Source organism: Desulfovibrio sp. 7SRBS1, assembly GCF_049723905.1.
Lineage (GTDB): Bacteria > Desulfobacterota > Desulfovibrionia > Desulfovibrionales > Desulfovibrionaceae.
Map to the genome: position 1 here is coordinate 1,372,136 of NZ_JBJKFD010000001.1, position 115,343 is coordinate 1,487,478.

Genomic DNA, 115,343 nt, shown 5'->3' on the forward strand with positions numbered 1-115,343 from the left:
GCATCGGCCTTTTCCTGCCGTACCACCAATTGCCAACGCCCACTGGTTGCGCCCTTGCCTATCCAGGTTGTGGCATAAAGGCTTTCGTCACCGCTGGCATCGTCACGAACAAACAGGCGAATGCCTTCATGCGCATCGGGAATATCCGGCCCGGCCTTGTCCAGAACTTTGCCGCCCGAACGCCTGTCCGTTTGCAGCACGCCATCGCGATTCAACAGATATGCCTCTCCTGTCTCGCCAATACGGACCGCCTCCACAAGATGGGAAAAGACCTTCGTATCTATGGCTGCACGCAGCACCCACCAGTCACCGTTGACCCGCCGGGAAACCGCCACCACAAAATGAGGGACGTTGCGGAACCCCAGATACACGTCGCTGATGTAAACGCCGTTCTTGCGAACCTGTTGAAACCAATCTGAAGCGCTGTAGTCTCGCGACTTCAGGCTGTATGGCCCCACATAGGCCAGATGGTGCCCTTTTGCGTCGATAATGCCCAAATCCACAAATGCCGGAGACTTTGTCTGCAAGTGCTGGAAAACCGTATCCAGCAGCGTGGGATCATCCAGGGATTCGATGGGATAGGTATTGATGACGAATTGCAGGTCGGAAAGCCTTTCGGCCATAAAGGACGATATCAGTTGGGCATGGTCTGCCACCACGCGCCGCATGCTTTCGTTGGTATTGGTTTCGATAGCCCGGATGAAAAACGTATAGCCAACAACCAAAGACAACAGGAAAGGTACAAAAGGCACAATGATCATGCTGCACAGAATCTTCCGGCGTACCCGGCCGTATCCCCTGGCCCGCATGGCTTACCTCCGTTTCGTAGTTCCAACGACCTTCCCTAAGCGGTGGTGCGCCTTCCAAGCTGCAAACCACGAGGAGACACCCGGCGCACCACCGGAGGGAGGGCAGATACAACACATAAAAATTATATAATGGGCCGCTATGTAAAACGGACCTACTTCTCACCATTGTCCGCAGGAATGTCGGGAAGGCTCATTATCTTCAAAGCCTTTATCCTTGTCCCATCTATTTCATAAGCCACTCGCACCAGGCTGCCTGCGCGCACGGCAGAATCCATGCTCGCACCTTTTATGGACATCTCCAAAATGCGTCCCGTGGGCACCCCGTAAGGATGTTGGCGGGTAAAACGCGTATCGTAAATTTCCACAGTCATCTTATACGCGTCATTTTCCATGGAAATGCAGCGGCCCTGAATGATGTCGGCGGCAGCAACATACCCAGCAAGCAAGCAAAAGACGAACACGGCACAAATAAAGGTACGCATTCAAACCTCCTCGTCAGTTGCTTTTGGTTGCCCCTGCGCATCGGGCCCACCGGCAGGGAAACCTTCCTGCACATATGCTTCCTTCCGCGCACCGCGTACGAGGGCGCAGACGATATATACGGCGAGTCCGCCCGTGGAAAGGAAAACCAGGCTGACGGCTGTAAGGGACATGCCAAAATGGGCCAGCAGCACCGAACACAGCAGGCTCAGCACGCTCAGGCCGAAAACCCTGCGAATGCCGTAGCCACGTACATATTTGGTCGCCACGGCACCTATCTGTGCACCCACGGCCGCACCGGAAAGCAGAAAGAAGACTCCGGCAAGTTCGATGCGCCCTTTGGCCGTATAGCTGAAGGTTGCGTACAGACTGGTAACCAGCACGCAAAAAAGATCCGTTCCCACCGCCACATGTGTGGCGCACCCGAAAAGATACAGCAGCACGGGAAGCCTGAGGATACCGCCGCCGATGCCGAGCAGTCCGGAAAGATACCCTGTGGCCAGCCCTGCACAAACAGGCACCCATACGCTGCAGAACATTTCCGCACGATGAAAGCGGGCCATTGGCACCAGATGCACCTTGTAGACAAGGCCTCTTAAAGAAATTCCATTGCGCAGGGAAAAAAACCGTTGCCGGTCCCAGAAAACAACCAGGGTGATCAAAGCAAGAATACCGATATACAAGGCATGCAGAACACTTTCCACGATCCCGGCGCGTTCCAGCGTCATTACGGTCTGGGCCCCAAGCTCTATGCCGGGCAGGGAACCGATCAGCAAAAACGTGGCCAGCTTGGCGTCCACATTGCCGAAACGGGCATGGCGAACCGAAGAGATGATGGACTTGCCCGCAATATGGGCCATATCCGTGCCAATGGCAAAAGGCATGGGGAACCCGAGAATATTCAGACCGGGGGTAATCATCCACGCCCCCCCTATTCCGAGAAACCCACCGATGATACCTACGGCAAACCCCAGTACCACCAGTCCGGGCCAAAAGACCTCGACACCGGTTATGGGCATGTACCACAGGAGCCAGTCACCGCTGAAAAGAGTTTGCATGGGACAGGCCCCGTTACTCCACGGTCACACTGTTTTGCAGGTCCAGTCCCATCCACTGCAGCAGCCGGTCCGACAAGCATCCCAGCACACTTCCCCAAACCGAGGCCAGGACAATTACCCACAAGCCGAAAAGATGGATGTTCGTATTGTACAGATGGGCCAGATACCGAAGCAATGCCCACTCTATTCTCCGTGTGTCGGCAACGAATACCAACGTTGAACCGTCCACTGGAGCCGCATGAAGACAGGCAGGAACACAGATCCATACAAAAGCTGTTAAAACGGATAAGAATATATAGTTCCTCACGGTCTCCTCCGACTTTTTTGCGCACCTCACCTGTCTCGCAAAACTTGCGAGAAAAAATTGCACAAAAGAAGAAAAGCAAGCCGTGTGCCACTTCTCACCGATTGACTCAATGCCCCGTAAATGCTTAATAAGGATCCAGGCAATTCATACACAGACATCACCTGGTAACGCGCAATATCTAGCAACATTCGCTAGTTGTGCTTCTTTGCTGGAGGGTTGTTCATGGTTTCTGCACCTAAGACCCGTGCTGCACGCTTCCCGTTCGGTCCGCTTACAACGTTCCGAAATTACAGCATGACAACCAAGCTGATGATCACTCTCATTCCTTGTGTCGTGGTCATCCTCATGACCACCGGAATCATAAACTACAAGCTCTCACACAACTTCATCGATATCGCTTTGGAGCGCACGGTCATTTTGCGCAACCTGGCCCTGACGAACGAGGTGGAAAACTACCTTGAACGCTGCAAACAGGACCTCCTGTTCATGGCCGCGCTCTCTCCCGGGGAACCGCTGACGGCGGAAGACATGCGCGCCTTTCTGCTGCGCACACGGCAGAGCGGGGGCAACGAATATTGCGAATTCGCCTATATTTCGCCCGACAGCGGGAACCATATTTTTTTGGTGGCCAAAGACGGCATTATACAACAGGTGGGCCCGAAAGACATGGGAGCAATCCACCCCAACCCCCTGCTGTTCATCCAGGGGCTGCCCGCCATGAAGCCCGGCGAAGTGCTGCCCTCTTCCATTTTGCAGGTGGAGTACCCCTTCCCGACAGAAAACAATATCAACAACCGCATTTCTTCACAGGTAATCCGCTTCATAACCCCGTACACCATGCCCGGCTCCAAACATCCGGGGTACCTCATTCTTGCCATAAGCGTGGTCCATATCCGCGACCTGCTCTCGTTGCACAATTCACCCCAGTCGCCGGTTTGGGCCCATCCCCGCAGCAATGAAGTCCGGTACTATTATATGGTGGACACGGAAGGGTGGATTCTCTTTCAAAGCGAAGAAGTAAACCAAAAGGGCAAGGAACTGACCACCTATCAGGCACGTTCCGGGTATGACGGCACATTGGGCAAGCCGGGGTTGCCGAGCGCGTTTCGGCCCAACAGCATCTACAAGCCGTTCTGGAACATGATTGATGAAATCAAGTCCCGCCAGAGCGGTCTGGAAAAAGTGAGAGACGAGCCGCAGGTGTCTCGCAAAGCCAAGGATTACTATTTTGCCTATGCTCCGGTCACCTTCACACCGGGTAAGAACGACAAGCCCATTGTACTGGGCGGCCTCTGCTTTGTGGACCGAAGCCAGCTCAACGTTTCGGCCGGGTATCGCTTTCTGGACGTCATGTTCATCATCACCCTGGTAGCCACCATTTTGTTGTCCCTGCTGATCTTCGGCGTAAGCCGCGTCATCACGGGACCGCTGCTCAAATTATCCAAAGCCGTAACGACCATCCGTTCCACAGGCCGGCTTGAACCCATTGACCAGCCAGACCGGGGCTTTGAGATGAGCCTGCTGAAAAACGCCATCAATGCCATGATTACCACGGTCAAAAAGCAGCTGGAGGAAATCCGCCTGAAGGACGAAACCATCCTCAATGTGAACCTTCAGGAAAAAGCACCGCTGGAAGAGGAAATGCTGGCCCTGGCCGACGACCTTTCCATGAGTCTGATCCCGGAAATCATGGGGGTGGGTCCGAAAATCAGCAGCCTCAAATCCGATATTCTCAAGGCCGCGCAGGTGGATGTGGACGTGCTCGTCATGGGCGAAACCGGCACGGGCAAGCAGCTCACCGCCGATGCCATCCACAACCATTCCAAGCGCGCCAGCAGGCCGTTCATTTCCATAAATTGCGGCGCACTGGACGAAAATCTGCTGCTGGACGCCTTGTTCGGCCACATCAAGGGAGCCTTTACCGAAGCCCGCACAGACCGCAAGGGCGCTTTTGCCGAAGCCCACGGCGGCACGCTCTTTCTGGACGAGATTCAATCCGCCTCGCCCAAGGTCCAGCAGGCCTTGCTGCGGGCCATATCCATCCGTAAAATCAAGCCCTTGGGCAGCGACAAGGAAGTCGACGTCAACGTGCGGCTCATTGCCGCCACAAACGCCGACCTCAAGGAACTGATAGACCAGGGCGAGTTCCGGGAAGACCTGTATTTCCGGCTCAAGGTCGTTACGATACAGACACCGCCCCTGCGAGAACACAAGGAGAGCATACCCATCCTGAGCATGCACTTTCTGCGGCAGGCCGAACCGCTGGTAAACAAAAAAGACCTCGGATTGAGCAAGGGCGCTCTGGAAAAGCTCAAGCTCTATGCTTGGCCGGGAAATATTCGGGAATTGCTCAATACCATAACACGTGCCGTGGTTATGACAGAAAACGATATCATCCAGGCCAGTGAAATCCGTCTGGAAGGCGAAGGAACGTCATCCTCCCCACTGGAAATGACGCCCACCTTTCGTCCGGTTTCCTCTGAGAGCACGAAAACCCCAGATGAAATAGATTCTGCTTCGCTTGAGGACGAGCCTCCCTTTGTGCAGAAATCCAGTGAAGCTGAAGAGATGTCCCAGGAAATGGAATCTGCTTCCGGAGCAGTGCGCAGAGCGCGCGACCCTCAGCGGGTCGACTTCCCTGCAGCATCCGATCACGCAACGGAAAGGGGCAGGCACGGCAGGGAAAATACCTCTCCGCCGGTACATGACGCGGCATCCTCGGAGAAAAACGTCTCTTCCCCAAGGAGCGGTCCGGTAAAGCTGAGCCCGAGACAGCAAAAAGCCTATGCGGAAATCTTGCGCCGGGGCGAAGTAACCCGGGGACAATACCAAAAAGCCGTGGGCGGCAACATATCGTCCCGCACTGCAATCTATGATTTGCAGGATATGGTCCAAAAGGGACTTCTGGAAAAAACCGGGCAGGGTCCGGCAACTAAATACATTTTAATCAAACGCCTATAGCAGAAGAAACAAAATGCTTCCCAAAGAGCACCTCTTTTTTACGAGGTGCTCTTTTTTTGCGCATTCACTATCGCGCAAATCGCGCAATAAAAACCAATATCCTTTTGCACTCGTTGAATAAACCGCCCCCCTCTTTTCCTCCCTTTGCTTGGCATGCCGATTGCTTTGTTTTTCGATATTCACCGTACAATAGATAGTCCTTTTTCCGGTTTAGACCGGGCGGACACAAGGCATACCCACTAACCAAAGTAGAGGTATTTCATGGAAGGATACCGGGCTGTTTTCGAGCATCTTCCCCAGCCCGCTTTTCTGATGGATGCCGGTTACAATGTCTTGGAAGCCAACTATCTTGCCGAGGAATTGTTTCCCGCAGAAAACGGGGAGAAGTGTATCTCGCGCGGACAGCTGATGTACTGGCTTGCCGATGAAATCGAAGATTTTTTCGAATCCGGAAACGCCACCCGCATGATCGAAAAGTCCTTGGACAATACATTTTGCGAAATACGCCACTACCGTATCCGTTTTTCACGCTTTGAGCTGTACGGAAAGAGTGTAGTGGCGGTCCTGCTTTCCGACACAACGGAAAGAGTAAAGGCCTTGAGCGAGGTTCAGCGCCTTGCCGCCATAGTGGAGTCCTGTGAAGACGCCATCATCAGCTTTTCCCCACGAAGACACATACTCACCGCCAACAAGGGCGCGGAGCAGATCTACGGCTACGGCCGCAACAGCCTCCTCGGCACGCATGTGGATATCCTGATTCCGGAAGCGCTGAAGGCGGAGCACGACAGAATTGTTCAAAATATTTTCAGGGGACAGTCACTCCATAGACATGAAACCCTGCGTCGCCATCGCGATGGCAGGCTCTTTCCTGTCTCGATTACATACTCGCCTCTTATCACCGAGCAGGAGATTACCGGTATCTCCGCTATTTCCCGGGACATATCCCAACGCAAAGATGCGGAAAACGCCCTCAAAGACAGTTTTCTGCGACTCAACGAGCTGCTTGACGAGACAGTCCGCGCACTTTCGCTGACACTGGAATTTCGCGATGTGTATACGGCGGGACACCAACACAATGTTGCGCGTCTGGCATCGCTCATAGCGGAAAACATGGGCATGGACCCGGAACGGATGAAGGGATTGCGTATTGCCGCCATGCTGCACGATATCGGCAAGATATGCATTCCCATGGCCATTCTTGCCAAGCCATCCCAACTTTCCACGGCGGAAATGGACATCATACGCGCCCATCCCACGTCAGGCAGGGATATTTTGCAGCACATCCCCTTTCCCTGGCCTGTCGGGCAAATCATTCATCAGCATCACGAACGGCTCGACGGAAGCGGCTACCCGAATGGACACGCGGGCAGCGAGATATTGGACGAAGCGCGAATCCTGGCAGTGGCCGATGTGGTCGATGCCATGGTTTCGCACCGGCCTTACAGGCCGGCCCTGGGCCTTGGTCCGGCACTTGAGGAGGTGTCTGGGCGCAAGGGTGTATTGTACGATGCGGACATCATCGACTGCCTCACGGAGTTGATCCGGAATGAACGCATAGTACCTCAACGCGACGGGGGAGGTATACAATGTCGGTAAGGAACAAGTTGCTATTGCTCCTAGTGGTTGCAGTTCTTGGTTTTGGACTGGTTTTTACTATTACAAAGATCGGCAAGGTCACATCACAACGCATGCTCACACTGCAGACGCTGGCAGTGGACGGGTATCTGGAGGCACTGCAAAGCCGCCGCCATGAAAAAAACTTTATTCTTCGGCACGACACCAGCTATGTGGACCGCGTAAAGAAGCTGGATGGCACCATCCGGGCCAAGCTGGAAGAAATCATCAGGCTGGACCCGGCCATGGAAAAGGAGTGTCGCAAGGCCATCAAGCTCTTGGAGGTGTATCAGACAAACTTTGCCAAGGCCGTGGACGCCCGTGTGCTCATCGGCCTTACGGAAAAGGACGGACTGCGCTGGCAGTTCATTCAGGCGGCCCGCGCCATGGAAAAGACCTTTACGGTTCTTTCCGACGACAAGGCCGTTGTCGCCCTGCTTCAACTTCGCCGCCAGGAAAAGAACTACCAGCTGCGAGGCACCGAGACCTATCTGAACCGCATGAGGAATAATCTGCAAGCGGTCCGGGACCTTGTGGACACCCGCGCTGAACTGGGCCAGCAGGAACGCGAGGCTCTGCAAAAGGCGCTGGACGAATATGCAAAGGCATTTTTCGCCTATGTGGACAATGAAATTCTGGCACAGAAGGCGGAAAGCGAACTCGTCATGTCCGCCCGCGCGCTGGAACCTGTCCTGACCCACCTGCGTAACTACTACCTGCAGGAACGGGAGCGGGTTTCCGACATGGTCGACCTGACTGTCATTGGAATCGAAGGTATTGCCGGTCTTACCATCGGCCTGCTCATCATCTGGATATTCATGTCCGTAACCAAGCCACTGAAGGCTCTGCAACAGTATTCCAGCAAGATCGCCCAGGGCGAACTGGAAGCCAAGCCTCCTGTAGGAATCAAGGCAGAATTCGGCCAGCTGGAACAGGCCATGGTCCATATGGTCCAACAGATAAAGGCCATGCTGGATGAAGTCCGCGACAAGGAAGCCGAGGCAAAGGAACAGGCCCACCGCGCCGAAGAAGCCATGCTTCAGGCGCAGGAGCAGGAATCCGAAGTAAAGAAGCTGTGGGAACGCATGGTCGATTCCGGAAAGCAGGTCGAGAACTTTTCCGACCGAGTTGCCGTGGCGGCCGAACAGCTTGCCGCCATGATATCCCAGGTAAAGGAAGGTTCCATGGTGCAGCACACCCGTATGGGCGAAACCGCCACCGCCATGGAACAGATGAACGAAGCCGTGATGGAAGTTGCCCGGAACGCCGGACAGGCCTCGGAAAATGCACAGCAGGCCAAGGAAAAGGCGCTGCATGGTGCCGCGCTCGTCAACAAGGCCATCTCCTCCATCTCCACGGTAAACGAACATACTACCAGCATGCGCCAAGGTATGGAGGCTCTGGATACCCAGGTCAATTCCATCGGGCAGGTTATGGACGTCATCAGTGAAATCGCCGACCAGACCAACCTGCTGGCACTTAACGCGGCCATTGAAGCCGCACGCGCAGGCGATGCAGGCCGGGGATTTGCAGTGGTTGCCGACGAAGTGCGCAAGCTGGCGGAAAAGACCATGACTGCGACCAAGCAGGTGGAGCAGAACATCAATGCCATTCAGGACGCGGCCAAGCAAAACATACGCAACATGCAGTTTGCTTACGAAGCCGTAGAGGAAAGCACCGCACTGGCACAGGAATCCGGCAACGCGCAGGACGAAATCGTATCGCTGGTGGAACAAAACACTATGCAGGTGGAAGGCATTGCTTCGGCCTCGGAACAGCAATCCGCATCCAGCGAACAGATAAACCGCGCTGTGGACGAGGTAAGCAACATTGCCGAACAGGCAGCACAGGGCATGATGACATCGCACCAGGCGGTTTCCGCCTTGGTGAACCTGGCAGGCGAGCTACGCTCCATGGTTCACGGCATGCTGCGCAACGATGCCGAGACAACAAACAAGCATGACGAAGCCACGCAGAAGGAGCCCCAGGAAAAGATCAGGCGCGCTGCTGCTTAATTCTGGTAGATAAAAAAGCACGATCGCCCGGCTTCAGAAATGAGGTCGGGCGTTTTTTGTGATGAAAGAAATGTGAAGACTGAAGCTAAATACAAAAGAAAAAGGGTTGGAAAGTTTTACAACTTTCCAACCCTTGCTTTCTTGTGGTGGGCCACCAGGGACTCGAACCCCGAACCAACTGATTAAGAGTCAGCTGCTCTACCAATTGAGCCAGTGGCCCGCTGCGCCTTTCGTCAGGCGCGGAAGAGTGTTTATGGGGATCGGGTTCATTTGTCAAGCAACAAAATTATTTTCTTCAATTTTTTTTTAATTTTCTTTTCACTGGCCCATGCTACTATTGCACCACGGGGGACGAACAAGGCCCTAAAACTTAACATATACCTAACAAATACAAATGATTGAAAGAAAAAACAACCAAACAACACCCTCCAAAATCCATACACAGTTCCTGATTCTTCTTTTTATCCTCCCGCTGGCCCTGTGCCTTTTCATGGTGCAGGCCCATGCCCAGGGGGAACAGGACATCCGTATGGATTGCCAGGTTATGGTTCCGCACGGCACCTCAACACCCAACGCGCTGCTCCGTGTCCGGGTAACACCACCCGCCGGATATTATCTGTATGCCAACGATGCCGGAGCCATGGGACTGCCCACCGTACTCACGGCCACACTGCGCAACAACTCACCAGAGAACTCACCCGATGACGACCCAACCGGGGCTCCAACCGGCCCCGCCTTTCCCGTGCGTTACCCAAAGGGCAAAAAGAAGTCGCTCGACGGAACCTCGGGCACAACCTATCGGACCTACCCAGGCCCGACCGACCTGTACGCGGACCTGCCCGCAAACAGTGCAGGCAAAACAGTGCGCCTTTCCCTGAGCGGCCTGCTTTGCTCCGATACCACCTGCCTTCCCGTGTCGACCACGACACATGTGGACCTGCCTGATTCCTTTTCCGGCCTGCCCACAGCAGGGCTGACGGAGCTCGCCAAGCTGTCGCCACCGCATGCTCCAGCCTCTCCTGAACCGCCTCAAGATACGAAGCTGACGACGCAAGGGCCGGAAAGTACCCCAGAGTTGAACTCTGACCAATCCGCTGCTTCCCAAGCATCACAAGCATCACAAGACAGCCAGGACCAATCCATTCAGGAAGGTCTCCCGGCCTTTACTCCGCGCTCCTTTGCGCCAGGTCTGGAGGTCGGCAGTCTGGGCAAGGCCGCCCTTCTCGCATTTCTGGCAGGGCTTATCCTCAACTTCATGCCCTGCGTACTGCCTGTGGCAAGCCTCAAGCTCAAAGGCATTCTTACGTGTTGCGACGACCTTTCGCCCAGGCTCGCAAAACTCCACTTCCGTTCCTATAATATATGGTTTGCAGCCGGAATTCTTTCCTACTTTCTGCTGCTCAGCATCGTCTTCAGCAGCCTCGGCCTGGCCTGGGGAGAGATCTTTCAAACTCCGTCCATTGTTCTGGGGCTGTGCGTGGTCGTCTTTGCCATGTCCCTGAGCCTGTTCGGCGTTTTCAGCCTGCCGATAATAGACCTCAAGTCCGGCCCGCAATCCGGCTCTCAAACGCCTGCCAAAGCCTTTTTTACCGGCGTCATGGCCACACTGCTGGCAACGCCGTGCAGCGGGCCGTTCCTGGGGGGCGTACTGGCCTGGGTGCTGCTGCAGCCGCCGCTTATCATTGCTGTCGTCTTTTTATGTATAGGCTTCGGCATGGCATCACCCTATTTGTTCATGGCTGCCCGCCCCCATCTGCTTTTGCCGTTCCAGCGTCCCGGAGCCTGGACCGGCACAGTGGAAAAACTGGCCGCCTTTTTGTTGGCGGGAACATGCCTGTACCTGCTGACCATCCTGCCAAGCGAGCTGCTCCTACCGACACTGTCCGTGCTTCTGGTCACCGCGTTTGCCGCCTGGATGTGGGGCGGCTGGACAGGACCGGAAAAATCCAACCGCCACAGGATGCTGGTGCGCAGCGCCGCGGTTATTCTGTTGGGTGTGTCCATCATCTGGGCACTTGCCCCGCCCCAGCCTGCCCCCACCTGGAAAGAGTTCGACGAAACAACCTTTCTGAACACACTGGGCGACAAACCCATTTTGGCCGAGTTTACTGCCGACTGGTGCCCCAACTGCATTTTCAATGAAAAAACGGTCCTCACCGCGGACAACCTGAATCGTTGGAAAAAAGCATACGGTCTGGAGCTCATCAAAGTGGACCTTACGGAAAATGATCCGCAGACCGAGGCCTTGCTGCACAGCATGAACAGCCGCAGTATCCCACTGCTGGCAATTTTCCCCACGGGCAAAGCTTCCCAGGCCCCCCTCATCCTGCGCGACCTGTACACCGCATCCGATGTGGACAAGGCCCTCGACAACGCCCTCACATCCTCAAAAACGCCCTGATATCTCCGCGAACAAGGAAATCCCCGTTACCTGATTTTTTTCTCACGCAACACACCAGGAGTACGAAACATGAAGTGCGCGTTCTGTGACGAAAAGAAGTGCTATGGAGGCAAGGACTGCAGCGGACAAAAGGAAGAAGCGGTCGAATTGCTCCAAAATGAAGAAACCAATCGCCTTATGAAGGTCGCCGCCGCCATTGAGGCCGATCATTACATGCAGATGACGCGGGTGGAGGAAACCCTGGAGTTTGCGCGCAACCTGGGTGTAACGCGCATAGGCGTGGCCTTCTGCCTCGGCCTTCCCAACGAGGCCCGCCGGTTCTGTGAACTGGCCGAAGAAGCCGGGTTCAAAACGTCTTCGGTTTGTTGCAAGATATGCGGCATCGATAAAAATGAGCTTGGCCTGAAAAAATTGTGGGGCCGCGAGGTGGAAGCCACGTGTAACCCCGTAGGACAGGCGCTGGCTCTGAATCGTGACAAGACCGGGCTTAATGTGGCCATAGGCCTGTGTGTGGGCCACGACTCGGTGTTCTTCATGCACAGCGCAGCCCCCACCACCGTGCTGGTAGCCAAGGACAGGGTTCTGGCGCATAATCCGGTCGGTGCCCTTTATTCCAATTATTATCGCAGGAAATTCGACCACGAAATGGACTCTTTAAAAAACAGGAAAGACAAATAATGTTGGGAACAGTTCTCGTACCGCTGGCGGACGGATTCGAAGAAATGGAAGCCGTCGCTATTATCGATATTTTGCGCAGGGCCGGAACGGAAGTGACCACTGCATCGGTCAAGGACATCATGGTAACGGGTGCGCACGGCATGGCTGTTCGAGCCGATACCACCATCGATACCTGCAGGGAGGCCACCTTCGATTTGATCGCCCTGCCCGGAGGCATGCCCGGTGCATCCAACCTTGCCCTAAGCAGCGACCTGACGACTCTGCTCAATGACCAGAACGACCGGGGCGGCTGGATTGGCGCCATCTGCGCGGCACCTGCCGTTGTACTGAAAGGGCACGGCATTCTTCCGCAAGGGAAAATGGCCTGCTACCCATCTTTCCGCGACCAACTCCCCGAACAGCACAGAACGGACGACATGGTGGCCGTATCCGGCAACATCATTACGGGAGCCGGCCCCGGAGCTGCACCGGAGTTCGCGCTGGAGCTGGTACGGCGTTTGGCCGGGGATGATATCAATAAATCGAATATCGTGTCACAGCTCATCAAGGGCATGCTTATTCCCCAATAAACAGCCCACTCGGGAACCAACAGCCACAAAAAAAGTACGAAAAAGCATTTTTACACCGCTTTTTTGATTTTTTTTAGGTTTTTCTGGAAAATAATGCTTGACGAGACTGGAACAAAATGCAAAGCGTAGTGACTCTTGATGGTGGAGACTTTTTGGGGTGCAGATTCTACACACGATAAGAACTACCAGCAAGATTATCATAACTGAGAAGACTGTCTTATGTGGAGCGCCTTCTTGGTTATAGGCGCAGTGTGCGTCTTTTCAAACGCTTTACTTTTTTTGGAGATTTTTTTCATGTCGAAGAATCTGTATGTCGGCAACCTGCCCTGGTCTGCCACCGAACAAGAAGTCCGCGACACATTCGCCGCTCATGGCGAAGTCATTTCCGTCAAGCTGATCGAAGACCGTGAAACCGGTCGCCCCCGTGGTTTCGGTTTCGTGGAAATGGACGATCAGGGCGCTCTCGACGCCATCGAGAACCTGGACGGTACCGACTTCGGTGGCCGTAACATCAAGGTCAACGAAGCACGTCCTCGCGAAAGCCGTCCCCGCTGGTAGGCTTTCCCCACTTACGCCGCATTGATTCAATATGGCGATCCAGCCCACTCCCGCACGGGGGTGGGCTTTTTTATGGTCCCTCTCCCCACCAACTCCGCATAAAAGACAAGAACGTCCGTCCGAACGGCGGGCACACAGAGGCAAAAACAGGACAAGATACACTCCGTGCGCGGCGTTGGGCCTGTCTGCTTTCTTCCAAATGCCGCTCCCGTCGTTAACGCCGCTCCCGTCTTTGTCAGCAACTGCCACCCCACCTTTCTATGCTTGGAAAAAGACGAAAGCATGACGATAAAAAAATAAACCCTCGCATATGCAACACTACGCGAGGGTTTTATTTTGTCGTGGCAACAAGGCTCTCGTTGCCTTCGGCAGCCTGGTCCCCCGCACCGACAGTGCAGGGGCCAGGGATTGTCTTTATTTATAGTACAGCTTGATGGCGTTGGTGGGAGTCTGCCCGTCGGGCTGTCCGGGAGTGGGCTGCCCGGAAGTAAGCACCACATCCTCGCCATGGGCGAAGTCGCCGCATTTATCAACGAAATCCTGCACACGCAGGGTGTGGTTTTCTATGCTCTCGTCCGCCAGCACAGGCCGAACGCCCCAGAAAAAGCTCAAATAATGCAACACGCTATTGTCCGGGGTAAGACCGTAAATGGGCATATAGGGCCTGCGGCTGGAAAGAATCCGCACGGTGCCGCCGGTTTGCGAATGGCTTACCAAAGCCTTGCTTTCGGAGTTCTGGGCAAGAAGACATGCCGAGTAGGCAAGATACTTGGGGATATCCTTGCCGTCCCGGGGCTTGTACGGCGCGGGAATGCGTTCCAGATAATATTCCTCGGCCTCGGCCGCAATCTGGCTCATGTATTTGACCGTATCCACGGGATAGGTACCCACGGCAGTTTCTTCGGAAAGCATCACGCAATCCGCGCCGTCCATGATGGCGTTGGCCACGTCCGTGGTTTCCGCGCGCGTGGGGATGGGATTCTTGACCATGGACAGAAGCATCTGGGTAGCCACAATGCAGGCCTTCTGATGGTGACGGCAGGCCCGGATGATCTTTTTCTGAATAACCGGAAGTTCGGCCAGGGAACATTCCAGCCCCAGGTCGCCACGGGCAACCATTGCACCGTCTGTCAGGGACAGGATGGAGTCCAGATTGTCAAAGGCGTTGCGGCGTTCAATCTTGGCAATAACGGGAATCCAGCGATCGTGCTTGGCAATCTCCGCCTTGATGTCCTCGATATCCTTGCGGGTCTGGACAAACGACAGCGCCACGGCGTCCATGCCCATTTCCATGCCCTCGTGCAGGTCCTTGCGGTCCTTGTCGGTCATGGCAGGCAGGGCGTGGGACTTTCCAGGGAAAGCAATGCCCTTGTTGGAGGTAAGAAGGCCCTGGTTATGAGCGCGCATAACGAACAAACGGTCCTTTTCCACCACTTCGGTCACTTCAAACTGCAGCATGCCGTCGGAGAGGGAGACGGCCATGCCCTTATCCAGCCCTTCCAGCAAGGCGGGCATATCCAGCGGGATAAACAGCTTTTTGTCGCCCTTGTCTGCAAGGTCCGGCAGGCCCAGATTGACTTCTTCGCCCAATTCCACCTGCACCGGCGAATTGGGAATCTCCCCGATGCGGATTTTGGGACCGCACAGGTCGCCCATGGCGGTAAGAGGAAAACCGAGTTCGCTCTCCAATTCTCGAATAATCTTCACAATGGGAGCAAAATGCTTGGCATCGGAATGGGAGAAGTTGAGACGGAAAATTCGTACGCCATTTTCCGCCATGGCTTTCATGGTTTCCTTGGTAGAAGACGATGGGCCAAGAGTAGCTACGATTTTAGTACGCATAATTCACCAACCTATCTATTGGTTTAACTATTTCACCAAACGCGAAATATTGTATGTAATGATTCTAGCCGTAGGTGCCGACGAACCACGGAACTTGCGGAAGGGCCATTCGAATGAGAGAGAACTCGCGTGTATGTTATAAGCTTATGCCGCCGCTGGCAATGACAGATATTTTTCTTTATCGTGTCGATTGGTAGCAACAGCACAACACGCCCCCAGAGCCATCCATACGAGGCCTGCTTTTCTATGAAAAAATAAAGCGCTGGCAGCCATTCCGTCTTTTCCATGGCGATACTTCCAACGGAAAAGTCTTTTGAGAAACGGACAGACCTGCTACTTTTACCTCCAACAAAGCCGCATTCCCCCGTCGACTCCAAATGAAACTCAGGTGTGACAAACAGCCTGTGGGTCGTCGGCTTCCCCACTGCAACACCGTGGACCACGTCAGAAAAAGGCAGCCCCCATGCAATACAAAATTCCCGATCCAATCGAATTGGCCAAGGCGCTCATCCGACACGATACCTGCAATCCTCCCGGCAATGAAGAACCCGTGGTCCGTTTGCTGGAAAGTATGCTTGCCGAAGCCGGATTCGCCACGAAGCGACACAATCTAAAGGAAGGCCGCCCCAGCCTCGTTGCCCAACTGCCCGGGCCCACGGATTCTGCCCCGTTCGTTCTTTGCGGCCACTTGGATACAGTGCCCGCCGGTGGTCTGGAATGGACCGACTCCCCTTTTTCCGCCTCTGTGAAAAACGGAAGGCTGTATGGCAGAGGCGCCTCGGACATGAAAAGCGGTGTGGCCGCCCTGACTGCTGCCGCCATGGAACACGCCCGCCAAAGGGATGCAGGCATCATTTCTCCCCAGCGCGGGCTCACGCTGGTCTTCACCGCCGGAGAGGAAACCGGCTGCGAAGGAGCCTTGCAAATGGCTGCCGATGGCGTTCTGGGGCAGGCCCATGCCGTGATTGTGGCGGAACCGACCTGCAACGTCCCGTGCCTGGGGCACAAGGGCGTCCTCTGGGTTCGCATGCAATTTCACGGCACGGCTTCCCATGGTTCCATGCCGGAGCTTGGGGACAACGCCATCACCAAGGCCGCCCGTGCCGTACTCGCACTTGAAGATTTTTTCAAGGAGGTCCCCAGCCACCCGCAGTTGGGCAAACCCACGATTACAGTGAATACTGTGGGAGGACACCACAAGGTCAACATCGTACCGGACAACGCTTTTCTGGAGATCGACATGCGCCCCCTGCCCGGGATGGAACAGGAGGACATCATCAAGGCGTTGTACCAGGCGGTTCCCGATCCGTGCGAGATCAGCGTGCTGAATGGACAGCAAGGCATCTGGACCGAAGAGAAGTCTTTATTCGTCCAATCCGCCCTTGCCATAGTGGGAGAGGTAACCGGTACAAATCCCGAGGCCGGAAGCGTCAGCTATTTTACGGACACCTCCGCCCTTCTGTCCGCCTACGGTTCTGTTCCGGCCATAATCTGCGGCCCTGGCGATCCCGTCGTTATCCACAAGCCCAACGAATGGTGCGCGTTGCAGGAGATCGTTCAGGCCATGGACATCTACGTCCGCCTCTGCGCCCAATGGACGCGGTAACAGCCCCACTCCGGCGATGTTCAACCGTCTGAACGCACTAAAAGTGCCGATTTATCAGTTGACCTGACACGAAAAAAAGGTAGGAAGATATGAGGTCTCATATTTTGATATCCGCAGTGTTGCGGAGAGAAACTGAGAGTGCAGGAGGTGCATATGGCTATTGTTATTGATGAAGAAGCATGTGTTGGCTGCGAAGCCTGTTGCGAAATCTGTCCGGACGTTTTCGGTTTCAACGAAGAGACCGAAAAAGCAACCGTACTTGCCCCGGACTCTTCGGCAGATTGTGTCGATGAGGCCATCGACAACTGTCCGGAGGAAGCCATCAGCCGCAGTTAAAAACGCCCCGAGAGGTGGCCGTAGAATGTTCATGTTCTGCGGCTACCTTCTTATGTCGGTTTCCCGCCAAGCAATCCCTTTATGTACACGCCGGGAGTCATGCCCATGAGCTTCCGGAACACCTTGCAAAAGTGGCTTTGGTCGGCAAAGCCCGCATCGTATGCGGCCTGCACCAAGCTCCCCCCCTCGGCCAATACAATACGCGCGGCGTTAACCCGTACCTGATTGAGATACGCATGGGGCGGCATACCCACATGGCGCACAAAGGCCCGGCACAAAGCCTGCGGCGTACAGCCAGCTTCTTCGGCCAAATCGTCAAGCCGTATGGGAACCGCATAGTCCGTTTCTATACGTCCCCGTACCAGACGCACCGCGTCCGAAGCTTTTGCGTGTTCGTACTCGTCCGGTGGGCCGGCAATGTCACGGAAAAGAACCTCACCAAGATCGAGCAGGCATTCCTGAGCCGACATATCAGCGGCGTTTTCAAGCAGACAATCCTTGAGGCGCATGGCCTCGGCAAACCCGACGCTTCCCAGTGGACCGGAAAGAACCGGCAAATCCTCCAGCCTGCGTCCGAGTCCGCAGGCCAGCCCATGCAGCACATCCTCTCCCAGACAGAACATGAGATAGGAACAGGGCTCTCCACCGGAACTTTCACAGGCATGGACGTCCTGCGCGCCGACCAATACCCCCAGCCCGGAACAGATTTCATGGTCCTGCCCCGCCAGATGCATACAGCGACGCCCCTGCTCCACAAAAACCACACAGGTACGCGAATGCACATGTCTGGAAACAGGCTGCCGCACATGGCGCGCAAACACTGCTTCCAGACCATACAATCCGGCATATCTACGAAATTCCAGCTTTTCGCGGTTCATTGCACAACTCCGCGACAGGCTCCGGCTTTCCGTGTGCCGCATCCCGTCCCCAACTGGACGAGATGTGGTACACGGACAAATTTGCAGACGGATTAGATCAGGGCAGGGACGAACTTGGCAAGAATCATCAGGCCGTCTTCCCCTGCCTGAACCTTGTGCGAAACCCCTTTGGGGATAACCGCGCAAGAACCCACCGAGTATTTCAGTTCCTTGGTGCCCACCTGGGCCACGGCTGTCCCTTGCATTATCTCGTGCAGTTCCCACTGCCCTTCATGTACATGGGAATCCAGGCAGCAACCCGGCTCCACCCGAACCACATGGGAGCTGAACGTCCCGTCCGTCTCCTTGCCTGTAATCAGATGCCGCAAGGCAACACCCTTGAATCCGGGGTGGGCATTCCACGGCTTTTCCTCGGCACGTTCCTCACAACCGGGACAGACCACAATATCCGGAACAAACCCCATAGTATCGTGCGACATGATCGAAACCTCCGTTGTATTGATGTTTCAATCCTGTCTACACAAGCAGACCGGCAAGGTATTGTACGTTTTTAACCCTGGGGAAATGTAACGGGCACGACACTCAAACAGAGCTGCCATACGATGGTCTTTTGATGGTGGCGGAACGAACGCCCGCCACCAGAACTAATCTTCTTCCCAGGAAATGCAGGAGACCGGACAGATATCCATGGCTTCGAGGATTTCCTCTTCCGTTCCGCCGTCCGGGTTTATCACCAGGGCCTTTCCCTCCCCTTCGATAAAGCCGAACACGCCCGGACAGATGTCTACACAAGCCTGGCAGCCAATACAGTCATCCTCGTTGAGGGTCACGGTCTTGGACATAAAATACTCCTCTGCTCTTACGACGCGCCATGGCGTTCTCTACGACTTGAAAGTGGATAGTCTTTTCAGGAACAACGGCGCATGACCTCGGCGGCAATGGCCTGCAAGGGAAGGCTCTTGTCCACCCCGCCCAGCTTAACCGCCTCGCCCGGCATGCCGTACACCACGCTTGTGGCCTCATCCTGCGCCACGGTTATGGCCCCGGCATCGTGCATTTCCTTCATCCCCTGGGCACCGTCGTCGCCCATTCCCGTCATAATGATGGCCATGCCGTTCTTCCCCGCGTAACGGGCGGCAGAACGGAAAAGCACATCCACGGAAGGACGATGACGGCGGACAAGAGGCCCGTCTCGCACTTCCACAAAATAGCGAGCCCCACTGCGTTTGAGCAACATGTGCTTGTTGCCGGGAGCTATAAGCGCCTGGCCGCGCAGCATGGTATCATTGTCCACGGCTTCTTTGACTGTGATTCTGCAAATCGAGTTCAAACGTTGGGCAAAGGCAGCGGTAAACATTTCCGGCATATGCTGTACAATGGCAATGGCCGGACAGTCGCGGGGGAAGGCCTCCAGAAAAATACGTAACGCCTCGGTTCCGCCCGTGCTGGCCCCCACCAAAACCACACGCTCCGTTGTCTCCAGCGTGGTTGGGCGCGACGCCTTGTCGATAACCGCATCGGCGGTAAGGCTGGGCTGCACGTTTATGGTCTGCAAAGGCTTCTCGCGCAGTTTGCTGCGGGCAGCGGCCTTTACTGCGTCGCAGACCCGAATACGAGACTCCTCGAAAAATGTCTTTGTCCCGATCTTGGGTTTGAGGATGACATCCACGGCTCCGTATTCCATGGCCTTTATCCAGTTGTCCGTTCCCTTGCCCGCAAGCGTGGAACAAATGACAACGGGAATTGGATGTTGCGACATGATCTTGCGCAGAAAAGTCAGTCCGTCCATGCGTGGCATTTCGATATCAAGTGTGATTACGTCTGGAATGACGCTTTCCATACGTTTGGCGGCCACAAAAGGATCAGGAGCCGATCCCACAACCTCGATCTGGGGATCGCTCTCCAAAATAGAGACCATGACCTGACGCACAAGAGCCGAGTCGTCCACCACAAGTACTTTCAACTTATCCACACCGGTCATCGAATTTCCTCCATAGTATCAAGCCTACCACAACATGTGCTTCAACTGTTTCCCCCCCGTTTATCCCAACACAACGTCATATACGGGTATACACTGTGGGCGCGATCTGCTGGAGCGGGAGCTTCATCCCGGTAATGCTCTCCGAATGGCCTATGAACAACACGCCTCCCTTCTTCAGATTTTCGCTCAGCTTGTAGAGTATGGATTCCTGCACCGGTCGCTCAAAATAAATAAGCACGTTACGACAAAAAATAACGTCCTGCTTTTCGTCAAGAGTGAAAGGCTCCATGAAGTTGAGCCGTCCGAAATCAATAAGCTGACGAAGTTCGGGTGCAACGCGCACCAACTGCTTTTTACGGTCCTTGCTGCGCAAAAAATATTTGCGAACAATATTGCGCGAAACGCTCTGCAGCTTTTCTTCCGGATACACCGCCCGCATGGAATGCTGGAGCACACGCGTGGAAATGTCGGTGGCGGAAATACGGAATTTCAGCCTGCTGTCCTGCTCCCGGTACTCCGAGAGCACAATGGCCAGCGTGTAGGGTTCCTCGCCAGTGGAACACCCGGCGCTCCAGATTCGAAATACACCGTTAGGATTCTTACTGCGCCATTCGGGCAGAATTTCTTCCGTCAGAAACTCGAAGTGGCGCGGTTCCCGAAAAAAATGCGTGGTGTTCGTAGTCACCACGTTCAACAGGTGGGGGACCTCGTCGGAACTGTCCTTCCCGGAAAAAAGAAATTCCGTATACTGGTTGTAACTGGAAAAACCAAGGCTGCGCAGCCGCTTTTGCAGCCGTGCCTCAAGCATGGTTTTCTTGGAGTCCGGCATGCGGATGCCGTAGTATTCCTGAATAAAAGACCCCAGCCGCTTGAAGTCGCGGTCGGTCATAGGGTCTGGACGGTAGAGTCCATTCTTGTCGGTGTTTGCTTTCATAACGCACCCCGAACGTATGCGGGCTGATCAGGCAAGTGTTGTTTCCACATCCCGGATCAAACGGGGAACGTCCAAAATCAGAGCCATGCTGCCATCGCCCTTGATAGTGGCACCGGAGATCCCTTCCACATCACGGTAAACACGTCCCAAAGATTTGATCACGGTCTGGTGTTCACCTATGACATTGTCCACCACAATACCGGTTCGCTGTCCGGCAACAGAGGTCACAACGATCTGTTCGATGGCAGGCGCCTTCCCGTCCACCCGAAACCAATCCCGGACCTTGATGTAGGGGACGAACTCCTCACGCAGTCTGACAATCTTGCGCCCCTTTGCGCCATCGCGCTCGGATTCGTTGAGTTCCACGCATTCTTCCACCAGAGAGAGGGGAATGACGTAATACTCCGGCCCCACCTTGACCTGCAGCCCATCGATAATCGCCAGGGTCAACGGCAGTTTGATGGTGATGGTGGTTCCCACTCCCATCCGGCTGTCGATGTCTATGCTGCCGCGCAGGCTGTCAATGGCCCGCTTGACAACATCCATGCCCACACCGCGCCCGGAAACGCTGGTGACAGCCTTGGCGGTGGAAAAACCCGCTTCAAAAATAAGCTTGAAGCATTCCTTGTCCGTCAGTTCCACATCAGGGCCTATAATGCCTTTTTCCACGGCCTTGGCCCTGAGGACCTCGGGATTCATCCCCTTTCCGTCATCAATGATGCTGATAATGACATCACCGCCCGAGTGTTCGGCAATAAGGGTGATGCGCCCGCTTTCCGGCTTGCCCAGGGAAGCACGCTTCTCGGGCGATTCAATGCCGTGGTCGATGCTGTTGCGCAAAAGATGGACAAGAGGATCGCCCAAACGCTCTATGACGGTCTTGTCCAGCTCGGTTTCCGCACCTTCGGTGCGCAAGTCGATCTTTTTGCCGAGTTCGCCGGAAAGGTCGCGCACCAACCGGCTAAACCGGCTGAACGTGGTGCCTATGGGAAGCATGCGGATGCCGAGGGTAGAGTCCCGCAGCTCGTCGCTCAGACGCTCCAATTCCTCGGCCAGGGATTGCAGTACCTGGTCGTTGCGCTCGCCCACAACCTGGCTGATCTGCGCCTGGACTATGACCAGTTCGCCGACCAGGTCCACCAGTTTGTCGAGTTTGCCCGCCGCGACCCGGATGCTGGAAGCTTCGGGAGGCTTGCGCGCACTTTTCAGTTCCTTGACGACCTTCTGTTCCTTGAGCGCCGCGCTCACCTGCTCTCTGGAAACAACGCCCGCGTCGGAAAGGATGGTTCCAAGAGGCTTTTGCGCCTGCAGGGCACGGTCCAGAATTTCCGGCTTCAGGTCGCCTCGCTCTATAAGAATTTCTCCCAGCCGCTTGTACTCTTCCTCTTCAAAACCGGTCTCGGTATCGATGGTCTGGATGTCGATTACGCTGTCGTCCTCCACAAAGATGAAGACGTCCTTCAAGGCGTCACGACCAGCTGAAGAAATCAGAACAATGTCCCACCAGGCATAACAGGCTTCGTCCTCGTACTCGGACAGGCGGGGAACGTCATTAAGGTTGCAGGTCACAGCCCCCCGGCCCAGTTCCAGCAGTTCGGAGACCAGGTCCACAGGGTTGGAGCCGGAAAGAAAGATATCGTGACTGGGGCGAAAGCGTACGCGATAAACCTCTTCCCGGGCATTGCCCGCTTCTTTTTGAGGTCGGGCGGGTGCTGCCTCCGGTTCTGCCTCTGCACTGCCGGACTCGGGGTGGAGGTTGCGAAAGCCCTGCACTATCTGCCTGGAAAGCTCCACGTTGTTGTCGGCACCGTCTTCAGAGCTATCGAGCATGTCCTGGATACGGTCCCCGGCTGCCAAGGTCAGGTCCAGCAATTCCTTGCAAACCTTCACCTCACCGTTGCGCACGCAGTCGAGCACAGTCTCGACTTCATGGGTAAAGGACGCAATATCATCAAACCCGAACATCGCACCGGAGCCTTTGATCGTATGCATGGCCCTGAATACGCGGTCCAGAAGCGCCCGGTCATCGGGGCTTTCCTCCAGTTCAAGCAGTGCGCTTTCCAGCTCGGCCAAAAGATCCAAGGCCTCTTCGCGAAACGCCTGTTTGTTTATATCTTCGTGGGGCATGCAACCTCCCTGAAAAACCCTTTCAGGACGCATGTGAATTCGGCGCGCTCCGGACAGTCCGCCTTTTACATACGGTGCCTGAAAACACAGGCGAAATGCCTAACGCAGAACCTTTTTGACCACTCCGAGAAGCTGTTCCGGTTTGAAAGGTTTTACAATCCATCCTGTAGCTCCGGCAGCCTTGCCTTCCTGCTTTTTCCCAACCTGCGATTCCGTGGTGAGCATGATGATGGGGATGAATTTATACGCAGCTTGCTGACGAATGGACTTGATCAACTCTATGCCGTCCATATTAGGCATGTTCAGGTCGGTAATAACCATATCTACAGGCCCGGACAGCTTGCCGAGGGCGTCCTTTCCGTCTTTGGCTTCGATCACCGAATAGCCCGCATTCTTGAGGCTCATGCAGACCATCTGACGCACACTGGCCGAGTCATCTACAGTCATTATCGTCTTACCCATCGCCTAACCCTCCATCTGCTTTTAGGCGGAAACGTCGAACGGCAGCTCTACGCCCGCTTCGTCCATTATCTGGACGACGCCCGGTGGAAGAGATCCTGCAATTTTCAACGTTCTCCCCAGAGACGCAGCTGTCTTGTGGGCCGAAACAAGAAGCTGCAGAAAAGTGATATCAACCGGCCCCACATTCGCCATATCAAGTTCCACTACCTGAGCCTTGGTAAGGGACTCATGCAGAATTCCGCGCAGGGTTCCCGCGTGCTCTATGGTGTGGTTTCCTTCAAGGGTTAGGGTTGCGTTGCCATTACCCGTATCCTTAAAAATTTGTTCCCCCATGCCCAAATCTCCTTTTGAGTAGCACGCCAGAGAGCATCAGCTCTCAAAAAAGTTCGATATTATCGTCCGGGTCATCAGAAAAAAGTTCAATGTCGTTGCCGCCATCAGCCTTTTCTCCCCCGTCATGGCCGAAGACACTGCGGTGGACGTCGCGTTCCGTTTCCATTGTATAGCGGTCCAGCTTGCCCTTGAGATGGTCGGGGATGGCGGCATGAGCGCTCTCGGGAACAGCTCTGCCTATTGCTTCGGCAAGCTCTTCGGCCTGCCGGGAAAAAGCCGTCAGCTTTGCCCGAATTCCTTCGTGAAAAGAAACCCTTTCGGTCGTCGACTGTATATTCTTGATCAAGTGGCGGCTTTCCGAGATCAAAGCCAAAGACTCCTGAGATGCCATGTCATTGGCCTCGGCCAATCCTTCAATCGTCTTGCCCAAGTCGGCAATTGCCGTGACCATGTCCTGCTCGCGCCTGCCGGATTGATCCAACTCGACAAGGGTGTCCGAAACGCTGGAAACCTTGTTCAGCACGTCGGCCACGCCAACGGTATGCTCGCGCGCCCGTGCGGAAAGACTTTGGATTTCAATGGCCAATACACCAAGGGCAGCCCCGAGTTCCCCTGTATGAGCAGCCCGCACACTGGCATTGATCGCAATAAGTTCGATCTCCGATCCCACTTCTTCGATATCGTCGACAAAAATGGCCATATCTTTAACGATATCCACAACAGAGGCCATGAGCGTATGGATTTCCGTTTCCAATTCGGCATATGCCTGGACACCGCTCATGGCATTTTTGATGCCGGACTCGATGACTTGCAGAGGGCTCTTGTGGCACTCGTCTGCAGAAAGATCGACAGGCTCATCCAGAGCGCGCGACGAAGAATCCTGTGCCATGCTGGAGCACATGGATTCCACCGAGGCTCCAATACCCAGAAGATTGTCTTTAAGGCCTTCGATTGCGGAATAAAAACTTTCGCCCGACTCCTGAAGCTGGCGGGACTGCATCTCGCAGACGTGTACCATCCAGGCAGCCAGAGGCTCTGGTGCAATATCTGCAGAGGCTTTCAGGGAGGTGTCCAGCTCCTGTCCCATTTCCGTAAACGCTTCTTCCACATGTTCGACGCGCTGCCGGACAATGTCGTGAAACTGCATGCTGGAGACAGCCTCGCCCACCTGGGAGGAAATTTCCGAGCTTGTGCCGGCAAAATCCGAAGCCCGGTCGGAAACGCCTTCCAGAAAAGCTTCAAGAGCCGACAGATTGGAGCGTATGTTTTCCCGTACCTCGATGGAATAACTTTCCTGCAGGCTGGTAATTTCCCTGGTCTTGGCGCTTGCCTGGCTGACAACGTTCTCCAGAGCGGCGTATTTTTCCCTGATCTGGGAAGAATGGGCCACAATATTGGATGCGAGCTTTTCAACATCGTCGGCCAACGTGCTGAAACCTCGCCCTTCGCTCCCCAGACGGGCGCTTTCAATGCGCGTGGTCATGCCGAGAATGAGCAGGGTGCGAACTATTTTTTTGAACTCGTTGAGATAATTGTCCAGTGAAGACGCCATGGTCAAGATGTCGTCCAAATACCCAAGGCTTTCGCCTCCGCCTCCATCTTCACTGATACTGTTCAACTGATTAAGCGTATCGACCAGATTCTGCACACCGTCGGCCACGGACTCGCCCGAGAGCTTATCCACCAGCTGCCCGGCCCGCCCAGAAAGTTCGGACGCTTCCGACCAGATCCGATGCAGTCCTTCCCCCAAACGTAAGACCATGGGTTCCTGCTCGGCCACGATGCCTCGTGTCCCGTTGACCAAACGCCCAAGCCTCTCGTGCACCAACTTTTTGAGGTGCTTATTTCCCGCCCTGTCGGAGTCGTCAACCACTACTACTCTCCATCGACGTCCTCTAGTTTGAACAGTCATTCAGAATTATGATATTTATCACATCTCTCTTTGCTGTCAACACGCCCCGCCTAATTTAGTCGGCTATATATAGATCATATATAAGAACAGACTCTATGCCTAACACGTTGCAAGTCCTCCAAGAAAATACAGGAGACTTAACTTTATCATTCTGACCGTAATTTCAAAAAAGATAAGTTATTTTTTTACCAGAACTCCTCGAATCCCTGTAGACATTTCCCCCAAAACACCATCAGCCTGTTGCTGAGAAACGGTTACAGAGGGATTCACGTCGCTTTAGTAATGTGAAAACATTAGAGAAAGCGGATCTGTGCACGAATGGTATTGTTATCCAGTTTTTTGATGACCACTTCTACCGGTTCCTTAAAAAAATCGGCAGCACTATGCACTATGCCTTCAAAATAGTCACCCATCCCGCGTGAGGAGCGGTAGTTCATAAACAGAACATCGCCCTTGTCCTCGTAGGTGAACTTGGGCGGGGTAAGAGTGGGATCGTCCTTTGTCAGCTGTATGTGTATCCGGCCGATATCCAAAAAGAAGGTCTTGAGCGTGTAATCGCGTTTAAAATAACGGGGATACATCTTTTTAAACTGGGGAATTGTGTACCGCCCCAGATTAAAAAGCAATTTTTCAGGACGCACTCCGCCAGCCTTGCCGGCCAGTTCGGCCATCTGGTTGATAACGCCGTCGGGGTAGCTGCCCGTAGGCAGAAAAATTGGATCGCCCATTTCCTTCTGCATCTTCTCGTACACTTTACTGCCCATTTCCTTTTTCACGTATTCCTGCATGAGCTTGGGCAGTATTCCCTTCATCATACCGTCGGACTTGCGCAACTTCTCGTTGCCGTTGGAATGGCCGGAAAACAGCAGGGATACGTTGAGCAGCTCGTGCGACAGCTCTGCAAGATCGCGTGTTGCGCTGGCAGCCTGCCCCGCACCCTCATCCGCTTCCCGGGCGATAATTGCGATCTCCTCGATGTTGTTGTTGATCTCTTCGGCCGCGGCAGACTGTTCTTCTGCGGCCGTGGCGATCTGCGAAACACGCCCGACCATATCCTGAATTCGACTCATGATCTGTTCCAGCGACTGCCCCGCCTGGTTGGACATCTCCGTGCTTTCCTCCACCTGCTTTTCAGTCAGGTTCATGGAGGAAACAGCCTGCTGTGACTGTTCCTGGATGGTATGGATGGAGTCCTCGACTTCCTTGGTCGCGGTCATGGTCTTTTCCGCAAGCTTGCGCACTTCGTCCGCAACAACGGCAAATCCGCGTCCGGCATCGCCTGCGCGGGCCGCTTCGATTGCCGCGTTGAGAGCCAGCAGGTTGGTCTGGTCGGCGATGTCGTTGATCACCCCGATGATACGCCCGATCTCTCCAGCCTGTGAATCGAGCTGGGTGAGCACGCCGGACAACTGCTGCGCGGAGTCAGCAACATTGTTGATGCCCTTCACGGCCTCTCGGACCATATCCACACCGTCGGTTGCCGCCTGCCGTGCTTCTTCCGCGGCCCTGGAGGTTGCCGTCGCGTTTTCCGCAACATCAAGAACCGTTGCCGTCATCTGTTCCATGGCGGTAGCCACGGTGTCCGTCTGCACCTTCTGCTGCTGTGCCCCCTTGGCCTGTTCGTCGGCCGAGGCGGAAAGTTCTTCAGTGGCCGAGGCCATACGCTGGGCCAGTTCGCTTATTTCACTGCCCACGGCGCTGCTCTTGTCCCTTTGCTCGGTCAGCTTGGCGCGCTCGTCGTGCAGCTCGGTCATGTCCACATAGGAACATACCGCTCCAACAACCTTGCCAGCCACGCGGACACAATTGATGTACATCTGCAGCTGCAACTTGCGCCCGTCCCACAGGGTTATGTCGACCAGTTCTTCATAGGGCTGCCCGTCAGCCATGACCCGCTCCGTAGTCTGGGATGCCCCCTGCCTGTCGGAAAAAGCCTGACGGATGGTTCTGCCGACAATCTGGTCCTCTTTTCGCTTCAACAAACGCATCAGAGCCCCGCTGGCATGGGTCACAAGGCCCTGGCGGTTCACTATCAACGTGGGAGTTGCAACGGCGCCAAGTGCTCCGGAGTTAAAATCCAGGCTTTCCTGCTGTCCCATAAGCAAATTGGCCAAGTCTTGGCTTCCCAGATTCCGGTAGTCCTCCGCCGTGGCCTTTCCCTTGTTTTTCAGGATGGCAACAACAGCCTGGTCTTTGGCCTTGAGAAAATTGAGGGTAAACTGCTGCATGCCCCAGGCCAGCACGAGACACAAAAAAGCGGCCACGCCCAAAGCGACGTACCCGCCGCCGAGAAACCAGGCCACTCCGAAAAAAACCACCGGTAATACGCCCAATCCGGCCAATTTGGCTGCGTATGTGGAATCGGCTGACTTCATGTGTATATGCACTCCTTAATTTAGATCGATAACTCATGCCTGCTCTTTGGCAGAAAGGTTGTCGTTTCTACGCCAACCCGATGAAGAAAAGATGTTTTTAAAATAAGCACAAGTACTAAAAGAACGTTGTATTACCAGCTTCAAGGCAATCATACTAAAATATTCAAAAAACCAGCCTACACCAGAATATCATTCTGGAGGCATACTACACGATTCATCTCACAGCTGTCATCCAGAGAAGCCCCCCGGATCAGCTTTTCAACATGGCCGACATGCTGTAATATGGAAAGTTGAATCAACATATTCCTTACTTGTTGTATCTGCGCTCCTGTAAGAAAGATCTTGGGGAGGACGTATGAACAGGCAACTCATTGCCGCTTTGAAAAAACTCGGATCGGATCGCATATGGAGGCCGGTGGTCTCCTCCGACGGCACACTCCTGAACAACGGCCGGGGCGAACTGAACGACGGGCTTCCAGAGAATTCTCCCGTCAACTTCGCAGGAAAGACCGTCATCGACCTGGGTTGCAATGTCGGCGCATACACTTTTATGGCCGCAAAGCACGGTGCGGCCAAGGCAACGGGAACGGATATTGTCCCCGAGGCCATCGAAGTCTGTAATATCCTGCGTCATCAGAACAAACTGAAAAATACCGACTTTTTCATCTCAGACATCATGTGCCATGCATCCCCCGGAAAATTCGACATGGCCCTTGTTATCGACATTATCGGCAAAAATTTTATCCTCCTGCAAAAAATAGCACCGCTGCTGCATACAGCTGCATGCTACGCACGGCGGGAAATTGTTATGACCTTTCGGCCCATCTACTTTTTGGAAGAAACGTTTCGGGAAAAAGCCGGGGATGTGTGCAGAGCGTACCCGCAGGACTTCATCCGCGATGACAAGTTTTATCTGTACGAATATATTTCCCACCTTCTTGGTCCGCGCTGGCACATGCAGGCGGTTACCCAAGCCGCGCACATGGAAAAAAAATTCAAATACCTTTTCCATGCCCGTCGAACAGCCTGACCTCCTGCGACAAAACCACAAAAAAAACTCCCCGAAACAGCGAACCGCTTCGGGGAGTTTGCATGTGCAAATCCGAATCCTGCGCAAAACTTTGCGCTAGGACTGGTGCAGGTGGACGTCGGTCTGCGGGTAAGGAATGTTGACGCCTTCCTCGTCCAGAGCCAGCTTGATCTTTTCAATCAGATCACGCCGAACATCCCAGTATTCAGAGGTCTTGACCCAGGGCCGCACCACAAAGTTCACGCTGCTGTCGGCCAGTTCATCCACGGCAATCAGAGGCTTTGGCTCTTTCAGCACCTTGGACGCCTCCACCACCCGGGTGATGGCCTTACGCGCCTTTTCGATATCATCGTCATATCCGATGCCGATAACAAGATCGATGCGCCGGGTCTCGTTGGCAGTGGTGTTGACGATGACGTCGCCCATGATCTTGGAGTTGGGAACAATCACGGTCTGGTTGTCCGCCGTATCCAGACGCGTGTAAAAAATACTTACCTGCCGGACTGTGCCCGATACCCCGCCTGCGGTAATCCAATCGCCCACATGGAAAAGACGCAGCATGATGATCATAACGCCGGAGGCAAAGTTGGACAGCGAATCCTTGAGCGCCAGGCCGATAGCCAAACCGGCGGCACCCAACACGGCAAGGAAGGAAGCAACGTTCACGCCCACTTGGGAAACCGCTGCGACAACCACCGCCATAAGTATGGCGTAATAGAGGATATCCTCCATAAAGCGGATGAGGGCTTCGTCCATGGCTCGACGACGCATGGCCGTCGACACGACCCAAACAATTTTTTTAGCCATCCAGCGGCCAAAATAAAAAATAAGAAGGGCAAAAGGAAGACGTAACCCGTTGGTCGTCAGCCACGAAATGGCTTTCGTGGCCAGCATAGAGACTTCCTGGGTGTTCAACAGTTGGTTGTAGTCAATCTGCATGCGTATATACTCCGTTTGTCCGCGATGCGTTAAAAAAATGGTTCAGGGCCGTGTTTGTCAAACATAGCCTCAAATAGCAAAAGGAAACAACCGCCTTTTACGCCCTATTCCAAAGAAAATCCGGTGACAAATTCCCCGCCGCTCATATCCGGCAAAGTATCCGCTCGTATTGCCATGCACCTTCCGCTGCGCTAGCATTACAAAATGACAAAGAATATACACGTTTTACATATTTTAATTCTGAGTGCTTGCCTTCTCCTGCCCTGGGCGTCTCCGGCGGCCTGCGCCGTGCCCCAGGCCGAAGGATACCGTCTGGAACTCACGTACGAACTTCCCAAAGCAGAGGCTCTGAAGATGCGCGATGTATTCCGGCAGGAAGGATTCCGAGCATACATCGGCGAAATAATGGGACAAAAAGGGATGTACCGTGTGAGCCTGGGAACATTCAGCAAAAATGCGGTTGCCAAAACCCTGGCCAAAGGTATCGGCAAACGGCTGACGCTCAGCACGTCTGTTGCCTCGCTGGACTCCAAAGCTGCCGCGTACCCCCCACCGGACATCAGGACCAGTTATTGGACGCTCCAAATCGAGATGTGCTCCAAGAAGGAACACGCCACAACGTACCGTGACCACTGGTACGCCCGTGGCTATCCCTATTACGTCGTTCGCTTGAAGGACGATGACGGTAAAAACTGGTGGGGCACTCGCCTGGGACTTTTCCCGGACAAGGAAAGCGCCCAACGGACAGCCGACTTGTTTTCCCAGGAGATAGGCAAGCCCCTCATCCCCAAAAAAATCAGCCATACGTTGTTGGTGGAACGTGTTGTGGGGGATCTGCCCGAATTGCTCCCCACTCTCCCTTCTGAAGACGACAAGGCAGGCCCGTCCCCGAGACCGAAAAAGATTCAGACGGAAAAAAAGGCCGACAAGCCCGCCCTCCAGAAAGCTCCCAGGGTGGACCAACAATCAAAGCCAGAAGCCGCTGCCAAGCCAGCCCCCAAACCGAAAGCAAAGCCAACCGCAACACCCAAAACCAAGACTGCGGATACAGGCAAGTCCGCCGTAAAGACGTCGCCTGCTGCGGAAAAAAAGGCCATTCCCACCGCCTTCTGGACCCTGCACAGCGACTCATTTACCTATAAGAAAAATGCCCTCAACGAGCGCGACCATTGGAAAAGCAAGGGATATCCCTTTTACGTGCTCAAAGTGCTCGATGACAATGGCAGAACATGGTGGGTAACGCGCATGGGACAGTACGCTTCCAAGGAAAAAGCCCGCCGGGCAGGTAAAGAATTCACACAACACGAAGGCAAAAAAACCTTTCTGCGCCACATGAAACGCGCTCTGTACGAAAGAAGGCTGGTGCAGTGACAGCATTGCTGCAGGCTATAACAGCACAAGGCCCAAAGAAGCTCCTCGTGGCGGCTTTGGGCCTTCCCGCCCCTGAGGTTTATCCAGCCCTCTCTACAAAAAATCCACTCCGCCTTCTCCCTGTTGAATTTTATAAACAGGTGAGTATATAGATATGCAAACAACACCAAGGAAGTACTTCAATGAACAACGAGGCGTATTCTGTTCGTGGAACCTCATTACAGGATGTACGCAACAAAAATGAGCTGCGGGTTATCTCCCTGCTCTCCGACATTCTGGATGAATACCCGGACTACAGCCCCACCCCGCTTGAAATACAGGATATTTACGCTCTAGCCTTAAACCTGACTCCAGCACGCTACGTGCAAAGCTATTCCTTTGTTATCCGTGAACCCGTAACAGACGAACAATTGCAACAAGTTATCAGGCGCGCCGTGGACCGCGTGCGCAGCCACCCAAAGTCCGACGAGTATTAAAGAGGCGTTTTTTGCTTCCTTTAAAAAGCAGGGGGAAGGTTTTGTACGACAGCAGTCCATATAATCTGTGGAACGCCAACAAGAAGGCCGGCATTATCCTGCTGTTGCTCCTCCTCTCCCTTTTGCCCTCCTCTTTTGCCGGCGCGGCCGAACATCCCAAATCCCGCCTGCTTCTTGTCACCGGACGCGTCGAGTGGAAGCCATATCTTGAATACAACTACGAGAAGCGTGAAGCCTCCGGGATTCTCTACGACATCCTTGAATATGCCGTGCAGGAGCACGGATACGAAATTTCCTTCAATCCCTTTCCCTGGAAAAGGGCCGTTCTTTTATTTGAAGAAAACCAGCTGGACATCATCTGTGGGGTGATCTGGAACAGAAGACGCTCTGTGGAATACAATCTTTCTTCTCCTATTCTCACGAACGAACTCAGAATATTCGTAACCAAGCCCTTTCCCATGAAATCGCTTGATGACCTCTCCGGCAAGAACGGGGACGGTGTTCGCGGCGCCAGCTACGGCGACAGGTTCGATGCCTTCCTTGTCTCGGGTAAAACGAATTTTACCCGCTTGGCCACCGATGCAAACATTCTGGACAGACTTCGCAAAGGATATTCGGATTATTTCATTGCCTCCAAAATGGACGCCTTGAACAGAATCAGAGAACGCGGGCTGGAGGGGGAGATTGTTCCTCTTCCGTATGTTGTGGATGATGTAAAAATACATATCGCGTTTTCCCATGCGCCCGAAAAACAACAGCTGTTTGAAAAGATCAAAAATACTTTGGACCAGATGAAGGCCAACGGCACTGTGCAGCACATTTGCGATACCCATCTGCAGTCCAACTGAAATCTCCCTTCCTTCTTGACCACCACCCGACTTTGCGGCAACGTGCCTGCGCCGGACGATACGGGCTGCCCGTCTTTCTCCGACCTGCTCATTGTCATTTTGTCGGCCTGTCGGCCCCGACCGGCTGGGTCTGTTTTGCCCTGCCCCGGTTGTTCACAATCCTTCATACGCACACGGAGTGCCCCATGAACGAAGTCCTTTGGGTCTGTTTCGCCCTTCTGGATCTGATCATGGTCCTGGCGGTTTTCCGCTATTTCGGACGTATCGGCCTGTACGGCCTCATCGTCTTCAACCTCATCGTCTGCAACATCCAGGTCCTCAAGACCATAGAGTTGTTCGGTGTCACCACCACGCTCGGCAACATCATGTACGCCAGCGTGTTTCTTTCCACCGACCTGCTCAGCGAACACTATGGACGCGAGCACGCCAAAAAAGGCGTCTGGCTCGGGTTCTTCATGCTGGTACTGACGATCATCTACATGCAGCTGGCCATCCACTTTGTTCCGGCCCCCAGCGACTGGGTACAGCCGCACATAGAAGCCATCTACGGCTTCATGCCCCGCATCGCCCTGGCAAGCCTTGCCGCGTACTTTCTTTCGCAAATGCACGACGTCTGGGCCTTTCACTTCTGGAAAGACAAAACACAGGGCAGGCACCTCTGGCTGCGCAACAACGCCAGCACCCTGGTCAGCCAACTGCTGGATTCGTCAATCTTCTGTTTTATCGCCTTTGTGGGCGTGTACCCCTGGCCCGTGTTCTGGGAAATTCTCTGGACCACATATGTCATCAAAATGATAATGGGGCTGGCGGACACACCGTTCATTTATCTGGCGGGGCGCCTCAAACCGAAAGAGGAACTTGCCTGACACGCAGGATGGCTCGATTCCTGAGAACAATTCCTGGGACCCCTTGACGCTGTGGCGCATCGAACCTAGTTATAATTCTTAGTTTCATGCCTCTTACGCATGGCGGGGGAGAAAGGCGGACACCTTATACGGCTCCCCCGAACCTCAAAGGAGTCCTCTCATGGAATCGACCCAATTGCTCATACTGGGAACCGGCCCTGCCGGAACATCGGCCGCCATCTACGCTGGCCGTGCTGGAATGAAAACCGTCATGCTCGGGTGCGCTCCGAAGTTCGCCGGCGACTATGAAATAGACAACTATTACGGTTTTCCCGAGACCATTTCCGGACGCGAACTTCAGGAGCGCGGTCTGGAGCAGGCCCAGCGGTTCGGCGTGGAAGCCGTCTGCGACCGTGTGCTCGGCGTTCACTTTGGGGAAAAAGGCGGCTTTGTTGCCAAGACGGAGAGCGGACGTGAATTTTCCGCCTGCGGTCTGGTTCTGGCTACCGGCGTTTCGCGCGTACGCCCAGGCGTGTCCAACCTGGAAGAGTACGAAGGAAAAGGCGTATCCTATTGCGTAAGCTGCGACGGCTTTTTCTTCCGCAACCGCCCTGTGCTGGTTGCCGGTGAAGGACTATTTGCAGCCAACCAGGCAATTGAACTGACGCAGTTCACCAAAGACGTGACTATCGTTCTGCAAGGGAAAAAATCGACCATCACCCCCGAATTCATGGAACGCCTCAGCGCAATGAATATCGAGGTGATCGACGCAAAGATAGAAACTCTGGAAGGCGAGGATGGGCTGGAACGTGCCCTTCTGAGCAACGGGAAAACGCTGAACGCCCACGGGTTGTTCATTGCCATGGGGCAGGCAAGCGGCAACGACTTTGCCTACACCCTGGGGCTGGAACGCAGCGGCGTGTTCATCAAGGTGGACAACGAGCAGCGCACGAACATGCCCGGCATTTTCGCAGCCGGAGACTGCACGGGCGGCTTTCTCCAGATTGCCGTTGCCGTGGGCGAAGGAGCAAAGGCGGCAAAATCCGCCATCTCCTGGCTCAAGAACGAGTGCCCCAAAAACAAAGAATAAAAGGCATTACGTGAAAGCAGCTGAGGAGATATAAAAGAAGGTGGCCCAATTGTGCGACCACCTCTTGACATTATAACCAAAAGCGGGCTATGTAGCTCAGCTCGACGGCGTATATGGGCCAATAGCTCAGTTGGCAGAGCTTCCGGCTCATAACCGGATGGTCCCTGGTTCGAACCCAGGTTGGCCCACCATCAACGAGGATAATGCATTGACTCCCTCGAAAAAGGTCCACTCCACACAACCCGATATACGCAGCAAGCGACAGAATAGGTGCTTGTGCGGGCATTCCCCGGCAAGCACTTTCTTTTTTTTGCGGCAATGAAAATAAGCCAGACGCTCGACCTCATAGAAAAGATCGCTCCGCCGAACTTGCAGGCGGAATGGGACAACAGCGGCGTCCAGATAGCTGGCCGCAAAGAAGAAGTGCATCGTCTGGCCGTCATGCTCGATCCGCTTCCGGAAACAGTTGACCCGGCCCTCGATTGGAACGCCGATCTCATTTTCTCCCATCACCCGTTGGCCCTCACTCCCAAGCTGCCCTCCAGGCTGGACGGCTTTCACCACATTCTACGCCGTGTGCTCGGCGCCGACGCCTGGCTCTATTCGGCCCACACGTCCCTGGATACAAATCCCGACGGCCCGGTCAACTGGCTGGCAAACGATTTGCTCCTGGAACAACGCGGCGTGATTGAACCGGTGGGTTCTGCGCAGGATAACGCAGGCTACGGCATTGTCGGCACCCTGCCCTCGGCGCAACCCCTGGAAGTTTTTCTCGATTCACTGGGCCGCCACATCAACCGCCCGTTCTGGACGGTGTGCGGCCCAAGGCCGGATAACATCCGCCGGGTAGGAATATGCCCCGGTTCCGGTTCCTCCATGGCGGAAGACGCCTTTGCCATGGGTGCGGATGTGTTCATTACCGGCGACATGAAATACCACCAGGCGCAGGAGACCACCGGCTGTATCGTCGATGTGGGACACTTCTGCCTGGAAGAGGAAATGATGCGGCGGCTCGCTGCATCCCTGGCACACAAGCTGGAGACAAGCCAAGTGGACGTCCGGTTCTTTGCCGGAAAAGATCCCTTCGAAATCCGGCTTGCGCATAAGTCCTGATGCGGTTTTGCCGCTCAGGTATTGAATATACTGGACGCCCGTCCGGAAAGGAGAGAGGGAAATGTATCAAAAGCAGATAGAACAGCTCGTAGTCCTGCAAAAGCTCGACGGCGAAATTCTCGTCCTCGAACAGGAAATCGACAACGCCCCCAAAGAACTCAAAGAACTTGAGGAACGTTACGGCGCGGCCCAGACACAACAAGAACAGATCGTTGAAAAGATAGGCATCCTCAAAGAGCAGCAGAAAAGGCTCGGCACAGAAATCGAAGATGATGCCGTCAAAATCAAAAAGTCCAAAAGCAAGCTCATGATGGCTTCCAACACCCGCGAATATCATGCCATGATGCGGGAAATGGACAATATGGAGAAACTCAACCGGCTGCGCGAAGAGGAAAACGTAACCCTCACCGAAGAAATCGCCCGCCAGGAAGACATGCTTACCCAGATGGACAGCAATGGTTCTTCCCTGGAAGATGAACTCAAGGAACACCGCGCATCGCTGGACGTTCGCATCGGCAAGGCCCAGAAAGCTCTGAACGAACTGATGAAAAATCGCGCCGTGTCCTGCGAAATCATCCCCAAGCCTATTCTCTCCCGCTACGAATTCATTCGCTCCCGCTTGGCGAATCCGGTCATCGTCCCTGTAGAGTCCGGCATCTGCACCGGCTGTCACATTGCCATCCCGCCGCAGACGTACAACGAGCTGCAGCGCGGAAAGCAGATACACAGCTGCCCAAACTGCCAGCGCCTGATCTACTGGGATCAGCATCTTCCCTCTGCCGAGGAAAAAAGCGCCGAATAAGCGCAGTTTTCCGGGAATTCCACGTCCCTCAGAAACGACTTTGCCGAAAAGCCCGGTGGTGTTGAACCGCCGGGCTTTTCTTTTGCCCATGGCTCCCCCATCCCCTACCTTACCGCCACCCATGGTCCCTGGAATTGCACACGCAGTACAATACTGCACGTTCACTTCCCACCATTGGATGGCCCCGACGCCTCCACAATCCGCACGGCCCGATCGTCTTTGAAGGCCGCTATTGTTCGATTCTGAACATAAAATGAGCGTTTTTGCTTTTATTTTGACATCAAATTTTCATTTTTTATTGACTCGCCCTTCAAATACAGGCTAATATGCAACAAATATTTTCCTATTTTAACACACCCTCAAATATAGATTTTACAAACAGAAACCGAACAGTAGAAATACTGTTTGAGATTTATACCGACTAATCATCGACACGGAGGGGAGTTGTGAGAATAAAATACGTATTAAGAATCGGCATACTTGTGTCCGCAATTGTCGGAGGCCTGGCTTTTTACGCTGCATTCAAGTTGCTTTCAGGTTCGATTCCGAACACACCCGACACTCCCACAGCTCCCACCGCTCTCGCCCTTTCCGCATGGACGGATCGACAAATTCTCTACTCGGTCTGCCTTGGCTGTGCAGCGTTTCTGGTCTCCGGGCTTGCATACGTTCAATGGGCCTCCCGCAAAATCACCACAGGCTGCCAAACAATTGCAACCTCCCTGCACAATCTGGGCAATGGCGATTTCAGTGCCTCGGATACAACGTCCGGTTTGGCCGAATTCCGGAAGCTCGAAGAACCCCTGGGCACCACCGTGCAAACCCTCAAACACCGCATCGGCTTTGCCGAAGGCGTACTAAACGCCATTGCCGATGCCTATCCCTTCATGACCTGCGACCAGGACGCAAAAATCGATTTCATAGGCAAACAGCTCCTCAAGGTTTCCGGCAAAACAGGGGATCCTTCCGAATACATCGGCATGACCATCGGCGGCTACATATACGGTGAGCCGGACCGGAAGACCCGCACGGACAAGGTCGTCCATGACGGCATCCGGGTAGAGGGAGAAACCCGCATAGAGGGCAACGGCAAGACAAATATTCTGCAGTTCTCCGCCGACCCCATCTACGGGCTCGATAATGAACAGATAGGCGCGCTGACCATCTACTTCGACCTTACCGAGGTGAAGGAGCAGCAAAAAGAAATAGAAGAAAACGCCAGCCGGGTGGCCCAGATTGCCGCGGAACTGGTGGACATAACCGAGCAGGTCAACGCTTCGGCCGGGATAATCGCCTCGCAAATAAAAGAAGCTGCCCAAGGAGCCCTGCACCAGTCCGAACGGACCACCGAAACAGCCACAGCCATGGAGCAGATGAACAGCACCACCCTGGAAGTGGCGCGCAACGCCATCAGCGCGGCGGACAACGCCGTCAATGCCAAGGAAGTGGCAAGCGCGGGGCAAAGCGAAGGGCAAAGCCTGATACGTTCCATCGAAGCCATGCGCAGCCAGACCGAGACTCTGGGAGGTTTCATGGAGGAGTTGGGAAAGCAGACGGATTCGGTCGGCAGCGTCATCAATGTTATTCAGGATATCGCCGACCAGACCAACCTGCTGGCCCTCAATGCCGCCATAGAAGCGGCCAGGGCCGGGGATGCAGGACGGGGATTCGCCGTGGTTGCGGATGAAGTGCGCAAACTTGCGGAAAAAACCATGAACGCCACGGACGAGGTCAGCACCGCCATAGAATCCATTCAGCACGGAGCATCCCGCTCCATAGAAGCCATGAAGCAAGCCAACAAGGCCGTGGAGACATCCACGGGGCTGGCCATGAATTCCGGGAAGACACTGGAAAAGATCGTAGATATAGTCAACAGCACATCCGATCAGGTCCAGTCCATTGCCACGGCAGCCGAGGAACAGTCCGCTTCCAGCGATGAGATAAACAGTGCCGTGGAGGATATCACCACCATAGCATCCCAAACAGCCGAAGGCATGCAGCAGGCAAATGAAGCAAGCACCGATCTCGTGAAAATGTGCGGAGAGCTCAACACCCTGATCCGCAGGTTGTCCGCCTAGGCCTGGAGAAAATATCAAATGAATCGCAGACTTTATTTTTTAGACAATCTTCGTGGGGTTACCATCTTTCTTGTCGTGTGCCTGCACGTCTTTCTTTGCTATATGGAATTTTCGCCGAGTTGGTGGTTCGTCATCGACCCCAAACCGTCCCTTTTCTTCACCTATTGCGTCATTCTCATCGACGTCCCCATCATGCCCACTATGTTTTTCATTGCCGGGTACTTTGCCCTCTCCTCGCTGCAAAAATACGGAATCGGCAAATTCTGGTCGCAGAAAATGAAGCGGATCGTCATCCCCTGGATCATAGGGGTGCTGCTTTTGTCACCGCCTGCCATGTACATGATTCTGCTGTCCCGAGGAGTAGCGCCTGGCTACATGGAATTTTGGGAAAAACAGTTCTGGACGAAGACCTTTTTCAACCAGTCTGTTTTCTGGTTCCTCAGCATGTTGCTGATATTTTTCATGGTTCTTACCGTGGCTTTCCGGTTATCCAAAACCCTGCAAAGCCCCCAGCGCGTATTGAAGAAGCCGGGTATCGCCCTGTTCGGCCTTTTCCTGGCTGCAACATCTGGCTGGTTCCTCACCATGAACCAGTTCTTTCCCGTAGATACCTGGCGTAACGATTTTTATTTCCTCCAGTTCCAGCCGTTGCGGCTGATGGTTTACGTGCTCTATTTCAGCCTCGGCATACTGGCCTGGAAACAACGGTGGTTTGAAGAAGACGGTTTTATGCCCAAACTCGCCCCCTGGCTAGCGCTTTGCCTGTTCTCCGCTTTTGCCTACACGCACTTCAAATTCCTCATGGCAGTGCGCAGCAACGAGCTTGTGGTACAAGCGGCCAACGCTATTTTCTTCAACCTTTTCGCTCTTTCAACACTGATGTCCGGGCTGGCCTTGTTTCGTCTGTTGTTCAATAACGACGGCCGCTACTGGAAGTCGTTTTCAAGAAGCTCCTACGGCATCTATCTTCTGCACTCCATACCGGTCTATTATGGAGCCTACTTTCTGCTCAGCCTGCGTACGTCCACCTATGGCAAGGCATCGCTGCTGCTGGCAGCATCGATATTCGTCTGCTGGGGGACCACAGCAGTTCTGAAAAGAAATCCCGTGTTCGCCAAGTTTCTCTGATCCGCAACACAACGGACAAATGTTCAGAGCCCCGCTCTCCTCCATATCCTTCCATCCCTCCATCCCAATCCGCGTCTCCACGACCCCATCCGGGATCGTGGAGACTACGGGATGCAACAAAAAACAACAAAGCCGGAGCGGCTTGTCTTTCGCTCCGGCTTTGTTGCAATCCAATATCTTATTCGTCTGTTTAAAGGCTCACAGCCTCCCCCTGCCCCACATTTCCTTCATCGTTTCCATTCCCCTGGTTCAGGACGTCACGCCATTTTCTTCTCCGGGTAGGAACCTGAATGGCTTCGCGCAACATGTCCTGAAAGGTCTCGCGGGGCACTTCCGTGGCACCCATGGCAACAATATGCGGTGTGGTCTGCTGGCAGTCGATGAAATGGAAATTCCATTGAGTCAGCAGGCGGCACAGAGTCACAAGCGCCACCTTGGACGCACAGGGTGCATGATGAAACATGGATTCACCGAAAAAGGCACCACCAAGGCTTACGCCGTACAGCCCGCCCACAAGCTTCCCATCCTGCCACGCCTCCACGCTATGGGCGAACCCTTCATCGTGAAGATTTTCATAGGCTTCTATCATTTCCGGCAGCAGCCAAGTGCCCTCTCCCTGGGGCCGGGTCGTTTTCGCGCAATGACGGATGACTCTGGAAAAAGCGGTATCCATGGTGACGGTAAAAGGAGACTTGCGCATCAGGCGGCGCAGACTGCGGGAAACGTGCACCTTGGAGGGAATGATGATGGGCCGGGGATCGGTGGACCACCAGAGAATGGGAGTGTTGTCGCTATACCAGGGGAAAATGCCGTGTGCGTAGGCCGTGAGGATTCGCTCGTAGGAAAGATCCCCGCCCACTGCCAGCAGGCCGTCCGGCTCGGCGTGACGAGGATCGGGAAAAACGCAGTCGTCGCTTAATAGAAAAACGGACATCGCACCCTCTTTGCCGTGTCCCGACGAAGACCGGCGCAAAAGAAACGGCGTGCCGGAATACGTTCAACGCACCGGCACGCCGTAACAATTACTAATTTTTGTCTTTTTTCTTGTCCTTGATACGAAACCGGAATTCCTTGGTCTTGTCTTTTCCGGTCTTGCACTGCACTTCCACTTCGCCGCCCTTGACCAGTCTGCCGAAGAGAATTTCATCGGCCAGCAGGTCTTTGACCTCGCTTTGGATCACACGTCCCAAAGGTCTGGCTCCAAAAGCCGGATCGTACCCCTTGAGGGCAAGCTGCTTTCTCGCCTCGGCGGAAAGGCTGACGTGAACCCTCTTGGATTTGAGCTGCTCGTTCAGTTCGCTGACAAACTTGTCCACGATGCGTTCCACAATGGCCTGGTCCAAATGACCGAACGGTACAATACCGTCCAGGCGGTTGCGGAATTCCGGGCTGAACAGGCGTTCCACTTCCTTGAGGGCCTTGCTCGTGTCGGCTTCCTTGCCCTGTCCGAAACCAATGTTGGACTTGGTCATCTCCCGTGCCCCGGCATTGGAGGTCATAAGGATGATGATGTGGCGGAAGTCGGCCTTGCGTCCGTTGTTGTCCGTCAGGGTGGCGTAGTCCATGACCTGGAGCAGAATATTGAAGATATCGCCGTGTGCCTTTTCGATTTCGTCGAAGAGCAGCACACAATAGGGATGCTTGCGCACATCGTCCACCAGCAGCCCACCCTGGTCAAACCCCACGTAGCCCGGAGGCGATCCGATGAGGCGCGAAACCGCGTGCTTCTCCATGTATTCGCTCATGTCGTAGCGCAGAAAGGACACGCCCAGCACGTTGGCCAGCTGGCGGGCAAGTTCGGTTTTACCCACGCCCGTGGGGCCGATGAGCAGGAAGTTGCCCAAGGGACGTGTCTCGTTGCCCAGTCCGGCCCGCTGCCTTTTGATGGAGCGCGCCAGGGCATCGATGGCGCTGTCCTGGCCGAAGACCACATTCTTGAGGTCGTCATCCAGGTGCATGAGCCGGGTCTTGTCCGACGAACTGACACGCTGGGCAGGTATGCGGGCCATGCGGGCGATAACGCGTTCCACATCACGCACGGTGATGGTGCCACATTTTCCTGGCCTGTCCAGCTTGCAGGCCGCGCCGGTTTCATCCAGCACGTCGATGGCCTTGTCGGGCAGGAACCGGTCGTTGATGTAGCGCGCCGAAAGCGTGGCTGCGCTGCGTATGGCCGTGTCTGTGTAACGCACGTTGTGGTGCTCCTCGTAGTAGGACTTGAGCCCCTTGAGGATGGACACGGTTTCATCAACGGTCGGTTCGGTTATTTCTATCTTCTGAAAACGCCGGGAAAGGGCCCGGTCCTTTTCGAAGATATTCTTGTATTCTTCAAAGGTCGTGGAACCGATGCAGCGGATCTGCCCGGAGGCAAGCAACGGTTTGAGGATATTGGAGGCATCCAGGGAGCCGCCGCTGGTCGCTCCCGCCCCTATGATGGTGTGGATTTCGTCCACAAACAGGATGGCCTCGTCATTATCCTTGATGGCATTGACCACGCCCTTGAGTCGCGCTTCGAAATCGCCGCGATATTTGGTTCCAGCCAGAAGTGCGCCCATATCCAGGGCGTAAATCTCCGTATTCTGAAACAAGTCGGGCACTTCCCCTTTCACGATGCGCAATGCCAGGCCTTCGGCCATGGCGGTCTTGCCCACTCCCGCGTCCCCCACGAAAATGGGGTTGTTCTTGCGGCGGCGGGCCAGCACCTGGATGGTGCGGCGCATTTCCGCATCACGTCCGATAAGCGGATCAATTTCTCCTGCCTCAGCCTTGGCGATGAGGTCCACGGTGTATTGAGCCAGCACCTTGGCTTCCTTCGAGGCGTCCTTTTTCGGTTCCACCGGAAGTTCGTCTTCCTCGTCCGGAGTTTCCGCCGCGGGCAGGCCGTGCGAAATAAGCTCCAAGACATTCAAACGGGTAACCCCGTGGGTTTTTAGAAAATAAACGGCATAGGAGTCTTCCTCGTCGAAAAACGCGGCCAGAACGTCGCCGACTTCGACCTTGCTCTTCCCAGCGGACTGCATGTGCAGAATGGCACGCTGCAACACACGCTGTACGCCCAAGGTCTGGATGACTTCGGTCTGGTCCACCTCGGGAAGAACTTCCATGTGCTCGTTGAAGAAACCTTCCAACTGAGTCACCAGGCGCGATGCATCCGCGCCGCAGGTCTCAAGCAGGCTCCGCCCGTTCTCATCCTTGGCCATGGCGTAAAGCAGGTGCTCAAGGGTAAGATACTCGTGGTTGCGCCGTTTAACTTCACGGACAGCGTCCGTCAGCACGGTTTCTAATTGTTTGCTTAGCATCGGTCAGACCTCTTCCATGCTGCACTTCAGCGGATACCCGGCCTCCCGGGCCAGCTTGTGCACCATGTTCACTTTGGTTTCCGCCACCTCAAAGGTATACACCCCGCATACTGCCTTGCCCTGTTTGTGCACGGTCAGCATGAGGTCCGTTGCCTGGGCATGCGTCTTGTTGAAAACATCACACAAAACCCGAACCACGAATTCCATGGTGGTATAATCATCATTGTGCAGGAGGACCTGGAACCTTCTAGGTTCCTGGACCTTATCCTCCACAAACACTTCGTTATCAAAACGTTCGTCAGGAAATTTGTCAGCCATTTTTTCGTTCCTGTGTTGCCCCTAGGATACGAGGTAAGTATGATTACGCATTTGTGAAGAGCAAGAGAATGAAAGTGCCAGCCTTAGTAGGGATTACATCAGAAACACCAACGGGCGTAAAGCAGCTGGTTATTATTTTTTTATTCCCAATTCATGCCGGATGGCTTCGCCGCGTGCAGGAGGAAACGTAAAACTGTCCTGCGGTGGAAGATTGCCCGCACGCCGGAATTCCCTGTTCAGTTCATGGTAGTTCCTGTCGGATGCGCTGGCAAGGTCCAACCCAAGAAGTTCCGCGGCGCGCATTATGGAAGGTTCGTCGCCCTCTATCTCCACAAACAGGCCGAAACAGACCTCGTCCAGACAGATATGGCAGCCCTCCAGTTCCCATGTTTCGCGAATTTTCTCGTAGCTGAACGCCTGTATGAATCCCAGCACTCCAAGTATTTGTGAAATGGCGTCAAAATCCGCCACTCCGGTTTCGAGTTCGCGGCAGACCTTGGCGAACCCGGAGGTTGCTTCGGGCGGGAGTTTTACGGTCAGCAGGGTTTCGACAGCCCCTTCACGAACTTTGCCGCCAGCCTTGTCCCCAGCCTTGTTCATAGACACATTCCTGCGCAACCGAAGCAACACCTTTTGTTCGCGCAGAGTTGCACGGTCCTTGTCCTTTACATCCAGAACAATATTTTCCTCAAACATCCTGGTGCAATACAAGGCACCGACAGCAGCGAGGCGCATGCGAACCGGTTCAAAATCGTGGACCGGAAATTTGGCCTCTATTTCCATGGACATACACGCCTCGGCAGGGTTGATGAACAGCCGTCTCAACCCCACGGTTGAAACTTCGTTGCACGCACTGAGCTTTTCCGATCATTCCTTTTCAAACAGGGTTCGTCAACTTTCGCTCCAACCGTAGCGGATGGCAACCGTAGAGTGACTTCTCTTCCCTGTCTGCGCAGGAGCAGGCGGGAGGTTTCATAAAGGATCATCTCAGAATAATCATAAAAAAAATACGGTTACAGAAAACTCATCCAACCTGTCTCTCCTGCTCTCCTCATCCGGCATGTCTGCCAACGGATAAAAAATGTCAACAACCTATTTTTTTCTACGAATATATTCAGTGGAACAGGATAATAGACAAGCAAAGCGATCCACCCCCTGAAATAGGTTCTAAATGGAAAACAAGATCAACATTTTTTCCTGATTTGTTACAATTTAGTGACGTTTGTGTTACAAACTTGTTGCATTACGAACTTCATGAGTGTACGCCCCCACCTATAAATTTCGATAAGGAAAATTTTATCGCATTACTTCATTTATGAGAACATAAATGAACATCTATGGTACTTTTTAAAACATATTGATCATTTCTATAATAGCAATACTGACTACATCACGACATCCATACAGCATCGCAAGATATAAATTACGTTATTTTTGCCTGGCAAATTCATTTTGTGTTTTTGATATAGAAAGGAGATTGGGATGATCGGATTTTTACGTCCTGCTGCCCATATATCCAGATTGGATGATGGGAAAATCGACCCAGTGTACAAGCGTCTTCGTATCCAGGTCTTTCTGGGTATATTCTTCGGATACGCGGCGTATTATTTTGTACGGAAAAACTTTGCTCTGGCAATTCCTTATCTTGTTCAGGAAGGCTTTAGTAAAGGCGAACTTGGATTCGCTCTCTCGGCAATTTCCATTGCCTATGGACTTTCCAAGTTTCTTATGGCTTCCATCTCGGACCGCTCCAACTCCCGGTTCTTTCTTCCACTGGGACTTACCGCGTCCGCTGTTGTTATGATGACCATGGGTTTCTTCCCCTGGGCCACTTCCAGCGTAACCATCATGTTTGTGCTGCTGTTCATCAACGGATGGTTCCAAGGCATGGGCTGGCCTCCCTGCGGACGCCTTATGGTCCACTGGTGGTCCAAAAGCGAACGCGGCGGACTCGTTGCCGTATGGAACTGCGCACATAACGTGGGCGGCGGCATTCCGGCTCTGCTTTTCCTGCTCGGTATGACCATTTTCGGCGACTGGCACACCGCTTTCTGGATTCCCGGCCTCGCCGCATTGGTGATGGCTGTTATCTGCCTCGTGGTGCTGCGCGACACCCCGCAGTCTTGTGGTCTTCCTTCCATTGAGGAATACAAAAACGACTACCCCGAAGACTACGACAAAGAAAAAGACGAACAGGAATTCACAGCCAAGGAAATTTTCGTCGAGTACGTCTTCAAAAACAAAATGCTGTGGATCATCGCTTTCGCCAACGTGTTCGTTTATCTGATCCGCTACGGCATCCTGGACTGGTCCCCCACGTACCTCAGCGAAGTAAAGCATTTTACCCTGGACAAATCCTCCTGGGCTTACGCCCTGTATGAATACGCAGGCATTCCCGGCACCCTGCTGTGCGGCTGGATGTCCGACCGCGTATTCAAGGGCAACCGCGGCGCTACCGGTTTCTTCTTCATGTTGCTGGTCACCATCGCCACTGTTGTCTATTGGCTGAACCCTGCGGGCAACCCGGGTGTCGACATGGCTTGCATGATCATCATCGGCTTTCTCATCTACGGTCCGGTCATGCTCATCGGCCTGCACGCTCTGGAACTGGCTCCCAAAAAGGCTGCCGGAACAGCTGCCGGTTTCACCGGACTTTTCGGCTACATCGGCGGGTCCGTGGCAGCCAGCGCCATCATCGGATACACAGTGGACTCCTTTGGCTGGGACGGCGGCTTCTACGTGATGATCACAGGTTCGGTCATTGCCTGCCTGCTCATGCTGCTCACTGTTGCAGGAGAAAAGCGTCACCGCCGGAAAATGGAAGCAATGGGCGAAACAGCCTACTCTTCCCGTTAAACGCTCATCCCATCACTCCTCTTCCTACAAAAGGCATCCTTCGGGGTGCCTTTTGTTTGCCCTTCTGAAATTGCCCGGAAAAATCTCTCTTTCCCCAAAACACGCACAATAATTTTATCACTCGCCCGCAACATATCTACCAGCTCGCGCCATCACTGCCTTTTCTCCAACCTGTGGCATCCAGGCTCCGGCCTTCCGTTTCCGTAAACATTGGAGTACCCTACGCGGCGGTTGAAACGTCAACGATAAGACAACGAGAGACTGAAAAGTGCAAAAAATTCTCATTATCGCGCTGGGAGGCGCACTCGGTACCGTATCCCGCTATGGCCTGGGCGGACTCGTCCAACGTATGGCCGGCGGGTCGTTCCCCCTGGGCACCATGGTCGTCAACATGCTGGGGTCGTTTCTCTTCGGCCTTGTTTTCGGCTTTCTGGAAACACGTTTGCCGCTCAATGCCGAAGCACGCATGATACTGCTGACCGGCTTCATGGGGGCTTTCACTACATATTCGACCTTCATGTTCGAATCCCACTCCATGCTGCGGTACGGCCAGTGGGCCTCATTTATGATCTACCTCGTGGGCCAGATTGTACTCGGCCTCGCTCTCGTACATACCGGCCTGTACCTGGCCCGCAAAGTCTGAACACCAAGGAGCGCACTATGCCTATGCACACCAACGGCGCCATGCGCCTGCGCATCTACACAAGCGAAATGAAAAAATACGACGGCAAGCCCCTTTTTGAGGAAATCATCCGCACGGCAAGAAAGCAGGGGCTGGAAGGCGGTACGGTCTTTCGCGGCGTGGCAGGCTACAGCCCCGGCAACGCGCTGCGGACCTCGCGCATTCTCATGCTTGCCGAAGACCTACCCCTGATTATCGAAATAGTGGACAACCCGGAAAAAATAGAAGCTTTTCTCCCTTGGTTGGATTCAGCCATGGACCAGGGATTGGTGACCACTGAGCCGGTGCATGTGGCAATGCACAAATATAAAGGCAAAGAATAAGAAGATGCCTCCGGCGGCCGGGGGAGGTAACCTCCCCCGGACCCCCATATTACGATCAGGCCGTGTATCCGGAAAGCGTTGCTTTCCGGATACACGGCCTGATCGTATTTCGGGGAACGAGAATTGTGGCTCGCACCAAAATACTCCCCAAACACGAGGCGGCTCAAAGGGGAGTGAGAACAAGGCGTAAGAAGAACGCAAGGCTGACGCGTATTTCCCGATACGCGAAGATTTGAGTTCTTTGAAACAACGCAGTTATTGCCTTCAGTCACCTAGGGCACATCGTGGTACTCGTAAATATATTGATACCCAGCAACCGTCCCGTTTTGCAGATCAAAACGCACTAACGTGTATTGAAGGTCGCCCTGCGACACCCTCCATCTCCAGCCGCACACGATGTGTTCGTTTTCTTCCCCTTTGCAGTCCCATACATAGAAAGGAAGAACGGAATACAAATTCTGGAGCCCTAAAAATGGAGGGAGAAAGTAATAAATGGCACCCTTGTCTTTTCCCACGACTTCCGCGTCGAGCCTGGCAGACAGATCCGCCTGCTTGTCTGCACAGCCAAGCAAAGTGCACATCAACAAGAGGAGTAAAAACAGAACCAGCCTTTGCACACGCACAACCCGACATTGTATTGTGGTAGACAAGTATGCTTCCCCCAAAACTCTAGGCGGATCAAAATGGGGTGAGACAAGGCGTGAGAAGAACTCAGTTATCACCCCATTTTCAGCGACTAAAAAGATTAGGTGGCTCAAAATGGTGGGAGGGCAAGGCACGAAAAAGATTTAAGACTGACGCGTATTTCTTTTATACGCGAAGGTTTAAATCTTTTGAAGTAACGCAGCCATCGTGCCATTTTCAGCCGCCTAGACCGCCTTACCCCAACACCAGACACTTAACCTGACTCGGCACAGCACTGATACCCGGATCGTTCATGCTCGCACCGTTGTGCTTGGTCATGCTGGTAAGCCGCTGCGCAGGCGGACCTCCCATGAACACGGTCAGGCTGCCGAGGGTAAAACCCTGCGGCCCCATAACCATGCCCGAAGCCACACCAAGCATGACGCCCGCGTTGTCGCCGTTGCTGATGGTGCCCATGGTCAGCTGATTCTGGGCAGGTGCGCAGGATACCAGCACGTTCATGGCATTGGTGGGAGGTATGGTTGTGGCCCCCACTCCGATGTTGGGATACGGCACAGGTGCGGGCGCTCCGGCCGCCACACCGGGAGTGGTGCAGGTATCGGGAAAGCCCATCTGGACCCCGCCCATCATTGTATTTGCAAACATTGCCTTCTCCTAGTTCAATTGCACGGTTTCCGCGTCTATCTTCACATGGCCCTGCGAGGTATGCATGGTCTGCTTGGTGTGCACAGTCCAGGTGCCGTCCACCAAGTAGCGGGCCTGCCCCACCTGCACGTCCTCGGCCTCTTCCACCTTGCGGTGGTTGGTCTTCATGCGTTCGACCACACGTCCGAAAAAACTATCCACGGCCTGCGCCACCTGCCGAATGCGCTCAAAACGCCCGTCAAAAAAACGCGACGTCAGGGTGGTTTTCTCAAACGAACCTTCAGCTTCCACGGCATTCATGGAAATTCTGGATGCGGCCACCCCCACCTCCTGGCCCGAAGTCAACCGGATATCCTGCGGCGAGGTCAGGCTCACCTGTCCGGCGGCTTCCAGATTCAGGTCGCCATGTACCAGGAGCGTGGTGGGCTGGTCGGCGTCGGGACGCTCCAGAACAGACAGCACATAAACCTGCCCCGTCATGTCGCGGGAAAGGAGCACTGTATCCCCCGGCAGAGGACGAACCAGACACGACACCGCCTGCCGAGCGGAAAATCTGGCCGTAGGCGTGCTCACCACAATGCCGTCGGCTTCCAACAATTCCACCTGGGCGTACTCAAGCTCGGGCTGGGGCTGGTCCATTTTTTGGGCAAGATTGTTGCTCATTACTTGTCTCCTTTCACGTCCCCTGCGTCTTTGGCGCTTTGGGACTGGTCCGGCTGAAAATCCACGGCATTGGACCGCCGCGCCGGATCGTTGATGTCACGCACGATATCCATGTGATCGCGCAGATAGGTTTTCTTGAGGTTGGCACCTTCCAGCCGGGTCTGACCGATCTTGGTCTTGAAGAACTCCGCGCCGTAAAGGTTGGCATGGCGCATGTCGGCATTGGTTACCCAGGCCTTGCGCAACGAGCCTTCATACAGGTTCATGCCCTGCATGTCCGCGTTGGTCATGTCCGTATGGTTGAAGCGGGTCTGCCGGGCTTGTACGCGCTGCAGATTCGCACCCGGTATTTCACATTGTTCCAGCATGGAGCGGTAAAAATGCGCGCCCCGGAAGTCGGCCCCGGGAAGCTTGGACCGGAACCAGGCGCCGCTCTCACATGCAATGTCCGTAAAATCCGCATCCACCAGGTTGGTGTCATTGATGATGCGGCTGTTGTGCATGTCAGCCCCGGCAAAGACAGGCTTCTGCCCCTGCGACTCCAAAATATAGAGCTGTCGGGCCTTGGCCTCCACAAAGCGGGTATTGTCCAGCGTGGCCTTCATAAAGACGCAGCGTTCCATATCCGCCTGTCCAAAGTCGGCACGGCTGACGTCGGCTTCAATGAAATAACTCGAAACCGCCGTTGCCTGCGTAAAATTGGCATCATGGCAGATGGCCTTTTCAAACAGGCTTTCGGAGATGTCCGCCCCCACGCAACGGGCCTTGGTAAGGTCGGCCCCCACCAGCATGGCCTGGGTTACAATGGCCCCGGACAGGTCGGCCTGCACAAACTTGGCTTTTTTACAGATGCTGCGCCGCAACCGGACGTTTTGCAGATTGGCCTTGGTAAAGTCGGCCTTTTCCGCCACGCATTGTTCCATGTCCGCGCCCGACAGATTGGAACCGCTGAAGTTCGTGCCCACCAGAATGGCATTTTTCAAATTCGCGCCGGACAGGTCCAGCCCGGACAGATCAAGCCCCTGCAAATTCTTCTGGGCAAGGGTACGCCCGGCTGCATACCTGTCGATAACGTCCTGTCTGGTGAACTGCATGGGGTCGTCCGGCTCCCATCCCGCCTTTTTAAGCTGCTCCTGCGCCCAGGCAGGCAGTTTGCCCTTACCACCCAGTTCGGCCATTTGGGCTTCGGCGTCCTTTTGCAGAGCTCCGGCATCGGCAAAAAGTTTGGAAAATTTCCCCTCGAACCCACCGAGTTTTTTTTCCAGTTCGGGCGTCATCTGCCCGGCATCCACAATACGCTTGCGGTTCTCGGCCATGGCCTCGGCAAACTCTTTGGCCATGTCCTTTACAGGCACCCCTTTTTCATTGGCAAAAGACATTTTGAGCGGGTCTTTCGCCAACAGGTCGAGCACGGGCTGCGGGTCCTTGTTGTACTTTTTCAGGGTCTCCGCCGCCTCGGTCAGAACGGCCTTGCGCTCCTGTTGGGCCTTGTCCACCATGGGCTGCACATGGTCCTGAATCTTCTTCTGAAGCCGTTCCACAAGCCCCTTGATGTCGTGCTTGGGCGGCACGGGCGGCTTGGGTACCAAATCGCTGAACCCGTCGTCGTCCAGCTCCTCGTCTTCCGGGATGTCGGCCACCAGTTCCGCAGGCAACAGCCCCCGCACCCACTTGCGGATGTCCAAGCCCTGCTTGCGGGCCGTAAAAAGGTCGAGGCCGTACGGAAACGGCGCCGGTTCCGGCGTTTCGTGCAGTGAGGTCCAGGGATCGAGGTCCAAAGGCTTGTCCTCGGGATGGGCCACGTAGACATGGCTGGCTTCGGGCACCATGGCCGCGGTGTCGTCATCCAAGGTATCGCCGGGAGTTTTCATGGCCAGCACGCCGACCATGTCGTCGGCCTCCTGCTCAACCAGCCGTGCCTGCAAAGCATCGGGCAGGATGAGCACGGGCTTGAGCGGCTGTACGGCACGGGCCAAGGCTCCCTCTTCCGAACCATCCACCCTGTGCCACGGCTCGGCGCTCCCGATTTTTTCCGGCCACTCGCCGGGCAACAGGCAAATGTCCACCAGATCGGCCTGCTGAAAACGGGGAATGACCAACCCCGCAGGAATAATCAGTTCGTCCGGGTCGCGGCCCTCGGCCTCGGCCTTTTCATCCGGTTCCAGCCCCCATTGGGCGCGGCTGTGCACGGCCTCCACCGGGTTTATGCCTACAAAGGACCGTTTGAGCGTATATGGCCGAAATCCCAAACGCCGCATGGTCTTGAAGGCGTCCGGGTCTTCATCGATAAGGCGTTGGCGGCAACGGACCACAAAGTCGAATCCTCGGGTCTTCCAGGGATCGCCGGGCACTCGGTCCTGTGCCATGTCCATAGCTGCGTCGAAATCGGCCAGGATATCGGCGGCGAATTTAACGGCCTCCCCCCCATTGGGCACGCCTTTGGCCGCGGCCTTGGTATATTCCAGCTCCGCCTCCATTTTTTTGCGCATGTCCGCGGCCTTGGCGGCGGTGTCGGACTTCATTTTCTCCACACGTGCAACGGCTGCGGAAATATCTTCCTTGGCCTTGGCCATCTTTTCCCGGCCCTTGGCCACGGCTTTGAGGTCCACCTTGGCCATATGGCCGAACTTGGCCTTGACCTCGGTGAGCTGTTTTTCTGCCATGTCCATATTGGACATGCCCATATCAAGAACGGCGTGGGCCTCCTTGGCCACCTGGGCCGGAGACTTCTTGACCATGGGAGCCTTGCCCAACCCCTCGTCCACCTTATCTTCGATGATCTTGGGAAGGTCCTTGAGCTGATCCACCGCGTCCTTGATTTTTTCCTGCGCCTCCTCAAGCGGAGCAAGGTCGATTTTTATGGAACGGTCGAGTTTGCGTTCCAGTTCTTCCTTATAGTGCTGCAAAGATTTAGGGGCTTCGTCCATGGGCTCGGTGACCAGAAAAAGATATTTCACGTCCAGCGGTTCGTCGTCGTGAATCTCGAAAACAGTCCGCGAAAAGGTCACACCCCGCTCCCTGTGGGGGAAGAGCCAGACCGTATCCACGCGGGTTTCCTGCTCCACAAAGTCGTATTCGCCGTCGCGGTCCCGCCAATCCTTGAGCCGATGGATGAAAATACGCTGGCGCAGACGGGGCAGGCGCGAGAGCAGACGAGGATGGCGGGGATGCATGTTGGTCAGTTCAATGTCTTCTTCCCCGCTGAAAAATTCCTTGGCCCACTGGTCCTCGGGCGTGACGTTGAAAAACGTCCAGTCCATGTCTTCCGGGTAATAGGGCCAGCGTTCCCTGAACCATTTGTCATCATAAGTGCCGGTTTTGGAATGGCGCTGGGGCCACATGAGGTCGATGGGCATAAACCCGGCAGGTGTGGGCCTGTCCGAAGGCGAGGTTACCGGATGGTCAGGATATTCCACATTGGGCAGCGGAATCACCTTTCCGCCGGAATCCGTAACAATGGGGTCGTGCCCCTTGCCCAGCGGATTTTTGGGAAAACCAGGGCCGCCAAAAGCCTTTTCCCAGGTAAGGTCCAGCATGGTGAACGGCGTGGGGCTGGTGGGGACCGGACCAGCTGGGGTTTTATCCCAAAACCTGGGGCCAAACACATGCAGTTCCTTGGCAACGTTGCCCACGCGCACGCCCACGGGGCAGGCAGGCGCGGGTTTGCCGCCAGGGGTGTAGCATTTGCCACATACCACCACCTCGCCACGTTGCTTGGGCAGCCCCATGTCGAAGACGGTCTCCTTGCCTATCTCCTCCTGAACCATGGGCCACATTTCGCTTTCCTTGAGCGGCTCGTCAGGGTTGTCCAGGCTGAAATACGTCATCACGGCCACGGAAAAATAATATTTATCCTTCACCCCAAAGGTATTGAGCATAACGCCCTGTTCCAGCTCCCTGACGCATTTCATACATTCAGCCCCTTTATGATTAGCCTAGGAACGTGGTCGCCGCCGTGGACAAGTGGTCTGCGGCGTTTCTGATGGCAGCCCCGACGTTCCGCACCTGCGTGCCGGATGCACCCGTATCCTGTGCGGCCTGTTCCAGTTTGGTGGCTGCGTTGTTCATCTTGGTGGCTGCCACCTTGACCTTGGACAAAGACGACTTGATCTGGGAAGCGTCGCTCTTGATTTTTGTGATGTCGCTCTTGACATTGCTGGCGGCTGCTTCCGTGCGCTGCATGGTTGCGTTCACGTCATCAAGCAGGGCATTGACCCTGTCCGCCGCCGCTTTGGTGGCTTGGCCCCGCACCTTGGATTTGTTGACCGCAACCTTGGTATTGCTACCGTCCAGGGTTATTTCCTCGGGCGCCGCCTTGTCCTTGAATCCCCAAATGAACGTCCGGCCCAGGCTGGCGAAAAAATTTTCGCCATTGTAGCTGCTGGACTTCAGAATGTTCACACCCAGAGACCCAAAGGTAATTGATGCGCTTCTCCCAAGAGAAATACTGTAATCCAAGCCTGTTACCCATTTAACGCTGGCACCGCCCAGGATGGAGACGCTGATCGCTCCCAACACTATGCTGTTGGAAATACCGCCAACCTTGATATCATAGTTGCCTTTCACGGCTCCTTTGTAGTCACCTTTGGTATGAATCAGATATCCGTCTTTGCCCATGTGCTTCCTCCATTATGCCTGCCGCTCAAGGACGATTGTGGGAATGAATTCTGCGAATGCCATGTCAGTCATCGATATTCCCGAGCTTGATGTAGGTGTCGGATTTTGGGGAATGGAACAAAATCTGCTCACTGCCTTTTTTGTCCTGCATGGACAGCTTGTTGTTTCCGCCCGTGGTAATGGCGTTCTGCGTCTGATTGGAGGCATTCACCGGGCTGGGGCATTCCGGGTTGGCTGCCGCGCCAAGGATCATGGGCCGGTCCGGATCCCCCCCGGTAAACACCAGCATAACCTCCGCCCCCTTGTGCAGCGGGAAGTGCATACCATAGCCGCCTCCGGCATAGGGCTCGGCCTTGCGCACCCAGTGCGATGCCTTGCCGCCGCCACGTCCGGCAGTATCGAACGGCAGCCGGATCTTGTAGCGCCCCCACTCGTCCAGCTGCGCATACTGCCCCGTGCCCGAGGCATCCACATGGGCAGGCAACACGCCTTTGAAGAGCGGCTTTTCACTGCTGAGTTGGGGCCTGTACTGCACATCAAACGGCATGGCCTCGAAACTGTTGCGGTACCCGGACCAACGTTCGGATGCAGGAAACAAAGAGGCCAGCCCGGAGCCCAGATGCGAAATCTGCGCCCCCTGATGATGCACACTCAGGGCAAGATAGTTGCCGTCCAGGTCGGGCTGAAAATGTTCCTTCAGGGAAAAGCCCTGCCCAACCATAATGCCGGAACAGGTGCTTTTTCCCGGAAACACCACTTTGCGGCAGGCGTATTCTTCCGCGCGCAATGTTGCCAACCGGTCGCTCTCGGACTGATTTCTGGCCCGTTGGTTGAAAAGAAAAACCTCTCCCATGCCGAATTCGTCCACATCGGCCTTGCCGCTCAGTTCAAGCGAGGGAGTACGGTAGTTGTAGTCTTTAACCCGCAGGGACTTGGGCAGCTGGCTCAAGCGTTCGGAAAATTCGTACACCACTTCTTCGCCTTCGGGCGCACGCTGTCCTTTGGGCTTGCGGTAGCGCAATTTTGGCCCCATGGAGAGGAAATTCTTGTCATCCGTCACAACCAGACGTTCCCGCTCCTGGTCCTGCTCGAAGAAATAAAACAGCCCCCACTGTTCCATCCAGCGGGAGAAAAAATTCATATGGCTTTCGTCATACTGGCAGACAAACTCGTATGGCTCGTACTGCGCGGAAAGAGACAGGCGATAGTCGTCAGCGGAAAAATTGCCGTCGGCAAGAATCTGCTCGGCCAGCTGGGGCAGGCTTTTATCCAGAAAAACCTGATTGCGCCGAATGAAATGCAGCCCCCACAGGCGCGGCATAAGCTTGGCCCGGTACAGGGCAAATTCCTTGAATTCCCTATCCTGCTCAAACTCCGTGACCATGCCGTGAAAAACACGTTTTTCGCTGTTTTCACCGTCCGGCAAGAGCTCCAGGCGAGCCGGAGAAGATACTATGGAGGGCAGGTCGGGATTCTTGTTCGTGGACACCAGGACGATGTCAAACTCATAACAGCGGGAGATCTGCTCGGTCCCAGTAAAGGCGACCACACCGAAAGTGTCATCAGCAAGGGAATCCGATACAAACGCAAACATGGGCTCGTTGGTAAGGTATTGCATGCTCTCTCCAGCCTCAGTTTATCATGATAATGCCGCCGCTCTTCATCCTGGACCCGGCCACAACCATGTAAGATCCGGTATTCGTCACGCCAGTGCCGCCGTTCTCCATGCTGCTCCCGGCTGTTTTCAAAGCGTTACCGGCCGATTTAACGGAGTTGGCGGCACTCTTCACCTTGGTAAGGGACGTTTTGATATCATCGGTGTGCACCAATGTTTCCTGGGTACTGGCAGAAACCCTGGCCAGCCGCTGTTCCAGGTCGTTCGCCTTGGCCGAAAGTTCGTCCGCAATGGACTGCATTTTGTTTCCGGCTATTTCCGTGGCCTGGGCCTGTACTTGCTGCAAGGCAAGGCCAACGTCCTGGCTGGTTGTGGACACGTCCGTCTGTGCGGCTGCAACCTTGTTTCCCCAGCCCTGTAGAAATGTTTTCTTGAGGCCGCCCTTAAAGTCGTCCCCCTTGTACGCCTGGTTGAATATCGTCATGGACATCTTGCTCAAAATAATGCTCGAACTCACCCCCAAGGTGGTGGAATGATCCCAGCTTAAAGAAAGCGAATTGACCATGCCACCGTAGGCCTTGTTGGTCATGCCCATTGTAAGGCTGAAGCTCAGCCCGCCGACCTTGACGCTGTAATCCCCGAGGGCGGTTTCCCCTGAATTTCCGGCAGTCCCCCAGAAATACCCGTCCGGTTTGTTGCCTTTAGGCGTTATGACCCACTTCCCGGCCTTTTTCAGCGCATCGCCTACATCCTTTGCTGCATTGTCAAGCCTTTCAATAATATCCGGAATATCCAACGACGGATCATTGGGCGTACCAAACGGATCATTGGCCGTACCGAGGCGTACCCAGGTATTGGCGTTCGGGGTTTGCAGCAGGATGCGTTCGCCATCCTTCTTGTCCTCGAAGGTCATGTGGTTCTGTCCCGCGGTTTTTATGGTCGCCTTGGTCTGGTTGGCGGATGTGATGGGACTGGGCGTTTCCGGGTTTGCCACGGCTGCGGCAATAATTGGGTAGTCCGGGTTGCCTTCCATAAAGGAGACAAGTGTTTCCGTGCCCTTGTGCAACGGGCAGGACATGCCAAAGCCTTCGCCCTGGTAGGGCTGGGCCATGCGCAGCTGGTGCGAGGCCTTGCCGCCGGGACGGTCGCTTTCGTCGAACGGCATACGCACGGTATAGCGTCCCTGCTCGTCAAGCTCCGCATACTCTCCATTGCCGGAAGCATCGATGTGCGCCGGGGCCACCCCGCTGTAGACCGGACGCCTCGATTCGCAACGCGGCCTGTACTGCACGTCAGCCGGGATGCACTCGAACCTGTTGCGGTACTGGCTTTGCGCCTCCCCATTGGAGAGCACGTCGCGCAGGCCGGAAACCATGTACCCAGCCTGGGAACCGGAATGTTCCACCCGCACGGCCAGATACTGGCGATTGAAATCGTCCCGGTAGTGATCCTTGAGCGTGAAAAGATACCCAGTGCGCACCGAGGCAATGGAGCTTTCGGCCTGGAACCGCTGCCTGCGGGAAGCGTATTCCTCGGCCCGTATGGCTGCCAGCCGCTTGCTCTCCTTGGTATTCCTGGCACATTGCCCGTACAGGTTGACCTCGCCGCGTCCCTTGTCGCTGATGTCCGCCTCGCCCTTTATGTCGAGCGAAGGCGTCTTGTAGTTGAAATCCCTTGTCTGCAATTTTTTGGGCACAAGGGTCTGCACGCAATTGAAGGAACGGACCGTCTGGTCCATGCTCCAGGCGTCCAGGCCGGAAGGTGGGGAATACTTGAGCGTTTCACCGTGTTCCGCCGGAGCATGGGTGGATTTGGAATCTGTAATGACCAGCTTGTCGCCCTGCTGCGTCTGCTCGAAAAAGTAATACAGTCCCCAATGCTCCATCCACCTGCTGACGAAATTCAGGTGGCTTTCCCCGTACTGGCAGACATAATCGTACGGGTCGTAGGATTCGTTGAGCCGGATGTCGAAATCGTTCTTTTGCAACCCGCCGTCGCGCAAAACCGAGTCAAGGATGTCCTCCAGGCTTTTATCGAGAAAAATCTGGTCATTGCGCGTGTAGTGAAGCCACCAGAACCGGGGCATGAGCCGCGCCCGGTAAAATACGTAGTCGGAGACTTCGCGCAGCAGTTCAAACGAGGCCAGCACGCCGTGGAAAGGATAGCTTTGCTCCCCTGCCTTGATGGTCAACGTGGCGGGATTGGCAAGCACTTCCTCCATGTCGATTTCGCGGCGGGAGGATACCAGATTGATTTCAAAATCATAACACCACGACAGTCCCTCAACGCCCTTGAACGACACCACGGCGAATGAATCACCCGGCCCCCCCCTGGAAACGAAGGTGAACTGAGGCGCTTTGTCAAAAAAAGCCATTACAGTCTCCATAGAGTCCCCCGCCATTACGGTGCAGGATCAAATATACATGGTCTCCCCGGCATTGGATATATCCGCCCCCGCGCTTTTCAGGGCCGCTCCGCCGGTTTTGCTTTCCGAAGCACTGCTCAGCATGATGGCTCCGGCATTCATCATCTCCGCGCCAGCCGTTTTGATTTCATTGGCCGCGTTTTCAATTTCGCTGGCAATGGTGTCTGCGGTCACCCCATCCACCTTCACCCGGTTGGCCTCGGCTTCCAATTTCTGCACCTTGGCCTCCAGCGCGGCCAGTTTGGCCTTGGCCTTGTTGGCCAGGGCATCCACCTTGCTACCAACGGCCTTTTCCACCGTTCCCACGGCCTGGGTGTTGGCACCGTTGGCCTGGGTGCGGTTACCGCGAATTTTGTTGTAAATACCATGTATGGCCGATCCAGCCCCAAACGTCACAGTGTTCAAACAACCCACAACCCAGCCCTCCCCATCGTACGACTTGGACCACAAGGTCGCGGAGACCGAGTTGAACGTAAAGCTGGCCTTTTTTGCCGTAAGCAACAGGGAAAGACTGAACGGCGTGGTAAGCGAAAGCTTTGCGCCCACAAAAACAGAGTTGGACATGCCAACAAAAACAGAGTTGGATATGCCGCCAATGAGAATGGAATAATCCCCAAGCACAAACGACTCAGAATGTCCGCCGGTTCCCCACATAAACCCTTTTTTCGGATCATCACCATCAGCCATTTTTGTTCTCCATTGCCTTGGCCTGCTCCTGAGCGGCCTTCATGTGTTCGTCCAAACCGTCGAAGCCCGGTATTTCGGGCGGCTTGCCCCCGGCCGGATCACCCATTGTAAAGTATGTTCCGGCGTTTGGCGTAGTGGCAAAAATCTGCTCCTTGCCCGCCTTGTCCTCCATGCGCAACATGTTTTGCCCACCGGTGCGAAGCATGGACTGGCTGGAGTTGGCCGACGTGACCGGACTGAACTTTTCCGGGTTGGGCGCGGCAGAGGCGATTATAGGCCGGTCCGGGTCGCCTTCCACAAACGTTAGCATTATCTCCGTCCCCTTGTGCAGCGGGCAGTGCATTCCATAGTTGGTTCCCTGGTAGGGCTGCATCATCCGCATCCAGGCAGAGGCCTTACCCTCACCGCGTCCACTTTCGTCAAAGGGAAGCTTGATCTTGTAGCGGCCCCACTCGTCGAGCTGGGCGTACTGGCCCGTTCCCGAGGCATCAATCTTGGCACTGAGAAACCCTTGGATGGCCGGTTTACGGCTGGTAAGGCGCGACCGATACTGAACGGACGAGTCCACAGCCTCGAACGAATTGCGGTAGTCCATTTCCTGCTCGCGTTTGGAAAGCACGCTGCGCAGACCGGAAATGAGATACCCCACCTGATGGCCCTCGTGCTGGGCACGGATGACCATGTAGGACGTGTTGAAGTCGTCACGGTAGTGGTCTTTGAGGGAAAAGATGTATCCGGTACGGACATAGGGCACGGAGCCGCGCCCCAGATAACGCATCTGGCGGCAACGATGGGCCTGGGCACGGACCTCGGCCAGACGCTGGCTTTCCTTTTTGGTACGGGCATGCTGGCCGTAAAGGTAGACCTCACCCTGCCCATCGGAAACCACATCCACCTCTGCCGTAAGATCCAGCGAGGGTGTCCGGTAATTGTAGTCCTTGGACGTGAGCTTTGCAGGCACCTGGCTGACGCGCGCCTTGAAGTCCACAAGGACCTCGTCCACGGCGCTCCAAGTGAGGCCGGAGGGAGGCGCGTATTTCAGGTCCTTCCCCTGGGCCATGTTGCCGTGCACATGGCGGTTGTCCGTCACCATGAGCTTGTCAAAGCCCTGATCCTGCTCAAAGTAGTAGTACAGCCCCTGATGCTGGAGCCAGCGGGAAAAGAAATTCAGATGACTCTCCCCGTACTGGCAGACATATTCGTACGGATCGCCATAGTCCTCCACCAAGGAGAAGCCGTAATCCGCGCCGGAGAATCCCGCATCGTCCAGCAGGGCCGAAAGCAGTTCCTCAAGCGACTTGTTCAGGAAAATCTGATTGTGCCGGGTGTAATGCAGCCACCACAGCCGGGGCATGAGGCGCGCACGGTAAAAGGCGTATCCGCCCACATAGTGGCGCTGCTCAAAACGGGACACCAGACCGTGAAAAGGAACATCGCCCCCCTGCCCGTCCCGCTTGATGGTGAAGCAGGCAGGTGAGGAAACAATCTCCTCCAAATCCAGATCACGCTGATCGGAGACGAGTTCGATTTCAAAGTCGTAACACCAGGATAATCCCTCGGAGCCCTGAAAATGGACGACGGTAAACGTGTCGTCGGGAAAGGCCGAACTGGTGAAGGTAAACTTAGGCGGACGGTCTGTGAAGGCTGCCATACACGCTCCCCAAGGTGTCACTCGTCGCCACAGGTCGCCAGGCGACCAGCGGCATCAATTACATATTGCAACGATAGGCACAGTTTCCTTTACAAAACCAACCGTACGAAAGCATCGCGAACATATCAAAATTTGGGGGGTGTTCACAGAAGAAAACTATCCCCCACCAATTCGCGGCAGAAAAACGCCGCAAAATAAAAGAATTGGGGGGATGTCAAAGAGGCAGAAAGAATATACACGAGAAGAGTGGAACAAGTCCATGCTTTTTCAGGAGAAATAGCAAAGAGATAAGGACAGTGGCTGCAATAGCCGTACATACGCGGCGAGAACCGGGGCTGAATTCCGCAATCGTACTTCCGCCATTTTCACGACTGCTTATACATTTCATCTTTTAGCTTGGTTATACTTCCCCCCGCGCCTGCATAAATTTCGTGGCCGGACAGGCAAAAAAAGGTGTTTCGGTACGCGGATAGTAAAGCTACTTTTCTGACAACTTTATCTGGCCTATGAATATCCCCCGCTTTCCCCGGCTGTGTAAGTTTTGTTTCCAGCCAGGCGAAAAGGGGCATTGAGGACCGAGGATAGGAGTAATACCTCCATCCCGGTCCTCAATGCCCCTTTTCAACGCCGCTGGGGACAAAAATCGCGCAGCCGTAAACCTAACCTACTCTATGCCTGCCGCTTTTCGATCCGGCACCGCATAAAGTTCTTCTCCATGACAGTCATTGATAACCAACAGGGGAAAATCCTCCACAGTCAGCTTGCGCAGGGCTTCCGGTCCAAGATCATCAAAAGCAATGACCTCGGCTTCCTTGATGCACTGGGAAAGCAACGCGCCCGCGCCACCTGTTGCACCAAAATAGGCCGCCGTGTGGTCCTTGAGCGCCTGCTTCACACCCGCATCACGCTTGCCCTTGCCGATGGTGCCTTTGAGCCCCAGGGAATGCAGACGCGGAGCAAAGGAGTCCATGCGGTAGCTGGTAGTGGGCCCGGCGGAGCCGATGGGCCGTCCGGCAGGCGCAGGGCTGGGCCCCACGTAATAGATGAGCGCCCCCTTGATGTTGAAGGGCAGCTCTTTGCCTTCGTCCAGCAGTGCGAAAAGGCGCTTATGCCCGGCATCGCGGGAAGTGTAGATGGTCCCGGACAGCTTGACCACATCCCCGGCCTGCAATTGTTCAATGTCCGCATCGGTAAGCGGTGTGGTGAGTTTGTATTCGGCCATCAGAGGATAACCTCCTTGTGCCGTGACGAATGGCATTGAATATTGACCGCCAGAGGCAGGCTGGCAATATGGCAGGGTTCCATGGCGATTTTGACGTCCAAACAGGTGGTCTTTCCGCCCAAGCCCATGGGGCCGATGCCCAGCTTGTTGATGTCTTCCAGCAGGGCCTTTTCCTTTTCTTCCAAACGCGGATCAGGGTTGATGTCACCGATTTCACGCATCAGGGCCTTTTTGGACAGGATGGCGGAGCGCTCGAACGTGCCGCCAATGCCTATCCCCACAATAACGGGCGGACATGGGTTGGGACCGGATTCTGCCACGCGATCAATGACAAACTTGCGCACGCCTTCCCAGCCCTGGGCCGGAGCCAGCATGGTGACGCGGGACATGTTTTCCGCGCCCCCGCCTTTGGCCATCATGCTGATTTTGAGGCTGTCGCCCTGCACGATATCCAGATGGATGACGGCTGGCGTATTATCGCCCAGATTGGCACGGGTAAGCGGATCGCACGAGGACTTGCGCAAATAGCCTTCTTCGTAGCCCTTGCGCACACCGTCGTTGATGGCCTGGGGCAACGTTATTCCGTCGATCTTGACCTCGTCGCCGAGTTCCACAAAAAAAACGGCCAGTCCGGTGTCCTGGCACAGAGGCAGTCCCGAGTCTGCGGCCAGCTGGCAGTTTTCCTCAAGCTGGCGGAAGATTTCCCTGGCGGCCGGGGAATCCTCCGCTGCCGCACAGTCCCTGAACCGCTGCCGTACGTCTTCGGGCAGGTAGCGGTTGGCATCCATGCACAGTTTGGCCACCGCGTCGATGACCTTCTGCGCTTCGATAAGGCGCATGATATCTCCTTGTTATTGCTTCGCTATTTTCTTTTACGGCGAAAAATCTGCTCAGAAAAAATCTGTTTCACAGCGGTGATGCCCATTTTACGGCGCAGAAAGCCAAGCTGATTCTGGAGCGGAAGGTTCTTTGGACAGACGTCCTCGCAGGCCAGCAGGCCCATACAGCCGAAAATTCCTTCATCGTTGCCGATAACCTCAAAATAGTCGGCATTGGTCCGCTCGTCACGCGGGTCCACCAAAAACCGGGCAATGCGGTTGAGGGCGGCCGCGCCCATGAAGTCTCCCCGCAACCGGGCCGTACCGCAGGCGCTCACACAGCAGCCGCATTCGATGCAGCGCTCCAGCTCGTAAATATCCTCGGCCACGGCATTGTCCATGCGCTCCTCAATGGCCGCAGGATCGAACCGTTTGGAGGTGTGCACCCAGGACTCGGTCTTGTCGTACATCTCCCGGAACCAAACGCCCGTATCCACGGAAAGATCGCCCACCAGCTTGAAAACCGGCAGCGGAAGCAGCGTGATGTCGTCGGAAAGGTCCTTGGTTTTGGTCTTGCAGGCCAAACCGGGACGTCCGTTGATGACCATGGCGCAGGCACCGCATATGGCGGCCCGGCAGCAGAAATCAAATTGCAGGCTGGGGTCCTGCTCCTCGCGGATGCGATTGAGCGCAATAAACAGGGTCATGTTCTCGGTCTCGTCCAGTACGAACGGCTGCACATGCGGAAAGGATTTGTCGTCCTCGGGATTGTAGCGGAATACGTTTATCTTCAGCAGTCTGCCCATTGTGGTCTGTCCTTATGCGTGGAGCGTGGTGCGTGCTTTTACGCGTTACTCGGGCTTGGTCTTGATGGATGTGGAAGCGGCAGGAATGATTTTACCGCCGCCATATCCACGTTCTCCCGGAGGCATCTCATAGTAGGGAGTGGGAGCTTCGTACTTGAGCTTGGGCATGCCCGCGCCCTCCGGCCAATAGGCCAGGGTACGCTTGAGCCATTTCTTGTCGTTGCGTTCGGGGTAGTCTTCACGCGTGTGGCTGCCCCGGCTTTCCGTGCGGGCCAGCGCCGCCACGGCAATGTTCAATGCCAGACGGACCTGCCCCTTTATCTTGAGGGCGTCGGCCAGTTCCGGGTTGGCTCCGGCACCTGTGGAGCGCAGCCCCACCCTTTCGGCCCGGTCGTACACTTCCTGGAGCGTGCGCACGCAGGTTTCCAAATCCTTGCCGTTGCGGAAGACGAAGCAGCCTTCCATAAGTGCTTCCTGCATGGCCGTGCGCACCTTGTACACGTTCTCGGAACCGTTCGCGCCTTTAACAAGGGCGTCGATGCGTTCCTGCTGTTTTTTTCCGGCATCACGTACCAGGGACGACTTGAAAACAACGTCGTGCCCTTTAAGAAACTCTGCTATTTTCGCGCCCACTATGCCACCCGCCACGACTGTTTCGGCCAGGGAATTGCCGCCCAGACGGTTGAAGCCGTGCATGTCCCAGCAGGCGGCCTCGCCCGCCGAAAACAGTCCCTTAAGCCCGTACGCGGCACCGTCCTTGTTGGTACGGATGCCCGCCATGGTATAGTGCTGGGTGGGGCGCACCGGAATAAGCTGGGTGTGCGGGTCGATCCCCAAAAAGTTGTGGCATATCTCGTCCACCTCGCGCAGCTTGGTGGAGATGTGCTTGTTGCCCAGATGGCGGATGTCCAGCCAGAGGTGCTCGCCGTATGCGCCCACCACGCCCTTGCCCGCGCGCATGTGTTCGGTCATGCGCCGCGAGACAACGTCGCGCGAGGCCAGCTCGGCCTTTTCCGGCTCGTAGATCTGCATGAATCGTTCTTCGTTCACGTCCAGCAGGGTTCCGCCGTCGCCCCGGCACCCTTCGGTCACCAGAATATCCGTGGGAACAATGCCCGTGGGGTGAAACTGGATGGCTTCGGGATTGCCGATAGGTACCAACCCCGTATCCTGGGCAATGATATGCCCCCCGCCCTGGCAGATGACAGCATTGGTGGTGGCCTTGTAGATGCGTCCGAACCCGCCGGTACAGAGGGCCGTGGCCCGGGCAAGATAGGCTTCCAACCGCCCTGTACGCAAAGAACGTACAATAGCCCCAAGGCAGACATCTCCGTCATGGATAAGGGAAATGGCCTCGCAACGGTCGCGCACGTCAATGCCGAGCTGGGCGCAACGGTTGTCCATGGTGCACATGACCGCATGGCCCGTACCATCCGAGGTATAACAGGTACGCCACTTGGCCGTGCCGCCAAAGGACCGGGCCGTGATCAGCCCTTCCTTTTCCGGCTCCTCGTACTTTTCGAACTTTTCCCCGCCCTTGAAATAAAAGGACTTGCCCGGAACAACGCGGTTCCAGGGCACTCCCCAATGGGCCAGCCGCCGCATTTCTATGGGAGCGGTGTCTGCAAACAGACGGGCGACTTCCTGGTCACACCCCCAGTCCGATCCTTTGACCGTGTCTGCAAAGTGAGTGTCTGGACAGTCGTCCTTGCCTTTGGCGCAATTGCCGAGTGCGGCCTGCATGCCCCCCTGTGCGGCCGACGAATGGGAACGGCGGGCGGGCACGATGGACAGCACCGTGGCGTTGAATCCGGCCCCGGCCACCTCGGCGGCGATACGTTCGCCAGCCAGACCGGCCCCTATGACCAGGAGATCGGAATAGAAGGTCTGCATGATGTGGTCCCTTTTATGCGGTCAAGGTCAGGAAGCGAAGGAGCGTGATGATTCCGATGACGATAAAAATGCCGAACAGGATATTCTCGGCCTTGTGTGCGCCTTCCCTGTTTGCACTTTTAATAAAGCCCCACTTCACCCCTATGCGGTAAAAGCCGATGGAGACGTGCAGTTCGACCATGGGCAGAAGGATGAGATAGAAAACGAACCAGAAGCCCCCCTGGATGCGGGCGGCTGATTTTGCGGCAGTGATGGGCAGGTCTGTCAGCACGACCCACATGTGAATGGCGCCCATGATAAGAATCACCATGGCGGTCACCACCTGGACGATCCACAGCCAGGTATCGCGGTGGCGGAGCATCCTGGCATGGGCCAGGGCAATCTTCTGGCTGTCTGCGCGAAAGGGAATCTTGCGCGCGGCCAGAAAAAAATGAAAAAGGAAACACAGGAAAATAAGCGGTCCGCCCACCTGCGCCATGTAGGTCCGCTCGAAAAAACCGGCAATGGCGTTCATCACTCCGGAACCGACCACAACCGACGAGACCAGAATCATGTGGCACCACATGAAAAGTATGAGTGCCGCGCCCGTAAGCATCTGAAGCCAATCGTAAAACGCATCGCGCTTGCTTGGAAGCACGACATGCATGGTTGAATCTACAGACATCCGTCCCCTCCGATGAAAAATGAGGAAAACAAAAACGGCTTTTGGCAAAGACATACTCTCTGCAAAAAAACCTTTTCCGCACCCCGATTCCCCCGCGAATCAACATTCGGCAAGGATTCCGAGGTTGTGAAATTCTGCGGTGTTACGCCCCCTTTGTCAATCGCTTGTCTTCGCAGGAAGGAATGGCTAAACATGGCGTGATTTCTCACTTATGAAAAGTCCGTCAATACTGCGCCAAGGAGAAGAGATGCGCTACATATACAACGTGGAAACCCGCCCCAGTTTCAACCTGGCTGCAGAGGAATGGCTTCTGCACAATACGGATCAGGACGTTTTCATGCTGTGGCGCAACGCTCCGGCAGTCATCGTGGGCCGCAACCAAAATACAGCTGCCGAGATAGACGAGGAGTACGTCCGCACCAACAATATTTCCGTCATCCGGCGTATGACCGGTGGCGGGGCCGTATTCCACGATCTGGGCAATGTGAACTTCACCTTTCTGCACCTGGGCAACACCAACAAGGGCATCGACTTTCACCGTTTTACCGAGCCGGTCCTGGGCGCCCTGCAAGGCATGGGCGTGCCCTGCGCCTTTGACGGACGCAACGACCTGGTCATTGAAGGCAAAAAGTTTTCCGGCAATGCCCAGCTTATAGAAAACGACCGTATTCTCCATCACGGCACCCTGCTTTTTGCCGCCCAGATGACGGACATGTCCTCTGCACTGCGGGTCAACCCGGTAAAATACAGCGACAAGGCCGTAAAGAGCATACGCAAGCGCGTTACCAATATTTCGTCGCATCTGCCCAAAGCCGACCCGTCCGGGGACGTTATGGATGTTACGGAGTTCATCCGGCGGATGATACAGGCGGTCTCCGGCAGCCGGGACGTGGAAGCCCTGGATCTGCTGCCCGAGGAAAAGGAAGCCATCCGGGATCTGGAAAAAATGAAGTACGCAACCTGGGAATGGAATTACGGTCAATCGCCCACGTACGGCTTTACACGGAGCACCCGCACCAAGGGCGGCACCGTGGAAGCCCACTTGAACGTATCCAGGGGAATCATTCAGGAAGCGCGCATATACGGCGATTTTTTCGGCGAACGCCCCATTGACGATCTGGCAGCGCTGCTGCATGGCTGCCCGCACGAACGGGAAGCGCTGCTGCGCATTCTGGACGGGGTGAATGTGGGCCAGTACGTGCTGGGCGTGGACGCGCCAACCCTGGTGGAATGTCTTTTCTGAAAAATATGCAGTCAGTCCCCGCACCGGGAACCACAAGGTGCGGGGACTGACGCCCGCCCACGATCACACGTCGTCTATACGGTGTTCAGCACCAGGGACAGGGCCTTGAACCGAAACTCCACCCGGTCCCCTATTTTCAATTCCATATCTGTGGCGCTCTGTGCGGAAATGAGTGCGCAGACCTTGATTCCCGTGGGGCTTTCCCCGGAAATTTCGGCAATCACCCCGTCGTCCTTGATGAGCATTATATCGGCTTCCACCACATTGCGCGTACTGCCCGGTCCACCTCCCAACCGGAACACGTTGACGTGCGGCGCCTTGATGGTGGCTGCCACGGGTGTACCCGGATGCAGGTCAAGGTTGTGCAGACTCTGCGTGGTAATGATGGCACAGAACGGTGTACCGTCGGCAGTCTCCATCAGTACTTCGCTCATCACCATTTCTTCGTGCGTTTCCGTAACATGGCCCATGAACGTATTTCGCGCACTGGTCCGCCGCCCCAGATTATCGGTGGCCTGACGCCGCACAATGGAAAGGGCGTCGCCATCCGTAAATTCCTGGAAGACGCTTGTCAGATCGGTGGAAGCCTGCCCCAGGGCAACACGTGCCACAGGCAGGGGCACACCGCTGCGCAGCATCTCCACGGCCCGGCTGTTCCGCAGCACACGCGGGGTAACGTATTCCTTGGGCAGTCCGCAGGCTTTTGCCCGCTCGTAAAAAACACGCCGCACATAGCCGGGGTCGAAGTGGAAAAAACTCCCCCGGACCTGTGAAGCCATGGGACTTTCCAACTGCTTTTCCAGTTCCAGGGCCACCTCGCGCGGCAAAGGAACCTGCCGGGTCTGCCCGTTATGTTCCAGGTGGACCAACGCCTGTTTGAAGTCGAAGGCCGTACAGTCGTCCAGCTTCAGCACCTCGCCCAACCGTGCGCCACTGTAGCGCAAAACAATATACAGCATCCGCATGCGCTCGCGCGAACGTTGGCTGTCCGCCCGCTTCGCCCTGTCACGCCATGCAGTAAACTCATCCAAAAGCAGATCCATCTGGTCGGCATCCAGATGACGGATATCCGCAGGCACAGCGAAAACCTCGCTGGGGTGTATCCGTTTTCTATCGGGGAATTGTTTCATTCACAGTCCTCTGTCACGCTTTCTCCTATTCTCGTGACCGGATTGAGAAATAATCCGGAACAACGCATAGGTTGCTGTAATTGGTATAGTCAAATTCACCCGGACGCAATCCGTTTGCACCCGCCCACGCTTAAGGAGACACCCCATGAAACACCGCTCTACATTTCTTGCGCTGGTTCTTGCGGCTTTGCTGCTTGTGCCCGCCACCTCAAAGGCTGCCGATCTGCTGATAGCCCAGGCCGCCAACTTCATGCCCGCCATGAAGGAAATCATCCCCGCATTCCAAAAAGCCACCGGCCTTGAAGTCCAGGCCAGCTATTCCTCCACCGGCAAACTCTACGGTCAGATCATCAACGACGCTCCGTTCGATGTCTTCCTGGCTGCCGACGAACGCCGCCCGGCCAAGCTGTTTGCCGACGGACAGAGCGAAAAGCCTTTCGTATACGCCAGGGGACAGATTGTTCTTTGGTCCCTGGACAAGAACAACTGCAAGAAAGATTGGAAAGGCGTACTCCTTTCGCCCTCCGTCAAAAAGATCGCCATAGCCAATACCGAAACAGCTCCCTACGGAACCGCGGCCATGAAGGCCATGCAAAAGGCAAATGTCTGGGAGGACGTGCAGTCCAAGCTCGCCTACGGCCAGTCCATTGCCCAGGTCTTTCACTTTGCCGTTACCGGCAGTGCCGACGTAGGCTTTTGCGCCTACTCCTCCGTCTTCACCGACGAGGGCAAAAAAGGCTGTTTCACGGTCATCGACAACGCGCCCCTGGTTATCCAGTCGGCCTGTGTGCTTAAAAAGGCTCCCCATCCCGACGCTGCCGCCAAGTTCGTAAAGTTCCTGTCCACTCCCGAAGTGCAGGCCATCAAGAACAAGTACGGCTACAAATAGAAACCGTCATGGATTGGGTTCCTCTGCTTCTGTCCGCGAAACTGGCGGTGCTGACCATGATCTGCATCCCGATTTTCGCGGCTCCAATAGCTTATGCTCTGGCTTTCAGCCAGTTTCCGGGAAAATCGCTCTTTGATGCCCTGGTCAGCCTGCCCATGGTCCTTCCGCCCACCGTGCTCGGCTTCGGCCTGCTGGTGGTCATGGGACCGCAGGGCGGGCTGGGAAGCCTCTGGGAGGCCGCGTTCAACCAACGGCTGGTTTTCAGTTTCACAGCCGTTCTGCTGGCCTCCCTGGTCTTCAACCTGCCGTTTGCCGTGCAGCCCTTGCGGGCCTCGTTCGAAAAGCTGGACTCGCGCCTGCTGGAAAGTGCGGCAATTCTCGGGCTCTCCCCGCTGGCAGTGTTCCTGCGGGTGGTACTGCCCAACAGCATCGGCGGACTCGCCGCCTCGTCCATCCTTGTGTTTGCGCACAGTCTGGGCGAATTCGGCGTCATCCTCATGGTGGGCGGCAGCATTCCTGGACAGACGAAAGTCGCTTCCATCGCAATATTCGAAGCTGTGGAAGCTCTGCGTTTCGACGACGCCTTTCGCATGTCCATGGCTCTTATCCCGATAAGTTTTCTGGTTCTCGTCGTTATCAACCATCTCAACAGGAGGCGCTGATGGCTCTGCGAGTGCAAATAACCAAACAGCTCCCCCACTTCGAACTGGACGTCCAACTGGAATGTCCAAGCGGCGGCCTGACCGCCATCGTAGGCCCTTCGGGATCGGGAAAAACAACCCTGGTCCGCGTTGTGGCAGGGCTGGAGCGTCCCGACCATGGGAACATCACCCTGGGGGATAAGACCTGGGTGGACGTGAAAAGCAAAGCTTTTCTTCCTCCGCAAAAGCGCAAGGTGGGATTCGTCTTTCAGGAATACACCCTCTTTCCCCACCTGAACGTACGTAAAAACGTGGCCTTTGCCGCAACGGACGAGGACAAGGTCGGCCGACTCCTGGACATGTTCGGCATCCGCCATCTGGAAAACAGCAAGCCGCACCAGATTTCCGGTGGCGAACGCCAGCGTTGCGCCTTTTGCCAGGCGCTGGCCCGCGACCCCGACATTCTGCTGCTGGACGAACCGTTCTCCGCCCTGGACGTGGCTACCCGGGACACCCTGCGCCACGAACTCAGGAACCTGAAAGGCGACCTGGACATCCCCATGCTCTTCGTTACCCACGACCTGGGCGAAGCCGAATTTTTGGGCGATGCCATCCTCCCCATTGTCAAAGGCCGCGTAACCCCCGACTGGCTGGCTCATCAGACACGCGCGGACATCCGCAACGAAGCGGAAACGCACGCCCTGCTCTGCCAACGCCTGCTGGCCAAAACCTGCTGCTGAACATCAACCAGCCAAGGACAGGAACATGAAACGCCTCTTCGTCTCCTCTCTGTGCATCCTCACTCTACTGGCAACTCTTTTTACCTTCTCCAACGTAGCGCCTGCCTCTGCCGCGGATTCGTTCGTCATCGCATCGGGAGCCGGCTACAAGAAGGTCGTCAACGCCCTGACCAAGGCCTATGAAAAGCAATCCGGCGTACAGGCGGACCGAATCTACGGCAACATGGCCAAAGTTACCTCGCAGGCCAAAATGAGCGGCAAGGTGGACCTGGTTCTGGGTGCCAAATACTTTCTGGAAGCCGCAGGCCTGGACATGGGCCCCATGACCCCGATCGGCAAAGGCCCCCTGGTTATTGCCTGGGCCAAAGGCGTCAAGTTTGACGGCGACGCAACGTTTCTCGATGAAAAAATCGGCCGCATTGCCATTCCGGACCTGAAAAACGCCATTTACGGCCGTGCCGGCAAGCAATATCTGGACAACACCGGGCTGTATCCCAAAGTGAAGGATAAGCTGATCGTTGTGGCCACCATCCCGCAGGTCTTTTCCTATCTCATGGCCAAAGAGGTGGACCTGGGCTTTCTGAACAAAACACACGCCATGAACGTGGCGGATAAACTGGGCGGCTATGTTTTGGCCGATGAAAGCAAGTACGAGCCCATCGTCATTGCCGTCGGCAAAATGAACGACGCCCCGCACGGTGCCATTGCCGAAGGTTTCGTGGCGTTCCTCAAAACACCGCAGGCACGCAAAATCATCACTGCCCACGGCCTGTAATGCCTTTTGATTTTTGGGAAATTCTCTGTGACAGGGGGACATTGTTCCCCCTGTTGCTTACCGCCAAGGTTATTCTGGTTTCCGGCGGCCTGCTCATGGTTTTCGGTGTTCTGCTCGGCTACTACCTTTCACGCCCGAACTCTCCCCTGCGCGGCGTCATCGACTTTCTCGTAACCATGCCCCTGGTCTTCCCCCCCATTGCCACCGGGTTCGCCCTGCTGCTGCTTCTCGGTCGCGACGGACCGCTGGGCAAAGCCCTGGGCCTGGAACTCGTCTTCAACTTTCAGGGCGTGGCCCTGGCTTCCTTTGTGGCCGGGCTTCCGCTCATGGTGAAGCCGGTGGAGGCCGCCTTCAAGGGCTGCTCGCGCCAACTCTCGGAAATTGCCTACGTACTCGGTAAAAACGAGTGGCAGACCTTCTACCTGGTGCTTCTGCCCAACGTACGCCGCAGCATTGCGGCAGGCTGGTTTCTTGCCATTGGACGAAGCGTGGGAGAAGTGGGTATAACCCTCATGCTCGGCGGCAACGTGGTGGGCAAAACCAACACGCTGTCCCTGGAAATTTTCAATTCCGTTTTTAGCGGAGAATTCGACCGGGCCATTGTTATGACCTGTCTGATCGGCTCCATTTCCCTGCTCATTTTCCTGGTGCTCAGACGACTCTCGCAATGAATACCGCCCGCGCCGCAACCTCAAAAAGGATTCGCGCCATGTCTCAGACATTGGAAACCCTGCGCAACAAGACCCTGGAAATATGGAAGGAGAACGGCCTGCTCGACGAAGACGTCACCGTCACGGCCCGCGCCCTATCCGTTGAAGAAGCCATCGGCAAGCCCGACGGTACGGATTTTCCCATTCAGAAAGGCAAGGAACAGTTGGTGGAAGCCCTGTTCAAAGGCGAAAAGGGCCAGGCCTTTACCGACGAATTCCGCCATTACAAGGCCAAGCTCGGAGAAGTTGCCGACCTGCCTCTGGACAACAACCGCAACCGGGGCATCTTCATTTCCGTACTCAACGCGGTAATGCGCAGCCTGGGCAAAACCCAAAACACCATCCATTGCCGCAACACCGGCCCCACCACCTGTTCCAAGCAACTGGCGGAGCATGTCAAAGCCACCTACGGCACCCCCAATATTACCCTGGCCGGATGCCAGCCCGCCATGATCCAGGCCCTCAAGGACCACTTTCCCCTGCGCGTGCTGGATATGGACCCGGATAATATAGGGCAGGAGCGGCGCGGCGTGCTGATCGAAGGGCCGGAAACCACGGACGATGCCATCAAATGGGCCGACCTGCTGCTCGTTACCGGAACCACCATTGCCAACGACACCATAGACGCCTTTCTGGAAGGCACTCCCGTGCTGTTTTATGGAACCACCATTGCCGGTTCTGCGGAAATCATGGGCTGGAAGCGATTCTGTCCGGCTTCAGAATAAGCAATCAAAAAGTCTTTTTTTTCCTTAAAACCGTCTAAAAAAGGTGAAAACATTTGTTTTCACCTTTTTTTCATACTTTCGTATTCCCAAACAGCTAGTAACAAGGCATCATTCCCTAAAAATTATAGCTCCCAGACTGTTGTTCATGTTATGGCGAGGAAAAGGAGAAACAGCATGCCAATCTCGACTCTGATCCCAATGCCGGACTCAATTCCAGTGGGAAGCAGCTGGTTTGAAGGTCTGACCATCTTCACATTCGCCCTCCATATTCTGCTGGTGAACATACTTGTTGGGGGGACGGTCTTGTCGCTGTTCCTGAACCGAAAAGATGCAAACGGCGCGGCTGCCCAGCTTTCCCAAAAACTGCCCACTGTTTTTGCCCTGGCAGTCAACCTCGGTGTTGCGCCACTGCTGTTTCTGCAGGTTGTATACGGACAATTTTTCTATACCAGCTCCATCCTCTCGGCCGGACTGTGGCTGAGTGTCATTGTGCTGCTCATTGCAGGATACGCAGCACTTTACGTCAACCAGGCCCGCAACCAGGCCGCTCCCGGCACTGGCACCCCCTGGCTGTGGTTCGCGTTTATCGTGATGCTCTGCATAGGCGTGGAGCTCTCCACGGTCATGTCCACGATGATCCGCCCGGAAGCATGGGTGGCCTATGTCGGCCGGGCCAAGGGCTTTATCCTCAATTTTTCCGACCCGACATTCATCCCGCGTTTTCTGCACTTTTTCTTCGCGTCACTGGCTGTTGGCGGCCTGAGCGTTGCCCTGCTTGTGCACTATAAAAAGTCCAAGGGGCAGAAGATGGACGAAACCGACTCCCGCCTGGGCATGAAGATTTTCGTCATCGCCACCTGCCTGCAGATGGCAACGGGCATCTGGTGGCTGCTTTCGCTCAAGCAACCTGTCATGCTCCGCTTTATGGGCGGCAACACCATGGCGACAATTATGCTGGCGGCCGGACTTATTTTCGCCGTAGCAGCCCTGATAGCCGGAGTAGGACGCAAGCCATTGCAAACTGCAATCTGGACAGGATTGACAGTGCTGACCATGGCCGTACTCCGAGACATCGTACGCAACGCCAGTCTGGACCCCTGGTTTTCTCCGGAAAACCTGGAAGTTACAGGAGATACTTCATCCTTTGCGCTGTTCATCGTCACCCTGATCGTTGGCCTGGCAGTCATCCTCTACATGCTGAAACTCGGCTTCCGGAAAAATAGGGAGGCGTAGCCATGGAATATCCTATCTGGGAACTCACCACATTCGGCGGCGGTTTCTTCATTGCCCTGGTTTCGGTCTTCCACGTTTTTCTGGCCCATTTTGCCGTAGGCGGCGGGCTTTTTCTTCCGGTCTTTGAAGGCAAGGCCTATAAGGAAAATTCTCCGGCCCTGCTGGAATACGTCAAAAAACACACCCGTTTTTTCCTTCTGGTCACCATGGTTCTGGGCGGCATGTCCGGTGTGGGCATCTGGTTCACCATTTCCGTGCTCGCCCCGCAGGCGACCTCGCGTCTCATCCATACCTTTGTTTTCGGATGGGCTGCCGAGTGGGTCTGCTTTCTGGCGGAAATAGCGGCTCTGCTGATCTACTATTACCGGTTCGACAAAATGTCGCCAAAGGACCATCAGATTGTCGGCTGGCTATATTTTGTCTTTGCCTGGCTGTCCCTGTTCTTTGTCAACGGCATCATCGGTTATATGCTCACGCCGGGCAAATGGCTCACCACCGAGAATTTCTGGGACGGATTCCTCAACCCTTCCTTCTGGCCTTCCCTGTTTTTCCGTACCTTTCTGGCGGCCACCATTGCCGGTCTGTTCGGCTTCATCACGGCCCATTGGGTCAAGGATGACAAGGCCAGGGAGAGCATCTACAAAACCTGCGTCCGCTGGACCACCATCCCCCTGGTTCTGGCCTTGCTCAGCGGCTGGTGGTATTTGGGCGTATTGCCGCAGGAGGCACTCGCACGGTTGGCCTTGCGCGCGTCCCTCATAACCGAATTTTACGAACTCATCCCGATTTTTGCTGCCGGTATTTTTGTGCTGGGCGCACTCATGCTGGTGCGGCTGCCACAAAATGCCCGTTTTGCCCTGTCCCTGGTTCTTCTTTTGCTTGGCCTGGGATTCATAGGGTCTTTCGAGTTTCTGCGCGAAGCCGCGCGCAAGCCCTATCTGGTGCACGGCTACCTCTATTCCAACCAGATCAAGGTGGACGACGTCCAACGCCTGGACGCCCAGGGAGTGCTGGCAAACGCCAAGTGGGTTGCCTACCGCAACCCCACCGACGATCCCATGGCCGCAGGCCAGGAGCTTTTCCAGCTGCAATGCGCATCCTGCCACTCCATCGGCGGGCCCATGAACAACATCATCCCGCTGACGAAAAAATACCCCCTGACGGGCATGGATGCCAAACTCTCGGGCATAGGCAAGCTCTCGCCCATGATGCCGCCCTTTGTGGGCACACTTCAGGAACGCCGGGCCCTGGCCACCTACATCGTGGAAGGGATCAACAACAATCCTCCAGGGGAGAATATTCCCTTTGCGGCTGTGGACCTGCCCGTGGAAATTCCCCCCTTTGACTCGGAAAAGGACGAATACGTCCTTTTGACTTGGAACAACCTGGGCATGCACTGCATTTCGGACAGCTATTCCGAATGGGTGCTCCTGCCACCTGCCAACGACATCTTCGGCCAGCTCATCAGGCGAGGCCCCCTTCCTGAAGTGGTCACCGAAGGCGTACGCCTCACCTACAAGGTGGAGCCGGGCTTTGAGGAACCGGCAAAGCTTTGCGACTTCTGGACACACGTCAAGAGCCTCTTCGGTGCCCAACCGCCGGACAACATAGGGCTGGCAGGCAACGGACTGACCGGAGAACTCAAATACCATAAAGAGCACCAATACTTCGAGGCCGCTATGATCCCGGTGACACCCTACCCTGCGAGTAGGGGGTATAATCCCTACCCGATATTCACCATTACGGCGCAGGATGCGAAAACCGGCAAGGTGCTGGCTGTAAGCAAGACCGTGGCTCCCACCTCCACGGAAATGGGCTGCAAGAATTGTCACGGAGGGCAGTGGAAGGTGGATGATCTGGCAGGCATATCCCAGGCGACAGGACGGGACGTGATCATGTCGCACGACCGCCTGTCCAACACCAATCTGGTGGCCGAAGCCAAGGCCGGGTCTCCCAAGCTCTGCCAAAGCTGCCACCCCGACCCGGTGCTCAAGTCCGAAGGCAAGCCGGGACTCAAGCTGCTGAACCTGCCCGCCGCCATCCATGGCTTCCACGCCAACTTCCTGGGAGGCCGGGGCTCGGAAGCCTGTACCTACTGCCACCCCAACCGGCCGGACGGCCCCACCAAATGTTTGCGCGGCCTGCATGGCACAGCGGACATAGGTTGTGTCCGCTGCCATGGATACATGGAAGACCACGCCCTTTCCCTGCTCAAACACGAGAAGGAACAAGGCAAGCCGGGTGCCGAACGGCTGATGCGCCACCTCCGGCCCAGAATGGCCGAGAGCGTGGAAGCCATCAACCCACGCATCCCCTGGCTACAGGAACCGAACTGCTCCACATGCCATGAAGATTACGAAACCAAGCCGGACAAGCAGACCGCAGTTGCCTTCAACACCTGGACCAAAGGCGGCGCCCAGCTCTACCGGTTTACCCAGGATGATCTCGGGGCAGTCATGTGCATCGCCTGCCACAACAGCCCGCACGCCAATTACCCGGCCATCAACGAATACGGAAAGAACCGGGACAATATCGCTCCCCTGCAATACCAGGGCACCAACAGAGCCATCGGAGCACAGCAGAATTGTGCGGTCTGCCACCAGCAGGATATGGACTTCAATGCACACCATCCGTAGGCCAACACGGAAACAAGCAAACGCCTTCTAACGGACGGTACATGCAGCCATAACAACCGGAGAAAAATCAAATCCCGGTCCGAAAATTCGGGCCGGGATTTTCATTGCCGAACATCACCTGCAATGCAATGTGAATGAACGAAGTCCTCCGGGAGATATGATGTAATCACAACCAGTTGTCTTTTCTATCAAAAGACAACTGAGCGGCCTTCAACAAGGCATGTCATCAATTTTCACAGTTCGCATTTAAGATACTAAATACCGTAAAAATCGACCTTATAAATATGGTATGAAGCGTAAAAGAACGTTTCTGTGTTTGACGAAAAAGCAAGCAAAGCAGTATTGCCTTCGGCAACGATGACTTCCCTTTTTTATCCATTCTCTTTTTACACAATGTACCGGAGAAATTCCATGAAGACATGCGTCCGCCTTATGCTCGCCGTTGTACAAACTATATGTCTGGCCGCTTTTGCGTGGGCAGGAGACATCCCTCATATCGATACGGCAAAAGTCAGCAAAGCCTTGTCGCAAAACGATTGGATGGTCGTGGACACCCGCCTGAACGATGCCTTCAACGGCTGGAGACTTGATGGAGTAAAGCGAGGAGGACACATTACCGGTGCTGTGGATTTTTCTGCAAACTGGTTGAAAGTCGACGCCAAAAATCTGGAAGCCTTGCTGCAGGAAGCCATGGACAACAAAGGCCTCCGTCCGGAAAAGAATGTGGTGCTCTACGATGCCACAGGCAAAGACGCAGCGGCCGTTGCCGCCTATCTGCAAAAAAAGGGCTTCGGCAAACTGTACTTCTATGATGTGAAACAATGGGCTGCCGATCCCTCCCTGCCTATGACATCCTATCCCAAATACCGGCAGCTGGTTCCGGCAGTCGTGCTCAAGGAAGTCGTCGACGGAAAGGTTCCGGAAACGTTTGATAAGAACAAGAAAATCATCGTTATCGAGGCCAGCTGGGGCGAAGAAAAAACATCATATGCCAAGGGACACATCCCCGGCACCTTTCACATCAATACGGACCGGATAGAACCGCCCACAAAAACCGAACCGGTCATGTGGGTGCTGGGAGACGATGCAACGCTGAAACAGGTCGCCCTCGATTCCGGCATCACCCGTAACGACACCGTCATCGTAACCAGTGAAGAACCCCTGGCAGCCTTCCGTGTCGCCACGGTGCTGCGCTACATTGGCGTGGACGACGTTCGGGTGCTCAACGGCGGCACACTGGCCTGGACATTGGCCGGATTCAAGCTGGAAACCAAACGCCATGCTCCAACGCCTGTTAAAGATTTCGGCGGCACAATTCCAGGCCATCCCGATGTTATCGATACCATGGAGGAAACCAAGGCCGGTCTTGCCCATCCTGATACGTTCACCCTGGTGGACAACCGCACCTGGAAGGAACATATCGGGGAAATCACCGGATATTCCTACCACAAGATCAAAGGCCGCATTCCCGGCTCTGTTTACGGATATGCCGGGAAGAACAGCGCGTACGACCTGGACTACTTCCGCAATCCCGACAAGACCATGCGCAACGCCGAAGAGTTTCTGGCGTTATGGAAAAAGCAGGGCATCGACACCACCAAGCACCTGTCCTTCATGTGTGGCAGCGGCTGGCGGGTGGCTGAAATTTACTACTACGCAGACACCATCGGCCTGCCGGATATCGCCATTTTCAGTGATGGATGGATCGGCTGGAGCAACACCCCCGGCAATCCCATTGTGACCGGGGTACCCAAATAACATGTGGGCATTGCCGCGCCTGCTCAGTATGTTCATCAGCCTTTTGCAGGCAGGATTGGTTCTGGTCCTGGCCGGATTGGAATATCTTTCCGGGTACAAGGCTGGCGTCATGCAACACCTGTATTTCAACAAGGTGCACTACACCAATACGCTGTACAGGCCGGGGCTCATGGTTTGGCATGTCGCCATCCTGCTGGTTGTTTCGGCAGGCGTATACGCCTTTGTGTCGCGCAAAAGCACCATTCCAAGGCTGGCGCGCTGGTGGTACGCTGGGTTAACCGTGGCCTCCGCAGCTGTTTTTATTTTACCGTTTTTTCGTGCGTACAACGGATATGCCTACATGCTGATGGGCGCTCAGATTTGTGTCGCCCTGGAATGGACACGAACCATGCTGGTGTACGCAATGAAAAAACAGCGGTAGCAAACGGTCAAACGCTCACAACAAAAAAGAAGCCCGAAACAATCGTCTCGGGCTTCTTTCATTGCATGGTTCCGTTCAAATCTCTTGGTCTGCTACACCTCGTAGTCCACCACCCGCCGCTCCGTGGCAACGCTGCTGATAAACCCTACCACGGCCTGGTGCGCAGGATGCACCTGATAGGCATCCAGCTCTTCACGGGTATTGAACGTGGAATACAGCACGGCATCGCTCGCTCCGTCCGAGGTGTTGAAATTGGCCCCGAGTTCAAGCTCGATGGCACCGGGCACCTCGCCCTTGAGAGCTTCCAAACGCTTTTTCATTTCCGCGACAATTCCGGCCTTGTCCATACCTTCGGCACTGTCTTTGACGCGCCACATGACGATGTGCTTGATCATGAGTTCTCGCTTTTCGGGTCGGTGGTTAGTTGGCGTTGCTCTTGTTGAGTTCGTTGCGATGCTCGGGGCAAAGCCAGACCACCCGACGCTTGCGGGTGTCGAAGTGCGGAGCGGAGCCGTGCTCCAGTCCGCAGATCGTGCAGGGCTTGGTCAGCTCGCCCATGGGAAAGTATCCGTTGCTGCGCAACTTGCGCACGAAATGCATGATCTTGCTGTACACAGGGTGCTCGCCGTAGCGTTCGCGATCGCGCTTGGCGAGCTGCCCGTCCTTTTGCAGTTGCACGGCAATGGTCCTGATGCGTTCCATGCGGCTGGATTTTTTGTTCATAATGATATTTACGGGTTCGCCCCAACGGCAAATCACGCGGTTTCTTGTTTTATCGTAATGGAGAATCATGGCCTCCCTCCTTGCGCTCCTCCTTATTTGGGCGCGTTATGGAGTATGGAGCCGTTAGCGGAGGCAAGGTCGGGGCATCCGGTAAGAACCATTGTCTGCGTGAGCTGTTCAAGAAGAAGATCAAGATAGGCGGTAACACCCTGCTCCAGTCCGCCGACTGCCGCGACGGAAAACGGTCGTCCGATCATAACTGCATCCGCACCCAGGGCGAGCATCTTGAGAACGTCGCCGCCTGTACGGATTCCTCCGTCCACAATGACGGGAATTTGGTTTCGCACTGCCTCGGCAATGCGCGGCAGCACCCGGGCTGTACCGGGCGCGTAATCCAGGACCCGGCCACCGTGGTTGGAAACCACAATGGCAGCAGCCCCCATATCAATAGCCTGGCGAGCTTCGTCCGGCGTCATGATGCCCTTGAAAATGAAGTCGACCGGGAAATGTTCCATAACGGCTTTCCAGTCTTCTGCCGGACGAGGACCAACGGGGCGGCCCATCTTTCTCAGGGTGATAAGGCCTGCGGCATCGATGTCAATGCCGACCACCTTGGCTCCCGCGTCCATACACTTTGTCAGCTTTTGATCGAGTTCCTCGTCTTCCCAGGGCTTGATAAAGGGAATGCCACGACCATTCTGGTTCTTCACGGCCTGCAGGCCGGCCTCGTGGATGAAGTCGGGAACTCCGTCGCCTGTACAGCCGATCACGCCTCGCGCGGCACAACCGTCGACAATGGCGGAAATATATTCTTCCTCGGTGATCTTGTCGCCCATGTTGAAGCTCACGCCACCAATGGGCGCAGCCAATACGGGCAGGGAGAGATCATAGCCCAAAAGTTTGAGGCGAGTGTCGGGCTGCGCCGCGTTGTGCAGCAGCCGCATGTTGAAGGTGACCTCGTCCAGAGCCCGAACGTTGTCCTTGAACGTAAAACCGGTACCCAGACCGCCCATGCCCGGAACCTCGCCCACACAGGCGCGTCCGTCACAAATGGGGCATACCCGGCAAAATCCCTTCATCCGTTCTTTGGCTGTTGCTCTAACCTCTTTCATGGCGTTCTCCAGTGGAGTGGTTTCCCTGCAAGGCATTAAACCAACTCCATTATGCGTAAAATAGACACTCGTTAGCCTGAAAATCAATTATATTTTCAGTTTTGCAAATTCACCTCTACCAATAGGGGCAAATCAAAAAAGAGAGGCGGGCCATGGCTCGCCTCTCTGTAATAGCAATATCCTATACGACAGGCTGCTTAAAAGGAAGCGAAAGCAAAGCGGAAAAAATCAAGGCAGGCGCATACATGTACACACATGAACTTGTGTTTTTTCCAGTACGACAAGGCAATCGCTCCATTGTCAGCAGTCCGGGCCTGGTACGGCCCTACTTGAGCTGCTCGGCCAAAGCTTCGGCAATGTGCCGTACTTCGACCTTGCTGCCCCTGTTCACCATGCCGCCACGAATCTGCATGACGCAGCCGGGGCAGTCGGTAACAATCTGCGAGGCACCGGTTTCCTCGATGTTGTCCAGCTTGTTCTTGAGAATTCCGGCTGAAACCTCGGGGAACTTCACGCTGAAGGAACCACCAAAACCGCAGCAGACTTCTTCTTCCTTGCAAGGCTCGTACGACATGCCGCCGTCCTTGATGAGGTCGCGCGGTGCGTCATGCACGTCCATTCCCCGGCACAAGTGGCAGGGAGCGTGGTACGTGGTCTTGCGTCCGGTTTCGCGATAGTCCGAAGCATCCACCTTGAGCACGTCCTTCATAAACGAGCTGTAGTCGATGACCTTTTCGCTGAAGAGCTTGGCCTTGACGCGCAGGCCCGGCTTGTCGCCCAGCAACTTTTCGTAGCTGTGCTTGAGCTGGGAAGCACAGGAGGCGCACAGGGTGACGATGTAGTCCACCTTGTTCAGGTCAAAGGCCTCCACGTTCTGGCGGGCGACATCCTCGGCGGATTTCTTTTCGCCCATCATCTGCAGGGGCAGACCGCAGCAGGACTGCTTTTGGGGGAAGTCCACGGCCACGCCCTTTCCTTCGAAGGTCTTGAGACCGGCCACAAGCTGCTCGGGATAGAGAAAATCCTGAGCGCAACCGGCAAAAAGACCGATACGCAGAGTGGGATTGTCCACCTTGGGGGCAACCTCCGGCCACATGTCGCGGAAGGCCTTGTCGGCCACGGCGGGAAGTGCGCGGAAGGATTGGTCCTTGGCAAACATCATGGGCAGATGGCGCAGGTACGGGGTTCCCCTGCTAAAGGGCTTCTGCGCGAAACGTCCGGCCTTGAGCAGCGAATGGAAAAAGCTGCGGTTGCGCATCACATAGCCCAGAAGCGAGTTCTGGACTCCATGTCCTTCCTCGTCCTGGATGCGCGCGTAGATTTCCTTGATGAGGCGCGGCAGGTCGATGCCTGCGGCGCAGATATTTTTGCAGGCCTGGCAGTTGATGCAGTTCTGTACCAGGTTCTTGGCCTTGTCCGACCCGTGGAAGAAATAGGTCAGGATAAGTCCGATGGCCCCGATGTAGATGTGCCCCATCTTGTGCCCGCCAACCATGCGGTAGACAGGACAAACATTGGCGCACGCACCGCAGCGCACACACCGCAGGACCTGGGAAAAGAGAGGATCGGCCGCCATTTTGCGCCGTCCGTTATCCAAAAAGACGACATGCATTTCCTTTTTGCCGTCCGCCGCAGCCAGACACTCGTTGGCACCGGTAATCCAGGTGACATACGATGTAAGCGCCTGCCCCGTGGCGTTGCGCGGCAGAACCCGCAACACCTTGAGCGCGTCGTTCAGGGTGGGGGACAGCTTGTCCAGTCCAGCCAGGGCGACGTGCACCCGGGGAAGGGTCGTGACAAGCCGGGCATTGCCCTCGTTCGTGACAATGCCCAGCGTGCCCGACTCTGCGATGGCGAAGTTGACACCGGAGATGCCCATGTCCGCCTCAATGTATTTTTGCCGCAGTTCACGGCGGGCCACTTTGACCAGTTTCTGGATGTCGTTGCTTTGTTGCTTCTTGGTGACATCCGTAAACAGATCGGCCACCTGGTCTCGGGACAGATGGATGGCGGGCATGACCATGTGGGTCGGCCCCTCATGCCGCATCTGAATAATCCACTCGCCCAGGTCTGTCTCCGTGACCTCGAGGCCCAGATCTTCCAAATGATGGTTGAGCAGGGTTTCCTCGGCGGTCATGGATTTCGATTTGACTATTTTGCGGCATCCCGCTTTTTGCGCGATGTCGCCGATAATGCGGTTCGCCTCGTCCGCGTCGGCGGCCAAGTGGACCGTGACGCCGGCGGCTTCGGCATGGCGCTTGAATTCCTGGAACAATTCGTCCAGGTGCGTCAGAGCCGCATTTTTGGAGTCCACAACAGCGTCAACCACTTCCTTTATGTCCAACCCGGTAAACGCGTTGGCCCGTCCCACGGGATACGCCGTGGCAAACTTATCCATGGCATTGCGCAGGAATTCGTTTTCCAGGGCATCGTGCAGTTCGCCGCGGTATTCCTTAAGGTTCTTCGCATCTTGCATATCAGTCGTCCTCCAGAATCAGTATGTGCAGTTCCAAAGGACCGTGCACGCCCAGTGCAAGCACACGCTCGATATCGGCAGTACGGCTGGGGCCAGTAATAAACGCCAGATAGTTGGGAGCGTCCGCAAACCATTCCTTCATGGCCGTTTCCACAGCAAAGCTGTCGGCCAGAATTTTGGAAGCCGGCAACAGAGCAACATGTATCTCGCTGACCATGGTGGCCAGACGAAGATCTTCGCTGCGCGAATCCACAACCAGACTACCGGTCTCCGCGATGCCCCATTGTGCACGGGTAAAACCGATATCCAGCCCGCCCAGGTGGGAGCGCATATCGCTCTCCACAAAGGCGAATCCGTTGTCCTTGCACAACCCGGCCAGTTTTTCGGACAATTCCTTGTCCAGGCGAGGCGCTGCAATGGTCTTCTGCTGCTTGGCGGCACAGAGGTCTTCGGCTTTTTCCGAAAGCCCCTCTCCACAACCCGACGCCAATATCTGGCAAGCCTCTTTGGAGGAGCACAGATCGACGACGTATGCCAGTGCCTCGTCTTCCGAGGCGACACGGGCAACGGTAGCGGAAACGGCCTTGGCCTTTTCCTCAAACCGTTCCAGATACGAAGTGGTCACGTTCATTGGGTTCTCCGGCGGAACGCCTAGGAGGCCTTGATAACCTCCATGGTCTGTTCCGCGATTTCCAGTTCCTCGTTGGTCGGAATGACCCAGACCTGGATAGCACTCTCGGGAGCGCTGATGAGTCCCGCTTCGCTGAAGCGCTTGCCGTTGGCTTCAAGATCGAGAACAATCCCCAGGCCCTCAAGGCCCTCCAAGGACATGGCGCGGGCTACATCATCGTTCTCGCCGATTCCGGCGGTAAAGATGATGGCGTCCACCTTGCCCAAAGCGGCCAGATAGGAACCGATATATTTCTTGTTTCTGTAAGCAAACATTTCCAGGGCCAGTTTGCAGCGCTCGTCGCCCTTTTCAATGGCGGCGTGGATGTCGCGCATGTCGCTCATGCCGCAAACGCCGAGGAAACCGCTTTTCTTGTTCAGCAGCGTGTCGATCTCGTCAAAGGACATGCCCTTCTGCTGGTGCAGAAAGTAGATGACGGCGGGATCGATATCGCCACTGCGGGTACCCATGAGCAGGCCTTCCAGAGGCGTCAGGCCCATGGTGGTGTCTACGCACTTTCCGTTGCGAACGGCGGCCATGGAGCTGCCGTTGCCCAAGTGCACGGTGATGAGGTTGACGTCTTCGGGGTTCTTGCCAAGCTGCTTGGCGCCTTCACGAACAATGTACTTGTGCGAGGTGCCGTGGAAGCCGTAGCGGCGGATGCGCAGTTCTTCGTACAGCTCGTAGGGAAGCGCGTACATGTAGGCTTCGGCAGGCATGGTCTGATGGAAGGCGGTGTCGAAGATGGCGACGTGCGGAACGGCGAACATCTTCATGGCAACGCGGATGCCCATCAGGTTGGCGGGGTTGTGCAGCGGTCCCAGAGGGATGAATTTTTCAATGGTGGCGATGACTTTGTCGTCGATCAGGCTGGGAGCGATGAACTCGTCGCCGCCGTGCAGGACGCGGTGGCCCACGGCGTTGATTTCTTCAGCACTTGCGATGACGCCCTTGTCGGGATCGACGATCAGTTCAACGACCCGTTCCAGGGCCGCTTTATGGTCAGGCATGCCCTTTTCTTCAACAAACACCTGCTCGGTGTCGGTATCGGGATGCTTTTTGTGCTTCAGGCCGCTCACGTCAGCGCCGATGCGCTCCACGAGGCCGGAAACCAGGACCGATTTGTCGGTCATGTCAAAAAGCTGATATTTCAGAGACGAACTGCCGGAGTTGATAACCAGAATCTTCATATTAGATAAGCCCCTTTTCGGCCTGTGCCTGAATGGCGGTGATGGCCACAGTGTTTACAATATCGGGTACAGTGCAACCTCTGCTCAAATCGTTGACCGGCTTGTTCAAGCCCTGCAGAACCGGGCCTACGGCCACGGCACCGGCAGCCCTCTGGACCGCCTTGTAGGTGTTGTTGCCGGTGTTCAGATCCGGGAAGATAAACACTGTAGCGCGTCCGGCAACCTGGCTGTCGGGCATCTTGATGGATGCGACGCTCGGGTCGATGGCCGCGTCGTACTGCAGCGGGCCTTCCAGCAACAGATCGGGAGCCTTTTCCTTGGCCAGGCGAGTTGCCTCGACCACGCGTTCCACGTCCTCGCCCTTGCCGGACTTGCCGGTGGAGTAGGACAGCATGGCCACGCGGGGCTCGATGCCGAAGATCTTGGCGGTATGAGCAGAAGAAATAGCGATTTCCGCAAGCTGCTCGGCAGTGGGATTGGGGTTGACGGCGCAGTCGCCAAAGGCCAGCACGCGATCGCTCAGGCACATCAGGAACACGCTGGACACGATGGACGTGCCGGGCTTGGTCTTGATGAACTCGAAGGAAGGACGAATGGTGTGGGCTGTGGTGTTCACAGAACCGGAAACCATGCCGTCGGCCAGCCCTTTGTGCACCATCATGGTGGCGTAGTAGGTCGGGTCCATCATGCGGTCGCGGGCGTCTTCCAGCAGAATGCCCTTGTGCTTGCGCAGTTCGAAGTAGGTCTGAGCGAAATCGTCCAGATCCTTGGACTTGGCAGGGTCAATGAAGTTGACCTTGTCCAGGGTCAGTCCCAGCTGATTGAGCTTGGGCTGAATCTGGTCTTCGCGACCAAGCAGAGTAAGCTCGGCAACACCGCGGCGGGACAGGATGTCGGCCGCGCGCAGGATGCGTTCGCCAGCGCCTTCGGGCAGAACGATGTGCTGCAGGTTGGCCTTGGCCTTTTCCACCAGCCCGTACTCGAACATCTTGGGAGTGACCTTGCTGGAACGGGTGGCGTTCAGCTTGTGGCTCAGGCTCTGTGTATCCACATAGTCTTCGAACACGCCCAGAGCGGTGTGGATCTTGCGCTGATCGTCAGGATCGATGCGACCGTACAGATTGCTGATGACCTGGGCGGTCTTGTAGGTGTGGTCCTTTACGGAAAGGATAGGCAGGGGCACGCCCGTCCACCCTTCGATAAGACGATGCACATTGGCAGGCGGAGTCAGTCCGCCGGTAAGCAGAATACCGGAAATGTCGGGGTAGGAAGAGGAAAGCCGGGAAGCCAGGCTGGACAGAATAATGTCCGAACGGTCTCCGGGGGTGATGATAAGGCTGCCCTTTTCCACATAGTCAAGAAAATTGCCGATCTGCATGGCGGCCACCAGGTAGTTTTCCACCTGGGTTTCCAGCTGACCGTGCCCGTACAGCACCGAAGCGTCGAGCCATTTGACGACATCCTTGATGCTGGGATTGCCGAGAGCTTCCTGCTCGGGAATCAGATACACCGACAGCGGCTCGGTGCATTCGCCCTTGCATTTGATCTCGGAGGTAACGCCTTCCGCGTTCTGTACCGAGGCCCGGTTCACGATGGCGGCGACAATGTCCACGCCTTCGCCTTCCAGGTTGTCGATTGTCAGCTGGGAAGAAGCGACGATTTCTTCGGTGCTCTTGTCCTTGCCGTTGGCAACGAACAGCACGGGAGCGCCGAGGTTGGCTGCGATTTTGGCGTTGAGCTCGAATTCGAACGCAGCGTCTTTACCCAAAAAGTCGGTGCCCTCGCACAGCACGAAATCGTACTCCTGCTCCAGGGCTTTGTACTTGTTGAGTATATTTTCAAGAAGGGTGGAAAACTGCCCTTCGTTCATCAGCTCCCTGGCTTCATTCAACGTATGAGCGTATGTGGTATCATAGCTCTGATCCAGCTTGAACACGGAGAGCATGAGATCAATATCATGATCGCGCTGTCCGTCTTCAGGCGCGTTGATGATGGGCCTGAAAAAGGCGACTTTGCGAATATCCTTTAACAGGAGCTGCATGACTCCTAGCACGATAGCGGATTTACCACTTCGGGCTTCGGTAGCCGTGACGTAGAGATTTTTGGACATGACAATTCCTCGCGTTTCCCATGGAGGGAGTTTTGTAATCAGATTGTCCCGTCCGAAGGCAGGCTTGAGACCTGCCCCCGGCGAACAATCGCTTGCCGAACCAACATCCGGCCAACTTAGTGCCGCGACAATACGGTGACCCGTCAAAAAAACGGGGCTGAAGTCGCGTTCCTCCATGTGGACGAGAAACGCGACGTCAAATGGAATCGGCGTACAGCTGGATAGCGTGACGCACTTTGATCCTGGCCCCATCCCGAGAGAGCATGTCTGTGATTTGCATCATGCAGGCAGGACAGCTTGTGGCAACTACCTGGGCGCCGCTGGCCTCGATATTCTCGGCCTTGCGCTTTCCGATGCTCTTCGACAGATCATAATGATAAAGGTTGAAACTACCACCGGAACCACAGCAGGTCCCGGCCTCGGCCATTTCCACAAAATCACAGCCCTTGGAGGCTGCGAGGAGTGCTCTTGGTTGTGCTGTCACTCCCAGGGAGTTCTTCAGGTGGCAGGGGTCGTGATAGGTGACCTTTGCACCACCCGTGCTCTCCTTGGGTTGCACACCGAGTACGTCTACTAGAAATTGACTAATGTCCATGGTCTTGTCGGACAAAGTTTTCGCTTTGATGCTGTCCGAAGAATCACACATGGACGGCCACAATTTCTTGATGGTCGACGTGCAGGTTGCACAGGGAGTGATGATGTAATCGAATTGCTGCCCTTCGAACCGTTCCAGGTTTTTCTTCACCATAACGGCAAAGCTTTCCCGGTCGCCGCTGGCCAGAGCGGGGATGCCGCAGCAGGCCTGTCCATTGGGCATGAAGACGCCGACGCCATGGTGCTTGAACACCTTGAACGCGGCTTCGGCCACTTCGGGGTAGATCTTGTCCACCACGCAGCCGGGGTAAAAGGCGATGCGCTTGCCGGATACGCCCACCGGAGTATCCAGGAACGGCACGCTTTTGTGCAGGGGCGTGGATGCCAGCTTGCGGAAGTGGCGGTCGGCAATCACAGGGGCATTGAACCGGGCGCAGGACGATCCGATGATCTCGTTTTCGTCCTTGGTGAACAGCCCCTGGAACTTGGACCCCATATCCAGCAGAGAGTTGAACAGTTTGGGGTGCGTCAGCAGGTTGCGGAAAATCACCTTCTTGGCAGGAGACAGACCGAAGTATCCGGTCATTATGGCCCTGGCCTTCAGGAAGATATCCGTCACCTTGACGCCGCTGGGGCAGTTGGCTTCGCAAGTGCCACACAGCAGGCAGCGGTTCAGCCGGTCGTTGACCCCGTCGGGGTCATGCAAAATCTGGTTGGAGAGTCCTTCCAGCAGAGCGATCTTGCCGCGGGCCACGTCCCCTTCCTTGCCCGTTTGGGCAAACAGGGGGCAGACCGCCTGGCACATGCCGCACTTCATGCAGCCCACCAGCTGATCGTCCAAAGCCTGGAGAAGACTTACCAGTTCATTGATGTCAGCCATGATTTCCCCCCCTAACCTATCATCTTGCCGGGATTGAGGATTCCCTTGGGATCAAGGGCGGCCTTCATCTTTCTGGAATATTCAATGGTGGCACGGGTGGTCTCTTTTTCCATGTACTTGGACTTGGCAAGACCGATGCCGTGTTCGCCGGAGAGTGTTCCGCCCAGCTTGAGGGCGTCGTCGAAAATAGCGTCAACGGCTTTTTCCACGCGTTCCCACTCTTCCTTGTTGCGCTTGTCGGTCAGGATGGTGGGATGCAGGTTGCCGTCGCCAGCGTGACCAAAGGTCCCGATGGTCAGGTCGAACCTCTTGGCAATATCCTTGATGGCAGCCATCATTGCAGGAATCTTGCTGCGGGGCACGGTGGCGTCTTCAAGCACACAGGTGGGCTTGAGGTTGGCCAGTGCGGGCAGCGCATCGCGGCGGGCCTGCCAGACCTTGTCGCGCTGTGCGGCGTTCTGCGCCACATCCACGGACTGTGCGTGGTTGGCCTTGCAGATCTCTTCCACGACCTTGGCGTCCTGTTCCACCTGGGCGGGGTGTCCATCGACTTCGATGAGCAGCAGGGCTTCGGCTTCTGTGGGCAGACCGGCTTTGCGGAAGTTTTCCACGGTGCGGATGGTGAAGTTGTCCATCAGCTCCAGGGTTGCCGGAACGATCTTGGCGGCGATGATGGCCGCTACGCTCTCGGTGGCATGGATGACGTCGTCGAACACCGCCATCATGGAACAGGCGCTCTGAGCGGGCGGTATCAGCTTGAGGGTGATTTCCGAGAAAACGCCCAGGGTCCCTTCGGAAGCAACCATGAGTGCTCCCAGGTTGTACCCGGTAACACATTTCACGGTACGCGAACCGGCCTTGACCAGCTGGCCGCAGCTGTCGAAGAAATCCACGCCCATGACGTAGTCCTTGGTGACGCCGTACTTGAGGCCGCGCAAGCCACCGGCGTTTTCCGCCACGTTGCCGCCAAGGGTGGACACGGCCTGGCTGCCTGGGTCCGGAGGATAAAACAGGCCGCGCTTGGCGACCTCGGTGGCAAACTTGGCCGTAACCACGCCGGGTTCGACCCGAGCGTACATGTCGGCCTCGTTGATTTCCAAAATTTTTGTCAGGGCATTGGTCAGGATGACGATGCCGCCTTTTTTAGGAATCGTGCCACCGGAAAGGTTGGAACCTGCGCCGCGTACGGTCATGGGCAGTCCGTGTTCGAAACACACGGCCACAACACGGCCAAGCTGTTCAGTACTGGTGGGACGCACGGCCATTGCCGGATGCACCGGGTCCAGAACTGCGGAGTCGTAGGAGTAGCTGTGCACGTCGGCTTCATCGGCCATGACGTTGCCCTTCCCAACAATCGCTTCAAAATCTTTAATCAATGCTTCGTTGGACATGTTCTGTCTCCTTAAATTCCCCCAAGGGCAAAATGCCCCCGGGGGATTGTCTTCCGTCTCGTCCGGTCTAAAAGAGCCCGGGGTACATTCCTAAATACACCATGCCCAGGATACCTACCACCAGACCGTACAACAGCAGCGGAATGCAGTTGCGTCGGATGAGCAGGCCTTCCACACCGGCCAGGCCAACCGTGGCGCAGGCGGCAACAATGTTGTGAATGCAGACCATGTTACCCATGGCTCCACCCACAGCCTGCTGGGCGACCACAAGGGTCTTGGAAATGCCCAGCGTGGAAGCAATGCCGTACTGGAAGTCGGCAAAGAGCAGGTCGGAAACGGTGTTCGATCCGGTGATGAAGGAACCGAGAGCGCCAACAAAGGAGGCGAACATCGGCCAGCTGGACCCCACAAGGGCTGCACAGGCTTCGGCCATGGACAGCGGCATGGACGGCGCGCCAATGGTGTTGTGCGCCGACTGCTTGAAGATTTCCACCAAAGCAACGGCTGCGAGCAGCGCGATGGCGGGGTTCTTCATGCTCTTGAAGGTATCGGTCCAGGCTTCCTTGACCTTGGCGGCAGGCATCTTGTGCAGAAACACGGTCAGCACCGCGACCAGGGCAAACGGAATGGTACCAGGCAGGTACAGAGGTTTCATGGAGAAGTTGACGGTTTCAAAGCCCAGGATATGGTGGAAGCTGATTACCCAGGCGGAGACCATGCCCTTGAAAGGCAGATCGTTGATGCGGGTAAGCACCAGGATGATGCCGATGAGCACGTACGGCAGCCAGGCGCGGAACTGGCTCATGTGAGGCTTGTATTCCTTGCCTTCCTCAGGCTTGATGCTGCCGGTCCAGTCGGCTTCCCAGGTGGACTGGGGACCGAAATCCCAGGTGTCCTCAGGCAGAAACCAGCCCTGCTTGGCCGCATAGATCACGGCAGCGGTGCCGAGCAGCCCGCCCAACAGGGAGGGGAACTCCACACCAATAAGGAAGGCGGTCAGTACATAAGGAACTGCGAAGCATGTCGAAGCGAAAAGGGAAAACTTCCATGCGCCAAGTCCTTCGGTCCACGATTTGTTGCGGCCGAAGAAGCGGGTGAGAAGCATGTTGGTGAACAGGGGAATAATGAAGATCATGGGCAGATGCAAAATGGCCGACCATTCGCCCACGTCTTTGAGAAATACGCCAAAAGAGGCCAGTCCGTCGGCATGTCCCGAGGCGATGGCGCTTTCCACAACCGGTTTGAGGTTTTTAAGGCCGAACCAAACCGGAGTTCCCACCGCACCAAAGGTGACGGGGAAGGAGTTCAGGACAAGACAGACCATGGCCGCGGCCAGTGCGGGAAATCCCAGACTGAGCAGCAGAGGTGCACAAATGGCGGCAGGCGTACCAAAACCGGCCGAACCTTCGATGAAGGCCGCGAACACCGTGGCAATGATGATCACCTGCACCCTGCGGTCACGGCTCAGCCCATGGAAACCATAGTTGATGGTCTCCATGCCGCCGCTGTCACGCATAGTGTAGAGGATCAAGATTGCACCGAAAACGATGATCAGCACGTTGATGGCTCCACCGAAACCTGCAAGAGTTGAAGCTACAACAAACATTACAGGCATTTTCCAAAAAAGGACGCCGAAAACCGCAGTTACAAGCCATGCCAAGGGCATTGCCTTCGTCGCAGGCCAACGCATCCCCACCATCAGCACCAAGGCCAGTGCAATGGGCACCAGCGCCAAGAGCGCAAGGACTCCAATAGACATAGGAACCACTCCTTACTCGTTCGGGTTACTTCCAACCATCCCTTGGGGGCGATCCAGGACAGACCACCCTTCCATCGACAGATAAAAAACCCCGCCCGCACTGACGGGCCAGACAATGCGAGCGGGGGGGATTACAAGTTACTCGGCAGTAGCCGGGTTGTGCTTGGACAGGTATTCCAGGGCCTTGAAACGCCTGTCGTAGTCTTCCTCAATTTCCGAGCGCAGGCGCTTGGATTCTTCGGGGAAGAGTTTCTCCAGCAGGCCGTAGCGGTTTTCGCCGCTGAGGAATTCCTGCAGGGTTCCGTCGGGAGCCTTGGAGTCGAGGGAGAGAGGATTCTCGCCCTTGTCGGCCAGCTCGGGGTTGTAGCGGAACAGCGGCCAGTAGCCGGAGTCCACGGCCAGCTTTTCTTCCATCTGGGTCTTGCCCATGCCTTTGCGGATGCCCTGGTTGATGCAGGGAGCGTAGCAAATGACCAGGGAAGGACCGGGGTAGGCTTCAGCTTCGCTGAAGGCCTTGAGCAGCTGCTGCTTGTTGGCACCCATGGAGACGGTGGCAACGTAAACGTAGCCGTAGGTCATGGCCATGGCGGCAAGATTCTTCTTGCCGGTCTTTTTGCCGGAAGCGGCAAACTTGGCGATGGAGCCGAGCGGGGTAGCCTTGGAGGACTGACCACCGGTGTTGGAGTACACTTCGGTATCCATGACCAGGATATTGATGTCTTCGCCAGAAGCCAGGACGTGGTCCACTCCACCGTAACCGATGTCGTAGGCCCAACCGTCGCCACCGAAGATCCAGAAGGACTTCTTGCCGAACAGGTCGTCCATGGAAGCGATTTCTTTCAGCAGTTCGTCGTCGGCCTTGGCAAGCTCGGCCTTCATGGTCTTGCCGAACTCAACGGACTTGTCAGCGTCGTCCTTGTTGTCCAGCCAGCCCTTCATGGCTTCGCCCAGTGCACCGTCAACACCCTTTTCCAGTGCCTTGGCGACCAGGTCTGCCAGCTTGGCGCGACGATGATCGATGCCCATGTTCAGGCCAAAGCCGAACTCGGCGGCATCTTCAAACAGGGAGTTACCCCAGGCAGGACCGTGACCGTTGCTGTCTGTGCAGTACGGAGTGGTCGGAGCGGAGGCACCCCAGATGGAGGAGCAGCCGGTGGCGTTGGCAATAACCATGCGTTCGCCGAACAGCTGGGTAAGCACCTTGACGTACGGGGTTTCGCCGCAACCAGCGCAGGCACCGGAGAATTCCAGGTGAGAGGTCTGGTACTGGCTGCCCTTGACCGTATTGCGCTTGAACAGATCGCCCTTGTTGGAAACCGTCTGGCTGAAGTCGAAGTTGGCGACTTCCTTGGCGGCTTCTGCGGCCTGAGGCTGCATGACCAGGGCTTTTTCCTTGGCAGGACAGATGTCGGCGCAGTTGCCGCAACCGAGGCAGTCCATGGTGTTGACCTGGATGCGCAGCTTCATGCCCTTTACTTCCTTGCCCTTGGCTTCCAGAGTCTTGAAGGACTCGGGAGCACCGGCCAGTTCCTCATCCGTGGCGAGCACGGGCAGGATGGCGCTGTGGGGGCAGACAAAGGCGCACTGGTTGCACTGGATGCAGTTTTCAGGAATCCACTGCGGGACGTTGATGGCCACGCCGCGCTTTTCGTACTTGGAAGTGGACAGGGGAACCAGTCCGTCGGCAGTGAAGGTGCTCACGGGCAGTTCGTCGCCCTTCTGAGCCAGCACCGGACGGGCAATGTTCTTGATGTAATCGGGCTCGTCCGCAACAACAGCCGCGGTTTCGTCCTTGGCGTCCTTCCAGGAAGCAGGAACATCGATTTTGACAAGGTTGTCAGCAGCCTGTTCAACTGCAGCGATGTTCATGTTGACAATCTTGTCACCCTTCTTGCCGTATGCCTTCTTGATGGATTCCTTCAGGTAGGCAACAGCGTCATCAAAGGGAATGACTTCCGCCAGCTTGAAGAAGGCGGTCTGCATGATCATATTGATGCGTCCGCCCAGTCCGACGCTGGCAGCGATCTTGACTGCGTCGACGGTGTACAGGCGGATATTCTTTTCAGCCAGGACGCGACGCATGGCAGCGGGCAGCTCGGATTCCATCTGATCGACGGTCCAGGGGCAGTTCAGCACGAACACACCGCCGTCCTTGATGCCTTCCAGTACGTCGTACAGGTGCACGTAGCTGGGGTTGTGGCAGGCCACGTAGTCGGCCGCGTTGACCAGATAGGTGGACTGGATGGGCTGCTTGCCGAAACGCAGGTGGGAAACCGTGATGCCGCCGGACTTTTTGGAGTCGTAGGCAAAGTATCCCTGAGCGTACAGGTCGGTCTTGTCACCGATGATTTTAATGGCCTGCTTGTTGGCGCCAACCGTACCGTCGGCACCCAGTCCCCAGAACTTGCACTGGACAGTGCCTTCGGGAGTGGTGTCGGCGAAAGGAGCAACGTCCAGAGACAGGTTGGTGACGTCGTCTTTGATACCCACGGTGAAGTGGTTACGGGGAGTGGCGGCAGCCATGTTGTCGTACACGGCCTTGACCATTGCGGGGTTGAACTCCTTGGAGCCCAAACCATAACGGCCGCCGACAACCGGCAGATCCGAACCCTTTTCACGCAGGGCGGTGCACACGTCCAGGTACAGCGGCTCGCCGTGCGCGCCGGGTTCCTTGGTGCGGTCCAGAACGGACAGGCACTTCACCGTCTTGGGCAGAGCGTCGAGCATGGCTTCGGGAATGAAGGGACGATACATGCGCACCTTGACCAGACCGACCTTTTCGCCATTGGCGTTCAGGCGGTTGACCACTTCTTCGATGGTCTCGCAGGCGGAGCCCATGGAAATGATGACGCGATCGGCTTCGGGATGTCCGACGTAGTCGAACAGGCTGTATTTGCGACCGGTCAGTTCGCTGACCTTGCGCATCTCTTCCGCAACGATGGCGGCAAGATTATTGTAGTAGGGGTTGGCGGCTTCGCGACCCTGGAAGTAGATATCCGGGTTCTGAGCCGTACCACGAATCTGAGGATGTTCGGGATTCATGGAGCGGGCACGGAATTCGGCGATCTTGTCGAAGTTCACCAATTTCTTCATGTCCGCGTAATCGATCATCTCGACCTTCTGGATTTCGTGCGAAGTCCGGAAGCCGTCGAAGAAGTGCAGGAAAGGCACGCTGGATTCGATGGCCGAAAGGTGAGAGACCAGGGCCATATCCATGGCTTCCTGAACCGAGTTGGAGGACAGCATGGCAAAGCCGGTCTGGCGGCATGCCATAACGTCCTGGTGGTCGCCGAAGATGGACAGGGCGTGGGCGGCAATGGCCCGGGCAGACACATGGAAGACACCGGGAAGCAGTTCACCGGAAATCTTGTACATGTTGGGGATCATGAGCAGCAGGCCCTGAGAGGCAGTGAAGGTGCTGGTCAGTGCGCCTGCGGCCAAAGAGCCGTGGACGGCACCGGCAGCGCCGGCTTCGCTCTGCATCTGCTTCACATTGACCTTCTGGTCAAAGATGTTCAGCTGACCTTGGGCGGCCCATTCGTCGGCCAGTTCGCCCATGGTGGACGACGGGGTGATGGGATAGATGGCCGCAGTGTCGCTCATTGCATACGCAACGTACGCAGCAGCAGTGTTGCCATCGATGGTTTTCATGGTTTTCGCCATTTCCCAGTTCTCCTTGGGTTTTATTGAGGTGTCTCTTCGCGGCCCCGCTATTCCCCGCCTTTTACGGATCCGCGACGTTGCGCTATAGAATCAACATTCATGCCAGCCGAAAAGAGCAGAAACAAAGCTAATGTTTACAGAACATTAACAAGGTCAAGCTATTTTAACAGGTTGGCAGTGTCCCATTGGCGTCCGTTTTTTCAGACAATCCGCCCAAAACGGAAAAGCCGATGCAACAGAATGTTTAACGCAATGTGCGGTTCCCGGGGATATATAAGGGCCGTCCGTTTTTCCGGGATTCACGAACAGCAAGCGTCCGCCTCGTCTTGAGGCCGGCGTCCTATTTCCAAAACAGCCCCCCAACATGGTGGCATGCCGGAAGACAGAATACGGCGGAAGAACTTGATGGTTGAGGTTGAATCTTCTTTTTCGGATCGCAGGTCTTCCGCTGGTTTGCGCCCTTGCGCACCGTGTCCGAAAAATCAGACGCACAAAACAACAAACTGAAACTTCAAATATTCATGTCGTGCTTTTTGAGCAGCGCATACAAATGCGACCGCGACAGCCCGGAGAGCGCCATCATGGTAGCCAGATCACCGTCTGTGCTCCGAATCAGCTCCTTGAGGTACTCGACTTCCGCCAACCCCTTGAACTCTCTGAGTGTCGGCATATCCTCGTGGAACACACACATGGTGGAATGCATGGACTCCGTAAAGCCTTCTTCCGGCTTTTCGTCCATGGCGGTTCCTCCGGGGCGTGTTCCGCCCCCGATTCCTACACCGGGGAGTCCACCGTTATCCTCCCCCTGCCCGCTTCCATCCTCGGCAAACTGGGCCTTGGCGACCTTGATCCGGATATCGCGGGGCAGATGCATGGTGTAAATGGTCTTTTCCCCCTGCGAAGCGTAGTAGGCCCGCTCCAGAACATTGAACAGTTCCCGGACATTGCCGGGCCAGTCGTAGCTTTGCAGGGTGGGGATGAAGTGCGAATCCATGCCTTTAATCGGCATGTGGTTGTGTTCGCACAACTCCGCCAGATGGTGCAGGGTCAGGTGTTTTATATCATCGAGGCGCTTGCGCAGAGGTGGCAGGTTCAGGTGTACGGTCTTGAGGCGAAACAGCAGATCGCGGCGGAATTCGCCCCTCTCGACCATGGCTTCAAGATCCCTGTTCGTCGCGGAGATCAGCCTGAAATCGCTGTGAATCTCCTGGGTGTCGCCCACGGGACGGAACCTGCGCTCCTGCAGCACGCGCAGGAAAGCCTTCTGCATGTCCATGGGCAGTTCGCCAATCTCGTCCAGGAAGAGGGTTCCCCCGTCTGCCTGGCGCACAAGCCCTTCGTTATCTTGATGTGCTCCGGTAAACGCACCCTTTTTGTGGCCAAAGAGGATGCTCTCCACCAGGGAGCCGGTCATGGCGGCACAGTCCACAACCACAAAATTATTCTGCGCCCTGGAGCTGTTTTTATGGATGGTGCGGGCGAATAATTCCTTGCCGGTGCCTGTCTCGCCTGTAATGAGCGCATTGGAAGCAGACTGGGCAGCCTGGGCAACCAGGTCAAAACAGGCGCGCAGCGACGGGCTGCGTCCGACCACGCCTTCCAGGTCCAGGGCAACCGCTTCGTTGGAAGCCGCTTTTTCCTTATGATATTTGATGGCCCGCCCAAGCGTGAGGCTGATCTGCTTGATGGATGAAGGCTTGAGCAAATAGTCCCAGGCGCCTTCGCTGATAGCCAGCTCCGCACCGTCGGGATCGCCCTGTCCGGTAAGGATGATGACTTCCGGAGCGTCGGGCAGCTTGCGGATTTCCGGAAGAATGCGCAATCCGATGACGTCGGGAAGATTGATATCCAGAAAGACGACGTCGAACTGCCGACCGGACAGCAGTTCTCTTGCACGTTCCAAACTGCCCGCGGAATCACAGTCGTAGGTCAGCCTGGTAATCAGACTTTCCATGGTTTCGCAGACCTGGCGGTCATCGTCGATGATAAGGATGCGGGACACTGGATCAACCCCTCGAATTCAAAGGAGAATGAGTGACTAAAACCTGCCGGATGGCATCGGAGAGAATCAGCTTGTTGTAGGGCTTCTGCACTACCATGCGTATGCTTTCCAAAGCCTGGGCTCCTTCCACCGCCTCGTCACGCCCCGTTACCAGAATAACAGGCAGATGGGGGTTCAGGCTGGCCACCCGCCGCACCAACTCCAGCCCGTTTATTCCGGGCATGTCATAGTCTGTAATCAGCAGATCGAAATTTCTGGGATCGGCTTCCAGGCGGAGTAACGCCTGGGCCGGACTGCTTTCCGCCACCACGCTGAAGCCGAGGCTTTCCAGCACTCGCGGCGTGGTTTCCATCTGGTCGGCATCGTCTTCCACAAAGAGAACGCGTTCCCGGCCCACATACAGATTGTTGCGGGGCGCTATCTGGTCGGCATTCTGAAGGGACACGGGCAGGTACACCCTGAAGACCGTGCACTTTCCCGGCTCGCTGGCAACATCCACCGCCCCTTTGTGCGCCTTGGCAATGCCGTGGACCACGGCCAGTCCCAACCCAGTGCCTTCGCTCTTGCCCTTGGTGGTGAAAAAAGGATCGAAAATCTTGTCCAGCAGAGACGAATCTATGCCCGGCCCATCGTCGGCCACGTCCACCCGGTAGAACTCGCCCGGTTCCACGCCCAAAACCTCGGCCCGGATAGGCTCCACTGTCTCGCTTTCCAGGCTCACTCTCAGGGTGCCTCCCTTGCTGCGCATGGCCTGGAAGGCGTTTGTACAGAGGTTCATAAGCACCTGGTTCATCTGCGTGGGGTCGGCCCAAACCATGTGGGGGTGTTCGGAAATGGTCCGTACCACCTCGATATTTCCGGGCATGGAGGCTTCCACAATGCCCAGGGCCTCGCGCATGACCTCGCCCAGGTCCGTGGGACGAAATCCTTCCTGACTGGGACGGCTGAATGCCAGAATCTGTTTTACCAGACGGCTGCCGCGATGTGCGGCCCGCAGTGCCCTTTCCAGATCCTTGCCTGTCAGGGAATTTTCCTCAATGTCGCCCAAAGCCAGTTCGGTGGAGTTGATGATGGATGTCAGCACGTTGTTGAAATCATGGGCAATACCACCGGCCAAAGTCCCGATGGCTTCCATCTTCTGCGACTGCAGCAGCTGTTTTTCCAGGCTGGTTTCCCGGGTGATGTCCTCGGCGGTGCTCAACGTACCCACGACATTTCCGGCCTCGTCGTAGAGCGGCACTTTGTTGATTTCCAACCAGACGAGTTCCCCCATGGTATTGAGCACCTGCCGCCGCACCCGGAGAATGGCCGTGCGTGTATGCATAACCTCACGGTCGGTACGAGCCGACCAGTCCGCGTATTGGGAGTCGCGCTTGAGGTTGTAATCCGTGGTATGGACGATGCTCTGCACGCTCTCCACACCAAAAAATTCGGTAAAGGCGCGGTTGGCTCCAAGGTACCTCTGGTGTGCGTCCTTCCAGCAGACAAGCTGCGGGATGGTATCCATAAGGATGCCCTGAAAGGAAAGCTGCTCCTTGATCTTGCGCTCCACCTGCTTGCGCTGGCGGATGTTGACCACCAGCAGCACCAGGCTGCTTCCCAAAACCAGAATGAACACGCCGCTGGTCCAGACAATCTCCTTGGGAAGCTCATAGAAGGCAGGAGGTGCATTGATTATCTGGCTGCCCTTGGGAAGCTGTTCCTCTTTGATTCCCCACTTCTGAAGCAGATTGTAATCGAAAACATATCTGCCCTGCGGCGCGGTAACCACGGGAATGTCGGCCGCTTTTTCCCCACCCAAAATTCGCAGGGCGAGTTTGGCCGCGGCTTCGCCGTGCTTCACTCCGTCCAGAAGCTTGCCGCCCACGCTTCCGTAGCCGAGCAGGAAACGCCAGTTGCTGTAGATGGGGACGTTAGTGTGACGGGACACTTCCCTCTGCACCAGATCGGCCGAAGAATACTGTCCGTCTATTTTCTGATAAAACGGAATAAAGAAAAGAAATGTATCTCTGGGAAGATTCTCAACGCCTTTCAACAACTTGTCGAAACCGAACTGATCCCAGAATTCAAAGGACAGGCGCCCACGGAAAGGCGGAATGGCCGCCTCCACCTGATGGCGGATGGCACGCCCTGTAGTGGAATTGTCACCGATGACCAGGATGTGTTTCTTTTCCGGGTGCAGACGCAATGCCAGATTGAGGGTATCCTTGATGTCGAATTCCTCGACCACCCCGGTAACGTCCTTGCCCCGCACTTCGGCCAGATCCAGGTCGTTGACTCCGCAAAAAACGAGGGGAACCCCAGGCAACAACGTCTCCCCGTATTCCATCAAAAAATTGAAAGCGTCATTATCCGTAGCAATAACGACATCGAAATGTTTGTCTTTGAACTTATACGTATAAAGGTCCAGCAGGCGCTCGCGCATCTCGTCGCTGCCATAGCGCTTGCTGTCCATATACTCGATGTGAAGATCGATGGCGTAGGGGCTCTTCTCCAGCACGGTGCGGATACCGTGCATAATATCGTCAGACCACCTGTAGCCGTTATGGTAGGAGTTGAGCACCAGCACGTTGCGCTTTTCCTTGGCCCATGCGGGGGAGGAGAAGAGCACCAGTGCCAGGAGAAGATGTAAAGACAAACAAAGCTTTTTCATGAACAGGATAACCCGCTGTTGTGCGCTTAAAAGCAAAACACAAAATCCATGTCCGAAAATTCAGACATTGGTTGTGCACTCAATCGCCCCTCTTTGACAAGTAGCAAAGTGCAGTCCACCCACCTCTTTAGGACATGTTTTTCGCTGTTTTTACCCGTCAAAAAAAACCACAATTTCAATTTATCCCTGTTTTTACAAGGCATTACTTGGCTTGCACCTTCGATAAAATAATCTTGCAGTACCCAAAAAAATTTTTTTCATCATGCAGTAGTTTTTTCGAGATGCCAGCTTTTCTTGCGTCCATTTCCTTCCTTTTTATGCCAAAAGCTGGTGGACGTGCCCCTGAGGAATCTGCCATTGTCCTTGCGCATGAACGATACGCCCCCTCAATGCAAACCAAACAGGCCGCAAACGGCTGCCGACTCCCACGTCGGATATAGCAAAAGTCAGGCCACGCCATTCGATATTTTGGAATTCGCCCACGCCACAATTGCGGACCATCTGTTCCCCGGAGATTTGTCCGTGGATGCAACAGCGGGCAACGGACACGATACGCTTTTTCTTTCCCGCCAGGTGGGAACGGACGGACTGGTCCTGGCCTTTGACGTCCAGGAAACCGCCCTGGCATCCACCCGGAAACGGCTGGCTAAAGCCGGGTGCCCGGATAACGTGCGCCTCATCCACCAGGGGCACGAAAGCCTCGCTCTCCACCTCGATGCCCTCAAAAATGAGAATCCAGACGTTCCGCCTCTGCGGGCCGTCATGTTCAACCTCGGTTACCTGCCGGGAAGCGACAAGTCGCTGACCACGAAGCCGGAAACCAGCCTTTCCGCCTTGCGGCAGGCCTTGGACGCACTTGCCCCGGGGGGAATATGCTCGCTGATGCTGTACACCGGACACGCAGGAGGAAGGGAGGAGGCACAGGCGGTTCTGGAACACGTGGAGCAACTGGACATCAAGGCATTTCGATGTCTTCGCAGTGAAGTGTGCAACAAACCGGGAAGCCCGGTCATATCACTTTTGGTATGGAAAAGATAATTCCGGCAGGCCGACGAACCACCGCTTTCAACTCCTGTGGAGCCGGACGGAGAAAAATCGGCCCCAAGGAGTCCCGCAAAAGCCCCGGTCTTTAAAACTCGGGCAGGGAAAAAGGATGCTTGCGGCGGATGCAGGCACCGCAAAACAAGCCCAAAAGAGACATCCCAAAGGCCAGCCACCATGTTCTGAAAAAGTTGTGGCCGGAGATGCAGGTGACGAGATAGGCGAGATAGCCGCCCCAGATCATGGCGGTCATTTCCCAGTACAACCGCTGCTCTCTGTCCGCGGCTGCTGCAATCCCCTTCCGTATCCTGGCATATCCCCATGCCAGGGGGCCGAACAGCGCCACCATGGCCGCAACAAATCCCACAATGCCGAGTTCGCAAAGCAGTTGCAGGTACACATTATGCGGATGCGGGATATCCTGCCCGTTGATAGCGGCAACCAATCCCATGGAGTTGAAGGCCGGGTTGAAGGCACTGACGCCTGCGCCAAACCACGGGTGGGCTCGAAAGACATCCAGGGCCAGGCCCCACAATTCCCAACGCGGGTCCTGGGCGACAGCTTCCAAATGCATCCGCTGCGGCCCGAAAAACATGGCCAGCCCGCCACCCACCAGCACTATCAAGACCAATCCGGCCAGAGAGCGCATGGAAACCTTGCGGAAAACCGCCACGGACAGCACGGCCAAAGCGACTGCAAATCCCAGGTAGCCGCTTCTGGTCTGGGAAAACAAAAGCAAAAACAATCCGGGAAAAAGAAGGCCCAGACAGACACTCCAGCGCAGGACGGATTTCCAGGCGCAAGGCAAAAGAAATCCGAGCCCCATGGCAGGAACAAGGGCCATAGCCATGTAGTTGCCGACACGCGGTGTACTCATGGAACCGGTGAGTCGCCCGGCATAGATTGCGGTGCCCTGTATGAAGTCCACGCCGGTGGTGTATTGGTACATCCCGTCCAGCCCCTGCGCAAAAGTCGCCAGAATAAAGACCAATACAAAGCGTTTCAGATCGCGGCCATCCCGTACGCACTCCATGGCAATGAGGGGAAAGACAAAGCCCTGCCGCAGGTTGGGTGCCATAACGTCCCAACTTTCCAGCGGCGCAACCGAATGGACGGTGTTCACCAAAATCAGCAGAAAAAACACCAGCCACGCCCAGGCCAGGGGGAAACGGCGCAAGGCCGAGTTGGACCAGTTCCAATAATAGTATGGAACCAGGCTGATCAGTGCGATAATAGAGCCTGCCTCGCGAAAGCTATGACCAAAAGGAAAGAGCAGCATGCAAAGCAAAAAGGCCCAGTACATCAGGCCGTGCGCTATCCTGGCTCCTTGTTCGGGAGGAATGGAACGGACGAATTGCAGAATTTTTTCTCGACGGACGTGTGGCATGCGGCTCCTCATAACTTCTTTGCAAGGTGTATGCGAGGAGTTGTGATCGGTCAATGTACAAGCCCCATCAACGACTGATTTGAAGCGGTATTCGTCTCTTGTACCGGCTTTTCTCCCACTCTTTTCCGGCCGGAGAATGCCAGGCAAAAAAGGACAAACCGCCGCCTTCATCCGGCTCGTAGCGGGCAGAAAAATGAAATAATTTTCCTAAAAATACACAAAGGACATGCCGCAAAAACATGTCCTTTCAACCTCCAGAACTGCCCGAATTTCGCAAGCTTTCCTTAGCTGGAGGGAACAGCCTCCTGCCTGGTCCGGGCCAAAAGCTTTTCAATCAGCTTGGGATCATCAGCTATTTCATTTTTATAATAAAAACTATATATCAAAGAAGATTCTCTCACACTCTTCCTCATTCCTTCATCAATTTTGTCAGCCCATTGGCACATTCGTATGGCAAGCGGCTTCAACCCACACCAGGGCTTGCTCCAGCCACGCTCCCCCGGTATACGTTCAGGGAGTACTCGACACGAGCTGTAAGGGACGACACGGCCGCTGCAAAACATATAGCTGCGAAATTTGCTGCATGGCAAAAGCCCGTCGACCCCACACATTCATAAAATACCGCAATCCGGGAGCCTGCAATGCGTAGGTCGTTCTCCATTTTTCTGCTTCTCCTCATGGCTCTTTGCCTGCCCTCCCTGCCGGGGCAGGCCCAGAACTCCGCAACGCCGCCAAAGGCTGCGTCCGCCGAAAAAAGCGAGACCACCTGGAAAACCATGGTGGAAGGCATTGAGCACGACATCTCCCTGCGCGACGCCAGTGTGCAGCGCATCGAGCAAGCCTTCCCGGAAATGCGCGACGACCTTTATTACGGCCTGGCAAAAGCCAGCAACCGCCTGGACCAGCTGACCCTGCTGCATGGAGTTTCGGGCAGCACGCCGTGGGCCTACAGAACCATTCTCATCCAGCTCGACTCCCTGAAACGGTACGTGCAGCTCAAGATGGCCCCACTCTGGAAGGCCCACAACAAAATCAACCAGATCAAGGACGACTACCACGCCATCCGCAATATCCGTTTGCGCCAAAAAAGCTCGAACCTGGACGTGCTGGTCTCGCCTTCCATGGCCAATGCCACGGCAGGTTACCGCGACCTCAAGCACAGCGTAAAAGATATAAAAAATGACATAAACGACGCCTTAAGCAAAGGCGATACACTGCTGGCTGCCATTGCCGACGACCGTAACGCCACCTTGCAGATATATTTCGATGAGTTCCGGCGGTACTACTTCGCCCCGGCCCCAAGCCTCTTTACCCGGAGCGGCCTGCACGACATGGCGGATGAAGCCATGCAGTGGGCCGACAACATGCCCCGCTTCTGGTATCCGCTGCTTGTCTGGGTACATTGGGAAAACTTCCTGCTCTATTTCGCCTTCTGTTCCCTGGCCCTGTGGGCCGCCGGGGCCATTGTTCTGCAACGGTTGCGCGAACGCCTGCAAACAGCCAGCGGCCACCACATTGCAAAACGAGGCGGCTGGGTCCTCATTTCCCTGGGACTGGGGCTGGCAACGTCCCTCTACCTGACCTATTTTACGGGCAACCAGGCGACTCATCTGGCCTGGGTGGATATGGTCGCGCTGGGAATGATCATTCTCACCAACAGCATCGTCAAAGGCGTGTCGGGCATGGAGTTCAGCCGCCCCAGCCAAAATCCTCTGACTCTGCTGTTCGCACTGATGGTGTTGGGCGACCTCATGCACATATTTATTGTTCCGGCCGCCTGCCTCACCCTTATCTGGCTGCCCGCCATTGCGCTGGCTTTTCTGCGCATGCGCAGCATTGCCCGCACCAACAAAATCCCCCTGGACCGAGGTCTGGCCCGCGTCTCCACACCTGTCCTGGCCATTTTTGGGGGGCTGGCCCTGTTCAGTTATCCCGCAGCCAGCCTCATACTTACCCAGATATGGTTCATGGCGTTGCTTACCTTCATGCTCTGCGCCATGCTCAAAAAATTCTTCAGTGTCCGTACCCAATTGGCCCTGAATGCACAAAAAGCGCAAAAAGAGACCGCAGAGGCTTCCGAAGCACCCATTTCAACTTTCTCATGCGGTCCTATCGGCCCGACCAGACCTCTAGGCACTCCAGCGCTCCTGGAAATGGCCTATCCTTTTACGGTGACAATCATCGTCTACCTGTTCCTGGGCTGGTCCCTGATCTTTGCCGGAGGGAGAGGGTTTGCATCCTGGGTGCTGCGCCAGAACATCGATGTAAGCGGAGTGCACATCTCGCCTCGCTCCATCATCGTCATCCTCGCCCTGTTTTTCTTCACACGCATGGTCATCGGATGGATGGTCAGCTTTTTCGAGGAACTTCCCCGACGCGGCGGCAAATTCAATCCGGCCCTGGCCCACACTTTTGCCACAACAGTCTCCTATCTTTTCTGGGTGCTCTACATCCTGGTGAGCCTCAACCTGCTGGGCGTTTCCCTTTCCGCCCTCACGTGGATCGCCTCGGGCCTGTCCGTGGGCATCGGCTTTGGCATGAAAGACATCGTCAACAACTTCGTCTCCGGGTTGATCATCCTGTTCGGCGGGTCCATCAAAAAAGGCGACGTGCTCCAGCACAACAAGATGATCGGCGAGGTCACGGACGTATCCGTGCGCAACACCACCATCCGCACCCTGGACAACACCATGGTCATCATCCCCAACTCCAGCTTTCTCAAAGGGGATATTTCCAACTACAGCTACGGCGACACCACCATCCGCGTCACGGTGCCGGTAACTGTCATTCCCGGTTCCAAACGCAACAAGGTCACCAAGCTGATGCTCAAGGCGGCCAAAAAACATCCGCTGGTCATCGATAATCCGGAACCGCAGGTGCTGTTCAAGGGATTCGGGCAGCTTGGCCTGGACTACCACCTGTACGTATGGGTGCGAAATTTTCAGGACATGTACCCGGTGCAGTCCGACCTGACAGACACCCTGGACACCCAATTCCAGGAAAACAAGGTTCAGGTTGCCTTCCGCACAGTAAAGACCAAATACAAGGTCAAAAAGAAAGAGGAAGACCTGGGCGTGGTTCTGCGCGCCAAGCGCAAGGAACTCTACAAGCTGGTGAACGAACGCAAGCGCAACCTCAACAGCAACCTGCGCAGACAAAACCCGGACAAACAGACGCCCGACGCTTGAAAAGAGATTCGAGCCTTTGTCAGCAGGCTGAGCCCATCGGGCTGTTCTTGACTCGTTCCAACGGGACGTTATGATGCGCGTCGAATGAATACTACAGAACTTTCCATAGTCATCAATGTGGACGACCTCGGACTGCACCCCGCTGTGCAGCGGGCCGTGGCCGACCTTGCCGCGCGCGGTATGGTCACTTCCACCACCCTGCTGGCCAACGGCCCGTTCTTTGAACAGGCCCTGTCCCTGGCCAAGGACATGCCCGAGGTGGGCATAGGCGTGCATTGCAACGTGTTGCGCGGACGTCCGCTTTCGCAGACCAAGCAGGTCTCCTCCCTGGTGGGGGAAGACGGGCTGTTTCTGGGCAGCTACCCGGCCCTGTTCGCCCGCTACATGTCCAACCGCATCGACTACCAGCAGCTGGCCGGAGAATGGCGGGCCCAAATCCAGCGTGTTCTGGATGCAGGTATACGCCCCACCCATCTGGACAGTGAAAAACATACCCATGTGTGGCCCGCGTTCATGCGCGTGGCACAGCAACTGGCGGAGGAATTCGGCATCCCGTGGATGCGGCGTCCCAAGGAATGCTCGCCGCTCACACGACTGGACAAGCCAGGCATCCGCTGTTCATTTCTTAACGTCTGCGCCTCGCTGCACAGACGCCACCAGAACGTTGCCTGGCCCGACACCATCTGGGGCATAGCCGACCAGAAGGACGATTTGCGGCCCGAGGCATTGGACCGCCACCTCGCGGCCTGGACAACCAAAGCAGACAAAAAGAACTCCGCGCCCCTCGTGCTGGAAATCTGCTGCCACCCCGGCCTGCCCGCGCAGGACGATCCGCCCCTCCCCTCGGAATTCGGGCGCATGCGTGTGGACAAGCAATGGAACGCGGAGTACCAAAACCTGGCTCATGCAGACTGGAAAACAATTTTCAGCCGTCACAACGCGCGGCTGGTTCACTACGGGCAGCTCTGCCCCCGCACAAGGAAACCAACCAATGTCCAAGACTCCAGCATCTGATTCCACGCAGCAGCTTGGCGAAAACGCCCCCGTGGAGATCAGTATTGTCACTCCCATGCACAACGAAGAGCTGTGCATCCGCGAGTTTCACGCCCGATTGAGCGGTGTGCTCGAACAAATGGACCTGAACTACGAAATTGTTCTGGTCAACGACGGTTCCACGGACAGTACGGAACAGATAATGCGCGAACTGAGCGCCGCCGATCCGCACCTCAAGTGCGTCATGCTTTCCCGCAACCGTGGGCAGTGCACGGCCATCTACGCCGGGCTGCAAAGCTCCACGGGCGAATACGTGGTCATCATGGACGGCGATCTGCAGCATCGGCCCGAGGAAATACCGGCCCTGTACGCCGAATGCCGCAAAGGGTTCGACCTTGTCTCCGGCACACGGGAAAAACGTACGGAATCTTTGGTTCTGCGCCGTCTGCCCAGCCTCATTGCCAACTATCTGATGCGGGCCACCAGCAAATGCGACTGCCACGACATGGGCGGCATGTCCATACTGCGCGGCGAAACCGCCCGTTCCCTGCAGCTGAGCGAAGGCCAGCACCGTCTGCTGCCCGCCCTGGTGCATATTTCCGGAGGAGCCATCTCCGAGGTACTCATCCAGGCGCCGGAACGGTTTGCCGGAGCAAGCCACTACGGCATTGCCCGTTCCGTGGACGTGCTCTTCGACATCATCATGCTCTGGTTCCAGACCTCGTTCAAACAGCGTCCGCTTTATCTGTTCGGACGTCTGAGCCTGGTCCTTTTCGGACTGGCCAGCCTGACCATACTCTGGCTGCTGTATGAAAAACTCGCCTTGGGCGTGCACATGGGCACCCGCCCGCCGTTCCTCGGGGCAATCCTGCTCTACATCGCTTCCCTGGCCTTCATGTCCACGGGCTTTACTCTGGAAATTCTCGGCAACATCCGCGACGGTGTGCTGGGCAAAAAGCCCTATAGAATACGGGAAATAGTACAAAGCAAAAAGTAGTTTTCAGGCAGTTTTGGTCCGGCCTGCATATTTTTATGTAAGCAACGGACAATTTCAGGGGCGACTCATTTCACTTCTGGAGGATCAATGAAACCGCTACATCTTTCTGTTTTCAAAGTATTGGCGTTTTCCCTTGTGCTGTTGGCAGGCTGTTTTTTTACGGACTGCGCCCAAGCAGGCGGCAAGGATGATCCTCTAATTTCAGCCGCACCTCTGCCAAAGGTTGTCATTGTCGCCACGGGCGGCACCATCGCCGAAAAGGTCGATCCGAAAACCGGCGGGGCAGTCCCGGCCCTGACCGGCCAGTCTCTTGTGGAGGCGGTTCCTCAGCTTGCTAAAATTGCAAGCATCGAGGTCGTTGAATTTTCGAACATCGACAGTTCGCATATGACTCCTGAAATATGGGCCAGATTAAGCAGCACCGTGGCCAAACAGTTGGCAAGACCGGAAGTAAAAGGCGTTGTGGTTACTCATGGTACGGACACCATGGCCGAAGGCGCATATTTTCTGGATCTGACAATTGCAAGCGATAAGCCGGTGGTTTTCACTGGCGCCATGAACGATGCCTCAAGTCCTTTTCCTGACGGTCCCGGCAACCTGCTTAACGCCGTAACTCAAGCCAGTTCACCCAAGGCCGAAGGTTGGGGAGTAACCGTAACACTCAACAACTATATCAACTCGGCCAGGGCAACACGCAAAACCCAGACCACCAACGTACAGACCTTCAAATCCGGCGAACGCGGATTTTTGGGCTATATTTTCAATGGTCAGATCCAGCGTTTCAACAAACGCCCACCGCAAATTACACTGCCTGTTCCCAAGACCCTGCCAAAGGTCGTCTATCTTGCAACCTACGCCGGAGCCGATGGGTCCCTTGTACGCCATGCCGTGGACAACGGAGCGCGGGGACTGGTGATTGACGGACTTGGCTCTGGCAATGTGAATGAACCGACCTATGAAGCGATCCGTTACGCTTTGTCCAAGCATATACCTGTGGTCATATCCACCGTGGTAAATCATGGCTCGGTGGAGCCGGTTTATGGCGGCAAGGGCGGAGGCAAAACTCTTGAAAAGGACGGATGCATCCTGGCCGGAGATCTCGGCGGCAACAAGGCCCGGCTGCTGCTTATCCTCGGGATTGCACACTACGGTGCGGACAACGCCGCTCTAAAAAAACTGTTTGCCCAATAAAGCCTATTGGGAAGACTGACGCGAAGAGTCGGACCGATTTACCATGCATAATGGAATAACGTGGTAAATCGTCATTCGGCTGAAAGCATGCGGACAATACGGCCATAACCAAGTGGCTGCAGATACACGCGCCGATAGTCAAAGATTATCAAAATGTTTTGGCAGGGTGTGGGCAGCGTGTTGTAGCGTGCAGCAATTGGCTGTTTCAAGTGTCCGAGCAGACAACACCCGCCCAGCGCATACAGCGCCGTCCTGCGCTCCCGTGCATAACGCGAGTATTAAAAACTTTTGCCTTAATTTCTGAACGACTATCACCAAAACGCCTGCTTTATAGGTCCGCATCACGGCATCAATCAACAGCCCATTGTCCTTGGCCGTTCGCCACGGTCTTTTTTTCAGCAAAGGAATCTTTGATTTCATCCCATTGAGCGCCGCGTAAAGCTTATCTTCTTTGCATTGCCATCCTCCAGAAAAGAAAGAGGCAAATCAGAATCTGAACATCCAAACCACCTGGGCCGAATTAACATTAATGAAAGCGGTCCTTGACGAAACCCCTTTTCCGAGGCTACTCATACCGTTCCATTTTTACAAATTTGTCCTACGGAGGATTTTTCATGGATACAGTGCTGTACATTGAAGGCGACGGAATAGGACCTGAAGTCTGGGCCGCCGCCCGGCCCGTGATCGACGAAGCCGTCTCCAAGACCTACACCGACGGCCGCAAGCTGGAATGGCTAGAACTGCTGGCCGGACAAAAGGCCTTTGACCAGACCGGCGACTACCTGCCCCAGGAAACCCTGGACGCCCTGGCCTCCGGCACCATCGGCATGAAAGGCCCCCTGCAGACTCCGGTCGGCGGCGGGTTCCGCAGCCTCAACGTGACCATGCGCCAGGTGCTGGACCTGTACGCCTGCATCCGTCCCATCCGTTACTTCAAGGGCATTGAATCCCCGGTCAAACGTCCCGATCTGGTGGACATGATCGTCTTCCGCGAAAACACGGAAGACGTCTACGCCGGTATCGAATGGGCTTCCAACAGCCCGGAAGCCAAGCGCCTCATCGAATTTTTGCGTGATGAAATGAAGGTGGACGTGGACCTGGACGCAGGCGTCGGCATAAAGCCCATGACCTCCATGCGTTCCAAACGTCTGGTGCGCAAGGCCCTGCAGCACGCCGTGGACAACAAGCTGCCCAGCGTGACCCTGTCCCACAAGGGCAACATTATGAAGTGCACCGAAGGTGCGTTCCGCGCCTGGGGCTATGAAGTGGCGGCCGAAGAATTCGCCGAAACGGTCATGACCGAAACGGAAGCCGGAAACGGCGGTTCCAAGCCGGTCATCATCAAGGACCGCATTGCCGACGCCCTGTTCCAGAACGTGCTCATGTACCCCGAGCAATACAGTGTGATCGCCACCACCAACCTGAACGGCGACTACATCTCCGACGCACTGGCCGCGCAGGTCGGCGGCCTGGGACTGGCTCCCGGCGTCAACATGAGCGACCAGATCGCGCTTTTCGAAGCCACCCATGGCACCGCCCCCACCATTGCAGGCAAAGACATGGCAAACCCCGGCAGCCTTATCCTGTCCGGTGCCATGATGCTGCGCCACATCGGCTGGGGCGAAGCCGCCGACCGCATTGAAAACGCCATTGAAACCGTTATTGCCAGCAAGAAGGTCACCGTGGACCTGGCCAGTCAGATCGAAGGTGCAACCACCATCGGCTGCAAGGCTTTTGGGGAACAGATTCTGGCGAATTTGTAAGCCTCAGGCTGCTGATAAAGACACGATAGCTACGTCCCGTCCCGGACTGCCGCAAATGCGGGAGCGGGACGGGATTTTTTATGCACTCCTCACGCGCCGTTCCCTCCCGCGTCATCTTCAAAAGCCCGCATCAGACGAAAAATAAATCCAGCCGTATTGCCAAATACCGAGCAAAGCCTTAATTTTTAGCTGTTCACGACCAGATGTTTTCCGTTGGGACGGACCCGCTGCAACCCTGAGAACAAAGGATTGGCATATGAGTGAAAAGATGGAATGCGCCACCTGGCTCAATGAAGTCGATTGGGACATGATCCATGAAGACGCCGTGACCATGTACCTGGAATGGGGCAACAACAACTTCAAGGACACTTTGCGCAGGCCTGTTGTCAGCGGCGACGAATACTCCATCTACTTTGTGGTGGATACCTGGGACGCGCCCAAGGTCAGCCTGCTCAAGATGAATAATTACGGCTCCACGGTTCTGTGCGAAAAGAAACTGCCCGAAGACCTTGCCAAACGGTTCATGGAATCCATCGGCAGCTTGCGCGGCATTCATGAGCTGAACGACGAGGTCAAGGACTGGCTGAAAAAGGAACTTGGAGCGTAATTCCTTTTCCCGTCCACTCTCCTTCGAAAAAAAAGCCCCCCTCCGCACAGTGCAGAGGGGGGCTTTCTATTTACTCGTATTCGGGCTTTTTCAGCAGCCGTAGCCTTATCCCAAAATAGCCTTCAGATCCTCATCCGGAGTGGAAATGGGCTTGATGTCGTAGTTTTCCACCAGGAAGTTGAGCACGTTGGGCGTAAGGAACGCAGGCAGCGTGGGGCCAAGACGGACATTCTTGATGCCCAGGTGCAGCAGGGTAAGCAGAATGGCGACGGCCTTCTGTTCGTACCAGGAAAGCACCAGAGAGAGCGGCAGGTCGTTGACACCGCACTCGAAGGCATTGGCCAGGGCCACGGCAATCTGAATAGCGGAATAGGCGTCGTTGCACTGCCCCACGTCCAACAGGCGGGGGATGCCGCCGATGTCTCCGAGCTGTTTGTCGAAAAAGCGGAACTTGCCGCAAGCCAGGGTCAGCACCACGGTATCGGCCGGGGTCTTTTCCACGAATTCCGTGTAGTAGTTGCGGCCGGGCTTGGCTCCGTCGCATCCTGCCACCAGAAAGAAGTGGCGGATGGCTCCCGCCTTCACGGCCTCGATAACCTTGTCGGCAACGGACAGAACCGCGTTGCGGGCAAAGCCGGTGAGCACTTCGCCCTTGCTTGTGTCTTCGGTAAAGCCGGGCAGCGCCAGAGCACGTTCGATAACAGGCGTAAAGTCCTTGTCTTCACCAATATGCGCCACGCCGGGCCAAGCGACCAGGCCGGTGGTGAAGATATTCTCCATATAGCCGGGCTGGGGCTTCTGAATGCAGTTGGTGGTCATAAGAATGGCCCCGGGAAACTCGGCAAACTCTTTTTTCTGATTCTGCCAGGCGGTGCCGTAGTGGCCGTAAAAATGACCATACTTTTTCAGTTCCGGGTAGCCGTGGCAGGGCAGCATCTCGCCGTGGGTGTAGATGTTGATGCCCTTGCCCTCGGTTTGCTGCAGCAAAAGCTCCAGATCACGCAGATCGTGGCCGGAAACCAGGATGGCCTTGCCCTGGCGTGCGCCGAGCGGAACCGGAGTGGGCACGGGGTGGCCGTACTTTCCTGTGTTGGCGGCATCCAGAAGTTCCATGGCGCGCAGGTTGATTTCTCCACACTTGAGCACCCTGCCGACCCAGTCTTCCAGACCAAGATCGGTACGCAACGTCTCGGCCAACCCCTGCATGATGAATTCATAGACTGCGCCATCTTCCTGCCCCAGAATGGCGGCATGGTCGGCATAGGCGGCAACGCCCTTGATGCCGTAGATGAGCGTCTGCTTCAGGGCCTTGATGTCCGCGTCCAGCTCCGGGTCGTTGGCAACGCCGTGGGCCTCCCCCTGGGCAACCATGCCTTCCACATCGGAAGCCGGAACCATGTCGGCGGGACCACCCGGCGAAACATCGAGCCCGGCCTTGATGTCGTCGCGGAGACGGACGGTCTGTCCGATAAGTTCGACAAGTCGTTCTGGATCGAAATCAACGTTGGTAAGCGTGGAAAAGACCGCCTTGCTTACAAAGCGTCCCAATTCCACATCCTGCGCCTTGTCCGCTTGCAAAGCGACCTCGGACAGGCCCTTGAGAAGATGGACAAGCAAATCCTGCAGAGCGGCAACATCGCGCTTTTTCCCGCATACGCCGCTCTTGTCACAACCGGTTCCATTGGCAGTCTGTTCACATTGGTAGCAAAACATGGTTCCCTCCCTTGGGTTTCACGCGTTTTTTTCGTAACGTCGGCCCTACAATGGCGGGAAACGGTTCTTACGACTTTGACTTGAGTCAACTCGCCCCCCAAAAAAAGAAAGTTCCACAAGGGATACCATATGCAGACGAAAGCAGTCATCGAAAACATGGATCTGTTTAAAGGCCTTTCTGAAAACGGGGTGGACAAGCTGAACCGGGTGGCCGTGCCCATGAAGGTCGGCAAGGGACAGGCCATTTTCGAGGAGGGGCAACCCGCCAAAGGATTTTACGCCATCGGTTCGGGCCGGGTGAAGATTTACAAGAGCTCTCCTGCCGGACGGGAGCAGATTCTGCACCTTATGGGCGCTGGTGAGGTGTTTGCGGAAGTGGCGCTGTTTGCAGGCCGGGAGTATCCGGCTTCGGCCATGGCAATGGAAGACTCCGAACTCCTCTTTTTTCCCAAGGATGCCTTCAGCGCCATGCTGGCCGGGGACCCGGAACTGGCAGTGAATATGCTGGCCCTGCTTTCGCTGCGCCTGCGTGCCTTTACCGTACAGGTGGAAAACCTGAGCCTGCGCGAGGTGCCGGGACGCTTGTCCGCGCATTTGCTGCTGCTGGCGGGCGAAACAAAAGACGAGGTGCGGCTGGACCTTCCCAAGGGGCAGCTGGCCGCCCTGCTGGGAACCATCCCGGAAACCCTCTCCCGGGTACTGCGCAAAATGGATGAGGAAGAACTGATACAAGCCGACGGCCCCGCAATCCGCCTGCTGGACAAGGAATCGCTGCGCCAGCTCGCTTCCGGGGAAATGCGGCTCTAGCCAACAAAAAAAGACAGCTCACTACTTAGTTTTTCTGTACAAAAACAATTAAATTCCGGATGCTGCAGTAAACAAAATTTGCATTTTATGGAGGTGATTGTGGATTGGTGGCTTCTAAAACAGCTTCGCTCAATGGTCATTTCAGACCTAAAAAATTTTATCCCACCTGATTATTTTGAACAAAAAAAAGACCACTTTCAAATAACCAACCAGTTGCAAAATTCGGATTATATATCAAAGGAACTACGTTGGGGTTTTTTAGCAGGAAAAATGGGAAAAGACCTTTTTTTCAATGAAACTCCAATTATGTCGGCCCGACAAAAATCTGCATCAGAAGTGCTCATGAACCTTGGTCTTCTTGCCGAAGCAGAGGCTGCAAGATTAGCATGTGAAAGTTGTCAGCACTTAGCAGATACCAAAAAAATTTTGATTACCAACCCAGGCGAGGTTGCTAGTCAAATTCAATCTGAACAAATTCCAATATTAGAAGAAAATATAAAAGGCGCTCTACAGCTCTATATAAATCATCTAACTCCACAAGAGGCCGTCCCTTTTTGCGAATTGTTAAATCCAAAGGATTTAACAAAGAAAAAAATATGGAATATAAATTTCAACAAAATCGTAGAATTCATACTAAAAAGAGTGGATTTAATAATAATCGGCGTAATAATCAGCTTACTTGGTCTTCTACTAGCAAAAAAATTTAAATTAATATAATTTTTTATTTAACATCAAACTCGGCCATTCAAATATACCACCATAAATAGTGTCAATAATTTTATCTTATAGCTTTTAGACAATAGCATTCTTTCGTTTATTTAAAAAATCTCTATCCATGTTCCCCCTAAAGGATTTACTACTTAGAAATGATAGCAAAGAGGTGCAAGGATTAGAGTTTTGCGAAACAACGCAGCTATCGTGCCTTTTTCAGCAGCCTGATAACCTGCTCAGACGTTCGCACTCTGTGCTTGCGGATAAGGGCGACGGCTTCGTCCGCTTTGCCCTGCTGGGAACCATCCCGGAAACCCTCTCCCGGGTACTGCGCAAAATGGATGAGGAAGAGCTGATACAAACCGACGGCCCTGCAATCCGCCTGCTGGACAAAGAATCTCTGCGCCAGCTCGCTTCCGGGGAAATGCGGCTGTAAATTACGATGAATTTCAATACATAGACTGCCACACGGCTTTTCAATACAAAACGGCGGAGTGCTGAAACACTCCGCCGTTTTGTATTCTGCAATGAAGCTTGTTCCGGGTGTTTGCCCAGTTGGCAGCGACCCGAAAAGGTAATCGCCGCAGCCTCTCTGTTGTTTTTCATCGGTTCAAGGCAGATCAATCCGCCCTTCTTGCCCCGCCTTCATTTCTTCGTTGCAGCGCATTCCTTGCACCGGCATCCACCGCCTTTCCTTGCCGGAAGATGTCCGGGACAACGCGGTTCCATCTCCCCCAGGCTTCCTTAATCTTCTCTCTTGCACTCGAAGCCGGGGATGCTCAGCCAGCATTCCACCCGCGACAGCAGCCAGGAAGCAATAGTCACCAGGAAAAGATAGTAGGCCCCCACCACCATGAAGACACGGGTGTACTGGAAGGTCTTGGACGCGATGTTGTGGCCCGTGCCCGTCAGTTCGATACAGGTCACGATGTAGGCCAGGGACGAGTACTTGATGAGGTAGACGAACTCGTTGCCGCAGCCGGGAAGGGCTCGCCTGAAGGCCTGGGGCAGGATGATGTTGGTCACGGCCTGCCAG

General features: G+C 55.5%; 94 protein-coding genes and 2 tRNA genes (2 of these 96 running past the window's edge). 44 read left to right on the top strand and 52 right to left on the bottom strand.

Annotated elements, in window-relative coordinates; all coding sequences use genetic code 11:
* The 4 genes from ACI0FJ_RS06495 to ACI0FJ_RS06510 form a co-directional block, all read right to left on the bottom strand.
* Positions 1 to 809: the 5' portion of a sensor histidine kinase gene (locus ACI0FJ_RS06495; protein ID WP_424300649.1), read on the bottom strand. The gene continues 889 nt to the left of window position 1, outside the view; only the first 809 of its 1,698 coding nucleotides appear in the window; the start codon lies at positions 807 to 809; its stop codon lies off the left edge, out of view.
* Positions 810 to 961: 152 nt separating this feature from the next.
* Positions 962 to 1,291, bottom strand: coding sequence for a hypothetical protein (locus tag ACI0FJ_RS06500; RefSeq protein ID WP_424300652.1), 330 nt, complete (start codon positions 1,289 to 1,291; stop codon positions 962 to 964).
* Positions 1,292 to 2,347, bottom strand: coding sequence for a sulfite exporter TauE/SafE family protein (locus ACI0FJ_RS06505; protein ID WP_424300655.1), 1,056 nt, complete (start codon positions 2,345 to 2,347; stop codon positions 1,292 to 1,294).
* 13 nt (positions 2,348 to 2,360) lie between these two features.
* Positions 2,361 to 2,717, bottom strand: a complete 357-nt coding sequence (locus ACI0FJ_RS06510) for a DVU0150 family protein (RefSeq protein WP_424300658.1) — start codon at positions 2,715 to 2,717, stop codon at positions 2,361 to 2,363.
* A gap of 159 nt (positions 2,718 to 2,876) precedes the next feature.
* On the opposite strand from ACI0FJ_RS06510, the gene ACI0FJ_RS06515 reads away from it, so the two are divergent.
* From ACI0FJ_RS06515 to ACI0FJ_RS06525, 3 genes are all read left to right on the top strand, one after another.
* A complete protein-coding gene (locus ACI0FJ_RS06515) occupies positions 2,877 to 5,615 on the top strand; it encodes a sigma 54-interacting transcriptional regulator (protein ID WP_424300661.1) in 2,739 nt (912 codons plus the stop codon).
* Between the two features lie 261 nt (positions 5,616 to 5,876).
* Positions 5,877 to 7,211 (top strand): HD domain-containing phosphohydrolase, encoded by a 1,335-nt coding sequence (locus ACI0FJ_RS06520; RefSeq protein WP_424300664.1) that lies wholly within the window; start codon positions 5,877 to 5,879, stop codon positions 7,209 to 7,211.
* Positions 7,202 to 9,244, top strand: a complete 2,043-nt coding sequence (locus tag ACI0FJ_RS06525; RefSeq protein ID WP_424300667.1) for a methyl-accepting chemotaxis protein — start codon at positions 7,202 to 7,204, stop codon at positions 9,242 to 9,244. Before ACI0FJ_RS06520 ends, ACI0FJ_RS06525 begins: the two co-directional genes overlap by 10 nt.
* Positions 9,245 to 9,388: 144 nt before the next feature.
* On the opposite strand, the gene ACI0FJ_RS06530 is transcribed toward ACI0FJ_RS06525, so the two are convergent.
* Positions 9,389 to 9,464: transfer RNA gene (locus ACI0FJ_RS06530), tRNA-Lys, on the bottom strand.
* A 174-nt stretch (positions 9,465 to 9,638) separates the two neighbouring features.
* Here ACI0FJ_RS06530 and ACI0FJ_RS06535 point away from each other — a divergent pair.
* The 4 genes from ACI0FJ_RS06535 (at position 9,639) to ACI0FJ_RS06550 (ending at position 13,450) form a co-directional block, all read left to right on the top strand.
* A complete protein-coding gene (locus tag ACI0FJ_RS06535; RefSeq protein ID WP_424300670.1) occupies positions 9,639 to 11,645 on the top strand; it encodes a cytochrome c biogenesis protein CcdA in 2,007 nt (668 codons plus the stop codon).
* A gap of 69 nt (positions 11,646 to 11,714) precedes the next feature.
* Positions 11,715 to 12,323 carry a DUF1847 domain-containing protein gene (locus ACI0FJ_RS06540; RefSeq protein ID WP_424300673.1) on the top strand — a complete coding sequence of 203 codons (609 nt, stop codon included), beginning with the start codon at positions 11,715 to 11,717 and terminating at the stop codon, positions 12,321 to 12,323.
* Positions 12,323 to 12,892, top strand: coding sequence for a DJ-1 family glyoxalase III (locus tag ACI0FJ_RS06545; protein WP_424300676.1), 570 nt, complete (start codon positions 12,323 to 12,325; stop codon positions 12,890 to 12,892). Before ACI0FJ_RS06540 ends, ACI0FJ_RS06545 begins: the two co-directional genes overlap by 1 nt.
* A 294-nt stretch (positions 12,893 to 13,186) precedes the next feature.
* On the top strand, positions 13,187 to 13,450 hold the full coding sequence (locus tag ACI0FJ_RS06550) for an RNA recognition motif domain-containing protein (RefSeq protein WP_424300679.1): 264 nt from the start codon (positions 13,187 to 13,189) through the stop codon (positions 13,448 to 13,450).
* 414 nt (positions 13,451 to 13,864) lie between these two features.
* Here ACI0FJ_RS06550 and pyk read toward each other — a convergent pair whose 3' ends face one another.
* Entirely contained in the window at positions 13,865 to 15,292 is a 1,428-nt protein-coding gene (gene pyk, locus ACI0FJ_RS06555) for a pyruvate kinase (RefSeq protein ID WP_424300682.1), read from the bottom strand.
* Between the two features lie 463 nt (positions 15,293 to 15,755).
* Here pyk and ACI0FJ_RS06560 point away from each other — a divergent pair, with 463 nt between their 5' ends.
* Positions 15,756 to 16,898, top strand: coding sequence for a M20 family metallopeptidase (locus tag ACI0FJ_RS06560; protein ID WP_424300685.1), 1,143 nt, complete (start codon positions 15,756 to 15,758; stop codon positions 16,896 to 16,898).
* 153 nt (positions 16,899 to 17,051) lie between these two features.
* Entirely contained in the window at positions 17,052 to 17,234 is a 183-nt protein-coding gene (locus tag ACI0FJ_RS06565; protein WP_424300688.1) for a ferredoxin, read from the top strand.
* Positions 17,235 to 17,284: 50 nt separating this feature from the next.
* Here ACI0FJ_RS06565 and ACI0FJ_RS06570 read toward each other — a convergent pair whose 3' ends face one another.
* The 10 genes from ACI0FJ_RS06570 to ACI0FJ_RS06615 all read right to left on the bottom strand — a co-directional run bounded on the left by ACI0FJ_RS06570 (position 17,285) and on the right by ACI0FJ_RS06615 (position 28,236).
* The gene (locus ACI0FJ_RS06570; RefSeq protein ID WP_424300691.1) at positions 17,285 to 18,112 is read right to left on the bottom strand and encodes an AraC family transcriptional regulator; all 828 of its coding nucleotides are present in this window, start codon (positions 18,110 to 18,112) and stop codon (positions 17,285 to 17,287) included.
* A gap of 92 nt (positions 18,113 to 18,204) precedes the next feature.
* Positions 18,205 to 18,591 carry a cupin domain-containing protein gene (locus ACI0FJ_RS06575; RefSeq protein ID WP_424300694.1) on the bottom strand — a complete coding sequence of 129 codons (387 nt, stop codon included), beginning with the start codon at positions 18,589 to 18,591 and terminating at the stop codon, positions 18,205 to 18,207.
* 165 nt (positions 18,592 to 18,756) lie between these two features.
* The gene (locus ACI0FJ_RS06580) at positions 18,757 to 18,954 is read right to left on the bottom strand and encodes a ferredoxin (protein ID WP_424300697.1); all 198 of its coding nucleotides are present in this window, start codon (positions 18,952 to 18,954) and stop codon (positions 18,757 to 18,759) included.
* A 65-nt stretch (positions 18,955 to 19,019) separates the two neighbouring features.
* Positions 19,020 to 20,093, bottom strand: a complete 1,074-nt coding sequence (locus tag ACI0FJ_RS06585; protein ID WP_424300700.1) for a protein-glutamate methylesterase/protein-glutamine glutaminase — start codon at positions 20,091 to 20,093, stop codon at positions 19,020 to 19,022.
* A gap of 76 nt (positions 20,094 to 20,169) precedes the next feature.
* Positions 20,170 to 21,027, bottom strand: a complete 858-nt coding sequence (locus ACI0FJ_RS06590) for a CheR family methyltransferase (protein WP_424300703.1) — start codon at positions 21,025 to 21,027, stop codon at positions 20,170 to 20,172.
* A 27-nt stretch (positions 21,028 to 21,054) separates the two neighbouring features.
* Positions 21,055 to 23,154, bottom strand: coding sequence for a chemotaxis protein CheA (locus ACI0FJ_RS06595; protein WP_424300706.1), 2,100 nt, complete (start codon positions 23,152 to 23,154; stop codon positions 21,055 to 21,057).
* Positions 23,155 to 23,253: 99 nt separating this feature from the next.
* Complete coding sequence (locus tag ACI0FJ_RS06600; protein WP_424300709.1) at positions 23,254 to 23,616, bottom strand: response regulator; 363 nt, start codon at positions 23,614 to 23,616, stop codon at positions 23,254 to 23,256.
* Positions 23,617 to 23,637: 21 nt separating this feature from the next.
* The gene (locus ACI0FJ_RS06605; protein ID WP_424300712.1) at positions 23,638 to 23,949 is read right to left on the bottom strand and encodes an STAS domain-containing protein; all 312 of its coding nucleotides are present in this window, start codon (positions 23,947 to 23,949) and stop codon (positions 23,638 to 23,640) included.
* A gap of 43 nt (positions 23,950 to 23,992) precedes the next feature.
* Positions 23,993 to 25,822 (bottom strand): methyl-accepting chemotaxis protein, encoded by a 1,830-nt coding sequence (locus ACI0FJ_RS06610; RefSeq protein WP_424300715.1) that lies wholly within the window; start codon positions 25,820 to 25,822, stop codon positions 23,993 to 23,995.
* A 332-nt stretch (positions 25,823 to 26,154) separates the two neighbouring features.
* Positions 26,155 to 28,236, bottom strand: coding sequence for a methyl-accepting chemotaxis protein (locus tag ACI0FJ_RS06615; protein WP_424300718.1), 2,082 nt, complete (start codon positions 28,234 to 28,236; stop codon positions 26,155 to 26,157).
* Between the two features lie 355 nt (positions 28,237 to 28,591).
* Between ACI0FJ_RS06615 and ACI0FJ_RS06620 the strand changes: the two genes are divergently transcribed.
* Complete coding sequence (locus tag ACI0FJ_RS06620; RefSeq protein WP_424300721.1) at positions 28,592 to 29,266, top strand: methyltransferase domain-containing protein; 675 nt, start codon at positions 28,592 to 28,594, stop codon at positions 29,264 to 29,266.
* A gap of 96 nt (positions 29,267 to 29,362) precedes the next feature.
* Here the strand turns inward: ACI0FJ_RS06620 and ACI0FJ_RS06625 are convergent, their stop codons facing one another.
* Positions 29,363 to 30,205 carry a mechanosensitive ion channel family protein gene (locus tag ACI0FJ_RS06625; RefSeq protein WP_424300724.1) on the bottom strand — a complete coding sequence of 281 codons (843 nt, stop codon included), beginning with the start codon at positions 30,203 to 30,205 and terminating at the stop codon, positions 29,363 to 29,365.
* A gap of 288 nt (positions 30,206 to 30,493) precedes the next feature.
* On the opposite strand from ACI0FJ_RS06625, the gene ACI0FJ_RS06630 reads away from it, so the two are divergent.
* The 10 genes from ACI0FJ_RS06630 (at position 30,494) to ACI0FJ_RS06675 (ending at position 39,956) form a co-directional block, all read left to right on the top strand.
* Positions 30,494 to 31,576 (top strand): SPOR domain-containing protein, encoded by a 1,083-nt coding sequence (locus tag ACI0FJ_RS06630; RefSeq protein WP_424300727.1) that lies wholly within the window; start codon positions 30,494 to 30,496, stop codon positions 31,574 to 31,576.
* Positions 31,577 to 31,758: 182 nt separating this feature from the next.
* A complete protein-coding gene (locus ACI0FJ_RS06635) occupies positions 31,759 to 32,052 on the top strand; it encodes a late competence development ComFB family protein (RefSeq protein ID WP_424300730.1) in 294 nt (97 codons plus the stop codon).
* Positions 32,053 to 32,093: 41 nt separating this feature from the next.
* Complete coding sequence (locus ACI0FJ_RS06640; protein WP_424300733.1) at positions 32,094 to 32,900, top strand: substrate-binding periplasmic protein; 807 nt, start codon at positions 32,094 to 32,096, stop codon at positions 32,898 to 32,900.
* A gap of 185 nt (positions 32,901 to 33,085) precedes the next feature.
* Positions 33,086 to 33,766: a queuosine precursor transporter gene (locus ACI0FJ_RS06645; RefSeq protein ID WP_424300736.1), complete on the top strand. Its 681-nt coding sequence runs from the start codon at positions 33,086 to 33,088 to the stop codon at positions 33,764 to 33,766.
* A 160-nt stretch (positions 33,767 to 33,926) separates the two neighbouring features.
* Entirely contained in the window at positions 33,927 to 34,835 is a 909-nt protein-coding gene (locus ACI0FJ_RS06650; protein WP_424300739.1) for an NAD(P)/FAD-dependent oxidoreductase, read from the top strand.
* A gap of 115 nt (positions 34,836 to 34,950) precedes the next feature.
* Positions 34,951 to 35,026, top strand: a tRNA-Ile gene (locus tag ACI0FJ_RS06655).
* A gap of 85 nt (positions 35,027 to 35,111) precedes the next feature.
* Positions 35,112 to 35,948 (top strand): Nif3-like dinuclear metal center hexameric protein, encoded by an 837-nt coding sequence (locus tag ACI0FJ_RS06660; RefSeq protein WP_424300742.1) that lies wholly within the window; start codon positions 35,112 to 35,114, stop codon positions 35,946 to 35,948.
* Positions 35,949 to 36,009: 61 nt separating this feature from the next.
* Positions 36,010 to 36,750 carry a zinc ribbon domain-containing protein gene (locus ACI0FJ_RS06665; protein ID WP_424300745.1) on the top strand — a complete coding sequence of 247 codons (741 nt, stop codon included), beginning with the start codon at positions 36,010 to 36,012 and terminating at the stop codon, positions 36,748 to 36,750.
* Between the two features lie 446 nt (positions 36,751 to 37,196).
* Positions 37,197 to 38,828 carry a methyl-accepting chemotaxis protein gene (locus tag ACI0FJ_RS06670; RefSeq protein ID WP_424300748.1) on the top strand — a complete coding sequence of 544 codons (1,632 nt, stop codon included), beginning with the start codon at positions 37,197 to 37,199 and terminating at the stop codon, positions 38,826 to 38,828.
* A gap of 18 nt (positions 38,829 to 38,846) precedes the next feature.
* Complete coding sequence (locus ACI0FJ_RS06675) at positions 38,847 to 39,956, top strand: acyltransferase family protein (RefSeq protein WP_424300751.1); 1,110 nt, start codon at positions 38,847 to 38,849, stop codon at positions 39,954 to 39,956.
* Positions 39,957 to 40,146: 190 nt separating this feature from the next.
* Here the strand turns inward: ACI0FJ_RS06675 and aat are convergent, their stop codons facing one another.
* The 4 genes from aat to ACI0FJ_RS06695 all read right to left on the bottom strand — a co-directional run bounded on the left by aat (position 40,147) and on the right by ACI0FJ_RS06695 (position 44,404).
* Complete coding sequence (gene aat / locus ACI0FJ_RS06680) at positions 40,147 to 40,890, bottom strand: leucyl/phenylalanyl-tRNA--protein transferase (RefSeq protein WP_424300754.1); 744 nt, start codon at positions 40,888 to 40,890, stop codon at positions 40,147 to 40,149.
* A 91-nt stretch (positions 40,891 to 40,981) separates the two neighbouring features.
* Positions 40,982 to 43,255: an ATP-dependent Clp protease ATP-binding subunit ClpA gene (clpA, locus tag ACI0FJ_RS06685; RefSeq protein ID WP_424300757.1), complete on the bottom strand. Its 2,274-nt coding sequence runs from the start codon at positions 43,253 to 43,255 to the stop codon at positions 40,982 to 40,984.
* Positions 43,256 to 43,258: 3 nt separating this feature from the next.
* Positions 43,259 to 43,573, bottom strand: a complete 315-nt coding sequence (clpS, locus tag ACI0FJ_RS06690) for an ATP-dependent Clp protease adapter ClpS (protein ID WP_424300760.1) — start codon at positions 43,571 to 43,573, stop codon at positions 43,259 to 43,261.
* Between the two features lie 132 nt (positions 43,574 to 43,705).
* Complete coding sequence (locus ACI0FJ_RS06695) at positions 43,706 to 44,404, bottom strand: class IV adenylate cyclase (protein ID WP_424300763.1); 699 nt, start codon at positions 44,402 to 44,404, stop codon at positions 43,706 to 43,708.
* A 651-nt stretch (positions 44,405 to 45,055) separates the two neighbouring features.
* Here ACI0FJ_RS06695 and glpT point away from each other — a divergent pair.
* The 3 genes from glpT (at position 45,056) to ACI0FJ_RS06710 (ending at position 47,434) form a co-directional block, all read left to right on the top strand.
* On the top strand, positions 45,056 to 46,429 hold the full coding sequence (gene glpT, locus ACI0FJ_RS06700; RefSeq protein WP_424300766.1) for a glycerol-3-phosphate transporter: 1,374 nt from the start codon (positions 45,056 to 45,058) through the stop codon (positions 46,427 to 46,429).
* 268 nt (positions 46,430 to 46,697) lie between these two features.
* The gene (gene crcB, locus ACI0FJ_RS06705) at positions 46,698 to 47,072 is read left to right on the top strand and encodes a fluoride efflux transporter CrcB (protein ID WP_424300769.1); all 375 of its coding nucleotides are present in this window, start codon (positions 46,698 to 46,700) and stop codon (positions 47,070 to 47,072) included.
* A gap of 17 nt (positions 47,073 to 47,089) precedes the next feature.
* On the top strand, positions 47,090 to 47,434 hold the full coding sequence (locus ACI0FJ_RS06710; RefSeq protein ID WP_424300772.1) for a DUF190 domain-containing protein: 345 nt from the start codon (positions 47,090 to 47,092) through the stop codon (positions 47,432 to 47,434).
* 879 nt (positions 47,435 to 48,313) lie between these two features.
* Here ACI0FJ_RS06710 and ACI0FJ_RS06715 read toward each other — a convergent pair.
* The 13 genes from ACI0FJ_RS06715 to ACI0FJ_RS06775 form a co-directional block, all read right to left on the bottom strand.
* Positions 48,314 to 48,724 carry a DUF4150 domain-containing protein gene (locus tag ACI0FJ_RS06715; protein ID WP_424300774.1) on the bottom strand — a complete coding sequence of 137 codons (411 nt, stop codon included), beginning with the start codon at positions 48,722 to 48,724 and terminating at the stop codon, positions 48,314 to 48,316.
* Positions 48,725 to 48,733: 9 nt separating this feature from the next.
* Complete coding sequence (locus ACI0FJ_RS06720; protein ID WP_424300777.1) at positions 48,734 to 49,387, bottom strand: DUF3540 domain-containing protein; 654 nt, start codon at positions 49,385 to 49,387, stop codon at positions 48,734 to 48,736.
* Positions 49,387 to 53,298, bottom strand: coding sequence for a DUF2169 domain-containing protein (locus ACI0FJ_RS06725; protein ID WP_424300780.1), 3,912 nt, complete (start codon positions 53,296 to 53,298; stop codon positions 49,387 to 49,389). The genes ACI0FJ_RS06720 and ACI0FJ_RS06725 overlap by 1 nt, the downstream gene beginning before the upstream one ends.
* Before the next feature lie 19 nt (positions 53,299 to 53,317).
* Complete coding sequence (locus tag ACI0FJ_RS06730) at positions 53,318 to 54,004, bottom strand: hypothetical protein (RefSeq protein WP_424300783.1); 687 nt, start codon at positions 54,002 to 54,004, stop codon at positions 53,318 to 53,320.
* Positions 54,005 to 54,068: 64 nt separating this feature from the next.
* Positions 54,069 to 55,622: a type VI secretion system Vgr family protein gene (locus ACI0FJ_RS06735; RefSeq protein WP_424300786.1), complete on the bottom strand. Its 1,554-nt coding sequence runs from the start codon at positions 55,620 to 55,622 to the stop codon at positions 54,069 to 54,071.
* A gap of 13 nt (positions 55,623 to 55,635) precedes the next feature.
* Positions 55,636 to 57,993: a type VI secretion system Vgr family protein gene (locus ACI0FJ_RS06740; RefSeq protein ID WP_424300789.1), complete on the bottom strand. Its 2,358-nt coding sequence runs from the start codon at positions 57,991 to 57,993 to the stop codon at positions 55,636 to 55,638.
* Between the two features lie 39 nt (positions 57,994 to 58,032).
* Positions 58,033 to 58,731, bottom strand: a complete 699-nt coding sequence (locus tag ACI0FJ_RS06745; RefSeq protein WP_424300792.1) for a hypothetical protein — start codon at positions 58,729 to 58,731, stop codon at positions 58,033 to 58,035.
* Complete coding sequence (locus ACI0FJ_RS06750) at positions 58,724 to 60,382, bottom strand: type VI secretion system Vgr family protein (protein WP_424300795.1); 1,659 nt, start codon at positions 60,380 to 60,382, stop codon at positions 58,724 to 58,726. Before ACI0FJ_RS06750 ends, ACI0FJ_RS06745 begins: the two co-directional genes overlap by 8 nt.
* Before the next feature lie 664 nt (positions 60,383 to 61,046).
* Positions 61,047 to 61,604, bottom strand: coding sequence for a Fe-S-containing hydro-lyase (locus ACI0FJ_RS06755; protein ID WP_424300798.1), 558 nt, complete (start codon positions 61,602 to 61,604; stop codon positions 61,047 to 61,049).
* Positions 61,604 to 62,443, bottom strand: coding sequence for a fumarate hydratase (locus tag ACI0FJ_RS06760; RefSeq protein WP_424300801.1), 840 nt, complete (start codon positions 62,441 to 62,443; stop codon positions 61,604 to 61,606). The genes ACI0FJ_RS06755 and ACI0FJ_RS06760 overlap by 1 nt, the downstream gene beginning before the upstream one ends.
* Positions 62,444 to 62,466: 23 nt before the next feature.
* Positions 62,467 to 63,228, bottom strand: coding sequence for a fumarate reductase iron-sulfur subunit (locus ACI0FJ_RS06765; RefSeq protein WP_424300804.1), 762 nt, complete (start codon positions 63,226 to 63,228; stop codon positions 62,467 to 62,469).
* Positions 63,229 to 63,273: 45 nt separating this feature from the next.
* A complete protein-coding gene (locus ACI0FJ_RS06770) occupies positions 63,274 to 65,121 on the bottom strand; it encodes a fumarate reductase flavoprotein subunit (RefSeq protein ID WP_424300807.1) in 1,848 nt (615 codons plus the stop codon).
* A 13-nt stretch (positions 65,122 to 65,134) separates the two neighbouring features.
* The gene (locus ACI0FJ_RS06775; RefSeq protein WP_424300810.1) at positions 65,135 to 65,785 is read right to left on the bottom strand and encodes a succinate dehydrogenase/fumarate reductase cytochrome b subunit; all 651 of its coding nucleotides are present in this window, start codon (positions 65,783 to 65,785) and stop codon (positions 65,135 to 65,137) included.
* Positions 65,786 to 66,032: 247 nt separating this feature from the next.
* Between ACI0FJ_RS06775 and ACI0FJ_RS06780 the strand changes: the two genes are divergently transcribed.
* Positions 66,033 to 67,028, top strand: coding sequence for a lipoate--protein ligase (locus ACI0FJ_RS06780; RefSeq protein ID WP_424300812.1), 996 nt, complete (start codon positions 66,033 to 66,035; stop codon positions 67,026 to 67,028).
* Between the two features lie 74 nt (positions 67,029 to 67,102).
* Here ACI0FJ_RS06780 and ACI0FJ_RS06785 read toward each other — a convergent pair whose 3' ends face one another.
* Positions 67,103 to 68,158, bottom strand: a complete 1,056-nt coding sequence (locus tag ACI0FJ_RS06785) for a TOBE domain-containing protein (RefSeq protein ID WP_424300815.1) — start codon at positions 68,156 to 68,158, stop codon at positions 67,103 to 67,105.
* Between the two features lie 145 nt (positions 68,159 to 68,303).
* Here ACI0FJ_RS06785 and modA (ACI0FJ_RS06790) point away from each other — a divergent pair, with 145 nt between their 5' ends.
* The 10 genes from modA (ACI0FJ_RS06790) to ACI0FJ_RS06835 all read left to right on the top strand — a co-directional run bounded on the left by modA (ACI0FJ_RS06790) (position 68,304) and on the right by ACI0FJ_RS06835 (position 78,686).
* On the top strand, positions 68,304 to 69,047 hold the full coding sequence (gene modA, locus ACI0FJ_RS06790) for a molybdate ABC transporter substrate-binding protein (RefSeq protein WP_424300818.1): 744 nt from the start codon (positions 68,304 to 68,306) through the stop codon (positions 69,045 to 69,047).
* A gap of 8 nt (positions 69,048 to 69,055) precedes the next feature.
* Positions 69,056 to 69,709: a molybdate ABC transporter permease subunit gene (gene modB, locus ACI0FJ_RS06795; RefSeq protein WP_424300820.1), complete on the top strand. Its 654-nt coding sequence runs from the start codon at positions 69,056 to 69,058 to the stop codon at positions 69,707 to 69,709.
* Positions 69,709 to 70,428 (top strand): ATP-binding cassette domain-containing protein, encoded by a 720-nt coding sequence (locus ACI0FJ_RS06800; RefSeq protein WP_424300823.1) that lies wholly within the window; start codon positions 69,709 to 69,711, stop codon positions 70,426 to 70,428. Before modB ends, ACI0FJ_RS06800 begins: the two co-directional genes overlap by 1 nt.
* 25 nt (positions 70,429 to 70,453) lie before the next feature.
* Positions 70,454 to 71,203 carry a molybdate ABC transporter substrate-binding protein gene (modA, locus tag ACI0FJ_RS06805; RefSeq protein ID WP_424300826.1) on the top strand — a complete coding sequence of 250 codons (750 nt, stop codon included), beginning with the start codon at positions 70,454 to 70,456 and terminating at the stop codon, positions 71,201 to 71,203.
* 41 nt (positions 71,204 to 71,244) lie between these two features.
* On the top strand, positions 71,245 to 71,874 hold the full coding sequence (locus ACI0FJ_RS06810) for a molybdate ABC transporter permease subunit (protein ID WP_424300829.1): 630 nt from the start codon (positions 71,245 to 71,247) through the stop codon (positions 71,872 to 71,874).
* 38 nt (positions 71,875 to 71,912) lie between these two features.
* Positions 71,913 to 72,638, top strand: a complete 726-nt coding sequence (locus ACI0FJ_RS06815) for a Rossmann-like domain-containing protein (RefSeq protein ID WP_424300831.1) — start codon at positions 71,913 to 71,915, stop codon at positions 72,636 to 72,638.
* Between the two features lie 174 nt (positions 72,639 to 72,812).
* Complete coding sequence (locus ACI0FJ_RS06820) at positions 72,813 to 73,871, top strand: hypothetical protein (RefSeq protein ID WP_424300834.1); 1,059 nt, start codon at positions 72,813 to 72,815, stop codon at positions 73,869 to 73,871.
* A gap of 2 nt (positions 73,872 to 73,873) precedes the next feature.
* Positions 73,874 to 76,507, top strand: coding sequence for a cytochrome ubiquinol oxidase subunit I (locus ACI0FJ_RS06825; protein WP_424300836.1), 2,634 nt, complete (start codon positions 73,874 to 73,876; stop codon positions 76,505 to 76,507).
* A gap of 411 nt (positions 76,508 to 76,918) precedes the next feature.
* Positions 76,919 to 78,265 (top strand): rhodanese-like domain-containing protein, encoded by a 1,347-nt coding sequence (locus ACI0FJ_RS06830; protein ID WP_424300839.1) that lies wholly within the window; start codon positions 76,919 to 76,921, stop codon positions 78,263 to 78,265.
* 1 nt (position 78,266) lies between these two features.
* Positions 78,267 to 78,686 (top strand): hypothetical protein, encoded by a 420-nt coding sequence (locus tag ACI0FJ_RS06835; protein WP_424300842.1) that lies wholly within the window; start codon positions 78,267 to 78,269, stop codon positions 78,684 to 78,686.
* Positions 78,687 to 78,778: 92 nt separating this feature from the next.
* Here ACI0FJ_RS06835 and ACI0FJ_RS06840 read toward each other — a convergent pair whose 3' ends face one another.
* From ACI0FJ_RS06840 to ACI0FJ_RS06900, 13 genes are all read right to left on the bottom strand, one after another.
* A complete protein-coding gene (locus tag ACI0FJ_RS06840; RefSeq protein ID WP_424300845.1) occupies positions 78,779 to 79,081 on the bottom strand; it encodes a Dabb family protein in 303 nt (100 codons plus the stop codon).
* Between the two features lie 25 nt (positions 79,082 to 79,106).
* Positions 79,107 to 79,478: a hypothetical protein gene (locus ACI0FJ_RS06845; protein WP_424300848.1), complete on the bottom strand. Its 372-nt coding sequence runs from the start codon at positions 79,476 to 79,478 to the stop codon at positions 79,107 to 79,109.
* Positions 79,479 to 79,501: 23 nt separating this feature from the next.
* Positions 79,502 to 80,521, bottom strand: coding sequence for an alpha-hydroxy-acid oxidizing protein (locus tag ACI0FJ_RS06850; RefSeq protein ID WP_424300850.1), 1,020 nt, complete (start codon positions 80,519 to 80,521; stop codon positions 79,502 to 79,504).
* Positions 80,522 to 80,846: 325 nt separating this feature from the next.
* Entirely contained in the window at positions 80,847 to 82,997 is a 2,151-nt protein-coding gene (ldhH, locus tag ACI0FJ_RS06855) for an L-lactate dehydrogenase (quinone) large subunit LdhH (RefSeq protein WP_424300853.1), read from the bottom strand.
* 1 nt (position 82,998) lies between these two features.
* Complete coding sequence (locus ACI0FJ_RS06860; RefSeq protein ID WP_424300856.1) at positions 82,999 to 83,628, bottom strand: LutC/YkgG family protein; 630 nt, start codon at positions 83,626 to 83,628, stop codon at positions 82,999 to 83,001.
* 20 nt (positions 83,629 to 83,648) lie between these two features.
* Complete coding sequence (locus tag ACI0FJ_RS06865; protein ID WP_424300859.1) at positions 83,649 to 84,857, bottom strand: acetate kinase; 1,209 nt, start codon at positions 84,855 to 84,857, stop codon at positions 83,649 to 83,651.
* A 1-nt stretch (position 84,858) separates the two neighbouring features.
* Entirely contained in the window at positions 84,859 to 86,967 is a 2,109-nt protein-coding gene (pta, locus tag ACI0FJ_RS06870; RefSeq protein ID WP_424300862.1) for a phosphate acetyltransferase, read from the bottom strand.
* Between the two features lie 196 nt (positions 86,968 to 87,163).
* Complete coding sequence (locus ACI0FJ_RS06875) at positions 87,164 to 88,441, bottom strand: (Fe-S)-binding protein (RefSeq protein ID WP_424300865.1); 1,278 nt, start codon at positions 88,439 to 88,441, stop codon at positions 87,164 to 87,166.
* Positions 88,442 to 88,452: 11 nt separating this feature from the next.
* Positions 88,453 to 89,832, bottom strand: coding sequence for an FAD-binding oxidoreductase (locus tag ACI0FJ_RS06880; RefSeq protein WP_424300868.1), 1,380 nt, complete (start codon positions 89,830 to 89,832; stop codon positions 88,453 to 88,455).
* Between the two features lie 67 nt (positions 89,833 to 89,899).
* Positions 89,900 to 91,591, bottom strand: coding sequence for an L-lactate permease (locus tag ACI0FJ_RS06885; protein WP_424300871.1), 1,692 nt, complete (start codon positions 91,589 to 91,591; stop codon positions 89,900 to 89,902).
* 138 nt (positions 91,592 to 91,729) lie between these two features.
* A complete protein-coding gene (nifJ, locus tag ACI0FJ_RS06890; protein WP_424300874.1) occupies positions 91,730 to 95,254 on the bottom strand; it encodes a pyruvate:ferredoxin (flavodoxin) oxidoreductase in 3,525 nt (1,174 codons plus the stop codon).
* Between the two features lie 511 nt (positions 95,255 to 95,765).
* A complete protein-coding gene (locus ACI0FJ_RS06895; protein ID WP_424300877.1) occupies positions 95,766 to 97,256 on the bottom strand; it encodes a sigma-54-dependent transcriptional regulator in 1,491 nt (496 codons plus the stop codon).
* Positions 97,257 to 97,260: 4 nt separating this feature from the next.
* A complete protein-coding gene (locus tag ACI0FJ_RS06900; protein WP_424300880.1) occupies positions 97,261 to 99,894 on the bottom strand; it encodes an ABC transporter substrate binding protein in 2,634 nt (877 codons plus the stop codon).
* 372 nt (positions 99,895 to 100,266) lie between these two features.
* On the opposite strand from ACI0FJ_RS06900, the gene ACI0FJ_RS06905 reads away from it, so the two are divergent.
* Complete coding sequence (locus ACI0FJ_RS06905; protein WP_424300883.1) at positions 100,267 to 100,947, top strand: tRNA (mnm(5)s(2)U34)-methyltransferase; 681 nt, start codon at positions 100,267 to 100,269, stop codon at positions 100,945 to 100,947.
* 91 nt (positions 100,948 to 101,038) lie between these two features.
* Here ACI0FJ_RS06905 and ACI0FJ_RS06910 read toward each other — a convergent pair whose 3' ends face one another.
* Complete coding sequence (locus ACI0FJ_RS06910; protein ID WP_424300886.1) at positions 101,039 to 102,337, bottom strand: O-antigen ligase family protein; 1,299 nt, start codon at positions 102,335 to 102,337, stop codon at positions 101,039 to 101,041.
* Between the two features lie 641 nt (positions 102,338 to 102,978).
* Here ACI0FJ_RS06910 and ACI0FJ_RS06915 point away from each other — a divergent pair.
* The 4 genes from ACI0FJ_RS06915 to ACI0FJ_RS06930 all read left to right on the top strand — a co-directional run bounded on the left by ACI0FJ_RS06915 (position 102,979) and on the right by ACI0FJ_RS06930 (position 108,706).
* Positions 102,979 to 105,525, top strand: coding sequence for a mechanosensitive ion channel family protein (locus ACI0FJ_RS06915; protein WP_424300889.1), 2,547 nt, complete (start codon positions 102,979 to 102,981; stop codon positions 105,523 to 105,525).
* 84 nt (positions 105,526 to 105,609) lie between these two features.
* A complete protein-coding gene (locus ACI0FJ_RS06920) occupies positions 105,610 to 106,539 on the top strand; it encodes a ChbG/HpnK family deacetylase (RefSeq protein ID WP_424300892.1) in 930 nt (309 codons plus the stop codon).
* Entirely contained in the window at positions 106,517 to 107,515 is a 999-nt protein-coding gene (locus ACI0FJ_RS06925; protein WP_424300895.1) for a glycosyltransferase family 2 protein, read from the top strand. The genes ACI0FJ_RS06920 and ACI0FJ_RS06925 overlap by 23 nt, the downstream gene beginning before the upstream one ends.
* 87 nt (positions 107,516 to 107,602) lie before the next feature.
* Positions 107,603 to 108,706 carry an asparaginase gene (locus tag ACI0FJ_RS06930; protein WP_424300897.1) on the top strand — a complete coding sequence of 368 codons (1,104 nt, stop codon included), beginning with the start codon at positions 107,603 to 107,605 and terminating at the stop codon, positions 108,704 to 108,706.
* 138 nt (positions 108,707 to 108,844) lie between these two features.
* Here the strand turns inward: ACI0FJ_RS06930 and ACI0FJ_RS06935 are convergent, their stop codons facing one another.
* On the bottom strand, positions 108,845 to 109,126 hold the full coding sequence (locus ACI0FJ_RS06935) for a hypothetical protein (protein ID WP_424300900.1): 282 nt from the start codon (positions 109,124 to 109,126) through the stop codon (positions 108,845 to 108,847).
* A gap of 194 nt (positions 109,127 to 109,320) precedes the next feature.
* On the opposite strand from ACI0FJ_RS06935, the gene icd reads away from it, so the two are divergent.
* Positions 109,321 to 110,469: an NADP-dependent isocitrate dehydrogenase gene (gene icd, locus ACI0FJ_RS06940; RefSeq protein WP_424300903.1), complete on the top strand. Its 1,149-nt coding sequence runs from the start codon at positions 109,321 to 109,323 to the stop codon at positions 110,467 to 110,469.
* Between the two features lie 256 nt (positions 110,470 to 110,725).
* Complete coding sequence (locus ACI0FJ_RS06945) at positions 110,726 to 111,076, top strand: DVU0772 family protein (protein WP_424300906.1); 351 nt, start codon at positions 110,726 to 110,728, stop codon at positions 111,074 to 111,076.
* Positions 111,077 to 111,181: 105 nt separating this feature from the next.
* On the opposite strand, the gene hcp is transcribed toward ACI0FJ_RS06945, so the two are convergent.
* A complete protein-coding gene (hcp, locus tag ACI0FJ_RS06950) occupies positions 111,182 to 112,789 on the bottom strand; it encodes a hydroxylamine reductase (protein WP_424300909.1) in 1,608 nt (535 codons plus the stop codon).
* Positions 112,790 to 112,918: 129 nt separating this feature from the next.
* Here hcp and ACI0FJ_RS06955 point away from each other — a divergent pair, with 129 nt between their 5' ends.
* From ACI0FJ_RS06955 to ACI0FJ_RS06965, 3 genes are all read left to right on the top strand, one after another.
* Positions 112,919 to 113,596, top strand: coding sequence for a Crp/Fnr family transcriptional regulator (locus tag ACI0FJ_RS06955; protein WP_424300912.1), 678 nt, complete (start codon positions 112,919 to 112,921; stop codon positions 113,594 to 113,596).
* A gap of 99 nt (positions 113,597 to 113,695) precedes the next feature.
* Entirely contained in the window at positions 113,696 to 114,313 is a 618-nt protein-coding gene (locus ACI0FJ_RS06960) for a hypothetical protein (RefSeq protein WP_424300915.1), read from the top strand.
* 247 nt (positions 114,314 to 114,560) lie between these two features.
* A complete protein-coding gene (locus ACI0FJ_RS06965) occupies positions 114,561 to 114,743 on the top strand; it encodes a helix-turn-helix domain-containing protein (RefSeq protein WP_424300918.1) in 183 nt (60 codons plus the stop codon).
* Positions 114,744 to 115,051: 308 nt separating this feature from the next.
* On the opposite strand, the gene ACI0FJ_RS06970 is transcribed toward ACI0FJ_RS06965, so the two are convergent.
* Positions 115,052 to 115,343, bottom strand: the end of a protein-coding gene (locus ACI0FJ_RS06970) for an amino acid ABC transporter permease (protein WP_424300921.1). 395 nt of this gene lie beyond the right edge of the window; only the last 292 of its 687 coding nucleotides appear in the window; its start codon lies off the right edge, out of view; it ends in the stop codon at positions 115,052 to 115,054.

Excerpts from the sequence above, each read along its gene's own strand:
- modB (WP_424300820.1), top strand. The coding sequence starts at position 69,056 with ATGGATTGGGTTCCTCTGCTTCTGTCCGCGAAACTGGCGGTGCTGACC.
- ACI0FJ_RS06735 (WP_424300786.1), bottom strand. The coding sequence starts at position 55,622 with ATGCAATACCTTACCAACGAGCCCATGTTTGCGTTTGTATCGGATTCC.
- ACI0FJ_RS06650 (WP_424300739.1), top strand. The coding sequence starts at position 33,927 with ATGGAATCGACCCAATTGCTCATACTGGGAACCGGCCCTGCCGGAACA.
- ACI0FJ_RS06945 (WP_424300906.1), top strand. The coding sequence starts at position 110,726 with ATGAGTGAAAAGATGGAATGCGCCACCTGGCTCAATGAAGTCGATTGG.
- ACI0FJ_RS06600 (WP_424300709.1), bottom strand. The coding sequence starts at position 23,616 with ATGGGTAAGACGATAATGACTGTAGATGACTCGGCCAGTGTGCGTCAG.
- ACI0FJ_RS06835 (WP_424300842.1), top strand. The coding sequence starts at position 78,267 with ATGTGGGCATTGCCGCGCCTGCTCAGTATGTTCATCAGCCTTTTGCAG.
- ACI0FJ_RS06920 (WP_424300892.1), top strand. The coding sequence starts at position 105,610 with ATGAATACTACAGAACTTTCCATAGTCATCAATGTGGACGACCTCGGA.
- pta (WP_424300862.1), bottom strand. The coding sequence starts at position 86,967 with ATGTCCAAAAATCTCTACGTCACGGCTACCGAAGCCCGAAGTGGTAAA.
- ACI0FJ_RS06625 (WP_424300724.1), bottom strand. The coding sequence starts at position 30,205 with ATGCAGATTGACTACAACCAACTGTTGAACACCCAGGAAGTCTCTATG.
- ACI0FJ_RS06885 (WP_424300871.1), bottom strand. The coding sequence starts at position 91,591 with ATGTCTATTGGAGTCCTTGCGCTCTTGGCGCTGGTGCCCATTGCACTG.
- ACI0FJ_RS06520 (WP_424300664.1), top strand. The coding sequence starts at position 5,877 with ATGGAAGGATACCGGGCTGTTTTCGAGCATCTTCCCCAGCCCGCTTTT.
- ACI0FJ_RS06755 (WP_424300798.1), bottom strand. The coding sequence starts at position 61,604 with ATGGCCGAATACAAACTCACCACACCGCTTACCGATGCGGACATTGAA.
- ACI0FJ_RS06725 (WP_424300780.1), bottom strand. The coding sequence starts at position 53,298 with ATGAAATGCGTCAGGGAGCTGGAACAGGGCGTTATGCTCAATACCTTT.
- modA (WP_424300818.1), top strand. The coding sequence starts at position 68,304 with ATGAAACACCGCTCTACATTTCTTGCGCTGGTTCTTGCGGCTTTGCTG.
- ACI0FJ_RS06635 (WP_424300730.1), top strand. The coding sequence starts at position 31,759 with ATGAACAACGAGGCGTATTCTGTTCGTGGAACCTCATTACAGGATGTA.
- ACI0FJ_RS06840 (WP_424300845.1), bottom strand. The coding sequence starts at position 79,081 with ATGATCAAGCACATCGTCATGTGGCGCGTCAAAGACAGTGCCGAAGGT.
- pyk (WP_424300682.1), bottom strand. The coding sequence starts at position 15,292 with ATGCGTACTAAAATCGTAGCTACTCTTGGCCCATCGTCTTCTACCAAG.
- ldhH (WP_424300853.1), bottom strand. The coding sequence starts at position 82,997 with ATGCAAGATGCGAAGAACCTTAAGGAATACCGCGGCGAACTGCACGAT.
- ACI0FJ_RS06525 (WP_424300667.1), top strand. The coding sequence starts at position 7,202 with ATGTCGGTAAGGAACAAGTTGCTATTGCTCCTAGTGGTTGCAGTTCTT.
- ACI0FJ_RS06545 (WP_424300676.1), top strand. The coding sequence starts at position 12,323 with ATGTTGGGAACAGTTCTCGTACCGCTGGCGGACGGATTCGAAGAAATG.
- ACI0FJ_RS06675 (WP_424300751.1), top strand. The coding sequence starts at position 38,847 with ATGAATCGCAGACTTTATTTTTTAGACAATCTTCGTGGGGTTACCATC.
- ACI0FJ_RS06570 (WP_424300691.1), bottom strand. The coding sequence starts at position 18,112 with ATGAACCGCGAAAAGCTGGAATTTCGTAGATATGCCGGATTGTATGGT.
- ACI0FJ_RS06720 (WP_424300777.1), bottom strand. The coding sequence starts at position 49,387 with ATGAGCAACAATCTTGCCCAAAAAATGGACCAGCCCCAGCCCGAGCTT.
- clpA (WP_424300757.1), bottom strand. The coding sequence starts at position 43,255 with ATGCTAAGCAAACAATTAGAAACCGTGCTGACGGACGCTGTCCGTGAA.
- ACI0FJ_RS06780 (WP_424300812.1), top strand. The coding sequence starts at position 66,033 with ATGCGCTACATATACAACGTGGAAACCCGCCCCAGTTTCAACCTGGCT.
- ACI0FJ_RS06825 (WP_424300836.1), top strand. The coding sequence starts at position 73,874 with ATGGAATATCCTATCTGGGAACTCACCACATTCGGCGGCGGTTTCTTC.
- modA (WP_424300826.1), top strand. The coding sequence starts at position 70,454 with ATGAAACGCCTCTTCGTCTCCTCTCTGTGCATCCTCACTCTACTGGCA.
- ACI0FJ_RS06760 (WP_424300801.1), bottom strand. The coding sequence starts at position 62,443 with ATGCGCCTTATCGAAGCGCAGAAGGTCATCGACGCGGTGGCCAAACTG.
- ACI0FJ_RS06740 (WP_424300789.1), bottom strand. The coding sequence starts at position 57,993 with ATGGCTTTTTTTGACAAAGCGCCTCAGTTCACCTTCGTTTCCAGGGGG.
- ACI0FJ_RS06560 (WP_424300685.1), top strand. The coding sequence starts at position 15,756 with ATGCAATACAAAATTCCCGATCCAATCGAATTGGCCAAGGCGCTCATC.
- clpS (WP_424300760.1), bottom strand. The coding sequence starts at position 43,573 with ATGGCTGACAAATTTCCTGACGAACGTTTTGATAACGAAGTGTTTGTG.
- ACI0FJ_RS06860 (WP_424300856.1), bottom strand. The coding sequence starts at position 83,628 with ATGAACGTGACCACTTCGTATCTGGAACGGTTTGAGGAAAAGGCCAAG.
- ACI0FJ_RS06865 (WP_424300859.1), bottom strand. The coding sequence starts at position 84,857 with ATGAAGATTCTGGTTATCAACTCCGGCAGTTCGTCTCTGAAATATCAG.
- ACI0FJ_RS06830 (WP_424300839.1), top strand. The coding sequence starts at position 76,919 with ATGAAGACATGCGTCCGCCTTATGCTCGCCGTTGTACAAACTATATGT.
- ACI0FJ_RS06710 (WP_424300772.1), top strand. The coding sequence starts at position 47,090 with ATGCCTATGCACACCAACGGCGCCATGCGCCTGCGCATCTACACAAGC.
- ACI0FJ_RS06750 (WP_424300795.1), bottom strand. The coding sequence starts at position 60,382 with ATGGCAGCCTTCACAGACCGTCCGCCTAAGTTTACCTTCACCAGTTCG.
- ACI0FJ_RS06770 (WP_424300807.1), bottom strand. The coding sequence starts at position 65,121 with ATGCAGACCTTCTATTCCGATCTCCTGGTCATAGGGGCCGGTCTGGCT.
- ACI0FJ_RS06575 (WP_424300694.1), bottom strand. The coding sequence starts at position 18,591 with ATGTCGCACGATACTATGGGGTTTGTTCCGGATATTGTGGTCTGTCCC.
- ACI0FJ_RS06910 (WP_424300886.1), bottom strand. The coding sequence starts at position 102,337 with ATGCCACACGTCCGTCGAGAAAAAATTCTGCAATTCGTCCGTTCCATT.
- hcp (WP_424300909.1), bottom strand. The coding sequence starts at position 112,789 with ATGTTTTGCTACCAATGTGAACAGACTGCCAATGGAACCGGTTGTGAC.
- ACI0FJ_RS06930 (WP_424300897.1), top strand. The coding sequence starts at position 107,603 with ATGAAACCGCTACATCTTTCTGTTTTCAAAGTATTGGCGTTTTCCCTT.
- ACI0FJ_RS06955 (WP_424300912.1), top strand. The coding sequence starts at position 112,919 with ATGCAGACGAAAGCAGTCATCGAAAACATGGATCTGTTTAAAGGCCTT.
- ACI0FJ_RS06730 (WP_424300783.1), bottom strand. The coding sequence starts at position 54,004 with ATGGGCAAAGACGGATATCTGATTCATACCAAAGGTGACTACAAAGGA.
- aat (WP_424300754.1), bottom strand. The coding sequence starts at position 40,890 with ATGTCCGTTTTTCTATTAAGCGACGACTGCGTTTTTCCCGATCCTCGT.
- ACI0FJ_RS06815 (WP_424300831.1), top strand. The coding sequence starts at position 71,913 with ATGTCTCAGACATTGGAAACCCTGCGCAACAAGACCCTGGAAATATGG.
- ACI0FJ_RS06620 (WP_424300721.1), top strand. The coding sequence starts at position 28,592 with ATGAACAGGCAACTCATTGCCGCTTTGAAAAAACTCGGATCGGATCGC.
- ACI0FJ_RS06500 (WP_424300652.1), bottom strand. The coding sequence starts at position 1,291 with ATGCGTACCTTTATTTGTGCCGTGTTCGTCTTTTGCTTGCTTGCTGGG.
- ACI0FJ_RS06515 (WP_424300661.1), top strand. The coding sequence starts at position 2,877 with ATGGTTTCTGCACCTAAGACCCGTGCTGCACGCTTCCCGTTCGGTCCG.
- ACI0FJ_RS06880 (WP_424300868.1), bottom strand. The coding sequence starts at position 89,832 with ATGTCCAACGAAGCATTGATTAAAGATTTTGAAGCGATTGTTGGGAAG.
- ACI0FJ_RS06820 (WP_424300834.1), top strand. The coding sequence starts at position 72,813 with ATGCCAATCTCGACTCTGATCCCAATGCCGGACTCAATTCCAGTGGGA.
- ACI0FJ_RS06540 (WP_424300673.1), top strand. The coding sequence starts at position 11,715 with ATGAAGTGCGCGTTCTGTGACGAAAAGAAGTGCTATGGAGGCAAGGAC.
- ACI0FJ_RS06775 (WP_424300810.1), bottom strand. The coding sequence starts at position 65,785 with ATGTCTGTAGATTCAACCATGCATGTCGTGCTTCCAAGCAAGCGCGAT.
- ACI0FJ_RS06580 (WP_424300697.1), bottom strand. The coding sequence starts at position 18,954 with ATGTCCAAGACCGTGACCCTCAACGAGGATGACTGTATTGGCTGCCAG.
- ACI0FJ_RS06915 (WP_424300889.1), top strand. The coding sequence starts at position 102,979 with ATGCGTAGGTCGTTCTCCATTTTTCTGCTTCTCCTCATGGCTCTTTGC.
- ACI0FJ_RS06925 (WP_424300895.1), top strand. The coding sequence starts at position 106,517 with ATGTCCAAGACTCCAGCATCTGATTCCACGCAGCAGCTTGGCGAAAAC.
- ACI0FJ_RS06565 (WP_424300688.1), top strand. The coding sequence starts at position 17,052 with ATGGCTATTGTTATTGATGAAGAAGCATGTGTTGGCTGCGAAGCCTGT.
- ACI0FJ_RS06850 (WP_424300850.1), bottom strand. The coding sequence starts at position 80,521 with ATGAAAGAGGTTAGAGCAACAGCCAAAGAACGGATGAAGGGATTTTGC.
- nifJ (WP_424300874.1), bottom strand. The coding sequence starts at position 95,254 with ATGGCGAAAACCATGAAAACCATCGATGGCAACACTGCTGCTGCGTAC.
- ACI0FJ_RS06595 (WP_424300706.1), bottom strand. The coding sequence starts at position 23,154 with ATGCCCCACGAAGATATAAACAAACAGGCGTTTCGCGAAGAGGCCTTG.
- ACI0FJ_RS06535 (WP_424300670.1), top strand. The coding sequence starts at position 9,639 with ATGATTGAAAGAAAAAACAACCAAACAACACCCTCCAAAATCCATACA.
- ACI0FJ_RS06550 (WP_424300679.1), top strand. The coding sequence starts at position 13,187 with ATGTCGAAGAATCTGTATGTCGGCAACCTGCCCTGGTCTGCCACCGAA.
- ACI0FJ_RS06505 (WP_424300655.1), bottom strand. The coding sequence starts at position 2,347 with ATGCAAACTCTTTTCAGCGGTGACTGGCTCCTGTGGTACATGCCCATA.
- glpT (WP_424300766.1), top strand. The coding sequence starts at position 45,056 with ATGATCGGATTTTTACGTCCTGCTGCCCATATATCCAGATTGGATGAT.
- ACI0FJ_RS06665 (WP_424300745.1), top strand. The coding sequence starts at position 36,010 with ATGTATCAAAAGCAGATAGAACAGCTCGTAGTCCTGCAAAAGCTCGAC.
- ACI0FJ_RS06875 (WP_424300865.1), bottom strand. The coding sequence starts at position 88,441 with ATGGCTGACATCAATGAACTGGTAAGTCTTCTCCAGGCTTTGGACGAT.
- ACI0FJ_RS06590 (WP_424300703.1), bottom strand. The coding sequence starts at position 21,027 with ATGAAAGCAAACACCGACAAGAATGGACTCTACCGTCCAGACCCTATG.
- ACI0FJ_RS06585 (WP_424300700.1), bottom strand. The coding sequence starts at position 20,093 with ATGACCGGTGTGGATAAGTTGAAAGTACTTGTGGTGGACGACTCGGCT.
- ACI0FJ_RS06645 (WP_424300736.1), top strand. The coding sequence starts at position 33,086 with ATGAACGAAGTCCTTTGGGTCTGTTTCGCCCTTCTGGATCTGATCATG.
- ACI0FJ_RS06845 (WP_424300848.1), bottom strand. The coding sequence starts at position 79,478 with ATGATTCTCCATTACGATAAAACAAGAAACCGCGTGATTTGCCGTTGG.
- ACI0FJ_RS06605 (WP_424300712.1), bottom strand. The coding sequence starts at position 23,949 with ATGGGGGAACAAATTTTTAAGGATACGGGTAATGGCAACGCAACCCTA.
- ACI0FJ_RS06800 (WP_424300823.1), top strand. The coding sequence starts at position 69,709 with ATGGCTCTGCGAGTGCAAATAACCAAACAGCTCCCCCACTTCGAACTG.
- ACI0FJ_RS06715 (WP_424300774.1), bottom strand. The coding sequence starts at position 48,724 with ATGTTTGCAAATACAATGATGGGCGGGGTCCAGATGGGCTTTCCCGAT.
- ACI0FJ_RS06615 (WP_424300718.1), bottom strand. The coding sequence starts at position 28,236 with ATGAAGTCAGCCGATTCCACATACGCAGCCAAATTGGCCGGATTGGGC.
- ACI0FJ_RS06935 (WP_424300900.1), bottom strand. The coding sequence starts at position 109,126 with ATGAAATCAAAGATTCCTTTGCTGAAAAAAAGACCGTGGCGAACGGCC.
- ACI0FJ_RS06765 (WP_424300804.1), bottom strand. The coding sequence starts at position 63,228 with ATGGGCAGACTGCTGAAGATAAACGTATTCCGCTACAATCCCGAGGAC.
- ACI0FJ_RS06745 (WP_424300792.1), bottom strand. The coding sequence starts at position 58,731 with ATGGCTGATGGTGATGATCCGAAAAAAGGGTTTATGTGGGGAACCGGC.
- ACI0FJ_RS06785 (WP_424300815.1), bottom strand. The coding sequence starts at position 68,158 with ATGAAACAATTCCCCGATAGAAAACGGATACACCCCAGCGAGGTTTTC.
- icd (WP_424300903.1), top strand. The coding sequence starts at position 109,321 with ATGGATACAGTGCTGTACATTGAAGGCGACGGAATAGGACCTGAAGTC.